This window comes from Sphingobium aquiterrae (assembly GCF_037154135.1).
In the GTDB taxonomy this organism is placed as follows: domain Bacteria; phylum Pseudomonadota; class Alphaproteobacteria; order Sphingomonadales; family Sphingomonadaceae; genus Sphingobium; species Sphingobium aquiterrae.
In genome coordinates this window covers 1-81,772 of the sequence record NZ_JBANFL010000021.1, presented here as the reverse complement: position 1 = coordinate 81,772, position 81,772 = coordinate 1, and the positions used below count along the sequence as shown (strand labels likewise).

Annotated in this window: 74 protein-coding genes; 21 read left to right on the top strand and 53 right to left on the bottom strand. The window is 60.5% G+C overall.

Features of this window, described 5'->3' with window-relative positions; all coding sequences use genetic code 11:
• Nucleotides 1-569 precede the first annotated feature (569 nt).
• On the bottom strand, nt 570-1,070 hold the full coding sequence (locus WFP78_RS19545; RefSeq protein ID WP_051156916.1) for a helix-turn-helix domain-containing protein: 501 nt from the start codon (nt 1,068-1,070) through the stop codon (nt 570-572).
• 395 nt (nt 1,071-1,465) lie between these two features.
• Nucleotides 1,466-2,092 carry a hypothetical protein gene (locus WFP78_RS19540; protein ID WP_004211616.1) on the bottom strand — a complete coding sequence of 209 codons (627 nt, stop codon included), beginning with the start codon at nt 2,090-2,092 and terminating at the stop codon, nt 1,466-1,468.
• A 515-nt stretch (nt 2,093-2,607) separates the two neighbouring features.
• Here WFP78_RS19540 and WFP78_RS23480 point away from each other — a divergent pair.
• The 3 genes from WFP78_RS23480 (at nt 2,608) to WFP78_RS19530 (ending at nt 4,184) form a co-directional block, all read left to right on the top strand.
• Nucleotides 2,608-3,168 carry a cell wall hydrolase gene (locus WFP78_RS23480; protein WP_419723003.1) on the top strand — a complete coding sequence of 187 codons (561 nt, stop codon included), beginning with the start codon at nt 2,608-2,610 and terminating at the stop codon, nt 3,166-3,168.
• A gap of 204 nt (nt 3,169-3,372) precedes the next feature.
• Nucleotides 3,373-3,663 carry a type II toxin-antitoxin system TacA family antitoxin gene (locus WFP78_RS19535; RefSeq protein ID WP_004211612.1) on the top strand — a complete coding sequence of 97 codons (291 nt, stop codon included), beginning with the start codon at nt 3,373-3,375 and terminating at the stop codon, nt 3,661-3,663.
• Complete coding sequence (locus WFP78_RS19530) at nt 3,660-4,184, top strand: hypothetical protein (protein WP_336965969.1); 525 nt, start codon at nt 3,660-3,662, stop codon at nt 4,182-4,184. The genes WFP78_RS19535 and WFP78_RS19530 overlap by 4 nt, the downstream gene beginning before the upstream one ends.
• A 68-nt stretch (nt 4,185-4,252) precedes the next feature.
• Here WFP78_RS19530 and WFP78_RS19525 read toward each other — a convergent pair whose 3' ends face one another.
• From WFP78_RS19525 to WFP78_RS19485, 10 genes are all read right to left on the bottom strand, one after another.
• A complete protein-coding gene (locus WFP78_RS19525) occupies nt 4,253-5,098 on the bottom strand; it encodes a type II secretion system minor pseudopilin (protein WP_004211609.1) in 846 nt (281 codons plus the stop codon).
• Complete coding sequence (gene gspD / locus WFP78_RS19520; RefSeq protein WP_004211608.1) at nt 5,095-7,170, bottom strand: type II secretion system secretin GspD; 2,076 nt, start codon at nt 7,168-7,170, stop codon at nt 5,095-5,097. Before gspD ends, WFP78_RS19525 begins: the two co-directional genes overlap by 4 nt.
• A gap of 462 nt (nt 7,171-7,632) precedes the next feature.
• Complete coding sequence (gspM, locus tag WFP78_RS19515; protein ID WP_275489296.1) at nt 7,633-8,190, bottom strand: type II secretion system protein GspM; 558 nt, start codon at nt 8,188-8,190, stop codon at nt 7,633-7,635.
• On the bottom strand, nt 8,187-9,212 hold the full coding sequence (locus WFP78_RS19510; protein WP_275489297.1) for a PilN domain-containing protein: 1,026 nt from the start codon (nt 9,210-9,212) through the stop codon (nt 8,187-8,189). The genes gspM and WFP78_RS19510 overlap by 4 nt, the downstream gene beginning before the upstream one ends.
• Complete coding sequence (locus WFP78_RS19505; RefSeq protein WP_275489298.1) at nt 9,209-9,904, bottom strand: prepilin-type N-terminal cleavage/methylation domain-containing protein; 696 nt, start codon at nt 9,902-9,904, stop codon at nt 9,209-9,211. Before WFP78_RS19505 ends, WFP78_RS19510 begins: the two co-directional genes overlap by 4 nt.
• Nucleotides 9,905-9,907: 3 nt before the next feature.
• Nucleotides 9,908-10,282: a type IV pilus modification PilV family protein gene (locus tag WFP78_RS19500; RefSeq protein WP_275489299.1), complete on the bottom strand. Its 375-nt coding sequence runs from the start codon at nt 10,280-10,282 to the stop codon at nt 9,908-9,910.
• The gene (locus tag WFP78_RS23475) at nt 10,279-10,713 is read right to left on the bottom strand and encodes a pilus assembly FimT family protein (RefSeq protein ID WP_419723002.1); all 435 of its coding nucleotides are present in this window, start codon (nt 10,711-10,713) and stop codon (nt 10,279-10,281) included. Before WFP78_RS23475 ends, WFP78_RS19500 begins: the two co-directional genes overlap by 4 nt.
• Entirely contained in the window at nt 10,697-11,131 is a 435-nt protein-coding gene (gene gspG / locus WFP78_RS19495; RefSeq protein WP_275489300.1) for a type II secretion system major pseudopilin GspG, read from the bottom strand. The genes WFP78_RS23475 and gspG overlap by 17 nt, the downstream gene beginning before the upstream one ends.
• Before the next feature lie 13 nt (nt 11,132-11,144).
• Entirely contained in the window at nt 11,145-12,356 is a 1,212-nt protein-coding gene (locus tag WFP78_RS19490; protein ID WP_275489301.1) for a type II secretion system F family protein, read from the bottom strand.
• Entirely contained in the window at nt 12,356-14,107 is a 1,752-nt protein-coding gene (locus WFP78_RS19485; protein ID WP_275489302.1) for a GspE/PulE family protein, read from the bottom strand. Before WFP78_RS19485 ends, WFP78_RS19490 begins: the two co-directional genes overlap by 1 nt.
• Before the next feature lie 530 nt (nt 14,108-14,637).
• Here WFP78_RS19485 and WFP78_RS19480 point away from each other — a divergent pair.
• On the top strand, nt 14,638-16,323 hold the full coding sequence (locus tag WFP78_RS19480; RefSeq protein WP_275489303.1) for a substrate-binding domain-containing protein: 1,686 nt from the start codon (nt 14,638-14,640) through the stop codon (nt 16,321-16,323).
• Nucleotides 16,324-16,452: 129 nt separating this feature from the next.
• Here the strand turns inward: WFP78_RS19480 and WFP78_RS19475 are convergent, their stop codons facing one another.
• The 9 genes from WFP78_RS19475 to WFP78_RS19435 all read right to left on the bottom strand — a co-directional run bounded on the left by WFP78_RS19475 (nt 16,453) and on the right by WFP78_RS19435 (nt 41,085).
• Nucleotides 16,453-18,312: a sulfotransferase gene (locus WFP78_RS19475; protein WP_275489304.1), complete on the bottom strand. Its 1,860-nt coding sequence runs from the start codon at nt 18,310-18,312 to the stop codon at nt 16,453-16,455.
• A gap of 61 nt (nt 18,313-18,373) precedes the next feature.
• The gene (locus WFP78_RS19470; RefSeq protein ID WP_275489305.1) at nt 18,374-19,864 is read right to left on the bottom strand and encodes a Hint domain-containing protein; all 1,491 of its coding nucleotides are present in this window, start codon (nt 19,862-19,864) and stop codon (nt 18,374-18,376) included.
• A 46-nt stretch (nt 19,865-19,910) separates the two neighbouring features.
• Entirely contained in the window at nt 19,911-32,990 is a 13,080-nt protein-coding gene (locus WFP78_RS19465; RefSeq protein WP_336965959.1) for a filamentous haemagglutinin family protein, read from the bottom strand.
• A 259-nt stretch (nt 32,991-33,249) separates the two neighbouring features.
• The gene (locus WFP78_RS19460) at nt 33,250-35,061 is read right to left on the bottom strand and encodes a putative porin (RefSeq protein WP_336965957.1); all 1,812 of its coding nucleotides are present in this window, start codon (nt 35,059-35,061) and stop codon (nt 33,250-33,252) included.
• 32 nt (nt 35,062-35,093) lie between these two features.
• Nucleotides 35,094-35,825 (bottom strand): TonB-dependent receptor, encoded by a 732-nt coding sequence (locus WFP78_RS19455; RefSeq protein ID WP_275489350.1) that lies wholly within the window; start codon nt 35,823-35,825, stop codon nt 35,094-35,096.
• A gap of 163 nt (nt 35,826-35,988) precedes the next feature.
• Nucleotides 35,989-36,408 carry an ExbD/TolR family protein gene (locus WFP78_RS19450; RefSeq protein WP_004211573.1) on the bottom strand — a complete coding sequence of 140 codons (420 nt, stop codon included), beginning with the start codon at nt 36,406-36,408 and terminating at the stop codon, nt 35,989-35,991.
• A gap of 28 nt (nt 36,409-36,436) precedes the next feature.
• Nucleotides 36,437-38,164 (bottom strand): DUF2341 domain-containing protein, encoded by a 1,728-nt coding sequence (locus WFP78_RS19445; protein ID WP_275489308.1) that lies wholly within the window; start codon nt 38,162-38,164, stop codon nt 36,437-36,439.
• Nucleotides 38,165-38,519: 355 nt separating this feature from the next.
• A complete protein-coding gene (locus WFP78_RS19440; RefSeq protein WP_336965954.1) occupies nt 38,520-40,277 on the bottom strand; it encodes a ShlB/FhaC/HecB family hemolysin secretion/activation protein in 1,758 nt (585 codons plus the stop codon).
• Nucleotides 40,270-41,085 (bottom strand): helix-turn-helix transcriptional regulator, encoded by an 816-nt coding sequence (locus WFP78_RS19435; RefSeq protein WP_275489310.1) that lies wholly within the window; start codon nt 41,083-41,085, stop codon nt 40,270-40,272. The genes WFP78_RS19440 and WFP78_RS19435 overlap by 8 nt, the downstream gene beginning before the upstream one ends.
• 353 nt (nt 41,086-41,438) lie before the next feature.
• Here WFP78_RS19435 and WFP78_RS19430 point away from each other — a divergent pair, with 353 nt between their 5' ends.
• Entirely contained in the window at nt 41,439-42,230 is a 792-nt protein-coding gene (locus WFP78_RS19430; RefSeq protein WP_275489311.1) for a secretin and TonB N-terminal domain-containing protein, read from the top strand.
• A 125-nt stretch (nt 42,231-42,355) separates the two neighbouring features.
• Here the strand turns inward: WFP78_RS19430 and WFP78_RS19425 are convergent, their stop codons facing one another.
• The gene (locus WFP78_RS19425; RefSeq protein ID WP_275489312.1) at nt 42,356-42,769 is read right to left on the bottom strand and encodes an HU family DNA-binding protein; all 414 of its coding nucleotides are present in this window, start codon (nt 42,767-42,769) and stop codon (nt 42,356-42,358) included.
• A 30-nt stretch (nt 42,770-42,799) separates the two neighbouring features.
• Nucleotides 42,800-43,525 carry a helix-turn-helix transcriptional regulator gene (locus WFP78_RS19420; protein ID WP_275489313.1) on the bottom strand — a complete coding sequence of 242 codons (726 nt, stop codon included), beginning with the start codon at nt 43,523-43,525 and terminating at the stop codon, nt 42,800-42,802.
• A gap of 324 nt (nt 43,526-43,849) precedes the next feature.
• On the opposite strand from WFP78_RS19420, the gene WFP78_RS19415 reads away from it, so the two are divergent.
• From WFP78_RS19415 to WFP78_RS19400, 4 genes are all read left to right on the top strand, one after another.
• Nucleotides 43,850-44,596 carry a cell envelope integrity TolA family protein gene (locus WFP78_RS19415; protein WP_336965950.1) on the top strand — a complete coding sequence of 249 codons (747 nt, stop codon included), beginning with the start codon at nt 43,850-43,852 and terminating at the stop codon, nt 44,594-44,596.
• Between the two features lie 53 nt (nt 44,597-44,649).
• Nucleotides 44,650-45,201 carry an RNA polymerase sigma factor gene (locus WFP78_RS19410; RefSeq protein ID WP_004211563.1) on the top strand — a complete coding sequence of 184 codons (552 nt, stop codon included), beginning with the start codon at nt 44,650-44,652 and terminating at the stop codon, nt 45,199-45,201.
• 20 nt (nt 45,202-45,221) lie between these two features.
• Entirely contained in the window at nt 45,222-46,262 is a 1,041-nt protein-coding gene (locus WFP78_RS19405) for a FecR family protein (RefSeq protein WP_336965947.1), read from the top strand.
• A gap of 117 nt (nt 46,263-46,379) precedes the next feature.
• A complete protein-coding gene (locus WFP78_RS19400) occupies nt 46,380-47,189 on the top strand; it encodes a helix-turn-helix transcriptional regulator (RefSeq protein WP_275489316.1) in 810 nt (269 codons plus the stop codon).
• 43 nt (nt 47,190-47,232) lie between these two features.
• Here WFP78_RS19400 and WFP78_RS19395 read toward each other — a convergent pair whose 3' ends face one another.
• From WFP78_RS19395 to WFP78_RS19385, 3 genes are all read right to left on the bottom strand, one after another.
• Entirely contained in the window at nt 47,233-48,066 is an 834-nt protein-coding gene (locus WFP78_RS19395) for a 3-deoxy-manno-octulosonate cytidylyltransferase (RefSeq protein WP_275489317.1), read from the bottom strand.
• Nucleotides 48,067-48,315, bottom strand: a complete 249-nt coding sequence (locus tag WFP78_RS19390) for a CBS domain-containing protein (protein WP_336965944.1) — start codon at nt 48,313-48,315, stop codon at nt 48,067-48,069.
• A 130-nt stretch (nt 48,316-48,445) separates the two neighbouring features.
• The gene (locus WFP78_RS19385) at nt 48,446-49,243 is read right to left on the bottom strand and encodes a MarR family transcriptional regulator (protein ID WP_336965942.1); all 798 of its coding nucleotides are present in this window, start codon (nt 49,241-49,243) and stop codon (nt 48,446-48,448) included.
• 49 nt (nt 49,244-49,292) lie between these two features.
• Between WFP78_RS19385 and WFP78_RS19380 the strand changes: the two genes are divergently transcribed.
• The 9 genes from WFP78_RS19380 (at nt 49,293) to WFP78_RS19340 (ending at nt 57,730) form a co-directional block, all read left to right on the top strand.
• Nucleotides 49,293-50,087 (top strand): prepilin peptidase, encoded by a 795-nt coding sequence (locus WFP78_RS19380; protein ID WP_336965940.1) that lies wholly within the window; start codon nt 49,293-49,295, stop codon nt 50,085-50,087.
• A 423-nt stretch (nt 50,088-50,510) separates the two neighbouring features.
• Nucleotides 50,511-51,197, top strand: a complete 687-nt coding sequence (locus WFP78_RS19375) for a hypothetical protein (protein ID WP_275489321.1) — start codon at nt 50,511-50,513, stop codon at nt 51,195-51,197.
• 26 nt (nt 51,198-51,223) lie between these two features.
• Nucleotides 51,224-51,691: a hypothetical protein gene (locus WFP78_RS19370; protein ID WP_336965937.1), complete on the top strand. Its 468-nt coding sequence runs from the start codon at nt 51,224-51,226 to the stop codon at nt 51,689-51,691.
• 364 nt (nt 51,692-52,055) lie between these two features.
• The gene (locus tag WFP78_RS19365; RefSeq protein WP_275489323.1) at nt 52,056-53,615 is read left to right on the top strand and encodes an FAD/NAD(P)-binding protein; all 1,560 of its coding nucleotides are present in this window, start codon (nt 52,056-52,058) and stop codon (nt 53,613-53,615) included.
• Nucleotides 53,602-54,447 carry a hypothetical protein gene (locus WFP78_RS19360; protein ID WP_336965933.1) on the top strand — a complete coding sequence of 282 codons (846 nt, stop codon included), beginning with the start codon at nt 53,602-53,604 and terminating at the stop codon, nt 54,445-54,447. Before WFP78_RS19365 ends, WFP78_RS19360 begins: the two co-directional genes overlap by 14 nt.
• Before the next feature lie 263 nt (nt 54,448-54,710).
• On the top strand, nt 54,711-55,214 hold the full coding sequence (locus WFP78_RS19355) for a hypothetical protein (RefSeq protein WP_336965932.1): 504 nt from the start codon (nt 54,711-54,713) through the stop codon (nt 55,212-55,214).
• Between the two features lie 233 nt (nt 55,215-55,447).
• Nucleotides 55,448-56,674 (top strand): DUF3440 domain-containing protein, encoded by a 1,227-nt coding sequence (locus WFP78_RS19350; RefSeq protein WP_336965931.1) that lies wholly within the window; start codon nt 55,448-55,450, stop codon nt 56,672-56,674.
• Complete coding sequence (locus tag WFP78_RS19345) at nt 56,671-57,135, top strand: hypothetical protein (RefSeq protein ID WP_336965930.1); 465 nt, start codon at nt 56,671-56,673, stop codon at nt 57,133-57,135. The genes WFP78_RS19350 and WFP78_RS19345 overlap by 4 nt, the downstream gene beginning before the upstream one ends.
• Entirely contained in the window at nt 57,101-57,730 is a 630-nt protein-coding gene (locus WFP78_RS19340) for an IbrB-like domain-containing protein (RefSeq protein WP_336965928.1), read from the top strand. Before WFP78_RS19345 ends, WFP78_RS19340 begins: the two co-directional genes overlap by 35 nt.
• A gap of 48 nt (nt 57,731-57,778) precedes the next feature.
• On the opposite strand, the gene WFP78_RS19335 is transcribed toward WFP78_RS19340, so the two are convergent.
• The 5 genes from WFP78_RS19335 to WFP78_RS19315 all read right to left on the bottom strand — a co-directional run bounded on the left by WFP78_RS19335 (nt 57,779) and on the right by WFP78_RS19315 (nt 64,473).
• On the bottom strand, nt 57,779-58,336 hold the full coding sequence (locus tag WFP78_RS19335) for a lytic transglycosylase domain-containing protein (protein ID WP_336965927.1): 558 nt from the start codon (nt 58,334-58,336) through the stop codon (nt 57,779-57,781).
• Nucleotides 58,333-58,923 carry a restriction endonuclease gene (locus WFP78_RS19330; RefSeq protein WP_336965925.1) on the bottom strand — a complete coding sequence of 197 codons (591 nt, stop codon included), beginning with the start codon at nt 58,921-58,923 and terminating at the stop codon, nt 58,333-58,335. Before WFP78_RS19330 ends, WFP78_RS19335 begins: the two co-directional genes overlap by 4 nt.
• A 9-nt stretch (nt 58,924-58,932) precedes the next feature.
• Nucleotides 58,933-61,932, bottom strand: a complete 3,000-nt coding sequence (mobF, locus tag WFP78_RS19325) for a MobF family relaxase (RefSeq protein WP_336965923.1) — start codon at nt 61,930-61,932, stop codon at nt 58,933-58,935.
• Nucleotides 61,929-64,067 (bottom strand): type IV secretion system DNA-binding domain-containing protein, encoded by a 2,139-nt coding sequence (locus WFP78_RS19320; RefSeq protein WP_336965921.1) that lies wholly within the window; start codon nt 64,065-64,067, stop codon nt 61,929-61,931. The genes mobF and WFP78_RS19320 overlap by 4 nt, the downstream gene beginning before the upstream one ends.
• Before the next feature lie 106 nt (nt 64,068-64,173).
• Nucleotides 64,174-64,473, bottom strand: a complete 300-nt coding sequence (locus WFP78_RS19315) for a ribbon-helix-helix domain-containing protein (protein ID WP_004211530.1) — start codon at nt 64,471-64,473, stop codon at nt 64,174-64,176.
• Between the two features lie 469 nt (nt 64,474-64,942).
• Here WFP78_RS19315 and WFP78_RS19310 point away from each other — a divergent pair, with 469 nt between their 5' ends.
• The gene (locus tag WFP78_RS19310; RefSeq protein ID WP_336965918.1) at nt 64,943-65,266 is read left to right on the top strand and encodes a hypothetical protein; all 324 of its coding nucleotides are present in this window, start codon (nt 64,943-64,945) and stop codon (nt 65,264-65,266) included.
• 178 nt (nt 65,267-65,444) lie between these two features.
• Here WFP78_RS19310 and WFP78_RS19305 read toward each other — a convergent pair whose 3' ends face one another.
• From WFP78_RS19305 to WFP78_RS19295, 3 genes are all read right to left on the bottom strand, one after another.
• Entirely contained in the window at nt 65,445-66,503 is a 1,059-nt protein-coding gene (locus tag WFP78_RS19305; RefSeq protein ID WP_336965916.1) for an SLOG family protein, read from the bottom strand.
• Nucleotides 66,504-66,585: 82 nt separating this feature from the next.
• Nucleotides 66,586-67,056: a DUF736 domain-containing protein gene (locus tag WFP78_RS19300; RefSeq protein ID WP_336965914.1), complete on the bottom strand. Its 471-nt coding sequence runs from the start codon at nt 67,054-67,056 to the stop codon at nt 66,586-66,588.
• Nucleotides 67,057-67,771: 715 nt separating this feature from the next.
• A complete protein-coding gene (locus WFP78_RS19295; protein WP_336965974.1) occupies nt 67,772-67,972 on the bottom strand; it encodes a DUF5818 domain-containing protein in 201 nt (66 codons plus the stop codon).
• A gap of 162 nt (nt 67,973-68,134) precedes the next feature.
• Between WFP78_RS19295 and WFP78_RS19290 the strand changes: the two genes are divergently transcribed.
• Nucleotides 68,135-68,530 (top strand): hypothetical protein, encoded by a 396-nt coding sequence (locus WFP78_RS19290; protein ID WP_336965912.1) that lies wholly within the window; start codon nt 68,135-68,137, stop codon nt 68,528-68,530.
• Between the two features lie 314 nt (nt 68,531-68,844).
• Nucleotides 68,845-68,994, top strand: a complete 150-nt coding sequence (locus WFP78_RS19285) for a hypothetical protein (RefSeq protein ID WP_004211517.1) — start codon at nt 68,845-68,847, stop codon at nt 68,992-68,994.
• Nucleotides 68,995-69,035: 41 nt separating this feature from the next.
• Here WFP78_RS19285 and WFP78_RS19280 read toward each other — a convergent pair whose 3' ends face one another.
• The 19 genes from WFP78_RS19280 to WFP78_RS19190 form a co-directional block, all read right to left on the bottom strand.
• Nucleotides 69,036-69,539 (bottom strand): hypothetical protein, encoded by a 504-nt coding sequence (locus tag WFP78_RS19280; RefSeq protein ID WP_336965910.1) that lies wholly within the window; start codon nt 69,537-69,539, stop codon nt 69,036-69,038.
• A gap of 48 nt (nt 69,540-69,587) precedes the next feature.
• Nucleotides 69,588-70,019 (bottom strand): hypothetical protein, encoded by a 432-nt coding sequence (locus tag WFP78_RS19275; protein ID WP_336965909.1) that lies wholly within the window; start codon nt 70,017-70,019, stop codon nt 69,588-69,590.
• A gap of 41 nt (nt 70,020-70,060) precedes the next feature.
• On the bottom strand, nt 70,061-70,711 hold the full coding sequence (locus tag WFP78_RS19270) for an antitoxin of toxin-antitoxin stability system (RefSeq protein WP_336965908.1): 651 nt from the start codon (nt 70,709-70,711) through the stop codon (nt 70,061-70,063).
• 108 nt (nt 70,712-70,819) lie between these two features.
• Complete coding sequence (locus tag WFP78_RS19265; RefSeq protein ID WP_336965906.1) at nt 70,820-71,335, bottom strand: hypothetical protein; 516 nt, start codon at nt 71,333-71,335, stop codon at nt 70,820-70,822.
• Between the two features lie 139 nt (nt 71,336-71,474).
• Nucleotides 71,475-72,506, bottom strand: coding sequence for a hypothetical protein (locus WFP78_RS19260; RefSeq protein WP_336965905.1), 1,032 nt, complete (start codon nt 72,504-72,506; stop codon nt 71,475-71,477).
• A complete protein-coding gene (locus tag WFP78_RS19255) occupies nt 72,503-72,832 on the bottom strand; it encodes a hypothetical protein (protein WP_257010996.1) in 330 nt (109 codons plus the stop codon). The genes WFP78_RS19260 and WFP78_RS19255 overlap by 4 nt, the downstream gene beginning before the upstream one ends.
• Nucleotides 72,829-73,326: a hypothetical protein gene (locus WFP78_RS19250; RefSeq protein ID WP_336965903.1), complete on the bottom strand. Its 498-nt coding sequence runs from the start codon at nt 73,324-73,326 to the stop codon at nt 72,829-72,831. The genes WFP78_RS19255 and WFP78_RS19250 overlap by 4 nt, the downstream gene beginning before the upstream one ends.
• A 115-nt stretch (nt 73,327-73,441) precedes the next feature.
• On the bottom strand, nt 73,442-73,630 hold the full coding sequence (locus WFP78_RS19245) for a hypothetical protein (protein WP_336965901.1): 189 nt from the start codon (nt 73,628-73,630) through the stop codon (nt 73,442-73,444).
• Between the two features lie 73 nt (nt 73,631-73,703).
• Nucleotides 73,704-73,886: a hypothetical protein gene (locus tag WFP78_RS19240; protein ID WP_336965900.1), complete on the bottom strand. Its 183-nt coding sequence runs from the start codon at nt 73,884-73,886 to the stop codon at nt 73,704-73,706.
• Between the two features lie 11 nt (nt 73,887-73,897).
• Nucleotides 73,898-74,317: a hypothetical protein gene (locus WFP78_RS19235; protein WP_004211500.1), complete on the bottom strand. Its 420-nt coding sequence runs from the start codon at nt 74,315-74,317 to the stop codon at nt 73,898-73,900.
• Between the two features lie 75 nt (nt 74,318-74,392).
• Nucleotides 74,393-76,093, bottom strand: coding sequence for an ATP-binding protein (locus tag WFP78_RS19230; RefSeq protein ID WP_336965898.1), 1,701 nt, complete (start codon nt 76,091-76,093; stop codon nt 74,393-74,395).
• Nucleotides 76,094-76,163: 70 nt separating this feature from the next.
• Nucleotides 76,164-76,370, bottom strand: a complete 207-nt coding sequence (locus WFP78_RS19225; protein WP_004211498.1) for a hypothetical protein — start codon at nt 76,368-76,370, stop codon at nt 76,164-76,166.
• Nucleotides 76,358-77,008: a methyltransferase type 11 gene (locus tag WFP78_RS19220; RefSeq protein ID WP_336965895.1), complete on the bottom strand. Its 651-nt coding sequence runs from the start codon at nt 77,006-77,008 to the stop codon at nt 76,358-76,360. Before WFP78_RS19220 ends, WFP78_RS19225 begins: the two co-directional genes overlap by 13 nt.
• Entirely contained in the window at nt 77,005-78,492 is a 1,488-nt protein-coding gene (locus tag WFP78_RS19215; RefSeq protein ID WP_336965894.1) for a DUF3560 domain-containing protein, read from the bottom strand. The genes WFP78_RS19220 and WFP78_RS19215 overlap by 4 nt, the downstream gene beginning before the upstream one ends.
• Nucleotides 78,493-78,643: 151 nt before the next feature.
• On the bottom strand, nt 78,644-79,123 hold the full coding sequence (locus WFP78_RS19210) for a hypothetical protein (protein WP_336965893.1): 480 nt from the start codon (nt 79,121-79,123) through the stop codon (nt 78,644-78,646).
• 122 nt (nt 79,124-79,245) lie between these two features.
• Nucleotides 79,246-79,575, bottom strand: a complete 330-nt coding sequence (locus WFP78_RS19205) for a hypothetical protein (protein ID WP_336965891.1) — start codon at nt 79,573-79,575, stop codon at nt 79,246-79,248.
• Between the two features lie 30 nt (nt 79,576-79,605).
• Entirely contained in the window at nt 79,606-80,067 is a 462-nt protein-coding gene (locus WFP78_RS19200; protein WP_336965889.1) for a hypothetical protein, read from the bottom strand.
• Between the two features lie 12 nt (nt 80,068-80,079).
• Entirely contained in the window at nt 80,080-80,730 is a 651-nt protein-coding gene (locus WFP78_RS19195; RefSeq protein ID WP_336965887.1) for a hypothetical protein, read from the bottom strand.
• A gap of 73 nt (nt 80,731-80,803) precedes the next feature.
• A complete protein-coding gene (locus WFP78_RS19190) occupies nt 80,804-81,499 on the bottom strand; it encodes a DUF5983 family protein (protein ID WP_336965885.1) in 696 nt (231 codons plus the stop codon).
• Nucleotides 81,500-81,772 lie beyond the last annotated feature (273 nt).

Sequence of the window (81,772 nt, the reverse complement as noted above, 5' to 3'; positions counted from 1 at the left end):
CACAACCCACCAATCGGCGCGGCCCCTACCGGCCATCATAATTGACGCCAACCGGCCACCGTAATTGCCGCGCTACATTGTTCAGCACTTGATCTACCGGCTGGCGGTCAGCATCATCGCTCAAACTACTCTTGCCTGCCGGCAAAGCGCCATGAACCATCAGCATCTCCTGTAAAAAAAGGATGGACGGGAATTCGGCAACTCAATCAGCCTCGATACGCGAGCGCCCCTCCTTGCCAGCAGCGATCGTCACGACGATTCCGAGCAACGCGTGCGCCAGCCTCTATTCAGTAGACACGTTGACACGCCCATTCTGGCAAAAGGAATTTCGGCATGTGCTCGCCTGAAGGACTGAGCGATCGCATCGATCCGATGGCGCATGAAGTTGGCGCGCTCTGGGACCGGTATATGGTCAACTGATACAGCAGGGGCCGATCCACTGCCTCGCAGCCAGCAAGCCATGCGCGACCAGGCTCATTATCTGCCGCCATGAGCTATCGCTGCCCCAGTATCAACGTCGGAGGAAGTACCCCCGGCGTAAAATCCAGGGAACGATGAACGGCATAGCATCACATCTCATGGATGACCTTGACCGTCTGGCCGGCACGCGGCTGTAGGGAAGCTTCGCGGTGCCGACGGCGCCATTGAGTTGGGCTGATCCCGGTAATGTCCGAAAAGGATTTGGAGAAATGGCCTTGAGAGGAAAAGCCGCATGCGTTGGCAATCTCGGCCAGGGACCAGCGGGTTTCTGCAAGCAAATGGAGAGCATGGGCAATCTTGGCGTTCAAGAACCAACGATAGGGCGCAACACCGACGGAGTTGCGAAAGGCTTTTGAAAAATGCGTCACGGAAAGGTCGAGGTGCACCGCGATGTCTGCGATCCGCATTCCGGTGGCGATTTGTTCCGCCATGCCCTTCTTGGCAAGTTTGACCTGCCAAGGCGCGAGGCGCGCAGCGCTGCTGGGAAGCGCCGCCCCGACATTGGAAACCGAAAGCACATCAAGGTCAATGCCTGTCTCGTCCATCGTCATCTCCTGTAGATGCAATGGGCGACCGATCTCCAAATCCATGCCCCGAGGCCTGGTTAGCCGGGCCTCATTTTCCAGCTTCAGCGGGCACAGTACGTGGAAATTTCGATCCGCACATGCTTCTATTATGAGAGACACTTCGGCGCCGAGAACTGGCAAGCGCAGGATGAAAATTAATATTTGTCGTTCAATATCAGTTTATTGAATGACACTCCTGCCGCGCTATGGAAGAGGCGGATGCGCGGGAAACCTGCAAGCATGAGCTCCTTCCCACCAGAAGGGCGGCCCCTCTTCCCTAGCCCCCACGAGGCCGGCTGCCGCCATGCCATTCGCCTGAAAGGGCATCCTGCCGGGGCATGCCCGGCACGTTATCAAAGTGCAAATTTTGGCGCAGCAACTTCTACCGCGAGTGAAGGGCAGCTCGTGTTCTCTTTGGCCTATAGCGCTGCGGAGGCCGCAGCCTGAGCCTGATTGCCGAGCTTTACGCCGCATTGGCCATAGTAGAGGTTCTTGAGGTCGAAGGTGACGGCGTCGTTGGCGCTGGTGAGAAACATGGTTGCAGTGGATTGGTTTGGAGCAATGCCGTCGATGACGACCAGTTTCACCGCGACCTCACTGATTGGCTTGGTCATTTCTACGCGCTGCGGCCAGAAATCGACGACGCGATCAAAGGCATGAGCTTCTGCGTCGCGCGCAATACCATCGGGATCTGCAACGATCCTGGTCTGAGGATCAACTGGCTCCGGTGGCGCGGTCGCTTCGGGTGGCGGTGCGGTGCGGACCGGCGTTTCGGGCAGGAACAGGCTGAACTTGTGGCGGCTGGAATAGGTGTATTCCGATGGATCCTGCTCTCGCTGGGTATCGAAATTTGAAATCCTGCCGAGGCTGCAATCGAGCAATCGCGCCGGGATCATCTTGGACGCTTTGGCGTCGACACCCGTCGGGATTGTAGCCGGGACGACGGCTGACGCCGCACCAGACCCGACTTCCGGCGCTGACTGGAATGCATAAACGGATAGCCCGAGAGCGGACACGGCTGCGATTGCGCCCAGTTTAAGGATCATTTTCTTGCTCCCAAGGTCAGTCATGACGGAAGCGGCCGCTGTTCGCAGCCGGAATGGAGATAATTTTATGCCAGGATTGTGCAAATTTCATCGTTTTGTCGTCGCTTGATCCGCAATTCCGTGGAACATTACTCAAGGTCAATATCGTTAAATCTTTTCATATCCATGACATCATAAATATAAATTCATCAATATATAGATTTGTATTTGAATCATATCTGTATAATTGGCATTATCGAAAGATAAAACCAAAAATTGTGAATCATTGATTCGCTTTTTAATGTGAATTTATAATAACTCATTACTTATTATGTATAATTACTACGAAGGATGGACATGCCGTGATCTGTAAGACCATCCGGATCGCCAATGCAAGGTCACGAAATGTTGGATGTTGGCAACGAAACTCAAGCACCAGCGCACAGTCGATCAGAACTATCATTGGTGCCATTGCCGGAGGGGCTGCACTTGTAAGCAGTAACCCGATTCATGCCCAACTTCAGATTCCGCCATCGATGGAGGACTATTCCCGAGCATCGGAGTGTCTTACTCTCGCTGTAGCCTACGAAGCGGGCTACGAGAGTCTGGAAGGGAAGCAAGCGATCGCAGAGGTGGTGCTGAATCGCCTGAGAAGCGGATCATTCCAAGGAACCGTTTGCGACGTTGTCTTTGAAGGATCGACCCGCCGCACCGGATGCCAGTTCAGCTTTACGTGTGACGGCTCGCTAAGGCGCAGATTGCCTGAACGCGTCATGGCCGAAGCCAGACTGGTCGCCGAGGACGCGCTGGCAAATCGCATACCTGCGCGTGCGCCCGGCGCGACACACTATCACGCCAACTATGTCAGCCCCTATTGGGCGCCGACGCTCACCCGTGTAACCCAGATTGGGGCTCACATCTTCTATCATACGCCAGGAAAACCTGCCCCATATGGCCGCGTCAACCTCGTGGACGCGCCCCTTACCACGATGTCCTCGCGCAACTCGTCTCCGAATTCTCAAACGCCAAAGGCAGAACCCGCCGTTTTCGCCCCATGGGGACTCGGCCCGGATGCATTGGCGGGCCGTGAGCCTTAAATCTGTAGCTGAGCGGTCGTTTTGCGAGAAATGAGCTTTTGCAGCTATGTCGGCATTCAGGGCCACTACGGTAGTCCATAAAAATGGCTACACCTTCCGATGCCCCCCGATATCCTCCAACGGCGATGCAGTCGGGTGTCAACAGCACATCGGCGTTGCATTTGTCGGTATATTGCCGTACATAAATGCCGAAGGAGTATCGCTGTGGTCACCAATTCTCAGGAGCGCCGCTCGGAACGGCTTGAAGTGCGGGTGCCACCTTCATTGCATAACCGTGTGAGCCAGGCAGCCGCCCTACGTGGACAGACGGTAGCAGCCTTCGTCACTGCAGCGGTTCAGGATGCCGCGCAGCGCGCCATGGACGATGCCGAGGTGACACGCCTCAACCGAGATGAGTTCGCCGAGGTGATGCGCGCAATCGATGGCGAGCGGGAACCCAATTCCGCGCTGGCCGCGGCGGTGGCCCGTCACCGTGCGATCACAGGTCATGTGTGAGCAACGAGATCAGAATCCAGATTGAGCGGTTATCTGGAGACCATGATCGAAGCATGTTCACCTGCGAGCAGCCCTCGCTCACCCACTATCTGCAGAAATTCGCAGGCCAGAACGAGCGCAGCGACATTGCCGCCTGTTTTGTGGCGGTCGAACCGGGCTCTACCAAAGTTCTCGGCTACTACACCATCTCAGCGCATGCCGTGCTGGAAAGTGAGTTATCATCTCGTCAGAAGAAAGGGCTACCCGGTTACGATCGGATTCCTGCCTTTCTGATCGGACGGCTCGCCCGGGACGTTTCGATGAAAGGCAAGAGGCTGGGCGAAGTTCTATTGGTCGATGCGATGGCGCGTCTCTGCGCGATCGAGGCCGCCGGGCGCATGATGGTTGTTGATCCTATCGATGACAACGCCAGCGCCTTTTACGGCCGCTATGGGTTTGAGCCGCTTGGTCAATCGACGACGCGCTTGTTCCTATCGATGAAGGCAGCACGCAAGGCGTTTGGCGCGCCCAATGCGCCGTGATCAGATCTCGCGCGCCTATCTGCTTGCAAAAGGCCCCTGATCAGTCGGCGGCAATAATGCCGTTTCACTCAGTTTGACGCCCTGACAAGATAGGGGCGGTCTTTTCTGCCAGTGATTTCCACGACGACACGGCGCACGGCCCGGGCGCCGTTCGGTAGCTTGGCCTCGACAATGATCGTGAGCGGTCGGCCAGCAACGTCCGTGGCGTCGGAAAAGGCGAGCGCAGTCCGTTGTCCATCCCGTTCTCGTGCCCGGTCGATGGCGACTGGACTCCCGACCTGACCTCCCTTTTCCATAACCGCAAGGGCGCGCGGATCGGCGAATTTCGTATCGAAGGCTGCGCGCGCGGTATAGGCGGTGGCGATCGGGCGGATACGCTCGACGAGCTGCGTGTCAAATCCCCTAATGCTACCCAATTCCTCGATCGACGCGAGGAAGCCGTTGGCCGGGCGAATCCCCGCACGCTCATAATAGACGCTCTCGGCGCCGAATGGCCGCACCTCTTCATCGCCATCGGTCCAGTCGAGAAGCGAATCCCGTGCAATCAATAGGCGATCGCCCTGGAGTCCGACTTCTTCAAGGAGGCGGGTCGCCATGGCTTCATCCAACTGTCCGATCGGAACCTTTCCGCGTTCATCCTCGATTTTGACGCGGATGCGGGCGTCCCTGAAGGAGAAGCGCTGTTCCCGGCCATCGATCGGCCAGCGCTGGGTCGCATCGGTAGCGAGGAGATTGCTTAGGGTGCGCGCGACCCCAGCGTCAGCAGCCGCCCCCGCCTGGAGTTGATCATGCTCGGCCGCGACGTCGTCGATCCCCATCCGTGTCGCGGAGAGAATTGTCAGGGCCATTGCCGCGAACACAGCGATGCTGGCGACGGCCGCGACCAGCGCATATCCTTCCTCACCCTGCTTCACGGGATGGTGCCATGCGTCCGAAACGGCTCGAGCGTCCGCAGTTTTCCTCGCAGTTCCTCGGTGACGGCGCGGCCATCGTCCGGAGTTCGAATGACCTGAGGCTTCAGGAGAACGATGAGTTCGGTGCGGTTTTGACGATTGTCATGATTTCCGAAAAGACCTCCGAGCACGGGAATTCGGGAAAGGATCGGAATGCCATTTTTCCCGATCGTTTGAGAATCCCGAAAGAGGCCGCCGAGCGCGATGACCTGTCCGTCCAAAACGGCGACGGAGGTTGAGATGCGGCGCGTGGAGATCGTGGGCGACGCTGCACCGGAGCTGCTGTTGGCAGCAGCGCTGTTGGGGTTGACGTCGCTCACTTCCTGCGAAACGTCGAGCAGGACCGTGTTTCCTGCATTGACGCGCGGCGTGACGCGAAGGATCACACCGGTGTCGCGATACTCGATCGCGTTGACGATAGGCGCATTGGGGTTTTCGACGCTGACAGCGCTGCCTGTCGATACCGGGACCTGGTCGCCGACTTGCAGCGCGGCGGTCTGGTTGTTGAGCGTGACAAGCTTGGGTGCTGAAACGACGCGGACATTGGTGCGCTGTTCGAGCGCGTTAAGCGCGGCGCTGATGCTTCCGCCGGCGAGGAAATAGCTGAAGCCTGCCTGATTTGAGCCGGTGGGCATCGATGTCCCGTCGGTGACGCGAAAATTGCTATCTCCCGTCGCCCAGTTCCACTGAACACCGTAGCGCAGGGTATCGGTCAGCGTAACTTCTGTGATCGCGGCCTCGATCATGACTTGTAACGGCGCAATGTCGAGTTTGCGGAGGGCATCCTCTATCAAGGCGTATTCGCGGGGCGTCCCATGCACGACGATCGCGTTGTTGACTTCGTCGGCCGTGATCTTGCCGCCGCTGCCGCCAGAAGAACCAGAGCGGTTGTCGCCCTCGCGCGCGCTTTCCCGCGAAGTGGAGGCGCCACCGGCGGATCCTTCAGTTCCTGCAGGACGCGGTGTCTGTGAGGAACCGCTTGCAGAACGGGTCCGGCCTTCATCGCTGCTCCCGAATGGGTCGGATTGATCCCCCTCCCCGCCGCTGCTGTTGCCGTACGCCTGGTTGAGTGTCCGGGCGAGATCGCGGGCACGGCCGTGAAGAACGCGGTACACGAAAATGCGCTTCTCCGCATTTTCGCCCTCGCGATCGAGGATTTCGACCCAGCGACGGACATCCTCCAGATATTGACCGTTGGCGCTGACCGCGAGGATCCCGTTGATCCGTTCCATCGTGATGAGTCGGACCAAGCCGCGGGTGGGGGCATTTTCGGCGTTGATGAGTTTGTCGAGTTCGGGAACGATAAGGCGGGCGTCGGTGCGTTCCGGAACATAGAGCCCAAAGCTCATGTTCCGCAGCCAGTTGACGTCGAACTGCTTCAGCATATCCCGCGCGCTGCTGCGCTGGCCGGTCGTACCAGCGATCGTGATCCTGTTGCCTGCGGGGTCGATGTCCGCCACCACACCGGGGATCGCACTGTCGATGACCTTGCGGACTTCCTCGGCGTTGATGAACTGCAACGTGATTACTTCCGTTCCAAAGCCAATGGCATCGGGAGCGACAGGTGCCTTAGCCGCAGTCTCCGTTCGCACCGAAAAGCCATTGCCTATTGGGACCAGGGCGAGTTGGGCGGATCGCAAGGCCGTCTCAAACAGACCGATGATCTCCGAGCGCGCCACAGATCCCGGCGTCACCAGTGAGACCTGCCCATTGACGGTGGCGTCGACCTCGATCGGGATGCCCGTCACTTGCTGCACGGACGAAGCGACAGCGCGGACGTCCGCCTGAGGCAGATTGAGGCTCACATTGCCGCCGCGGATAGGGCGTGGTGCCGCTGCGGAGCCTTGCTGAGGGATCGGTCCTTCGCCGTCAACAATCGTGGAGCGCACTTGGGGCGCCGCCCGTTCCGCCTCGGCGACGATGGCGGGTGGCGTGGGCATTTGGAGCGGCACCGGAGCCTGAGTCGCGGCGCAACCTCCGAGCGAGAGCGTTACCAGGGCGATCCCGGCAAGCAAATTTGGCTTGATGTTCATCTTTGACTCCCATTCGCAGCCGCATTCGCCGGCAGGGGGGCTCCCGCGCCGAATGGGACAATGATCCTTTCTTCACCGCGTTCGAGCAGCACCGCGCCCTCGCGCACGGCGCGCAGACGCCAATCACCAATCCGCCCCCCCACAGCGATGCTTGTCGTTCGGCCGTCACCGCCTTGAACGACGGCATAAGTCGCGCGCCCGATCCGGATGGAGCCGACGATCTTGCGATCGCCGATCTGGCTTGCGCCGCCGGACGCCGCACTTGCGGAGGGCGCGAAGACTGAACGAGCAACGATTGCCTGACCGCCTACCGCACGTTCGGGCGTTGCATTGGATGAGCGGGAGGATCCCCCGCGGCCGACTGGGCCCGGGGGAGGCAGTTCGACATCGCCTGCGTCTGTTAGCTGAATCGCGACGGCTGCCGCGAGCAAGGCGCACAACAGCAGTGGTAGCCGTGCCGTCTTATCGAGCGGGGGCAGCGCGGATAGGAATCGCGATTTCAATTTGAACATCCATTGTTGAAGATTGGCCGGTGACGAGAGCGTCGTTCGCATCGACTGAAACGGTCTCCACGATGAGCCAGGGAGGGTTATTCTGGAGCTGATCGAGGGTTGATACGAGTTGCGGGAGGTTCATTCGCGCCGCGATGCTCGCGCGCGCCCACCCCGCTTCCGCTTCTGCATCACCGACCCCGCGCACTTCGCCGCCGCTCCGTTCGACAATGCGCTGAGCCCGCGACTTAAGCTGCTCCCGCCCCGCTTCCGCGTTTGCCGCGCCGATTACATAGGCCTCTATGTTTCGTCGGGCGTCTTCGGCTTGACGGCGCAATCGGGGGACCGATGCGATCGTGCGTTGATTGTGGAGATAGCTCAGGTTCAGTTGTTCGCGCTGCTGTGCCCTCGTTGAGAATCCAGCGGCGATTGGCGCGACGATCGCGAACCAGAGCACCGCAATAAGCGCTACGAGGATAAGCAGGGCTACGAGCCTGCGCTCGCGGGGAGAAGTTGGACGGATCATCATCGGCGGGCAATCCTCGCCCCGATATCGAATGGCTCTCCGGCGGGCACCTCCGCCTGGATTTCGTCGTTCATTGCGCGCACGTCAGCAAAAGCACCGGACCGGCGCAGTTCGCCGGCGATGTCAGTGCGCGGCGGCTTATAGCCAGTGATTTTCACGGACGTTCCATCCCAAACATAGCGCTGGAGCCAAGCACCTTGGGGTATTGCTTCACTGATGGCGGCTAGTCCCCCGATGGCATCATGGTCACGTCGTTTGGCGAGCGAGCGGGCTACCAGCGTCTCGTCTTGACCAGTCCTGCGCGTGATCGTCTTAGCGACGGTGACGGCTGGCTGTTGCTCTTGCACGACCTGTTCAAGTCGCTCGACAGAGCGGACATCCTTCCAGATGAACAGACCGGTATTGAGGACCACGAAGCAAGCCACGACCGCCCAAACCAGAGGCGTTGCGCTTCGGGGACGCGCGATCAGGCCAGCTTCGTGCATCGCCGGTGCGAAATCGAGGGGCGACGCGGCCGTCCGGTTATTCTCAACGAAAATGCGAACGGCAACCACTTTGGCGTCGGCAATCGTCTCCGCAATTCTTCGAGCTGTTTCGAGCGGCAGGCCGGCGATCTCGACGCGCATTTTTGCCGGATCTGCCGTTGATCCAACCCTCCGTGCGGCGATGATCGTGGTTCCGCTCGGGAACGGTAACAAGCCATCACCCTCGAACGATGCCATTCGCTGCAAATCCCGATCGTTCAGCGACGGCCGTTCGATTACACGGGCAAGACTCTCGCTGCGCGAAACGATCACCGCGACACGCTCACCGGGATGAGGACCAGTGCTGGCACCCTTTTTGCCATCGGCGACTGGAGTCAGGGCACCATCGGCAAATCGGTAGTGACCCAAGCCATCGGAGCGGGCATGGCGAAGCCTTGCAGGGAGCAATTGCTCGAGTTCCGCAACCCACCAGCGGATGCCGCTCGCGATCCAGCGTCCGATGGTTGCCATATCTGCATTGAGGATTCGCTTGGAGTTCATCGTTCCTCCCCACATTTTCCAGTAAACGCATCGATCCTGCACGAACCGTAGCTGGTTGATCGGGGACGGATGACGAGGTCGGGCCAGATACGGCGATCGGTCTCGGCAAAGACAACCCGGACGCGAATGAGTTCAGGCGTGGTCGAGCGGTCCCACCAGCGATCTTGCCAAGCACGAGGCGCGCCGGGTTCGGGAGGCCCAAGATAGCTGATGGAAAGATTGCGCACACCGGTGAGCAGCCGGTTCGGGGTCCAGCCCACGAGGTCTGTTCCGCTCCTGTCGATGCCCATCTTACGTGAGTGGGCACTGTAGAGGACGAGATCCCCATTTGCGGTGCGCGTGAGGCGAAATCGCTGAAGAGCGTCCGCCCCTTCCCGATCGAACGGTGGTCCGACGAATGTCAGCACGCCGGCTGTGCCGCGCAATTCCACGATTGGTATGGCAGAATCCGACCGCGTGATCGGGCGAAGGCGTTCGACGGCGCTGCGTAGGAGGTTTTGTGCGGCAACAACTTCGTCGACAGCGTTGATCGTCGCGCGGCCGCGCCCGGCGAGGATGCCGGCGGTCGTTAGGCCCTGCAGCAGGAGAGTCGCGGCCAAACCCATCAGCGCCAGGCTGACGAGAAGTTCGATAAGCGTGAAGCCGCCTTCCCGCTCGAATTGATGATCGTCAATGTAGCGCCACTCAGCCATTGATCACTGATCCAATCGCAGAGTTTCGACCCGGACGAGCTGGCGCCCCGTGTTGCGGTCCAGAACGTCGATCCGCACCTGCTGAAGGGCAGCCGCGCTATCACGGGCTTCGCTGCGCACAGTGTGGTGGGTGTAACGCCATGCAAGATCACCCTGGTGTCCGCTTTCCGGCAGCTCGCCTGGTCCTGAGGTGATACTGGCATGTGCTAGGAGGGAACGTGCAAGCAGGACGGCTTCGCGTTTCTGGGCGGTTCGGTTGCCTGCAAGCGCATGCGTGGAAACCGAATCGAACAGCATGGCGGACATGCCGGCGATGACAGCGAGGGAGACCAGCGTCTCGACGAGGCTGAAACCGGCTTCAGAGGGCGCCACCTTCATGATATCCGCTCGATGAGGCCGGTGGTGGGACGTACTCTCCAGCGCCGAACTCTGACGCCATCGGCAACCGCAACTTCGCCACCGCTCGCAGTCCCATCGGGGTAGAAGGTGACGCCGCCGGCGCGAGGGGTTCCGCGTAACCGTGCAGGCAGACGATCCACGACTGCACCAGCAGCAAAATCCCGCTGGTCAGAAGATATTGCAAAACGAACGGTGATGCCGCGACGCATCGCGTCCGCTCGCGCGCTACGAAGCGCTGTCTCGAAGCGGGTCGCCCCATCCAGAAACTCCTGGTAGCGCAAGGCAGCCCCTACTGCGGGAAACGCGATTCCTGCAGCAAGTCCAAGGATCGCCAGAATGACCAGAGCCTCAAGAAGCGTGAACCCCGCGTCGGGGTGAGAGTGAGCCCTCGTATCACCAACTGCCCACATCCTTGGCCTCCCCGGTGCCGCCAGGTTTGCCGTCGGAGCCGAGGCTGTAGACATCGACCTCGCCATGCTCGCCGGGAATCCGCAGCAAATAGGGGCGTCCCCACGGATCGGTGATGGCAGACTGCTCGGGGAGATAAGGCCCGTTCCAGCTCGGAAGATTCTGAGGAGCCTTCACCAGCGCTTCAAGGCCCTCTTGCTCGGTTGGATAGCGCGAGGCGTCGAGTTTGAAGAGATTGAGCGCTGCGACGACGTTCTTCGCCTGGACCTGTGCGGTCTTGGACTTGGAACTGTCGAGATACTTGATGACCTGCGGGCCGACGATCGCCGCTAGGAGGCCTAGGATCGCCAGAACGACAAGAAGCTCGAGGAGTGTAAATCCGGCTTCCTGCCCAGCGTCTTTTCCGGATCGTTTTCTCATTCTGTTTCTCCCTTCATGAAGACAGCGCTACGTCGTTGAATCCGAGGATCGCGGACATGATGGAGGCAATGATGCTCGCCACGGTCACGCCGAGCAGGACCGTGATGACAGGTGTGAGTATCCCGATGATGCGTTGGAGACGTGTGCGAACGTCTCGGTCGAGAACGTCGGCAAGGCGGGTCAACATCATGCCGAGCTGTGAGGTTTCCTCGCCTGTTCGCAGAAAGCCGATTGCAAGCTTAGGCAAGACGCCAGACGCGGCTAGTGGGGCTGTAAGTCCCCCGCCCTCTTTGACGCCGTCTGCGACTTTGCCGATCGCTCCTGCCAGAACCTGGTTGGTCAATGTGCGTTGTGAGAGCGCCAAGGCTGCGGGAAGACCGACTTCGCCTTCAATTAGCGCGCCCAGCGTGCGCGCGAACCTGGCGGTCTCGATGCGGCGAATAAGCTCGCCCAACAGCGGCATTCGAAGCGCCAAGCGGTCGCGTGCGAAACGCACCGCGGGCTGGCGAAGGGCAAGCGCTCCGGCAAAGATTGTCGCGCCGAGAACCGCGAGCATCGCGAGCCCATAATGGCGAAGCATCTGGCTAGCCGTCATAACGACTACCGTTGCCGTCGGCAGCTTCTGCGAAGTGCTGGTGAACATGCGCTCGAACTGCGGAACGACGAAGAGGAGCATCAGGAGGACGACGCCAACCGCAATCACGATGAGGGCGATCGGGTAGATCATCGATGAGGTGACCAGACGCCGCAACTCGGCTTCCTGTTCGAGGGCACTCGCCAAGCGTGTCAGTGCTTCCCCAAGCCGGCCGTTCGCCTCGCCCGCTTCCGCCATCGCGACTGCGGTCGGCGAGAACAGTTCCGGTTTCTGCGCCATGGCGCGCGAGAGCGGCGCGCCCTCGCGTACATCGCGGAGTATGTCGGCGAGATGGACGGCAACGTCCTTGTCCTCGACGTTTTCAACGGCCAACGATAGCGCGCGGTCGAGTTGGAGGCCGGCTTCGAGGAGTACCGCCAGTTCACCGACACTGATCGCAGCGGCCTGGCGCCCTTTGCCCCGCGCTTTTGTCCGCTTAGCGGTCTCCGTAGCCGGAACAACCACAAGTTCGAGTGGGCGGGCGCCATTACGACGCAACGCAGCCGCGGCATCGCGGCGATCGCTGGCTTCGAGCTCGCCTGAAAGGCTCGAACCGTCGCTTTTGACGGCCCGGTAATGGTAAGTCGCCATCAGCCGTCCCCGCTCCCGACACGCATCACTTCTTCAAGTGTCGTGAGGCCTGCTGCCGCCTTGGCAACGCCATCAGCAACAAGGCTGCGCATTCCCCCGGCTTCCCCCGCAGCCTGGATCTCGGGAGTGTCAGCGCTGTGCAGAATCAAGCGCGAGATGGCAGCATCGACGCGAAGGAACTCCAGTACCGCGACCCGTCCGGAATAGCCGCTGCCGCCGCATCGATCGCATCCATGCGCATGAAAGAATTGGGCTGGTTCGACGGAACCTAGCAACGGAGCCAGTACAGGGGGAATCTCGTCATCAGGACCATAAGGCCGTCTGCACTCGACACATAGCCGCCGCACGAGGCGCTGCGCCAGGATGCCGGTCAGGACCGATCCGAGGAGAAACGGCTCGACACCCATGTCCAGAAGGCGAGAGATCGCGCCTGCCGCAGTGTTGGTATGCAGCGTGGAGAGGATCATATGCCCGGTGAGCGCCGCCTGGACTGCAATCTGCGCGGTTTCCGTGTCACGAATCTCGCCCACCATCATGACGTCGGGGTCTTGCCGGAGGAAAGAGCGGAGCGCAGTGCTGAACGTAAAGCTGATGGCGGGATTGACCTGGGTCTGGATGACCCCTGGCAGCCGGTATTCGATGGGGTCTTCGACGGTGAGCAGCTTGCGGTAATCCGCGTTGAGTTCGGAAAGCGCCGCGTAAAGCGTGGTCGTCTTGCCGCTGCCGGTCGGCCCGGTGACGAGGACGATGCCATGCGGGCGGCCGATGGCCTCGCGCATCCTCGCGGTGAGTTCCGGGTCGAACCCCAGTGAGGTAAAATCAAGTGCAAGGCGTGAGCGGTCAAGGATGCGCATGACCACACTTTCGCCGTGGATAGACGGTGAGGTCGCGACGCGTAGATCGATTTCATGGCCGCGAACCGAGATACGCAATCGGCCGTCCTGTGGTAGGCGGCGCTCGGCGATGTTGAGGCTCGCCATCACCTTGATGCGAGAGACCAGTGGGGCCCGCATCGCGAGTGGAAGCTTCGTCGCCTGCCTCAGCATGCCATCCACGCGGAAGCGAACGATCAACCCATCATCGCTCGGCTCTATATGTATGTCGGACGCTCGCTCGTCCGACGCGCGCGCGATCAGTCGGTTGACTGCGCGGATCACAGGCGCGTCGCTGACGAGGTCTTTCAACCTCTCGAGATCGTCGCTGTCGATCTCGCCTTCACCCTCTTCGGCAGCTTGCGCGGGCCCGTGGTAGAGCCGCTCGATCGCAGCGTCGATGTCGCTGGCCCTTGCGATCAGGCGTTCGACCGCCCTTCCCCCGAACATGAACTGGAACGCCTGCTCCGGGAACGGATCAAAGGGATCGCTTACAGCGATGCGGACTTTTGTTTCATCGGCGTAGATGGGGATCGCCCGCGTTTCGCGCAGGAAATCGAGGGAGAGCCCGGGGCCTTCGACAGCGGATGAAGGTAAGGCAGCCCCCTCGATCACCGGAAGACCGGTATGCGCAGACATTTCGGCTGCGATTCGGTCCTCAGAAAGCAGGCCGAGTCGGGTAACGACGGCATCGAGCCGTTCGTCGGTCTCGGCGTGAATGAGGAGCGCGCGCTGCAAGCTCTCGTCTGCAAGCAACGCCCGCGCGCGTAGCATCTCCTCGAATCCATTAGGATTCGCGGCATCCAGGCCATCCTCGTCCGTTACCGGCGCTTCCCGAACTTTATGCCAGGATCGTGCAATATTTGACGCGCGGAACATGCTACCCCTGCTCATGCCTCCTGTGACGGCCCCTGCGTAAGGGAAAGAAAATATCCAAGAGAACTAACTGGATATAAGCTATATCTTCGCATTGCTACAATATAGTTGCAATCAAAACTCCACTCATCCCGTCATGTTTAAAATGTCCAACCGAAATGGATAAAATAAACTGACGCGATTTGCGAGAGTCCAAGCCATTCATAACAAAACTGTCATTTAGACTCGATAGATTTTGATTGTCGGATAGTGATCGAGTCGCATTCCGGCAAACTTGATAGTCCGATTGTTATTGTCGGACGTGTGACCCGACTATTCGGGTAACGGCGGGTGGATATGAGTCCTCGCGACGATGTCTGCTGGCGCTGCGTGTAGAACGAGGGTCCGCGCCATATCTTACGATGTGGCGGTCGGGACTTTGCGTGACCGGGAATTTGCAAGGATCAGGCGCGCCGATCTTCGGGTTGGTGAACGATGATCTGCGCGCTGAAGACTGTACGTTTTTGTTTCAAACCGAATGTAGGAGAAATACAATGAAGCGTATCAATTCCGCGCTCTTCCTGGCGTCCGTCGCCAGCATGGCGCTCGCCTCTGGTGCAATGGCACAGACCCTCCCCACGCCCGGACCGAACGATGGCGTTAACCAACTGAACGGCGCTGGCGCCAGCTCAGTCACGAACGTCGTGAACGATGAAATCAGCTGGCTCAAGACCAACAGGCCCAACTTCGATGCTGAGTACGTGGCCACTGGCTCGGGCACCGGCAAGGCGGCTTGGCGCAGCAACACTCCGCAGGTGCCTGCAAAGCCGACCTGGAATACCGTCCAGTATGCGTTCTCGGACTCAACGATTTCGTCGAGCGACGTCACCACCTACAATACGAACGTCAAGCCGTTTGCCGGTGCTGGCGTCTTCTTGCCGAAGTTCGTGCTGCCAGTGGCCTTTGCGTATAACCCGGTCTACGCTAAGAACCCGACGTCGGGCGTCGAATATCGCTTCAACGTCCAGAATCCGCAGTCGCTTCCGGATGCCGTCACTGGCGCGGCCAAAGTTGTCGGTGGCCTGCGTCTGAGCCGTGATCTTTATTGCGGCATCTTCAACGGTGACATTAAAAACTGGAATAACAGTGCGCTTACTACCGCCAACGGCGGCGTATCGCTCAAGGATCCGGCCGACCCGAACTGGGGTACGGTAGACAACAGTTCTACGCAGGGCGTTCCGATCCGCCTGGTGGGTCGCCTTGACAAGTCTGGCACGACCGACATTTTCACTCGTGCGTTGAAGGCGCAGTGCGACACCCCTCTAGGTGCCGCCAACAACAAGTATGATGTCAACTCCGAAGCGCTGCCCTTCGACTATACTCCTGGTACTGCGCCTGATTTCACCCCGGCCCGATCCGACACTCCGTACAAGCCTCTCACGTCGACTCCTGCTGCGGGTACCTTCGCCGGTACCATCAACTCGGTCGGAAACCAGTATTTCGACAAGACGAGCCTCACAATCGTCTCGGTCAGCGGCGGCACCGCCTCGCAGCCGACGTCTGCCACGGGCAATGGCACGGGCCTATTCCTACTGGCGGACGGCAGCAGCACGGTGAGCAAGGCGATCGAGGCTGATCCCGATATTGGCACGTCCTCCTATCGTGTGAACGGCAAGCTCGGCTATATCGGCTCCGACTTCATCGCCAACGCCAAGGGCGCTTCGCAGAAGGTGTTTGCCGCAGCCGTCTCGCGGCCGGTGCTGGGGTCCCCGTTCCTCCTGCCGAGCGCCTCGAACGGAACTACTGCAGTTGGCACGGTGCTCCCGCCGCAGTCTGACTCCAATGGCGACTACCTCGCGACAGCGGCCGGCGATCGCGGCGATCCGCTGTCGTGGTATAGTGTGCTCTATCCGACCCCAACCACGGGTCTGGCAAATCCGGCTCTCGGATATCCCATCACCGGAACAACCCAGATTCTGCTGAACACCTGCTACAAGGCGAACAACTATCCGAGCATCGTCACGTGGCTGGGGTACAATGTGGGTACGCCGACGACTGTGTTCACCGACGACGCAACTGGCCTTCTTGCCAAGTCGAACATCGCGGCGGTTCCGGGCAGTTGGCAGCGCGCCATCACCCAGACCTTCCTTGTGAACGCCGGCGGAACCTTGGGCGCTCGCAAACTCTGGATCGAGGCCGCCTCGCCTAGCTCAGACCACTGCAAAGTCACGGGCAACTGATCCACAAAAATACGCCAAACTCGGCAGCCCCGGAGAAATCCGGGGCTGTTATTCTTTCAGCAAGCTCAAAAGCCGGGAGCGCAGACACTACCTTGACAACATAACGATCAACCGTCGGATCGCTACAACTCACCTTTCGACGGTGTAGCCCAGCCGGTCGATTGCGGGTTCTAGGATCGGAATGACAGGATCGATATGCTTCAGGTAGTTACGATAGCGGTGGACCGAGTGGGTGTAGAGAGGCTCGGTGACCTGGGCGTAGCTAGCGGTACGGGCGTAACGGGCGTTCTCGTGAAACGCTAGCACGGCCGGGTCGAAAGGTGCACCGATGAATCCGAGCAAGTCGCGGACCTGATTTTCCTGGTCGGCGACCAGATCCTCATAGCGCACGGCATGATAATTCAGCGGCAGCGCGGCGCGGTAATCGGCGATGAGATCGGCGATTAGGGCGTAATGGGTCGCCGCCGACTCCAGGGCATAGGCGCAGTGGAACCCGTGAGTCAGGCCATTCGAGAACACCGATAGCACTACGTCGAGCGGATGGCGCACCAGATGCACGATCGGTGAGCGGGGGAAAAGGATGTGGATCAGCCCCAGGTGAGTCTCGTTGAGCGGCATCTTATCGGTGAACCAACGTTTCGCCGGATCTACCGCACCGAACCGCACCGCTTCGTTTAGATAGAGATCGCGCAGGCTGTCGACCTGGCCAGCCCGGTCACCGAGCCACATTTCGGAGAGAGCCTTGGGATAGGTGAGCAGGCTGCCGAGCAGACTCTGCGCGCGGTCAGCAAGCTGGTGGATAATAGGCAGTTCATCGCCGGCGGCGATGTCGGGATGCGCGCTCAGCGTCTGCTCGACCAGCGTCGTGCCCGAGCGCGGGAAGCCAATAATGAAGATCGGCTGGGCATGATCCTCACGCACGCTCGCACGCGGCAGCAGGCGCGAGCGTCCCTCGGTGAAGAACGCCCGCAGGTCCGCGACCAGTCTGGCGGCATGCTCGGCCTGATAGCCATGTCCGAGCACTTCTCTCTGTCTGGCCTTGAACGCGGCGAATGTCGCGAACGCCTCATCGTAGCGGCCCATGCTGTCAAGGATCTGGCCTTTCTCCTGCAAGCCGCCAGAGGAACCAGTTCCCCCTTCGTCCGCGTCGAGCAGGGCAAGGGCCCGGTCATTGTCGCGGGTGCGGCGGAACAATGTCGCGCGCGCGATCGGAAGCTGCGGATGGCCCGGCGTCATCGCTTCGGCCCGATCGAGCAAAGCTAACGCCGCCTCGAACTTGCGATCGGACTCTTCGAGCTTCGCCCATGCCAGCAGCAGGTTCGGATCGGTGGAGCTTTCCGCAAGCCTCTCGAACAGCGCACGCGCTTCATCAATCCGGCCCTGGTCGCGCAGGGCGACCGCAAGGCTGGCCTCGATGTCGCGACGCGGTACGTCGGGTCCGCGCGGTACAGGCAGGTTTAGCGCGATTCGGAAGTGATGCTCGGCCGCCTTGCCATTGTTCGAGGTGAGGAAAGCCCGGCCGATGATCATGTGCGAGATCAGCGCTTCCGGCGCGAGCCTCACCATAATCCGGGCGTGGAACTGCGCGCGCAGCATGTCTTGGCGCGCCAGAAAATACTGCGCGGCGATCATCCGGGCGACGGGATCGTTGAGATGGATACGCGCCAGCCGATCGACCACCGCGCTGGCCGCATCCCAGCTCTCGTCCTTCTGTAGCAGATCGAAGAGCGCCTGCAACGCCTCCTTGTGGCCGGGCGCGAGGGCCAGGATCGCAAGCGCGGCCGCTCGCAGCCCTTCTCGGTCGTGCCGCTTGCGTGCCGCTTCTAGCACATCCGCCTTGTCCGCCTCGTCCTCGGGCAGTTCGCGGACCACCTGCCGGGGATCGATCCCGCAGCAGTGCATGCGCAACAACCCCGAGCCGCAGGGACAGGCCTCGGGGGCCATGATGACGGCATCGGGAGCTACAGTCGTATCGATGGTATCGAGCAAGGCCGCGCTTCCGCAAAAGAGAGCCGGTCCGGACCCGCACAGGCCCGGACCAGTTAACAGGTCAGGCCGCGACGCGCAGGGCGACGGCTTCGCGCCGCCAGGTAGGCGCGACCATGGCGAGCTCGATTTCGATCGAGCAGGCGCCGCGGCCGGCAAGATCGATCACGCTCTCTCCATCACTCCAGCGCCAGGCGGTGTCGCCATGGTTCTCGGTGATATGGAAACCGACACCGAAAAGATCGGCATCGAGAGCGACCGCCTCACCGTCAATCCGCAAGGCCGAGATGGCGACGCCAAGGCAGCGGCGATCGGCCATGCCCGGCATGATATGAGCGAGCACCCCGCTGGCCGAGCGCAGCACCACGCGTTCAGCGGCCGGCACCTGGAAGCGGAAGCTACCCTCCTGCTCGGGCAGGATCGTGACGCCATCGGCCTCGATCACCAGGTCGGCGACTTCGCTGCGCATCCAGCCCAGATCTTCCGCGTAGGCGAACAGGCGCTGCTGGATCGTGGTCAGCTGGGGTCCGTCCATCACCATCGGCGCGCAGGCATCGTCCCAGCTCTTGGGATCGAGGCGGCCGTGCAGTTCGATGCTCTCGCCATTGTTGATGAACGAGCGCCGATTGCCGTCGTCGAGATAGGACTCGCAGGGCAGGCCCTCGGCGACGATCACGTCATGGCTGTCGAGCTCGATATGGAAATAGCGCACACTCTCGACAGCGTCCTGCACGATGGTCGCGCCGTTGATGAGCTGGCCGACCGGAACCAGCACGCCGTCGACATAGACGGCATGGCCGGGCGACAGGCGCACATCGCGCTCCGGCAGGCCAGGGCCAAAGGCGCCGGCGCAGATGCGGACCGGGTTGACTTCGTTCGGGCGCGGATGGCGTGCCGGGCGGGCAGCGAGTTCACCGATCCACTTGATGGTGCGCGCCTCGCCCGAGGCCGTGAACACCAGATCGCCGACATTCAGCTGCTCGACCGTGACGCGGCCGGCCGGAGTGTTGATCCCGGTCGCCTCCGCGAAACATATCACGGGCGGAGCAAATTTGCTGGTGTCGTTGTTGAAGACGGCACTCGCCGGTACAGCATTGGAACTACCCGTTTCAAACTGCGAAACAACGCCGTAACTCCCGAAGATGAATGTATTTGCCGCGTAGAAATCTGCATTCATAACACCATATGAACCAGTTATCGGTTGACCTTCTGGCGCAAAGGAGAGCAGCACTTGCTTTTCGGAAAGCAACAATCCGTTCTCTGTAAACCCATGCACCCAGTAAGTTTTTTCATTGCCGTCAAACTTTATCGCTCCAAAGGTTGGAAAGTAATAAATTTGAAAACCTTCTTGAGAACCAAAGCTGGACCCCGTATAATCTCCGTTTACAACTTCTATCTTTCCAACTATTTGCGAAGGTCCAGAGGGATCCCTAAAATGAATATCGTATCCACCTGATGAATTTTGATCCATAGTTGGAACTATAACTTTACGTATAACATCTTCATCAAAGTCTAAGCCATTAAGAGCGTCTATGTTGAAGGGGTTTACGGCCATTTTAAATCTCCAAAATAACGTTGTCTTTAGGATTGGATGGTATTCTTTATCTGCAATCCGGGTCTCCCGGACTATTAGGGTCGCAACGTCCGTCGCTGGCAGGTCCAAGCACATCGACCGTGATCAGCGAGCGCTGGTCGCGCTGGTTATTGGATGATGCCGCTTGCGCTGCCTGCGCGGCGATTGCGGAACTTGCGTCCTGTGGGGTGGCCACTGCTACCTGTGCGGTCGTCGTGGGCACGCCGGTGATATCGCCCGCCGCCTGGAAGTTGTCTGCGTTTGCGACCTGCGCCGCCGCCACCGCGATACGGCCCGACGCACGCACACCGGCATCGCCGGCGTCGACCAGACCTACCGGCGCGATGAGATAGATATCCGATGGTGGATCATCTGGTGTGCGCTGGAACGAACCGATACCCGCTCCAGCCACACTGCCCGCGCTGTCCACCTCGGTAAAACCATTCTGATCAAACCGGACTGTAATCGGCGGAAAGTTCGCCGCATTCTTCGGACCCTGTCCAGCCGCTACGTCGCCATTCGACGACCACATAGTGATCTCACCGGATTGCTGCGAGAACACACGGCTCTGATTCAGGACGACATCTCCATCCGTGAATGCATTGATAGGCCCGCCACGTAGGGTCAAAATACCCTCGTAACCAAGTGGGATAGCATCAAAGGGAGTGGGAAATGGCGAAAGACGGCCGCCCTCAAAGAGTCCGTGAGGGGCCATACTCGGCCCAGGATTCGTGAATGGAGTCATGTGCAGCGCAGGTTGTTGAGATGTCCGCACAATCGACCCGGCGATCAGGTCCCCACCCGGGCCGAGGATAGATACCGCGCCACCACGCGCAGTCTGGATGGTGGACAGCCGCAGATCCAGATTACCGGTGAGAATACGCTCGGCCTTCTGGGGCTTTCCGTCAACGATGGCGCGTACGGGTACGCCTAGCGGCCGATCCTCGGTGATGGTCGAAGGATTGGTCGTATAGGGCGCGAGATTGTCGGTATAGCCAAGCTCGGGCGAGAAGAGCGTGTTCACCACGCGATAGCCGCGCACATATTGCAAGTGGGACGGACTTTCGGTCCTAGCCGCCTGCGACAGTTCGTTAAAATAGAGCGTGTCGATCAGGAAGCGTTGCTGACGCAGAAGATCGATGCCGGCGAACGCCGCATAGAGCTCGCTGGTCTTGCCATAGGCCGCGCTTATGAGCCCTTCGCCGGCCGGAGGGTTCGCTCCGAAGATCGCGCTGAATGCGGCCGGATCATTGGTCCGCAACCAATCGGCCAGCATCGGCGCATAGATCGGCTTCGTCCGGTCAGGCTTGCGGTTGCCGAAGCTGTCCGTGATCTGCTCGAACAGGTCGCCGTCGAGCTTCGCGAAATTCTCCGGGTTGAGGTAGGTTTCGCGAAGTGCGGCATAGTCGGCGCCGCCCTTCATCCCAAATCGAACACTCAAGCTCGCACCCTCGTCCGACAACCAAGGGTTATATTCATTACCGATCGTGCGGATCCCGCCTGCACTGTCAGCGCCGTTTATGCGGACAGAGGAGACGAATGGTCCCAAATCACCGCCAGCCTCGACGATGAATGAACCGGGCCCACCGAGGATGAAATTATTCGACCGAATGAAAGTAAAACGAGCGCTACTGCCAACACTCCCGAAAATGTCACCACCCGCACGCACACGAGTGGTGTCCTCGAACGCAACATTCTGGCCCTGGAAGAACAAATCTATGATATCACCGCCCGCAGTGATCCGTGCCTGCTTCGGCAGAAATATCGCGCCGCGATTGATATTGCCGTCTGTGTAAATGCGAACCGGTTCAAAGTCGCCGGCGTGGGTAATAAATTGGTTATGCTGTAATCGTCGTTCGATGTTGGTCGTTGCGGTCGTTACACCCGGCAACTGGAAATAGCGCGATCCGCTAGAAAAGGCCCCGCCGACCAAACCAGGATCGCTATCATCCATGCCGATGACCAGATCTTGTAGCCCACCAACGCTCAGTATGCGGAGTTGCCCAAAGGCAGAAGGGTACAGAATTTGCGCACTGTTCTGTGGTAGTTCCACGCTCCCTGCGAAGGAGATGAGCGTCACGCTAGGCGGCAGAATTTGGGAAAAATCGACTTCAGTTCCGAACTCGGTCTTGAATGACGGAAATTGCCCATAATCCTTGGCATTACCAAGGCCGTCAGTCTGAGCGACTCGCGAAGTCTCCGTGGCTGACAACTTTACGGAAGCAACAGGCGAATAGAATCCACCCGAACTTTGTGACTGATCTACACCAAGTGCCGAAATACTAGCGAGAGTTGCCGAACCGCCAGCAGATACATCGACGACTGCGTCGGAAACCCGCACGCGCAGATATTGCAGCGTCTCTTGAGGCAGAGGTTCTCGGCCTGATGCGGTGATATCGCGTCCAGCACGGATACCCGCTGCTCCGCCCGCAATATCCACCGCGCCCGCCAAGACGTCCCGTCCCGCCAGCAGCGAGAGATCACCTCGGCCGAAGGTCAGCATCATCTTGCCTGCATCAGCAAGCGTCGTCGTCGCGGTCGAACCCAACGCCACGGTCAATTGAGATACGTCGCGGCCCGCATTCACGCTCACATCGCCGCCCGCGAGTGCACCAACACCCGAGCGGAAATAGCTGGGTGCAAGGCCGATTTCGGTATCGTTACCCACGGCACCGGTTCGCCATGGCTGGGTGGATTGCGATCCCGCCGTATCGTTGGCCCATGTGCTTTCGTTGGAGCTGGCACCGGTATAACTTTGACCGCGCGTGCCAAATAGTTGAGTCCACTCGTCGCGCCGGCCGAGCACATCACGCCCGGCAATAAGGAACACATCGCCGCCGCCATGGGCCAGCACTGGCTGGTTCCCTGTAATTCCCTTGGGCGAAGGGATGAAATCCACCGCCTCGGCAATAGGCGACAGGTAAGAGCTGTCAGGTGTGAGCGACACAATCTGGTCGGTGCCGACAATACGCCCACGAACATCCGACGGCGCGATCCGAACGCCAGCGGTGTAGATTGCCGAGGAAGCAAACTGCACCGCATCCGTTGAGTTGCCCAAATAGCTTGGAGCCGAGACTTGGGTGCCGTCAGCACGGCGATAGACGGCCTGCTCACCCCCTCGCAGGTCGATGTCGCGCGATGCGGCCATCGCGATATTGCCATCGCCGGTTCGCACAGCCGTGCGAACGAAGGCCTGATTGGGCGCGTTCGGGGCGGTTTGCTGGTTGGCGTTGCCGTAGCGGATCACCGGCGGACTGAGATTAACGCTGTAGCCGGTGCGACCGCTTGCTATACCTGCCCGGTAGGTTGGCTCGAAGCTCTGCAGGAACGCGATGACCTCGTTGAGGGGTGCGATGATTCCGGTCGGATTGGTGGCATTGCCAACGAAGCTGTAGCCCTTGCCGGCGAAATACACCCGAGCTGCAGCACGGGTGTCCGCGCCCAAACCGGCCGTATTTCCCCAATTGAATTGGGTGTAGGCATCATCTTTCAGCAAATTAAGTTGCGCAGTGGTATCGGTAAGATCGAGCGTATCACCGATATCGAAGCTGACCTTTGTTGGGTCTGTTGTTGCGCGCTGCAGGCGGAACTGGAGCGGGCCGTCATAGGCGACCGTACCGGTCGCGGTCAGCCGATAGCTGTATTCGCCCTGGAGGGTAACGTCGGCGTTGAGCGCGCGGTCGACCACCAGCGGATTGGCCGAGAGTGTGTTGCCCGCGCCGGCCACCAGGCGAAGGTCCGACGAATGCATCGCCACATCACCCTCGAGCAGCGGGAACAGTTCGGCAAAGCCCAGCGTGTTCCGACTCTCGCCACCGGCATCCGCGCCATTGCCCGCCAGTGAGAGTGGCGAGTTGATATTGGCGGCTCCGATATATTGATCACCTTGGGTGGCAGCCGTGGTGAGCGAAATCGTCAGGGTGCTGGATGCACCGGGATTGGCACCGGTGCCATAGGAAGCAATATTGCCACAGGAGCCGCTCGCGCCACCGCAAGAGAACTGAAGCGCCGGCTGCCAGGTACGATCCCCGCCGCCGAGCTGCCAATTGATGTAATCGGCATCGGACTTGTCACGGAACGTGAAGAACCCGTCCGAGATCGAGCGATTGATGGTCAGATCGTTGCCGGCGCGAAGGGTGACCACCGGCGCTTCGCCGCGAGCCGAGCCACCGTCGGTGCGGTAGAGGAACGTTGCGTAGCGATCGAGCAGTTGGCCTTCCTTGCCGGGCACGACCTTGTAGCGTGGCTCGCTGCCGGTGCTGATCTCGGGGATCAGTTCGAGCACGCCGGCGTCTACGGCCGCTTGCAACTGCGCGGGCGAGAAGCTGGCGGCGGCGAGGTTCCACTGGCTGGCGGTCTCGATGCTGCCGGTCGAAGCCAGTTCGACCCCGGGCCGCAGGCGCATGCCATCGAGGCTCGAGCCATCGAGCGTCGAGACGTCGAACGTCTGGATGAACCGGACCAGCGAGCTTTTGCCGTCGGCGAGCGCCATGTCGGTGGTGAACGGGTTGGCCCCGGTCGCCCCGAAGTCGAGCAGGATCGCACCGTCAGACCCACGCGTGATGCCGCTATAGAGGCCGCTGTCGGCCATAGCGTCGAGATCATAGCGCTGGAAGGCTTCGAGCTGGATCGAGTCAGCGCCAAGGATGGTCCCGCGTTGGCTCAGAGCCACCTTGTCACGGTTACCGCCGATGACGGGCGCGCGGAACGTCACGGTGCCGCCCTGATCGGGCTCGGCGTAGCGATAGACGGTGACCGGGCTGCCGGTGGCCGGATCGGTGATCACTTGCGGGATCATCCGGCCGACACCGGGCTCGGCCTGGGTGCGCCTTGCGCCGACGTCGATCGTCGCGCCGCTGGCGATGGTGAGGCTGGCCGCTTCGCTGCCGATGCCGATGGTGACGTCGCCAGCCTTGGCGGGTCGGCTGTCAGTGTCCGCATAGCCGGTCGTGTGCGTATCGAGCTTCGCGGTCGAGGCGAGCGTCACGCCGTTCTGGCCCCACAGGGCAATATCGCCGCCGTTGACGGCTGCGTTGCGTGCGGCATCGGCGGTCATGCCGGTGACATCGACGCCCGAGGTGTCGAGCGTGCCCGCGATCGAGATGCTTCCACCATCGGCGGTCAGCGTCACATTCTTCGCCTTGAGGCTCTGGCCTTCAGCAAGGTCGAGATTACCCGCGCCGGTGCGGACCCAGACATCGCCGCCGAACTGGGTGCCGTAGCTCTCGACGAACCCGCCAAAGTCGAAGCTGCCGGTCCCGCTGTCGAGGGTGAATGACCCCTGCCGCAGAGCGGCTTTGGCCGGTTCGCCGTCCGTTGCTTCTACGTCAGGATCCACCGCGAGGCCGGGATTGAGCGCGGCGAGCAGGGTCACGCTGCCGTTGCCTGCAAGCAGGTTCAGCGTGCCGGCATTGCCGTTGCCAGTGTCTGTAGTCAGCGCCGAGCCTGCATCGGTCTCAATGCTGCCGTTTGCGCTGAACAGGTTGAGCGTACCGCCGCCCGCCGAGACGGTGACCGGATCGACCTCGTCGCCGAAGGTCTTCTCATAGCCCGGAACGCTGAGGGTCGCCCCGGAGAGGCTTATGTCGCCCTCACTCTGCAGGTCGATGATCCCCGCGGTCGCGCGGATCGCGGTGCCGCTGATCGACACCGACGCCACCCGATCGTCGATCGTGCCGAACGCGATGCGCGCACCGGGCGTCGCATTGCCCTCGATCTTGGCTTCAGCATTGGTCCCGGTTGCGCTGATCGCCACCGCGCCGCTGGTGAGGAAAGTGTAATCCGGGCGCACCGTCTGATTGCGCGGATCGGCAGCGGCCGTGCGCTCGGCAATGAATGGCGTGTTGAGCGTCAGGGCGGCGCTGCCAACGTCCAGGCTGCCCTTGCCCTCGACATAGAGGCCGTCGCTCGCGGCGAGGGTCACGCCGTCGCTGAACCCGCTGGCGCGTACCGCATTGTTGCCGAGACTGATCGTTTTGGCTCCAAGGCTGAGGCTTCCGGCGCTGCCGCACAGCGCGTTGCTTGCGCAGCCATCGGCGGCATTGCCGCTGTTGGCGAGGCGCACCTTGCCCGCTTCGATCCGCACGGCCGAACCTGCCGCAGCCTGTGGATCGGCGGCAAGGCTCGCGGTATCGAGCACCAGGTCATTGAAGCTGTGCTTGCCCGCCGCAAACCGGATCGAGCCCGGCGAACGTACCGTCAGGCGCTCAGCCGCACCGAGCTTGGCCGCAAGGCTGGTCCCGATCGCGCCGGCTTCGCCCGAGGCGTCAGCGCTGCCGGCAAAGTGGATATCCGAGCCCGAGATCGCCGCATATTTGGCGTTGAGGTTGGCGCCGTCAGCGACCGCGAAGCGGCCGCTGGTGTCGAGAGCCAGGGCTTCACCGCTCAACGTCGCAGCCCCGATCTCGATCGCGCTGTCGCCGGTTCCCGTGCGGGCAACGAGACGCTCGGCGCCATTGGCGAGGCGCAGGATCGATCCGGCGGCCGACGCCTTGTAATCAGCACTGGTTTTGATCGCAGGGTCGCCGGTGGCGGCGAGTGTTGCGCCGTCTTCGATCGCGAGCACGGAGCCCGCGCCTCCGACTGCAAGCAGAAGCTCGCCAGCAGAGAGGTGCGCGTCGCCGGCGACCGTCAGGTTAGTGGCCGATGCCGTGATCGTGGTGGTGCCATCGGCGTTGTCGCTGCGGCGGCCGCCGACCAGCAGGCTCGGCGCATTGAGCTTCGCCAGCGTGCTGTCGGCGATCAGCAGCACGCCGTCAGCGGCCTCTGTGCCATCGGCGGCGATCAGGATGTTCGAACCAAGGATGTCGATCTGGCCCGCCTGGCCGCCTTCGCCGGCGCTAAGGTCGAACGCACCCGCGAGCTTCAATTCGCTCAAGGGCGCGAGCACGACGCGCGCGGCGTCCAGCGGCAGGCGCGGACGGACGTCGGGATCGCGGCCCGTCAGATAGTCCGAGCCGCTCGTGGTCTTGATCGAGGAGTATTTGGTGAAGACGTCCTTCGTCTGAACCGTGAACGAATGGCGGGTCGATTCCGAGATGCCCGTTCCAGCAAAGGCATAGGTGCCGCCGACCACAACCGAACCGTCGAGTAACTGCGTGCTGGTCCCCGGCAGCGGCGCGGCCAAGCCTGTATTCTCGACCAGGCGCAGCGCGCCGGGGATCGCCATCGCATATTTTGCAGGGACCAGCAGATACTCGCCTCCGGCGATGCCGTGACCACCGTCGAGGGTGACGGTCTTGCCGGCCTGCGCCCGATAGAGATCGGGATAGTCGGCCGAGTAGATCGGATCGTAAGGCGCGATCTTGCCCGCCTCGCTCACCGGCACCAGCGCATAGACTTGGCGTTGATCGGCGAACTGGTAGCCTGTCCCGGTGACCGGGTCGTAGCCATTGGCGCTGAAGGCATCGCGGTTGAAACGGTCGAGCACGTCGCGCGAGCCGCCTACGCCGGACTGGAACTCATAGGCATAGACGTCGCCGCCACCGCGACCGTCGATCAGCGCGCCCTCGGCCTGCACGATGCTCTCAGCCGACAGCACAAGCTCGCCAACTGGGAGCTTGGTCAGCGGCGTGCCTACGGTCGGGAAGTAATATTCCACACCGTCCGTGGTCGTGCCGTAGGGAACGATCAATCCCGCGCCCGACACCGAGGTTACGCTGCCCGTACCGAAGGTCAGCTTCTCAGTCGGGGTCGACATCAGCGATCCGCCGACGCCGATCCGGATCGGTGTGGTGCTGCCGAACTCGAGCAGGCCCAGCGGCGCCGCGATATAGCCGTTTTGCACAATCTCGCGCGCCAGGACGCGAAGATGTGTGCCTGCGGAAAGTGGAGCAGGCGCTTTTGGATCGAGGAAGTTGTTCCCGAAGGTGATCCGATGGTCGTCAAGCGCTGCGATATCGAACGGTCGTTGCGAGTAGCCGCCGGAAACGCTTGTCAGCGCCCCTTCAAGCATGCCCTGCAAATTGCCGGTGCCGGTCGTGGCATAGGTTCGGCGCGCGTCGATCAGTATGTCTGCGGCTGTGACGAGAGCACCGTCATAGGTAGGGCGTCCCGGTGCCTGTCCCCAGTCCACCCCGGTCAGGCGCATATCGCCGGGTGTCGCGAAGGTGAGCGAGGCTATGGATCGTTCGAAGCCGATGGCTCCGGCGATGTCGATGCCCTGGCCGCCGGCAATCAGTCGGACATTGCCGTCACCTTCGAGACCCGCAACGTCCGGGGTTCTTCCCCACCGACTTGCGAGCCGCACATAGCCGGCGCGCAGGGTCGCATCCGTTCCGGCCGTCGCTCCGATCGACACCGCCGCGTCCGCAACATAGAGGTTGCTTGCCACAAGCGGATCCTGCGAGGTGACGATGAGCGCCTTGCGCAACGCCAGATCGAAGGAACCGTCAAGCGTGAGTCCGGCGCGCGCGACCACGCTATCGAAGCCGCTGCTGGAAATTAGACTGGTGGAAAGATAGTCCCTTGAACCATTCCCGGTCCCGATCGTGGGATCCAGCCATTCGAGCGTGCCACCTTCGGCCTGCGCCACTCCACCATGGGCGTTGATCGGGGCCGTGCCGAGGGTGCCGCCGGCCAGCGCCGAGATCGTTCCTGCCTTGCTCCACTCGAGCCAGGGCGTGATCGCGCCGAGACTGCCGGCCATCTCGAAGGTCGCGCTGGCGCCGCTGATATCGAGTGCCGATCCGTCTTCTCGCACCAGCGCTCGACCCGACATCGCGACATCGCGTTGACCCGGACCAACCAGTCGTCCCACCTCTTGGGAAGCCTTAAGTCGAATGGAACCGCCGTCGATCACACGTCCGGTCAAGAGTTGCCGGCCGCCGATAATCGAGGCGCGGGGATTGGTGATCGCGATACCGGAGAGGTCAGTCTTGCTCCCGGCAGCGAGCACGATGCCATCAGCCGTGTCGACCAGCCCCAGGAAATGGATCAACCGATCGGCGCCGTCCTTCGAAACCAGTTCCGCATTCGTCAAAAGTCGACCACGATTGGTTGGATCGGTGAGCCCTGCCGCATTCTCCGCACTTTCGAGGAACCTGCCCTGACTGTCGATCGCTCCACCAAAGGCGTCCGATAGATCGCGCACACCAAGGCCGCCGACGATCAGGCTGTCGACCAGATCGTTCCGCTGGACAATCGAGCCGCCGTGCAGGGTGATGGAGCCGGCATTGTAGAGCTTGCCGATCGTGATCGAGGCTTCCGGCGCGCCCGTGACCGTGCCGCCCGCCATGACGTCGAGCTCGGTCAGACCGCCCAGCACCAGGTGCGCCGCCTTGCGATCCCACAACGCCACATTGGTGGTCGGCGCAAGGAAAGGCTGTGCGAGCAGGCTGGAGCCGGTGCCGAGGCCGCGTAGTGCCTTGCTCTGATCGGCGGTCAGCAGTGTCGGCAGCATCCACTGGGTGAGATCGAAGGTCTCGCCGTTCTGGACGACGAAGCGCGTCGTCTCGAGGACCGCCGACTTTGCCACCCGGTCGTTGGCGAACAGATCATCGACGATACGCGAACGGTAGCTGGAGACATCCAGTGTGCCGAAGCCGGTGGTCTTGAAAAAGTCGAGGCCAATATGCGTGCTTCCGGCCCGGTTGTCAGAACCGAAGCTCACATCGGGCGCTACCAGCGAGAACTGCCCACCGCCAGCGAACCCGAATCCCAGGATCGACGCATTCGTAATATCGACGGTCGAACGCTGGGCGTCGGGAACCAGGCTGGGCAGGATCGCCGTCCTACTGTTCGCAACCCCGGGAATAGGGGTGAACTCAATCGACTGGGTCGGCGCGCCTCCGACTGGCCACAAAGACAAGCCGCGCGGTTCATTGAAAAGTGTGCCGCTATCGGTCAGACGTGGCGATGCGTAGGTGGTCTGATTGACCAACGATACATTGCCGCCTTTGCCGTCGAGCACCAGGCTGCCGGTGGGGGTGACATAGCCTCCCGAGGTGGCATCCAGCGTGCCGGAAACACGAATGCTGCCCGACAGATCCGCCGCCTGTGTTGCCGTTGCCAGGCTGTCTCCAATCGCGACGAAGACGTTGGGCGCGACGGTCAGGCTGATACGACCGCCATCGCGCCAAGCCCCGCCGAGAAGCGTACCGGTGTGGTTATAGTCATTGACCCACTGGCCTGCCGTCGAAAGCTTGCCAGATACGACAATATCGAACGGATTCAGGGCGCCGGGGTCAGCAGCGTAGAGATAATTGCTGCTGATATCGTCGCCATTGCTGTCGCCATATAGGCCTGTGCGGAAGGCCGAGCCGTTGCTGACAGTGGGATTCAAGCCCACAAAGAGGTCGTTCAGCATTTGGCCCGACAGCTCTGTTCTTGCTGCAATAGTTCCTGATGCCACAGTGACATTCCCGTCGAACCGGATGGTACGACCGGCTTCGACCGAAAGAATGCCGCCCGGCGTGAGCGTCAGATCCGATACCCCGGTGATGCGGAGCGCATCGGGTGTTTGCAGCGTGACCGGATTGAGCCCGGCAAACGTCACCATACCTGCAGCGGTGAGCGAAAGCTCGGATAGCCCCGCAGCGTTGAGCATCGCGTCGGACAGCAGAAGTTCGGCACGGTTGGCTTCCACCGTTCCGCGCGTGCCATGATAGACCAGGACATCGCCGAGTGAGGAAATCGACAGTGCACCGCCTGAAGGCAGTTCATAAGGGCTTGCCTGCAGTGACCGACCCAGCATGGTCGGCACCAGACTTGCCTTGCTGTCTCCGGCGACCTGCCGCGCACCCGCAAAGGCATTGGCGTGGACCATGCCCTCAACGGTCACCGCTGCACCGCTGATCGTCAGCGCCCCCGCATCACGGCCTTCGTCATAGGCCGCATCGACCCGCGCGCGCTGCCCGGTGCCGAGCTGCCAGTTGCGCAGCATCCCGACCCGCGGTTGCCGCACCTCGGTGGTGCTGGTGATGACGTCGACATAGACGTCGTTGGGGTTGGCCCGCGCGATATCGACGATGCGTCCGTCCGAAGTCACCAGCTTGCTGGTCTTGACCGCACCCGAAGCATAGCTAACCCAGCCGCCGGAGATGTCGATCGTCGCGCCGCTCGCGACGTGCACGCTCGGCGCGGTATCGACCGTGATACCGGTGAAGTTTATGGGATTGCTTGTGGCAAGCGTGACCGTGCCGCCTTTGGTCATGAACTCGGCCGCTGTTGCCGGCAGTTGCCCGGCGATGCTGGCCCCTTCGATCAGCGGCGAGCCTACCCAAGCGACACCGTCATCGCGTACGCCTGAGACACGTGGGTCGATGAAGATCGTCTTGCCGTTGAGGCTGAAATTGCCGTCGACCTCGACCTCGCGATAGTTTGGGCTATCGCGCAATTCGCCGCGCTTGACCGGTGCGATCTCGATCGAGTTGCGCGAGGCGTCGAGTTGCACATCCTTGAGGCCCGCAACGTCGATCAGCGCACCCCGTGCGATGTCGATACGGCCGAGATGATCGCGAATTTCGACGCCAGCATCTGGAACGTCGTTGACCTTGATCACACCAATGCCGACATCGGCTCCAGGCGCATGAATCAGCGCATTCTCGCCCATCGTAAAGTCGGTTCCGATGAGCGCACCGAGCTTCTGGTAAGGACGAAGGATCTGAGTCCCGATCTCTATCTGCGATTGCTTGAAGCCGGCAGGTTCGTTTGTCGTTCCTACCGGGATGGTCTCACCATTGCCGTCAGGCGTGATCACGAGGGCGCCGGCATTTCGGGCATTGCTGCTGCCGCCAAGTGTGATTTCCCCGGCTGTGAGGGAGATCTTGCCGTTGCGCGCAACACTTGTGGTCGCCGTCAGCAAGCCATTCTGACTGATACTGCCGTTCGCCCCGGTCCCCAACGAGATATAGCCGCGACGGGATTCGATCAGGCCGGTATTGACGATCGTACCATCGGCCTGATCCTTGAAGACGAAGCTGTTGAGCTTGTAGCCACGAACGAACGGGTCGATGCTGGCATTGCCACCTGTGGACTCCTCATAAACGACAGCTCGGCCAGCCTGCAGGCTGACCTGGCCATCGATCGCGCTCAGTGTTCCAGCATTACGAATGTCGGGGCCGGCGAGCATCACGAACCCGCCCGCACCAGCTCCAATGCGAGCGCCGGCATCCACGACGATGCCGCCCTCGGCATCGGCTGCGAAAAGCGTACCGTCACCCTGCGACATTCCGGAAACGAGCAACGGCGCAACAGCGGTCGTGTTGTCGATCGTCATGCCCGTCGTGCCGTTGGCTGGCGTGAACAGGCCGCTCTCCAAATACGCAGCGTTGCGCTCGGCGATCGTCGTCGCCTGGGTTGGGCCGGTATTGCCCTGAACATAGCGGGCCGCGTTCCCCAGTTCGAGCGTCGAGGCGAGGAGGGAGTGTGTATTGACCTGGCTATCCTTGCCGAAGATGATGCCGGCGCGGTTGAGCACGACGACGGTGCCGTCGGCCTTGAGGTTGCCGAGAATCAGGCTCGGATCTGTCGCATTGGTGACGCGGTTGACCGCAACCCAGCCGGGCTGCGCGGTCCCGTTAGACTTCTGATTGAACTGCAGCGTCGTGTTCTTGCCGATATCAAACCGGTTCCAGGACAGCAGAGCCCGCTCCTGGTTCTGGTCGATGGTCACCGTGACATGACCGTCAGCGCCAGTCGTCTGCGACGGCAGCCCGGCACCCTGCCAGGTCTTGAGCCCCGTTAAATCATACTGGGCCCCCGCGCTGATCAACAGTTCGCTCGCACGCTGGGCGTTACCAGCGCGCGTCGCGGCGATCGCCTCCCGGATCGCTTCCGTCGGATCAAGACCGTTGCGATCCAGGCCATCCACCACCGGGCCGCGGTCTACTGCAGCCTTGATCGACGCCACATAAGACCGAATTTGGTCAACGCGGCCTTGAGTGGTTTGCTGGCGCTGCAGTGCCCCTTGCATCGTGCCCGAACGAACCGGCACGCCGCCTGTCTGCGTCGGGGCAGGACGCGGTTGCGCGGCGCCGCCGATGACTGCTCCCATGGTCTGAGCGGTGGCAACGGTCGGAAGTCCCCCGGTCGCAAGCGCAACGAAGCTTGCTCCGAGCAGGAGGAAACGACGCCGCGCGCCCGAGGAGAAGGAAGAACCAGACATCATGCGAAGGCTCCGGTCGGCGCTGGGCCGAACAGCTGAGAAGAAAAAATTCGGCGAAAACGAAGGCCTCGGCGCACCCTGATCTCAGAATGCGAGAGACGGCTTTCGTTTGTTACGCTTGCAAAATTGAAGCGGTGATCCCCCCTCCCCTTAATGGCGCCGCCGGAACGACCCGGCGACGCCGCCGTGCCCACGCGTTGAGAGGCGCCGGCGAGCACGGCCAAGGCTGAACCTTGGGTAAAGGAGAGGGCGTCCCTTACCATCAGAAGGCCAGGCCAAGGTCGAGATGGAGCACGTCGATGCGAAGCGGGGCGTCAACGATCTCACCTGCGGAAAGCCAGCGGCCGCCAATGGTCACATTGTTGAACGGAGCCCATGCGCCGCCAATGACAAAACCCTTCGCGTTGGTTCCACCGAGCCGGAAATCAGAGTCGGTGAAGCTGTCAGGGACAGCATCGCTTTCGAGATACTTGTAGGCAGCGTTAAACGCCCACGAACCGCGCTTCGCGCGCCGCGGATTGATACTGAACAGCGCTGGATCGCCGATCGAGAAGTAAATCCCATAGCCTTCGTTGCCGCCGACGAAGCGCGCGGGATTGGTCGCGTCACAAACGCCCTGCTGCGGATTGGTCGGATCGGTGATCAGGACGTTCGTGATCGGAGCGCCCTGATTTCCGCGAAGGCAATTGTTCTTCGGATCGAACCCGAAATTGTGAAGGAAGTTTCCGGTAAGACGGGCCTGCACCCGCTCGGAGATCGGCACGCTGACCGAGGCATTGAGATCAAGTACGCGGTAAGCGTATTTCAGGCCGAGATACTGCGGCTCAAGGGGATTTGCGGGATCGGCATAGGTGAAGTCGATGTCCCGCAGGAACATCAGCGTATTACCCTTGCTTGGCCAAAGCGGCCGGAGAAGGTCGGTCGAACATTCGACATTGCTCGCGGAAAAGACGTCGCACGGCTCCGATACATGGCCACGAAGGTATGTGAAATTGTGATAGGCCGCGCTGACGTTGACATCGATGCCGCCAGCGAACGTCTTGCCGAGTTCGGCCTGGGCGGTGAACAGGTAGCGATCGCGCCAATTGCGCTTGCCGACTGAGGTTTCCGGGAAATTCTCGGGCTCGAACTGGAGCGGGAACGCGCCGCCGCGAACAGCGAACCGGAAATCGTCGTTGCCCAGGATGCGCGTGATGTTCGCTTCACCGTAAACACCGTCAAAGGCGAGATCCGGGTCGAACATGAGATCGGTCGACCGAAGTGGGTTGTCGAACCGACCGAGCATCGCGGTCACGCCGGGGACGAGTTCCCCTTTCACATAGGCGTTCTGGATCCAGACATCGCGCTTGCGGAAACCACCCGTCAGGCTGGAATTCGTCGAGATCGGCCCTGGATCGTCACCCGTCGCCAGCTGGAAACCGAGCGTGAACCGATCTGCAACCTTGGCTTCGATACCGATCCGGCCACGGACTTGCATATTGTTGCGCTTGTCACGCGTTGTGTTGAGCGTGGGGAGCAACTGGCCGCCGAAACCCGAGACGTCATAGGGGCCATTGTTGTTGAACGCCGCCACGTCTGTGTAGTGCGCAACCGCATTGTCGCGACCATAGAAGTGCGACGCCGAGCGGAAACGGAAATCTCCATGAATTTGGATATTGCGCGTCCAATCGGGTGCCGCTTCGTCAGGCGCTGCCCAGCGCTCGGTCCGCGCCTGCGCCAATACTTCCTGGCGCAACTCATCCTTGATCTGGGCGCGAACCGTTTCGGGAACATAGGGAACACGGACCGCTCCGGCGGGCGGGGGCGCAAGTTCAGCCGAGCGTGGAGGCGGAGCAATCGCCGCGCGCTGCGCCGCTTCCGCTTCGGCACGTCGCATCAGCGCCTGGCCCTTTTCAGGGCTGACAATGCCTTCCTCAACGAGCAGCTTGACCATCGTCGCCACCGCGCTGTCAGGCTGGGCGGCCTGGCCTTGAGCTTCCTGCCCGAACGCAGGCGCCGCAACCAGCACCGCTGCGCACAACGATGTGGTGAGCATCAATCGTCCAGTTTGCAGAAACTTCAATCGCTGTGACATTCTAAATCCCCTTTGCCCGCGCGGGCTGATAATCAGAGGGAGCTCTTGCGCCCCCGAACCGTGACAAGTTGTGGAAACACCATGGCCTGCGGCGGTGGATCGAGCCCGCGGACCTCCTGCAGCAAAGCCGTGAGCTTCTGCATGTCTGCGTCGCTTCCGCCCCTGGCATTGCGAAACGTTACGCCGGTGATGCGACCATCGCGTGTAACGGTGAGCGAGTAGTCTGCGGAGAAAACGAGGCGGCTGAGCCGTGGGTCGTCCTGAACGCGCTCCTGCAGTGATGACTTGAGGTAGCTGGTGTACATGCCGACCGACATGCCGCCGCCGGAACCACCGCCGCCCGGTTTCCCACCGATGCGGACGCCGCTGCCATCACCCACCGCAAGACCACCATAAACAGGCCCCGCCCCCTCCCTCGCGGTCAGCGCATTATCGCCCGGCGAAGGATCATTGTTGGCTTGCGGCGGTGGCGGCGTATCAACCGGTTGCTCGATCGGCGGCGCGATCGTCGGCTCAGGCGGCTGTTCGATCGGCTTCGTCTCTGGCGGTGGAGGCGGTGGCGGTGGCGGCGGAGGGAGAATGACCTGCGTGGTCTTCATTTCGTTGGGCCGGTCGCTGACCGTTTGCGTACCCAGGAAATTATAGCCGATCGCGATCACCAGCCCTATGGCGACTACCGCCAGAATCCGACCGAAAGTGATCGGAGACTTTTTCCGGCGCGGACGATCGGAGCCGTCCGGCAGCATCAATGACGCGGCAGCCATCACCGGCCCCCTCGCAATGACGCGCACGCATGTATAGCCGTCCCGGGAAGCTTCTCCTGGTTAGGAGCCCCAGACCGACCAACGATAAATCGGGTCAGAAGCCCGACTTGATCCGTTGCGCTCACGGCGATTGAAGGATCGATATAAAGCATCGGCCCTCCCCTCAGGCCCCGCCGCCGGGCGGACGCGTGGACGCCATGCCGAGGCTAGGCACACCAACCTTCGAGCATAAATCCAGAACCTGCATGACCTTGTCGTACTGGACAGCTCGGTCACCGCGCAGGATCACGGCGAGGTCCGGCGTCGTCGCGATGCTGGAACGAAGCTGCGTTTCCAGTTCCGACATCGACACCGGAATCGCGTCGATCGACACCGTGCCGTCGTTGGAAACGGCAATGACCCGGCTTTTCTGCGCCTCCAGCGTCTTTGCCGACGAAGCGGACGGCAGGTCCACCTTGATCCCCTGCACTGCCGCCGTCGTCATCAAGATAAAGATGATGAGCAGCACCAGCACGACATCGACAAACGGTGTGATATTGATTTCGTTATAAGGCTTCTTCGGCCCGCCGACTTGCATACCCATGACCCGAACTCCTTATCCTCTGAGGGGCTCAGGCCGCTTGGGCCGCTGTGGGGACATCCTGCCAGGTCTCGGCGATGCGCTTCTCCAGCTCGTCCACGAAGATGTCGTGGTCGGCGGTGATCTCCTCGATGCGGCTGAGCAGATAGTTGTAGCCGAACAACGCCGGGATCGCGACCGCAAGGCCCGCGACAGTGGCAAGGAGAGCCGCGGCGATACCCGGAGCGATTGCGTTGATGTTCACTTCACCAGCGGCCGCGACCGAGGCGAAGGTGATCATGACGCCGAGCACCGTGCCGAGCAGGCCGATGAACGGGCCGCCCGAGATGGCGATCGTCAGCAGCACCAGCCGCGCATTGAGCTTCTGCCCCTCGCGCACGCGTCCTGCATCGAGTGCCGAGCGGATCGCGGCGATTGACTGGGCGCGGATCGCGAAGCGGCTGCCGGTCGCCTTGCCTTCCTTCAAACGCTCGGTCAGCTCGCGCCGGCCGATATTATAGAGCCGGCCCAGCGTCGAATCCGCGGCGTCAGCGCCCGGATCGAACGGGGGCAGGCCGTCATGGACGTTGCGCGGTCCGCGTCCAGTCTCACTCACGTAGCGGTGATAGGCCTCGAGGAACGCCTCGTTGGCCCGGCGCACCTTGCTGATCAGCAAACCCTTGCTGATCATGATCGCGATCGCGACCAGCAGCATGAATGCACAGATCAGGATCACGACCCAGGCGTCGAAGGTCAGCGCACCGAACAGGATCCCGAAGTGGCCATGCCCGCCGCCGGACTCGACCTGCTGCGCAGTATCCGTGGTGACGAGTTTCGCGGTCTGACCTTCCGATGCAGCAGCAAGCTGAAACGCGGCCTGCGGCAGCGCGGCACCGGCCACGCGGAACTCGTCGATCTCGCCCTTGAAACCCTGCCCCAGAACCGGGGCGCCGGTCGCCGCGGCGAGCGCGCCGGTCACTTCACCGGCAGGCTGGCCGTTGATAAACAGCACGGTCTTGGCGCCGTCGTTGACCAGCGCGACATTGGCCCAGGCGTCCGCAGCCAGCGCGCCGCCTGCCGAGCGATTGCCGCCCTGATCGATGAAGAGTTGGCCGCCCTCGGCTACCAGGCTCACGGCACCCGGCAACACGAAGATCGTGCCGTTACCACCGGGCTTCACCCAAAAGCTGATCGATAGCGGACCGGCTGCGAAAGCCCCTGCCGGCAGTGCGACCGGGGTCGCGCCATCGAGGACAAGGCTCGAACCGATCAGACCTGCCGCGTTGCGCCCCGCAGTGCCGGTGGAATTGTTTGCATTCGAGGTCGCGTCCTTGGCCGCACCCTCATCATTGAAATGATAGACCAGACGGTAATCCGGCCCGTAGGTTCCCGCAACATCCTGCGCCGCGGCAGCCTTCTCATTCCCGTAATAAGCGTAAATGGCCGAGGCCGCGCCGGGCTGCAAACCCTGAACATCAACCCACACCAGAGCCTGTTCGTCGGCCGGTGACCATTTTTCAATGTGGAACTTCAAAGGTGTGCGGTCATCCCCCGCGACAAAGCGCAGGTCGGAGCCATCGGCCTTCACATCCTTGAAACTGAAGTTGCCCGAGTGCAGGCGGATCAACACCGGCGCGCGCGCGACTTCGCCGGTGACCCCGGCTGCCTGGGTGTTGAGGTTGATCTTCGTGCGATAGCTATAGTCCGCTTCCCACCAAGCCATCGCTGGTGTCGTGAAGGCTGTCATCGCAACCAGCGGAAAAAGCCATTTAAGTTTCATTCGACCCATGTTGCCGCCCCTATTTCCATATCGCTTGCTGCCCGCATTGGGCGGTTGATCCTCGCGCACTCGCGGCGCCTGTTGCTGCTGGTGATCGCTGGGAGGTCATCCCACCCAAATTCTGTTTCTGCGGGGGCAATTCTCCCGCCCGGTCTTCCGGGGATCCCTGGCGCTGGGCGTTTGGGGGAGCCGCCAAGCTGCCCTGAGGGAATTCCTGGCCCGATCGATGGCCACGACCGCCCCGACTGGTCGGAGAAGGACGATCGCCGGAAGATGACCCGGTCAGACGGGCTCCGACCAATGCTCAACACCGTAAACGTGAAAGACGGCGACGCCCGATGATGGAGCGCCGGCATCAGAACTCGCCCCTGATAGTGAAGCTGTAGCGTGGATCACCCTTGTCGCTGGTCGGCCCATTGCGGAGCGGAACGCCAATCAGTGCTTCGCCCGTCACCAGGTTGAATAGGTCGAAACGCACACCACCACCGACACTGACGAGACGGAACTCACCGGTCTGCCCGGCACTTGTCTCGCGCACCCGCGCATAGCCGGCGTCGCTGAAGGCGAAGAGGCGCAACTCGTCGATATAAGAGGAAAGGCGCGGGCCGAGATTGGGTGAGCGCAGTTCGACCGAGGAGACGAAGCCATCGTCGCCGATGGCCTCTGAAACATAGTAGCCCCGGACGTTCGACATACCGCCAAGCGAGAATTGCTCGTTGGTCACGAGGCTGGAATCGGCAAGCTGGCCTGCGAAGCGGAACGCCGCCTGCCAGTCCTTGGGGAGAAACCGCGTATAGTTAAGATCGAGATTGAGATGGACGAAATTCTCGCTCGCATCCGTCGTCCGACCGATGAACTGATCGGTGATGACGCCGATATCGCCATTGCTCAATGGGCAGGTCACGAGGCCGTCGGGAATGATTGCAGCAGGATATTCGAAGCAGTCCCGACGCTTGATCACCCTTAGGCCGCCAGTCACCCCCAGGGTGAGCCCGTACGTTTCCTGCTCGCTGCCGCCACTCAGCGTATATTCCGCAACAAGAGGCACATAGCGGATTTGGGTCGGTTGAAGATCGGTCCCTTCGAGGCTCAGCCGTTCCTTGAACGATTTGAAGTCCGGTCCGAAGCTGATCTGCTGGAAGCTGCTCGTGCTCGGCAGGCGATAGGTCGCGCGAAGGCCGATCTGATACCCGTTACCCAGCACGTTGGTGCCGCCAAGCGCCGCGACATTGCTGTTCGACCTGTAGCCGTAGAGCAGGAAACCCCAGGGCGTGCCAATGAGCGGCGCATTGTAGGAAGCCGAGATGACCGCACTCTGGTCGGTATCCTGCGGCGCGATCGAACCTGTGACCGACAGCGTATGGCCCTGGCCCCAGAGATTGGAATAGCGTGCAGTGGCACTTGCGCGCAGGGATCTGGTATTGGGGCTGTTGTCGTTGTTCAATTCGACCGACCCGTGGAAAGGAGACTTGTCGTCGACCTTCAACTCGACATCGACGGTCCCCGGCTGCCCACCGGAGCGAAAGCGCGGGGTGATGGTACGGTCGGGGAAGCGGTTGGCTTCAGCGACATCACGCTGAAGCGCTGCGATATCGATTGGTTGACCGGGAACAAGTGACGGGACGTCGCCGCGGACGCTCTTGTCCGAATGATGTTTTGCATCGACGATACGAACCTCGCCGAGCGGCACTTCATGGATAGCCAGCTGGACGATCCCCTGCGCGAAACGTTCGCTGGGCTGGATCGGAATCTCGACCTCGACCGCCTCATAGCCTTTCGCGGCATACGCCGCCTGAAGGGCCTTTTGCGCAGCAGTCACATCGGCTTCGTTTTTATCAGGTCCAAGAAACGGGTAGATGATCCTCTCGATCTCGGCGTTTGAGAGTTTGGTGGCCCCCACGACGTCGATCGCGGCGATTAAGAAGCTTCCCGAAGCCCTCACCGGCTCTGCGTCTGCAGCAGAGGACTGTTCGGCATCCTGATCACTTTGCGCATAGGCAAAGGACGGCTGCACCACTGCCGCCAGGGCGGCAACGAACGCTAAGCGCGACGTGAGATTAGCACGCAGGCCACCGTGCAATTGGGAAGAGAATGACATGCGCTTCTCAAACATGGATCATGCCAGACCCAATTGCGATCGCGACCGCGTTGATCCTGTTGGTCCCGCCAAGTTTGAGCGTCGCCTTGGCCAGATGGGTTTCAACTGTTCGCACCGATATTCCAAGACTGCCGGCGCTTTCGGCAAGCGCCACTCCCGCAGCTGCATTTCGCAGACAACTAAACTCCCGATCTGAAAGCAGGACTGATGACCGCGTCCGAATGGTGATCAACTGCTTTGCTCGAAGGTGGAATTCGATAGCGAGCGTAGCCATCTCGTGCCGCCGCTGCTCAACCGCCGAGATCGCCTGTGAGAGCTTCTCGCTGAAGAGGCTGATATAGGCTGGTCCCGACAGATAATCCTGAACGGGTATGACGACCCCTGCTTCTACACCGCGCAAGCGTTCGATGCTCAACCATGCACGTTGGAGATCGGGGAGAGACAGATCGTCTTTAGTCGACCAGACAAAGGGGAGGAAAGACTGGACAATTTGCGAGAGAGCGGGATCTCCGGCACGCCACGGCTCCTGCCCTTTCTCCAATGTTGAGAGGAAGCGGTGCGGCGGGCGTTTAGCGGTCCTTCCACCTTGCGGACGATGCCCGATATGATGGTAGCGAGCGCCGTCGAACCCCATCTCCGATGCGAACTGTTCTAACCAGTTCTCGAGGTCCACCGAAGAGGCGCAATCCTCGATCGGGCCAATTGCCATGACCGAACCGCCCTCCATAACGAAGTGCCGTACCCACGAGACATCGAGGGCAACGCACGCATGATCAAACTGGCGCTGAAGCGCACCACCCGCTAACATTTCAACGACCCCCATAGAGCTCCTGAAAAATGGACACGGTGAGCACGTGAATCTGGCAAGAAATTCGGCAAAGTTTTTTTCTTCGCCTACACGCCGTTTCGTCATAAAATTGAAACAATAGAGCACTTACTCGACAGTGAATCATGTATCTCAGCCAAGTGATTCACTGTTCCGTAAAATCTTGACGATAATCGCTAGTGAAAATTAAATTTGTGAAAGTCGTGTCGATGACATGATCTTGTTCACATAGATGCCGCCGAACGAACGCCGTCATACGAATCTCCCGCAGGAGAACGGAAATTAAATTTATTTCTAGGTTCTGACCTTCAAGGTCATGCCAAAATCGGAGCGGTGTGAAGGAAGGTTGGATGCGATCAGGCGGCGCCGCTCAATACAATTTCTCCGGACAATCGGCTCCCCAACAGGCCCAGCATGTCCTATTCATCGCCCTGATGTCGCTACCTCATGTTCTTCGTAGCCTGGCGGCGGCGCTCTCAATTTGCCTTGCCATCCTCCTGTACTCGTTCGGAACGAGTGCTCATGCTCAGCAAGAGGCTTCCGAAACAGCTATATCATTCGACATTCCCGAACAGCCCCTTCACGCCGCTTTGGCGCAATATTTCAGCATCACTGGCGTTCAACTGCTATATGACAGCACCTTGGCCTCGGGGCTTCGATCGACCCGTGTGAAAGGCAGGTTCACGCCTCGCGAAGCGCTTCGGCGTCTCTTGACCGGCTCGGGACTCGTCGTTCGCTACAGCGGGACGGACGCCGCTATCATCACGACACCGAGCGGCAACAACCAATCGTCCCTGGTCCCGCTCGGACGTATCGTGGTCAGGGAACAGGTCGCGCCCGTGCGACTGCTGTCGGCTGAACGGCTCGCTTATTATGGCCTGCTGGAGGAAGAGCTGTATGCCTACCTCCATGCAAGTGCAGGCACGGAACGACTTAATTTCAGCCTTATTGTCCATCTCAGGATTGATGCGGATGGCACGTTGAGTGATGTCGTGGTTCACCGCAGTAGCGGCAGCACCAAAACCGACCTTCTGGTGATAGAAGCGCTCCTGCGAGCTGCGGTGTCTCCCCCGCCCGACGGCCTTCAGCAACCCCTTGCAGTGGCGCTACGCGGAATGAGAAATGGCCAGCGGCGACCTTGATAGCATTTATCGGTGAAATTCTACGGCGATCCAGGTCTCCCAACTCATCCGGGCCGCCTGTGCTAACGCAAAGGGGCGGCTGAACCCCCTGTCGAACGTGTCGAACGAGGCACGGCACAAACGTGTCACCTGGGGTCGAGCTCAACAGGATCGCTTCTCTCCTCACCGAGCAGCAAATCCTTCAGTGCCCTGCTGGCACGGAACATCAGCTTCCGCGTTGGGCGAATCAATATCCTCTCGCCAGTACGCGGGTTGCGTCCTTCCCTGGCGCTGCACGATTTCACCGAGAAAATGCCGAAGCGGTTGATCGAGACGGCCTCGCCGCGGACAGCAGCGTCTCCGATCGTAGCGAAGACGGCCGCGACCGCACGAAACGCCTCAGCGCGAGTAAGATAGCTTCTTGCGGCAACACGCTCGATCAGTTCGTCTTTATTCATAGCTGGAAACCGCGCCTTGCCGGTCAGGATCAGAAGTTGGGCCGCGATGGCGGATTGACATAAGATCCGAATACGCCCGGCATGATCCGGGCGTTTCCGCATCCCCCCTCTGTAACGTTCCCGTCTTCCTCCTCAGCTCGCCGGCTCAGAGTGCTCAAGGCCAGATGGGTCGCACTGCAGGAGACCTCGGCTTACGGCAATTGCAACCGCATTGACCTTGTTGGCCCCGCCCAGTTTCTTCACGACCCGGTGCAAGTAAACTTCAGCCGTCCGGGTCGACATATGAAGCGTTTTGCCGATCTTCGGCACAGTCATTCCCAGCGCCGCCAGCCTCAGACATTCCATTTCCCGACGCGTCGGCGCTTCAATGTGCGCAACACGCAATACTGTAAGCGCCGCCGCGTGAATGTCTGTTGCCGCCCATGACAGGGCGGGACCATGGTCTTTCACCGTTTTACGCACCGCATCGAGCCCAACCCCGATGAGCGCAACAAGGCCTGGACCATTGGGATGATCCTGAACCGGAACTGCAATGCCGACATGTGGCGTGTCTAGCTTGTGGGCAAACCTGATCTCACTGCTGGACCAGGTGAAGGGACGGCGTGCTGCTAATGCCTTGATAACCAGACTGCTGTCCGCAATGAGATTCACATACTGACGCTCTGCGTTGGCGCTCGATGCAATGGCGCGAACAGCGCTGCCCCGAGAATGGCCAAAATGCAGATACAGGCCGCTATACAGCCCATAAGTATCCGCCAGATTCAGGAGCGACGCTCCGATGCCAGCCTTCTTGGCCTCAACGCCGGGCTTCGTCTTGATGGGGCTATCAGGGCGCTCGAAGGGGAGAATATCCGCCATGACGATGCTCGCTCAGCTTACGCCAAGGCGTGAATCGCCACACTTGATTCGCTGAGCTAGCTCACAATTGCTTCCTGAAAAAGCAACCGCCGATCGGAGGTCGGTCAGAATTTCTCTTTTATGACTGAAAGTATATTCGCCAATTCCGACAAGATTGTTAGCCGGATTCTTGCCAAAACCTTTCCCAAATCGACTGATTTCTGCCGTTAGCATAGATGAGCCGCCTTTGCCCCGATGACTATAGGCAGCCCTTTACCCCAACCACTCGACACATTTGCTAGGGGAATCCCTAGCGGGATTCCGACACTCATGAGGCATGTCATATTGCAGACGGAAAAAGACGTCTATGAAGCCGCCAACCCGCCTTTCAATTTATGCGAGTCCGCCATGTCCAGCCCCGCCCGAATCGATGTCCTGGGTATCCTGGTTTCGTGCCTGGGACATGCGGCCGTGCTGGGCGGCCTTATCGCGGCCAACTCAAACTCGCCTAAGCCCTCCAAACCAAGTCCGCAACGTGAAACGGCCATGATGGTCGATTTCATTGAACTGAGCGGAAATGGCGAATCGGATCGCTCGGCGAACCGACCGACCTCAACCCCGTCAGAATTGTCTACCGGCCGTGATGCCCGAACGCCTATCGCGGCTGCCACGCCCAAGGAATCTGCCTCGGGAACCATCGCCAGATCGGCGCCCTCCAATAGCGATCGAGCCGCATCGAGGCCCGCGGATGGCGGCGGCATTGAGTCCACCATCAACACCGCAGAACTCAATGAATACCAGCGCTTGCTCTACGAGATCGTTGCTCGCCACAGTCGCTATCCCGGAGAGGCAAAACAGCTTCGTCTAGCCGGAATCACCGCTCTGGCATTTCGGCTCGACAGAAACGGCAACGTCCTGGAAAGCTGGGTGCATCGGAGTTCAGGATCCGCAATGCTCGATAACGCGGCGCTGACCGCCCTTGAGCGATCAAGGCCCCTCCCCCCCATCCCTGCCTCGCTACCTGCCCGCATGGATTTCGTAATCGAGATCGATTCTTCTTTACAGCAGGTCGCTTTCCGGACGGCGAATTGAAGGGGGGCGGTTATTATATTTCAGCCTAAGAAATTGTATCGAGGATCTATTCCGTGACCTCGTCCCCGCGCGAGGCTCTCTTGTCGCTGTTCGTGACGGCATATCCGGAATTGAAGCGCCGACTGACCGGTCGGCTTGGCTCGACGGAGAAAGCGCAGGAAGCGCTACACGATACCTATTTGCGGCTACATCGAGCAGAGATCTCGGATGAAGTACGAAATCCGATTTCGTATCTGCTGACCATCGCGCTGAACACCGCGAGGAATAGCCAGCGAGCCGAGATGAAACACCTCTCCACCGCAGATATCGATCGCCTGATAGATATACCGGACGAAAACCCCGACCAGGACCGTACGGCTCAAGGCCGGTCGGAGCTTGCGGCCGTCGAGCGGGCATTGCAGGAACTACCGCCCCGTCGCCAGGCCATTTTCAGGCGATTCTGGGTGGAATCGGCAACTTACAAGGAACTGGCTTTGGAATACAGCTTGTCAGAACGCTCAATTCGGAACGAACTGCTGCTGGCGAGCAGGCACCTTCACCAGGTGACAGAAGATTTTTCGGTGGCGGCTTTGCAAGAACAGCTAGCCAGAGTGTCCTCTAGATAAGGGAGCGCAAGCATGTCTCGATGCAAAGCGCTCATGATCTCGCAACTGGTTGGCTGTTCAGGATGAGCGGAAGGACGACATGGACCGATGAAGAGCTGGCGCTCCTCCGCCTGGAGGGGCTCGAGCATCTCAATCATCTGCTCTCCGGCAATGCCACCGAGGCGGACGCGGCTGACCTGATTGCGTGGCGTGGCCAAAGTCCGGCGCACGAACTGGCTTTTCGATCGGCCGTCAGGTTGCGCCGGGTCGTGCGCGTTGCCGAAGGTGTTGAGGCCCCCGAAACCATCGGAATTGTCAGCAATGTCGCAAGCCTCGACGCTCAAAGAGAAAAAAAGAAGCATTCAAGGCGCGCCTTTCTCGGTGGCGCCATGGCCGCGTCCGTTGCAGGCGGGCTGTTGCTCGTCGGACGCTCGTTCGACATGATGCCATCGTTCGCCGAACTGAACGCCAAATACCGAACTGGCACCGGCGAGCGCCTTGTGGTGCGCCTCGACGATGGCGCTACGGTCGAACTCAATACCCGCACCAGCATTAATCTCCGCAGCGATCTTGTAATGCCCGCTGTTGAACTCATCAGCGGCGAGGCGGTTGTCACGAGTGGTCGATCGGGGACCGCCGCGTTGGTTGCCGGCAGAGGCACAAGCATCGGCAAGAATGGGCAGTTCAGCGCTCGGCGCACCGACAATGAGATTTGCATCACCTGTTTGTCTGGCGAGGTTGAGGTGGCATGGAACGGTGAGCTCCGCCGATTAGCTGCCTCTCAGGAGGTTCGGTACGATGACCGTGGCATCGGCGCCGTAACCGCACAGGCCAATACGACGGTTCTCACCGCCTGGCGAAACGGCACGCTGATATTCCAGGAGATGCCAATGCGGGAGGTGATCCAGGAGATAAACCGTTACCGCAAGGGTCGGGTGATTCTGGCAAGCGGCGCCTTGGGTGGACGCCGGCTCAATGGGACCTACAATATCGATCGACTGGATGAGTTCTTCGACCAGGCGGAACTGGTCGTAGGCGCCAAGGTGACGCGCCTACCGGGGGACGTGGTCGTTTTGAGTTGAAGTAAGGTCATTATTACTGTTTCATGACGATGAGTCATTGAAATGTAGCATATTTTTCTTGCCAGATTTCTCTCCCGGCGTGTCCTTTAAGTAGGAGCAGCTCCCCGGGGGTCTTTGATGTTCACCAACAAGCTGGCCAGCAATTGCGGCCACGATGCAAAGACCGTGGTGGAAGCGAGTACGCTGTTCCTGCGCCCGGGGAACGCCAACCACCCGGATATCCTTGCAACTTTGAAAGCCAGCCGATCCCTTTCGCGTTTGCGAGACTGGCTGCTGGATTATGCACGTCTGCTTGGTTTTTACGGCGCGCGCTACATCCATGTTGGAAATTTCTGGACCAACGAGCCCGATTCCAGCCCGCATCATCCGCTACGCTTTCTGACAACCTCGGCTCGGGATGCGGATGACGCGGACGATTGGCTTGTCCGTGATCCATGCGCTGCGCAGGTGCGCGCAGCCTTCGCGCCCTTTGCCTACACGACACGAACTAAGGCTGGTCTTGATCCCATCCAACGGATCTGGCTGGAAAATGAGCGAGCCCGCGGCGTGTCTGCCGGCATTATCATTCCCGTTCAGGACAGTATCCAGGGACCTGCCTACATCAGCCTGTTCGGGAACGACGAGGCGGGTTCGCGCGACATGGCCGAACGTTGCGGGCCGGACCTGGCATTCGCCGCGGCGCATTTCCACGCGAAGGCAAAGCAGTTTGTGCCCCTCGCAGATTGGGTCCCTCGCCTCTCTGCCCGAGAGCACCAGGTGCTGCGTCTGGCTTCGATGGGATACACCTACGCACAAAGCGGAGAAGCGCTCGGCCTATCCGAGAAGGCGATCGATTACCATCTTCGGAATGCGTCGGACAAGCTGGGAGCGCAATCCAAGCTGCGGGCTGTTGTCCTGGCTTTCGCGCACGGACTTGCGACAGTGTGAAGCGGTGACAACGGAAAGCGACCTGAGAACAAATCAGGATACTTCAGTGCAGGTGGCGCTCCACTAAGGCAGCTTCGACAGACACGAGATCGGATGGGCAGTCGACCTCCCATACCCCGCCGGGCGGTGTACCGACTTCGATCATACGGATCGGTATTCCTGCGTCCAGGAAGCGTAGTTGCTCCAGGCCTTCGGTTTCCTCGAAGACGGACGGCTCGAGGCCCGGATAGTGCATGAGAGCATCACGGCGATATCCGAAAACACCAACATGGAGATAGACGGGTGGGCGGGCCATGCGCTCAGGTACGAACGGAATGATGCTCCGGGAAAAGTAGAGCGCGTCGAAATTTCTGTCGAAGACGACTGTGGTCGCACGGGAGCGTCCCGCCGTCTCATCAACACGAAGACAATCCGCTGCCACCGGAGAGCAGCGAACCATTGTGGTCGCCACCTCTACGCAAGGCGCGTCATGCATGGTTTGAATCAATGCCTCAACCGCCAATGGCGGAGTGAGTGGTGCGTCGCCCTGGAAGTTCACAATGAGATCGGATTTGATGTCGGCAGCCAACACCGCCTCTGTACACCGCTCGGTTCCGTTGCGACAATCAGAGGAGGTCATTACCACCCGCGCACCGAACTGCTCCGCGGCATCCCGAATGCGAATATCATCGGTGGCGATCCAAATCTCGTCGACGCCGTTTACGCGGTTCGCGGCCTCCCAGCTTCGCAGCAGCAAGCTCTTCGGCGCGCCCGACACACCTCGCAGTTCTGCAAGGGATTTCCCAGGAAATCGTGTCGACCCGAAACGTGCAGGTATGATGATCGCCACACCGCGATCCTCACACGTGAATTCCTTGCCCCCGACTACGCGCAACATTCAGGCAACCCCTTGACGCAAGACATCGTGAATGTGAACAAGCCCGACCACTTGCCCGCCGATCAAGTCCGCCAGCACAAGCAACAAGGTGATCCGGGACTGCGACATAGCACCAAAGGCATCGCGCGCCAGAGCGCCGGATACAAGGGGGCGCGACTGACGGCCCACTGCCATGACCGAGGCGGAATCATCCTCTATCGCACGGGTCACGGACATGATCGCACGTTCCTTTTCCTCGGCCAGCACCACACAAGCATCATAGCCATGAGGCACGCTAATCGATCAGCGAGACCATCAAACTAGGAGAATCCACAGTCAGTTATGGATTATTTGGGTAGCGCTTCCCGAGAATCCCGGAAGATCGGCGCGAGCCGGCTTTTCACAAACCCGCAGTGGGTTTCTGCCGATTGAATAGTTCAAACCAGTCCTTCATCGCGGCGGCCGCTTCGTCAGATAATGCGACATATACGCGACGCTTGTCGTTCTCGTCAGCTCTACGGACAAGTATCCCCTTCTCCGTCAGGTTCTTGATCCAGCGCAGCGCAGTTGTAGCTGGAACAGACGCGGCCATGCAGAGGCTGGAAGTTAGAATCTCGGTCCCGCGCAGGCGTGCTTCCATCAGATCAAGCATCATATCCCAGGCGGGTTCTGCGAACAGATTGTCTTCGAAAAACTCGGTTCGCGCCCGTCGCATACGCAATATGAACTGAATTTCGCTCACAATGCCCGCTTCGACTTCAGAATCTGAGCGCGTCAGGTCGGATTTCTCGGCGGGCATGTCCAGGGTATGGACAGACAAATTTCCATCCACTGGGACGGATCCAAGGCCGCAAGCCGGTGCTATCTCCGGTACGACGAAACTCCCCGAAACGAAAATCTGCTCGTTCAGCGAATCGTGCGCCGGAAAAATCCGGGCATCCGGACAACTACAAGCTGGCGCGATGTCCAAGGGCAAAACGCCGCCCTCCACCGCCGATAAGTGGATGGTCAACATCGTATCTCGGCCAGCGTCCAGCGGCGCTGCCATGCGTGGGGCCGACACAACGAGGAGGCCTGTTTCGCTTATGCACATACGCACACACCATTCCCAGTTGAGCGATTCCACCCTCACCATAAGAGCAGCCGATGCATTGACGGAAGTCAAATACTTCTGAAGAAAATCAACAGAGAGTCCCACGCCGCAAGCATTTCTGTCACGCGCATGTAATATAGAATCAACCATACGAGTGATCAGAGAAACGAAGCTGCCCTACCTGATGATCGACCTTGCACCAGATCTCCGACTGATCGCCGCGCTTGGCCTTGTCGGAGCTCTCGTTGGAAGTTTCATCGCCGCGGCGGTAATACGCTGGGGCACCGGACAACCCATCGTTGTGGACCGCTCGCGTTGCGATCATTGCGCCCGCGTCCTGTCCCCCGCCGAACTCATTCCGCTGCTCAGCGCGATTATCTCTCGGTTTCGATGCCGTACATGCAACGCGCCAATCGACGCGTTGCATTGGCAGATAGAGACGGCCGCATGTCTTGTCGGTATTCTCGCAGGAATGGTCGCCTCAGGTACGCCCGCAGTCGCAGGCGCCATATTCGGATGGCAACTCCTTGCGCTCGGTTCGATCGATCTACGCCACTTCATCCTGCCCAATCTCCTGACGGCGGGCCTTGCCATCACCGGTCTTGCAGCGAGCCTCGTCGGTGCCGGGGTTGGCACGAACGAGAGCCTTGTCGGTGGCCTTGTCGGTTTCCTATCCCTCTGGCTGGTAAAACATGGCTATCGGCGGCTGCGTGGCCGAGATGGACTGGGCGGCGGCGACCCCAAGCTATTCGGCGGGATCGGCTGTTGGCTGGGTTGGCAGACACTGCCTCACATATTGCTAGGAGCCAGCCTGATCGGCCTGATTGCTGCCGTGGCCATCTTCAGAGATGGAGAGGAGCCGCTTTCAAGCCGAAGGTTACCATTTGGCATCTGCCTGGCCGTTGGCGGTTTCACCGTCTGGATCGCCCTCCAAATGGGCCGAATTTGACTGCAAGCTTTGCAGTCTCAGAATCTTTTGTCCGTCCGCGAGCAATCTGGATGATAATTCTTTGCCAAGATTGCTCCGGCGCGTGTCCCACTTAATGAGGCCTGAAAGTTCTTTGCTGAAGGCCTGACGTCTGCGGGCACCACGCTCTTCAAATGCAAGGACATTCATGGGGACAACGAGCACGATAAGCACGCGTGGGCGGTTTATTGCGCTTGCCGAATTTCCGACACGTTCTATGCGATGCAACCCTTTCTCATACAGCAGAATACTCTTAACGGCTAAGCACGGCGGTGTGACGAACCACGGCCCAGGCGGTTACGGACTCAGCGTCACCATATTGTCAATCAAGCGCCATAGAAAACCGGTATGAGCTTACGACATCTGCCTTCATGCGCCGCAATCTTCCTCTCAGCGCTCCCGGTCGTGGCTTTCGCTCAGAGCGGATGGCAGGCCGTGAATGGCGATGGCGCCTGCACGCAGGTCGCTCTGCCTACCGAGACCATGCCCACCATGGTCGGCCTCACGAGCAATGGCGGCCCCATGGTGATGGTGACCTTTGCCTCCAAAGCGATGCCGCAACTCGGCCCGGGCGACAATTATCAGGGGCTGATGCGCTTCGATGAAGGCGAAGCGAAGTCCATTGCGATTGTGCAGCGCCCCGACAATGAAACGGTGATGGTGGCAATGATGCTGCGTGCCGAGCATCTCGACGTCCTCGCGCGCTCACAGTCGATCCATGTGCGCCTCGATGGTCGTCGCCTGACCGATGTTGCGCCACCGGGGCGGGCTCAGGCCGTCGCGGCACTGCGCACCTGCCTTGCCGCACTCTCCAAAGGAGGAAGCGCAGCAGCCCGTCCCTCGCGCCCGCCGTCAGCGCCACGCAGTTCGACAGATGAGGCCCTTGCCGCCGCTGCTGCTGCCGGCGATCACGCCGCGCGTGGAGAGCCGCGCTCTGCACCCCGGCAAAGCGCGCAGGCGCCCGGCACTTATCCGCAGGGCGATGCCGACAGGCTTCTCATGATGATGCGCATGAACAATCGGCTGATGAACAACGGCGGCGACATGGCCGATCCGTCCATGGGCGCAGTGATGCACGGACTGGAATATTGAGCATGAAATCGAATGTCGCACGGGGCGTGCTTGGCCTGCTTCTCGGCGCCCTGATCGCCACGCCCGCGGCGGCACAACAGCTTCAATCGTGGCGGATCACCAGCACCCAAGGCACCTGCGGGGTGCAGACGACGATGGATATGCAGCGGATTCCGACCGCTGGATTGGGTATCTTTGCCGAACGGCGCGATCGTTTCCAGATCATGATGAGCGGCAATATGTCCTCCGACTCCCCGCCGAAAACCGGCGAAGTCGTGTTCGCCGGGAGGCGGGCACCCATATTGGACATTCAATTCGTGCGCGTGCCGAGCCGCAATTCGCTGCTGGACGACACCTTCCGCCTCATCGTCCATCTCGACACTGAATATCTTCAGGATGTGGCTAAGTCGCAAAGCTTTCTGATCCGCCTCGACGGCAGTGATTTCGCGCCTTTCACGCTATCCGAACGCGGACAAGTCGTCGCCTATATGGCCCGATGCATGGCGCAGATGTAAGATTGCGCCGCTACCGAGCGCCTGCCAGGCCAACATGGTCTGAAGCAACGCTGATTTTCTGGACGGGCTGTCATACTGCACCCGACTTGAAGGACCTATACGGGAATGCGGCAAGACACTAAGCCTGAAGAGCTGAGCGCATTGCCGCCACCATCCGACACAATCTCGCTCTCCGCGTCCCCTTGCCTCCTTCCCCCCGCGCTTTCAGGCTCAGTTTCAGAATCTTTTAGCCGTCCGCAAGCCATCTGGATGATAATTTTTTGCCAAGAATGCTCCGGCGCGTGTCCCACTTAATGAGGCCTGAAAGCTCTTTGCCGAAAGCCTGACGTTTCGGGCACCACGCTCTTCAAATGCAAGGACATTCATGGGGGACAACGAGCACGATAAGCGGGCGTGGGCGGTTTATTGCGCTTGCCGGATTTCCGACACGCTCTACGCGATGAATCCCTTCCTCACACAGCAAAATTTCTACTCCCAGCAGCTACGCGCCCTTGCGCTCGTGTCCGTTATCGCCGGAAAGCGACTTCTGCCCGGCCGGCGAAATGTTTGCATCGTGGGCGCCGGTGTTGCAGGCAGAACGCTCGCAGCCGGCTTTACGAGTGTCGGGGCAAGCGTCAGGCTGATTGAAGCCCGAACGACGCCGTTCGAGCAATATCGGGACGCTACCCATCGGGAGCTTCATCCGAACATCATATTCTGGCCGAAGCAGCAACCAACGCCGGCGACCGCCCTGCCCTTTCTGAACTGGGCGCAGTCTCAGGCTGATATGGTAGTCGAGGACATCCTCGATGAATGGCAACGCGGCTTTGGCCCAAAGGTCGATCTGGTCCACGACAAAGTCATCCGGCTGCATCAAACTGCCAGTGGCGTTTTGCTCGAACTGCAGAGTGGTGCAAATGTCGAGGCGGATATCGCCGTCCTCGCCACGGGCTTCAAGACAGAGCGCAGTTTGGGCCCGCTGAAATCGCCGAGCTACTGGTCGCCCAACGCCATTGCCGATGATGGGCAGGCCGTTCTTGTCAGCGGCACAGGTGATGGTGGTCTCATCGACGTGCTCTCCCCCATATTGGGCACCAAGGTCACGCGCGCCGCCCATATGCTGGCTGTCGCATTGACGGATAGTGAAGTCAGACACGATATCCTGGAAGTCGAGGCCGAGCGCGCGCTGCATCGGATCGCGGGAACGGGCGACAGCACTGACCCATGCGAGTTCTATCGCAAGGTGGTTTTCAGCCACGAGACACAGGGGAAGTTGTCATCGTTTGCCGGAGCGCAAGACCGTCCCTCCAATCGTAAGATCACGCTCCTGTACCGGTCGACCAGCCCCTATTCATTCACCGCTGCCCCTATAAACAAGCTGCTGCTCGCCTACTTCAGCAACGGAACAAGGCGATATGTGACAGCCGTCAAAGGGGAGCTCGAAGTCGAGGAGGATCAATGCAAGATGATACCCGACAACGACATCTGTGCGCCCGTTGATCCTCCATCTGAATTCGATCGCGTCATCGTTCGCCATGGCGCAGAGCCGGCGGCGGCCGACCTGTTGACCGCCACGGAGCTCGCCGGGCTTCGGGATAAGGCGATCGAGCATTCCGCCGCAGCCGATGTGAGCGACTACGACAGGGACGTGTTTCGCTGGACGAACGACGGCATGGGAAAGTCGGGCGTTTCTCTCGAAACTCTGCCGCGAATGGTACGAAAGACGTTACTCCATATCGGCCGGGCTTATGGGCTGGATTTCCAGACCACTATCATTGTGGACGACTGCTTTACCAACGGCCGTCCGATCAAGGTTGTCCTTGATGCCGAGGATAGACGCAAAGCTGAACAGTTGCGCCTGTTCCCGCTCCGTGTAGGCCCGGCGTCTGTCCAGGTCGCTCCCGTCAACATCCATCGCAACAGGCCTCCCAATGACGAAGCGTAGCGGTCTTTCAGAACCTAGCCGGGTCGCCAACAACGCCCTCCGGCTCGGCACCATCATCAAGATCGGCATCGTCGGAGACGGCGATGCTCGCATGATGATTTCCGCCATTTTCACACGCGAAGACTGTGAGGATGATAGTCTCTATCTTCTTCTGACGGCACACTCGCATCTGCTGCCGAGCGCCGAGGAAGTCTCGTGCACATTGATCCGGGGCCCTGGGAAACAGCGGCTCGCGCTGGGTGCGATGGTCCCACCTGATAGAGTCCTGGGTCCAGAGAGTTCCAAGCTCGGCTTCCACGTCCTTCGCCTCGATGCGACCCCGCTATTCGAGAAACCCAGAGAGACCGCCAAACCCCTCGCGACAGTCCGCAACTTCCGTGAGGGGATCTGGAGCGATGGCCTGTTTCATGTTCGACGATTGAACGATCCCACCTGGACGGATCCCGATTTCAGGGATGACGTCGGCGGAGGCTCAAGTCGAACGAACCGCCAACTGTCGAGGCCGGTAATCAATCGTAAGGGGCGGGTCGCCGGTGACCTGGACGAGGTTCGCATCCCCGATCTCGGCACGACGCTCTACTATTCCTACTGCGGCCTCGTCACCCGCGGCCGCAATCGCCCGCTCGCAGAACCTCAGGCGCTGGGCGCGCCAGTCATTTCCGAATCCGGCGCGCTGTCCGCGATCATCGTTGGCGCGGCCGATCAGGAAACGCTCGTCTTCCCGGTGGAGGAGTTGCGTAGAGGCCGGCCGATCGAGTTCGTAACGCTTGGAGAGGATTGGCCGAAAGTCAAAATCGCCAACTCACCCCGCACGGTGAACAATTCCAGCTGAAAGCATTTTTGACTCCACCTTTCAGGAGATGCCGATTGCTGAGACGGATATCCGACGATTGAGAGTTGGTTTTGCTCTTGTTTCAGCACGGATCGACGTCCTTCAGGTCAAGCGACCCCTTCATACAATCAGCACCATGTCTCGGGTCCCCCCGTCCCGCATGTAGATCCTGAGAATCCCCAACCGTCTTGTCCGTGCAACATCGCTCCCCTAAATGTCTGACGGTCAACCAGAAACAGGGGGTTGTATAAAAGGAAACCACCTTGTCCCGAGTTACGGCCGCCTTCCCTGACCCTGTTTCCCCGGAATCCATCGTTGTTGATGCCGCGCGCTGTTGGCGAGAAGCAGTAGACCGGCATCGCCCGATCCTGCCCACGCTCTTTGCAAGACTCGAAGTGCGCGACGCCGGCTTTCTGGCTCCCGCTATTGCAGCGCTCCTGTCGATTCTCGAAGCATGGTCGGGACGCCGTTTTCGGGCTGCGCACGAAAATGCTGCGGCGCTCACCGGCGACGAGCAAGCGCTTCTTGGTCTGCTCGAGACTGCTACCCCACCCCCTTGCCCGCATGTCTCGCAACCAAGCCTGACGAAGCTGCTCCGGATCGCGCTTCGCTCGACGCGGATCCTGCTGCAGTATGTGCTTGGTCGGGATATTGAAGCGAGCGGCAGCCCCGCCGGAGATCAACCAGTCTTGCTTGGTTGTTCCGCTGCCGAAGCCGGGCCGTTACCCGAAATGCGCGAAGGGGAAATGGCTCAAGGCCGTATCTGACCAGCGGTCCTGCTCCCAGCCGATTGATGCCTTCCTCGCAACCAGTCGCCGCCCATCGGCGACACGTCCGACATGGTGCGGATCATGTTAGGGATTCTCCTAGTGCCGAGGAGGCCCGGACGATCTACAGTGTCCGGCACTCACCACACTGGGTGGTCTGTGAGGAACGCGACGCATACGGTATTGATCGCCATTCTGTGTAGCGCGGATCCGGCAGGAGACGAACGACACGCATGGCAGGCAAAACCTATCATGAGACAAATGTCTATGAGGCCGCGAAGGCACGGATGCGTCTCGTGTTCAGTCATTTCGAGCGCGTGTGCGTGGCTTTTTCCGGCGGCAAGGACAGTTCGGTCACGCTTCATCTGGCGCTGGAGGTCGCTCACGAGCTGGGACGCACTCCGGTCGATGTTCTCTTCGTAGATCTCGAAGGGCAGTATCAGTTCACTATCGACCATGTGATCGAGATGTTCGACCGTGACGATGTCCGGCCATGGTGGATTTGCCTGCCAATCAACCTGCGAAATGCCTCCAGCCTGGAGGAACCCTATTGGTGTTCTTGGGAACCGGAGCGCGAAGCAGACTGGATTCGCCCGATGCCGGAGCATCGCTCGGTTATCCGCGATCAAAGCTATTTCCCGTTCTACAAATACCGCATGGAATTCGAGGAGTTCATACCCGCGTTCAACGAGTGGCTCGCGGACGGGATTCCCACGGCTTTTCTGGTAGGCATTCGCTCGGATGAATCGCTGAACCGTTATCTGGCCGTCAAACGTCGCGCCCGCGTCAAGAAAAGCGCCTGGCGCTCGCCCCGGACAGGCGTCCCGGTGCAGTGGAGCGCCCGTGACCTTGCCGGGGGCGACGCCGTCACCTTCTTTCCGATCTATGATTGGAAATTCGATGATCTCTGGCGCTATGTCGCGGACCGGGGATGCGCCTATAATCGTCTCTACGACCAGATGCACAAGGCAGGCGTTGCCTTTTCCCAGATGCGGATCTGCCAGCCTTATGGTGACGATCAGCGCAAGGGTCTCGATCTCTTTCATCAACTGGAGCCGGAAACCTGGTTCCGGGTCGTCAAGCGCGTTGCTGGTGCGAACTACGCCGCCCGCTACAGCCGCCAGCGCTTTCTGGGCTACCGGGGCGGCCTCGGTCTGCCCCCGACTTTCGCGACCTGGCGGCAATATAGTGATTTCCTGCTCAAGAGCATGCCGGAGACCTTACGCAGCGTGTATGAGCGCCGTATCCAGCGTTTTATCGACTGGTGGGCTGTTCACGGCTATCCGCTGTCCTCCTGGCCGGACGTGGGCGATCCAAAACTCGAGAACCGCAAACAGCAGCCATCATGGCGCCGCGTCGCACTATCGCTCCTCAAGCAGGACATGGCGCGCTCGCTCTCGTTCGGATTTGCACGGCGTGATATCGACACTCTGGCTCTGACGCACCGCGGTAGTCGATGATCACCCTCGACAACTTTGAAATCACCGAGATGCGCTCTGAAGACGATGAGGCCGCCTTTTTTTCAGTCATGGGACGCTTCTTCGCCAGCGCGACTGTTCGGAAGGACTGCGGCGGCTATCCGCTCAACGATGGCGCCGGCTATCGGTGGTTCGTCGTGCGCCGCACGCCAAGCTCAGAGATCCTCGGCTTCGTTGGTATCGAGCAACAAGCGGGAATTTTCCGAATTCGCTACGGCTATGTCTGTCCCGATGTGCGCGGCCATGGCCTGTTTCGTGCTTTACGCACGGCCGTGCTGGCCTGCATCGATGACCATGGCGCCGAAAGCTGGGCGACCGTGCCGCAAACATGCGTCGAGCAACTCGCACGCTATGGCTTCATCACCCATTCCACCCGGGGGTCCTGGGTAACATTGAGAAGGAACGCGCATGCCGCAGGTCGCGCTAATCGTGCAGCAGGCTGAAGCCCTGTTTTGCGAATTGGAAAAGCTGCCGCTCGCACGACGGGTTGAAGCGCTCAACCAGCTGCGACGCCAGCTCCATACGCATAGCCCGTTCGCCGACCAACCCGTCGATTGCGTGCAATGGGTTCCGGCCGAAACGGTCGAAGGCAACGACTACAACCCGAATACCGTAGCGCCACCCGAAATGGCATTGCTGGAGCGGTCGATCGATGCAGACGGCTTCACACAGCCTATCGTTTCCCATGTGGAAGACGATCACCACATCGTCGTGGATGGCTTTCACCGCCAGCGGGTCGGCAAATCCAAACGCATCCGCGAACGCATTCATGGCTATTTGCCGATCGTTTCGATCCGACTAGCGCAGGCGGGAAGAGCTGAGCGCATCGCCGCGACTATCCGGCACAATCGCGCTCGCGGCGTCCACGCGGTTCCATCCATGACCGATATTGTCGTCGCCTTGCTGCGTGCAGGATGGAGCGAAAAGGATGTCGAGCGCAATCTTGGCATGGACGCCGACGAGGTTGTCCGTTTCAAGCAGGTTTCCGGCTTACCCGAGCTGTTCCGCGACCATGAATATTCTCGTTCATGGGAGTGAATTCAAAGAGCGAATGCCTGCTGCCTCTCACCACGCCTCCCCGTCCACCTACCTCCTTCCCTCCGCGCTTTCAGGCTCAAACACGTTTGGGCCAAACCTGGCGCGCATGTGACCGGCCACCTTTTCTGCATAGGCCAGTTGCCTCCAGGCAGTGGGACTATGGTAGACGCCGACCGCTTTCCAATAATTGCCGGTCGATCTCAGCCCGGACAGGAAGATCCAGCGCGCCGCTTCGGCATTGAAGCATGCATCGTATCGCAACCAATGCCTGACATGATGTTCGGGCTTGCCGACCAGCCGGGCAATGCGCGGCACCCACCAGCTGTTGATTTGCAACGGCCCCAGATCATGGGTGCCATTGGTATTGGCAACCTCAGCCCCCAGCCAGCCGGCTTCTTGCTCGCGCAGGCCCCAGAGCGTCTTCTCAAGCCACCCATGGCCGCGTGCGGCGATACGGATGCAGCGGGCAATCTCCAGTGCCTCACCGGAAGAACTCCGCTTTGCCGATGCGGGAGCGGAGATGAGCGCTCCGCAGAGCATCGCCACTATCGCAATCGTCAGTTTGGGATGCGGTGGGCGGCCGACGCAGGAGTTACGCATCCTCATAACGGCGCCCGATCGCGCAATTCGGTACGGTCATTACCAACGCTGCGGAGCGGTGGGAAACCGCCGGGCTGGAAAGGCGCTCCCGTCAGCAGGGCGAGCAATCGCTGCCCCGACACGATCTCAATTCCGTCGGCACCAAGGGCAACCGTGCGGCTGATCCCACCGGTGCGGCCAGTGTGGATGAACATACCCCGTCGCCTTCTGGTGGCGCAGAGCATGGCGAAGTCACGGACATGCTCTGGACGGATGGTTTCGCGATAGCGTTTCGCCTGGATCAGCCAGCGCTCACCATCAATGACGACTTCACCATCGACGCCGCCGTCGCCGGTGTAGCGGTGATTGCGGATCACACGATGTCCACGCTGCTCGAAGGCTTCGAGCAACAATTCCTCGAACGCCAGTGGGTCCATCGCCCGAAGCCGAGCATAATGCAGCCCGGCTGGCTGGTCACGATCGGGACCACGCAACTGCTCGCACATGGTTCGCGCCTGACGGCGGCGCCAGCGATGGCGAATGGGGATACGGTAGTGCCTGAGCAGAAATGCCAGTAACAGAGCGAAAAGCACCGCGAGCAGAACGAAGTCCATGGGTTTCTCCTATCGGTCGTGCCCGCCCCCATGGCCGCCATGGTCATGATCGGATTGAGGTTGAGGCTGTGGCTGGGATTGGGGGACAGGCTCAGGAGCGACGCTGTGCTCTTGCTCTGTCGATGTGCGGGCGCGATCGCGCTCGATCGTACCGCGCAGGAAGCGATCGACCAGCGCGGCACTCTCTTGAGCGCGGCCCGCAAGAATACCACCGATGCCGCGCGGTCCTCGGTCAGCACGCTCTGGTTGCTGGCGTTCGCGCTCTCGTTGTTCACGTTCGGCTTTGCGGGCGTCGCGATCGCGAGCATTCTCCTCGCGGGAGCGATCATGCCTGTCCTTATGACGGGCGCCGCGCTGTCGATGACTATCGAGTTTCAGCCGATTGAGCGCTTCAAGTGACGAGGTTTTTTCGCCTGAATTCGCGGCAAGCTTACTCGCGAGACGAGCGACGTTTTCCGTCCAGAGCTTGACGCCAAATTCGGCTCGCGTGATCGCGGTGTAGTAATTCTGCCCATTGACCAGGCCGGATTCCACCGGTGCGAGGACGTAGACGCGGTCGTAGGTTTTCGATTGGGCGGAATATACCGTTTCGGCATAGCCATGGTCCCAGGTCCGATGCTCCGACAAGTCGACATTCTGGATACGCGCGCCGCGATCCCACCGGATCGTCGCCACGGTTCCCTCGAGTGCCAGGACGGTGCCACGTTCGGCGTTCTTGACCTCGATGTCCTTGTTGACGAGACGCCACTGGATACGGTCGCCCTGTGCGAGCTTGCGTTCCTCGTTTAAGAAGACGTTGACGTGCGCGGCCTTACCAAGTCGCGGATTCCAGTCGATCTGTCGCCCATTCTCATCGACGATGCGTACGACCTGACGACCTTGTCCGTTGCGGCCGATTGAAACAACGCGATATTCGGTGTCACGCGCAATCCCCAGCCCTGCATTGTCCCTTGCGAACTTCAGAACCTGGCCGGCGCTATAGAAGCGCGCGACTTGCTTCTCCTGATCGGACATACCCGCAGGGGTCAGCACTTCGAGCCGGTGATCCTGAGCCGCAACCGCCCCCTCGCGCTTCAACACCTCCCGGATGTGGCTGTTGACGATCAGCCTCGTGGCGTTATCGAGAACCAGGATGTTGGTGCCGGCGCGGGTAGATGGCTTGAGATGCGTCCACTCGGCCACCATGTCCTTGGCGAGCTTCTCAGCGCTCTCCGCGGTCGTCACGCGGTCGAGGCTGGCGAGCGATGCGGCGTAGTCCCCTTTCCGCGCGAGAGTGACCGCCTCCTTCATCTCATCGGTTTTTTGCCGGATGGACTCGGTCAGGTGACTGGTCGGGAGACCCAGGCGCTGCATCAGCCAGAATGCCTTGCCCTGCTCGATCGCCCCTGTTTGCTTATTGTCACCAAGAAAGATCAGGCGGGCGCCGGTCGCCCTGCTGATCTCCAGCATGCGCAGAGCCTGGCGGTTGGAAAGCTGGCCTGCCTCGTCAAGGGCCAGGATGTGCTTGTCGGTAATGCCATATCCGCCGCTTGCCAAAAGCGAGGCCACGGTCCGGGATTCGATGCCGGCCTTTCCCCCCAGGTCGGCTGCTGCAGAGGAGGTTGGCGCCAGCGCGATGGTGATATGATCGGAACGTGTTGCCTCGACAAGGCCGCGCACCAGGGTCGACTTACCCGCGCCTCCCACGCCGTGGACTGCGACAAGCCGATTCCGCCCGGTGCCGATGGCTTCCAGCGCCTCGGTTTGCGCCCGGGTCAAGCCGATCGCGCTCGCCGCCTCGGCCAGACGCTCCCGAGTGGCAGCAGGCGACACGTCACCCATGGCGAGCGAGAGATGCTCGGATAGAGCCAATTCGAGCTTTGCCGTGCGCCGCGAGGTACGTCCTCGTGGGAGCGGCTGATCACCGGTCTGGCGCACCGTCTTAAGGAGCTTGTGACTTTCCTCCTGTGCTTCGAACAGCGGACGTATGTCTGCGAACCGAACTTCGCCGACATGGGACGCGAGTGCGGTCCGATAGAGGCGGCCGATATTGTTGACCGCCTCGCGCGTCTCGCTTTGTCGGATCCCAAACAGGGTCGCGCGGCGGGCGACATTAGGGTTGATCGCGATCGTTCTTTCGCCGCGCGCTTCGGCATCCGCGAGAACCTGGTCGAGAGGTTCACGATAAGGCTCGGCGCGTGAGCGCCATTGCGTACGAAGCTCTTCGAGCCCGATCTTCTCCTTGGCCTTGCGCGTCGCAAAGAAAGAGACGCGGCGCATGGCCTGTCCCTCGTAGCCGTGTTCGGCGGCATGGACGTTGATCTGTTCGGCGCGCTGCGAATAGTCACGGATAAGCTGGCCGGGTATACCCTCGACCTCGAACAGGCCCTTGCGCGGATCGAACACAACCTCGTGCCCCAACTCGCGCACGTCACGGGCTATCTCGTTGCGATATATTTGGCCCATGACGATCTGCTCGGCATACATCGAGCGCGTCTCAAGGCTCGACATCCGGTCGCCATTGAGATGATTGGTCATATTGAGAACGACGACATGGGTATGCAGATGAGGGTCGCCCTCGCGGCTCGCATGTTCTGTGAAGCGCGCGAACAGCAGCCGGCCTGTCGTCTCATGGACGATCTCGCCCTCTACCCGGCGGCGGAGTTCGGCATGTTCTTCGGCATAGGCAAGCGCGACCCCGACCGCTCGCTCGTGCGCGGCGAGAATCCGCTCGTCGCCGGTCACCAGCGCCAGGATCGAAATCGACTTGGGCGCGCTGATGGTGAAGTCCCAGCCGGGATGATGCTGGATGCCTTCCTTGCGACGGCGACCGAGCTGCTGGTCACCCACCTTGCCGGCGAGAAGCTCTTCGAACTGCTTGGGATCGACCCGACCCGACAGACCCAGGTCGGCGGCGATGCGTCCGCCCCATTCGGATGGTTCGTCCCCGCCCTTGGTATAGTAATCCCCGATCGTGTAATATCGGCTGATGTTGGCGGCGGTCCCTTTGAGACGGCGGGGATGGATCATGCCGGTTTCGCCTGCTCGCGAGCGCCGTCGGCGCGGTCATGGCTGGCGAGTGCAACCCGAACGCTGCCCCGAGACGCGCCGAGCAAAGTGACCGGCGTCGCGGTCATCGGCTCGCTGTCGGGGTCCATGTCGCCAGTTGCGAAGTCACCATTGCTATCCGGGACATCGGGTACCGCCGGTCCAAGAGCTTCCACTCCTTCCGCTTCATCTTCGGACGTCTGCGGTTCGATAGGTTCAGTCGTGGGTGGGGTTTTCTCCTTGCCGAACAAGTCGCCCTGGGTGGGAGGAGCCGAGGACGGGGAGGAGGATGGCGGCGGCGTGTTGCCCCCTGCCCGTGCCTGCTCTGCGGCCGCCTGTGCCGCGTGACGGGCGGCGCGGGCCTGGGTGATGATGGTCTTGCCCTGGGGGAGGCGTTTCGGGGCTTCGGTGCGTTCGATGAAAGCCTGAGCGACCGTGGGCAGCGCGTTATAGCGATCGGTGAACCGCACCACCGGCAGGTTCCGGCCGAACCGGAGATAGCCGGAAAAGTTGGGAAGGTTGGTGACCTCCGTGTGCATCACCAGCGGGCGGGTCACCTGCATCCGCGAGAGGTTCACCCCATCACGCATATCGTTCACGCCATAGGACATACCCTCGTTGGCCTCGACCTGTTCGACCTGGCCGAGATTTTCCGAGACATGTTTGGCGGTGGTGGTGTCGTTTGCCCGTAGTGCCACCCAGGTGGAGCAATAGCCGGTGATAGCGGCCGCATCCTGAATTCCGTAGGTGGCTTCGAGTTGCGGATAGGACTGAAATCCGAGAACGCCGCAGCCCCCATATTTGCGCGCACGAGCCAGAAAGTCGGAAAGGCTGGGAAGTTTCTGGAGGGTCGGCAGCTCGTCGATGACGCAGTAAAGACGCCGGTCGCGATCGGGGGTGAGGCTCATGATCGCGCTGATCGCGATGTCGAGCCAGACCGTGATGAGGGGACGGAGCGAGGGAAGCTGGTCGGCCTTTACGGTGATGAAGAGCCAGCTGTCGTCTTCCTCATTCTCCACCCAACGCCGGATCGAGAAGCCATCTTCGGTATCGTCAAGATAGGAGAAGCTGCGCATGACCGAGGCAAGCTCAGCCTGGATGCCCGCCGACGTGCGCTCCCCTTCCGTGGAAATGAAAGCGGCCGCATCGGTCCCCTTCACAAAGGCGGCGAGGTCGGTGAGCGGAGAACGAAGCACCCGATCGAGCAGGACCGAGATCAGGGTGTGCTGCTGCCGCGCGAGCTTCCGCAGAACCGCGACCAGCGTACCCCTCGCCGCTTTGCTCCAGAACGGATCACCATGCTTGTCGGGGATCGTGGATTCCGCGATCTGGTCGTAATGATATTCCTTGGGGACATCGACCCAGGGACTCCAAATGGCGGTGCGCTCATCGAGCGGGTTCAACAATATGTCGCGTCCCGGTCGATAGAATTTCTCCACGAAGGACCCGGCTGTGTCATAGACGATGGCACGCTTGCCCTGTTTGCGGATCCCCGCGAGCATGGTGATGATGGCGTTGGTCTTGCCCGTTCCCGGCGCACCGACCAGCAGGATATGTTCGGGTTCGAAAGCATCCGGCACGGCGACGCCGCCGATGGCGAGGCATCCCTTTTTCTGACGCCAGAGTGCCCGGCGGACCTGCGCCACGGTTCCGAAGCGGGCGCCGCGCAGATACTCGTTGGACCCGAGGCCTTTCCCGGTTCGGGTGAAATAGAACCAGGCCCAGGCCAGGGCCGCGAGGGCGAACAAGCCCGCAAGCAGCGCCCCGTGGATGAGATCGGTTTCGAGCTTGAGGAGCGCCTGCTTGACCACGCCGGACTCCAGCAGCGCATCGGCCGAGGTCCAGTATTGGCGCCCTTCCGGAGTGCGAAACAGCACGGGGTCGTTCGTGCCCGGAGCGGCATCAACTTTGAAAGTTGCCTCGACCAGTTTGACCAGGACGAAGCGCTGATACTCGTTCGACTTCTCGAAGGCATACCAGCCGGTGCCGATCACCCAAAGAGCCAGCCCGGCAAGAAAGGTCTGGAAGAAGACCTGGGTGGTCATCCGGACATTGTGGACGATGGCCTGGCCGCCGCGGGTCCAGCTTCCCAGCGTGTCATTGCGGAAGATGCTCATCGAACGGCCCTCCCCCAACGGGGACTGACCGCGGATCGCGATGTGCCGTGGTGGGGGGAATAGCGGAGCGCCCGGACCATGACGGCGGGGGATTGCGCACCCGCGATCATGGCAGTTCCCCCGGTGCCAGCAGGCCCTTTTCGTGGAGCAGCGCACGGGCATCGGCCATGCCTTGCTCAAGCGTCTCGGGTGAGCGCTTCCGCACCGCCGCCGCGACGATCGACATCGTCTGCAGGACACCGGCGAGGATCTCGTCCTGCGAGGTGAAGACATAGCCCGCACGGCTATCGGCGGCATGCTCGAGTGCGGGTCTGACGAGTTCGGAGACAGTGACGCCGACGCGCCGCGCACGGCGGCTTAGACGGTCGAGCAGCTCGTCCTCGATACGGATGGTGATACGCGCCAAGGCGGTAGCTCCTGATGGAGCTTCGCCAGGGCGGTCTTGAAGCGCCTGGCAGTATAGCCGGCCTTGAAGGAAAGCTCAAGAAAATCAGCCTGTCTGACGCGTCAGACAGTGCAAGGGCGCGGTAATGCTGGGATTTTTGGCGGTCCGATATTGCGGCGTCACAGGTGTCCGACACATAATGTCGATTTTGTCCGACACGTCAGACAGAATAACCAATTGTTTTTACTGGGGTTTCCGGCCTCAGCACCCGTGCGTACGGTGCATTACAAACCGCGAAGCGCGTGCGTCGCTTGCCCGCAGCGACGGCGTCGCTGCGTCTGCTCCTCCGCTGCCGGGCGCACCCTTGGCGGCTGGGTCGATGTGGGGGGATTTTGCCGCGCATGGCGGCGGGGTCGCTTGTGGCGTCGGTGCGCCTGTGCGACAAGGATCGCGTGACGAGCGGGCCAGCCTTGAGAGAAGGAAACTGGTCATGCCGAAGATGTCGGAACGCGATAGGCTCGCCGATCTGGTCGAGCGGGAAAAGAAGATAGCGGGTGAGATTGTCGCAGCGCGCCAGAAGCTGCGCGATCGCTATGCGGGCATAGTGACGGCGCTGCCGGTCGAGCAACTGAGCGAGCGCGAATTTAGGGACGTGCTGGGCCATGTGCTGCGGCTGGGTGGTGCTGCTGCATTGGGGGCGTTGAAGGGGGCGACGTTACCGTCTGATGCTGCCCGTCCGGGGAAAGCGCCAACCGCGCCACTGTCCGAAAAGAGGGATGGCAGCGCAACGCCAGGTCCGTCCGTGGGGGCATGAGCCTGTCGGCCTGCTCCCTTTTTTTTCTTCCCCTCGCCGCCGCGCCGTCAGGCGCGGCGGCGTCCGGCGGCACGAAAAAAGGCCGACGCGCGAAAGCGCGCCAGCCTTGGGGGGTTGGCGGGTCTGCTGTGGTGATGGATAGCGCGGCGTTTTGGGGGAAGCGCCGCGCTATCGTGTATCAGGCGGCGCGGCGCGCTCGCCTGAATGTGTCTTGCGGTTGCCCGAAACTATCCTCCGCCCGATAGGTGTCGATGCTGTTCGAGCGCTGGGGCTTGGGCTTATCCTTCGGCCATGCGAAGGCGTGAATGGGAACGCCCTGTTTCCGCATGGTCTGATAAAGATTGGCTTGGATGCCTGAACCTTCACACAAGACGGCTTCCACCGGCTCAAGCTCGGCCAGCTTCTTGTTACGGGTGAAGGCCGGTTTCTTGCCGCCCCCATAAAGGCCGTAGGCGACCACGGGGACGCCTTCCCGTGCGGCCCATGCTGCTGCGATGGCGTCCGCCCCCTTGCGCTGTCCGGTGGTGACAAGCGTCATATGCGGGATGCGGGCTTTGATTTCGCTTAACTTGGCCCAAAGCGGTTCCCATTCATCCCAGATGGCGGGACCGGAGAAGATGACAACGGGGCCTTGCGGCTGGTGCTTCTCGCGCTTGGCAAGGGCGCGCTCTCGCAGGAAGTCCAGCGCGCTGATATAGCTTGCGGTCGTGACGGATGACGCCTTGCTGCCTTTGGTCGGCCCCCATGCGCGACGCCAGCAAGCGCGATACATGGCGGCGGCATAGTCGCGCATTGCCTCGATGGCGGCGCGCTGTTCGGCAAGCGACTGGCATTGCAACTGGGCGTCTTCCAGTTCCTTGTTGAAGACTTCGCCCGACTCCATGTTGCGCGCCATTTCGCGGATTTTATCGGCTAGACGGTCCTCCCGCCGTTCCTGTGTTCCGGCGACGAAATGAAAGCTGTTCACGATCCCCCAAGCAATATCGGGGGCCAGCGGGCTAAGCCGGGTGTCGTCCAGTAGCAGGAAAAGGGACGTAATGAGTTCGCCGCAAACCTTCTGCGCGGCGAAGGGTTCGGGCATATCATGCTCGCCCGGCTGGTCTCCATATTCGATGATGGAAAGCGGGATAGGATCGCCAAACGACGCTTCAAATTCTGGGGTTGCGGTTTCCTCGGCGTAAAGTTCCGAAAGGTCCGCGAATGTGTTAACGACTTTCTTAGCTGATTGCTTGCTCATGGGTGTGACTCCTGATGCTCGATGATCGGTCAGGGTCCGGGGAAGCGTTCCACCGCTCCCCCGGCCCGTCTTGGCCTAGCGCCTAGAACGCGACTTCATCGTCCAGTTCGGCGGCGTTGTTTTCGCGCGTCAGTCCGCCGTTCTCGTCGGCGGTGCTGCCTCCGAAACCATATTCGCCGCCGTTTCCGGGATTGCCATTATCGCGGGAGGTGCGGACGGCGGGGCCGAAGTCATCGCGGCGTTCGGGCCTGCGCCATGCGACGCGATAGCCTTCCTCGACCGACCCAAAAAGCGCGATGGGCAAGGGTTCGGCCATGCTGGGATCGTCGATATTGCCTTGCAGGAAGATTTCGCCGGTCTTCTTGGCGACGGCTTCCCAAAGTGCGCCGACCTGCACCCAGCGATTGCCGTTGAAAGCGACAACTTCATAATTGGGCGCGAGTTCGTTCTGGCTCTCGACTTCACGCAATCCAAGTTTCGCCATGTCGATTGTGCGGGTTGCAATCCAGCCGATGATGCGGCCATTCTTCAAACCAAATTCACCGATATTCATTGCCTATACTCCAAGAAAATCGCTTCCGGGGACAATCCCCATCCGCACAATTACTTTACCCCCTCCCCCTTTTTTCCGATACATCATTGTTTTCTTGACAGATTTTCATCGTGTCTGGTGAGCCTGAGCCAAAAATTCGGACGCGGTAGCGGCCAATCAAAGAAAAGCATGGCGAAGCCATTCCTTATTGATCGACGGAGGGTGAGACGGTGCCTGTCTTTCATCGCATCCGGAGCCGCCTTCGCCGGGGCTCAAGGGCCGCGGGTGGTCCGGGGATGCAAGGGACGTCGCGCTGCGGTCTTTAGAAGTTCTTGGAGATAAGGGGCCTGCCGACACCTTTGAAACAGGCAGTTTCGTCGGCAGGCCCCTTATCTCCTAGAACTTCTTGACCGGAGGCAGCCCTTGTATCCCCGGACCACCCGTGGCACGCCGAGACACTGCGGAGGTGGCTTTGGATGCGATGAAAGACCTCACCCGACGGTGATTGCGGACCGAGGCGCCCCGCCGAGGGCCGCAGCAACGCTGCCCCAAGCCGGACGCTTACGGATATGCAGGGCTTTGACGCTTGCTCGCGAAAGGGATCGTTACTGCGTCAGCAGCCAAGACCCTGAAGGGGGCTTGGTCGGAGCGAAGCGGAGATAGAGCCCGGTGCCCGCCCCTGGCGGGCATTCGCCCTACCCGGTTGCTCTGGCTTCTGTTGCAAGGGAGCAATCGGTCAGCTGGCCGGTCCCGCCCAAAGCAATTCGAGAAGGTTCACACCGCGCTTATAGGCCTCGACGATCACGGCTTGGTCCACCAGGGCGGCATAGGCCTCGGCACCCTCAATCCGCCAGACATGACCATCCTCCGCTTCCAGAAGAAAGCCACGCTCATTGGTATGCAACACGCCGCGCAGACGCAGGGGAACGACCGTCATGGTCACACTGCGATCCTGCTGGTGCAACGAGGCGCCCTTGCGGACGATACAGGAAAGAGCTGGAAACAGAGATTCGTAGTCATGCCATATCATGGACGATGGATTTCAGAGTTGCAATTCTGTTCTCTATATGTTTCAATGCGATCAGAAAGGATATTCCCCATGATCGACGATTTTCTTGCCGGTTTCGATTTCAACTTGCCCCTGATCGATGCCGTCAATGATCCCGATCTGCCGGACATGCGCAGCGAGATTGCAGCGCTGGCCCTAGGGGAAGGTCTCGACAGCGGATATTATGAAACCCAAGAACTGGCCGAGACCTTTCTGGAGGCGGCCCGCGAAGCCAATGCGGGTATCAGCGATCCGAACAGTCCGGCGCGCGAACGTCTGGCCGGGGTTCTCGACCGGGATGCTCCTTATCAGCGCCGGCTGTTTGACGCGGTGTCCCTGTTGCCGCTCGCCGATGCCGCAAGTCATCTTGTATGGCTGGCGGGCGTGATGCAGGGCCGCGCCGATATGTATCGGCCAGTGGTTGGTGCGCGCCAGTCCACCCGCTGAGGTGGTCCACCAGGCGAACATCTGAATTCCGGTCGCCCCTCGTGACAATCCCATGAAGCGGTTGGCAGTAGATACCAATCGGGTTAGAGGGTTGGTGTTCGCCGGTGGCGGGCCGGAGCGTCGAAACTCCGTAGGAATAGAGTCGGCTGCAAGGCTTTTGCGGCCGGATGGCCTGTGTGTATGTCCAGGCTGTTCGGCTAAAGATGCAGGCGCGCGCGTCTATTCTCGCGTTTCGACCGTCCGGCTCAGGGGCCGGCATCCTTCTTATGGAGGATGCCCGCCGACTGAGCCGGAATTTACGGAGGGAAACGGTCATGACAAAGGAAGTGTCGGGGCTGGAAAAGGCGATCGAGTTGATGGAGGAGGCACTCGCTATCCTCGTTGACCCGGAAGATCAGGTTGTGGCGATGCGGTTGTCGCATGCACTGGATCTGGCAAAAGAGCGGCTGCTGGAAACATCCTGAACCGCAGCCAGTGCAATTTGGCAGCGTGAATGCGTGCCCTGCTATGCTCGCCCAATTACCCCGGACAGCGAGGGGACGGTTCGCACACTCGCCAAATCTCCGAACACCGCGATATGCGCCTTTAGCATCGACTGGAGGGCATCCCGGTCCTGAAAGGCTTCCATCGAATAGGCACCGCGTGCCAGAGCACTCGGATCGGTGTCGAACAGCCCCGTAAAGTTCCGCGGCCAGTGGCACAGCAGGATCCATGGCCAGCCCGGTTCCGGAGGCGCGAACTCAAAGAAACCGATTGCGCCCGCTTCGCGCTGGCTGGGCCTTCGATCGAGAAGGTCAGGCGGTCGCAGGGCCACACGGTCCGCAGCAAGGAAGGCTTCGAACTCGGCGAGTTCCTCATTAGCTTCGACTATCACGATATAATAGCGACCAAGCGCAAGGCCTGCCCCGGCAAGATTTTGCGGAATGTCGATGACCATCACCGAGGGGGCAGTGATCAATGGCATGGCATAAAACCGCCGTTGGGCGGCCAATTCATCTGACAAGCGCATGGCGGATATCCTGATGATGGGCTGCTGCGCAATCAAGGTCGATCGCGATCATAGCATCGGGTTGAGGGGAAGATCACTGGGCGGATCCGGCCGGCGCCAGATATGCATCGTGCTGTCGGCGTGGATGGCGGCAAGCCCATTGGCATCCAGCTCGACCTGAACGCAGCAGACAAGATCGCCGGTCTCCCTGACGACGGGCCGCTCGTAGATGTAGAGGTCGAACAGGGCCCGCCCTTCCTTCAGCGCGTGACGCTCACGGATGCGCGACCAGGGGAATGTTGTGTTGAGGTCGGTGTCTGCCCAATCGGGGTCATCGCTGATCGCGAGGACATTGAGGGCAGCATCGCCCGTTACAAGACTGACGCGTTCGGCGATCTCGATCGCGAACCGGGCGGCGGAACTATCACGGCGGGCAATGCGCTCTGCCACCTCGCGTATTTGCCGGATATCGCTGGCGGACAATCGGATGGTCCCGGTCATTGTCCCTCCTCCTTTCATGGCTGATCGCACCACGGAACGGGCTATTCGAGACAGACTGAGCGACGCCCGGTAGCGGTAAACCTGTAATCGTTGGCGCAAATGTCGCTATCGATCGCTTCGTCTGAACTGAGATACTCATATTCGCAGCGAAGGCGGTCATAGAGCCAGCAGGCGAGATCACGCAGCGCTTGTGCGATTGTTTCTTCGGTATCTGCCGACACGTCCTGGCAGGGACCATCCCGTTCAACGGAAATCGTCATGCTGTATTCGTGATAGTAGCGGCCGCGATGAGAGACATTGGCGCTGAGCTGATAAAAATTGCGCCGCTGCACATCCCGCAGCACATCGGCGATACGGTGAAGCTCGGTGCTCAGGGGCGCGTGTTCGCGAATGTGACGGTGTGCGCCCTTCGCATAGGAATATACCGCCTCGTAGGAGGCGCCATCGCCCTGGTTCCAAAAGCCTGTGAAGTAGATACGCGGCTCGCTGCGTGTCCTGCCCCCGTAGAGGCGCACTATATTGGTCTTGAGGCTGATCCCGAGGATGTCGCAGACCTGTTCAAAATCGTCGAACGCAGCATCATGCCATTCATAATCGAGACCGTTTTCACGATACCAGTTCCGGGCAGTTTCCTTCGCGCGTTCTTCCAGTTCCGCGAGGCGATACGTGGCGATTTCCATGATTTCGGGCATGGCCTTGATCCTTGCAATGCATGCGATGGCGCAGACGCCCGTGCGGCAGGGCCGCACAGCGCGAGGCTCCGTTGGGGGCTTCAGCCAATTCAGCTGGTAGGCGAAACGTCAGCTGGCGAGGCGGGATTTCAGGAAGTCTGTCCGCTCGGTATCGGTCGCCAGAGTGATGAAGCGTCCTTGGGCGTGGAGATAGACGACAACATAGCGCCGGCGTTCGCACAGCCGCCGGATGTTGGCGCGACTGCCCTGGCTGGTTCCATCCCAGATAACGAAGCCTGCCCCGGCAAGGCTGGCCATCTCCTTGTCCTTGGCGCTGTGGAACGCGCGCGTCCACGTAGGAGCATCGGCTCGCACTCGCTTCACCGGCCATCCCCCGATATTGTGCCGGGGCTTCGTTCCCCCGCAAAAGACCGTCACATCGCGCGCGCCATAGTCGAAAATGCACCGCTGGATGGCCGCGTCCGCACCATGGGCATCGCCGATCAGAACCGGGAGTTCACGCTCTACGATGATTTGAAGTCGCTGCTTTACGCGATCGGGAAGCTGTTGGATGGAAAGCGAGCCAGAGACGAAGACCGGAGACGTTCGCGGCGCATCGGGCGGTGGGTTGTTAGCCTTGAGCATGACAAGAGAACTCCGAAGTGAACCACCACTCCCCTTCCCTCCTTCCTCCATTTCGAGAGAAGCCTGTTGGCATGCAGGCAGGCGTCCGCTTTCTCGATACGCCGACGCCGTTCCAACGGAAGCCGACCGTTACCGACACTCAGGCTGCGGCCGCCAAGGGCACGCCTGATATGGCCCGGGCATCATTCGCATTGTCGGATTTGCGAAGCTGGGCGGCGCGGATACGAAAGTGTGATCGAGCGGCCTCGCTGCGTCGAACGCGAAACGCTTCGTCAACGACGTCATTGACCCTTGCCCATTGGTTCCATGCAAAGTTCCGCCCCAGGCCGACCGTCGTGTTCGAACTTGGAAAGCGGTCTGCATTGCTCACAAGCTCTTCCCAGGTGGCTCCGAATTCGATCTCGTCAAAACGGCTATGGCGTCCCGTGAGGGCATTGCGCTCAAGCAGGAGGGCTCGGTCGAGAAGATCCGGGTGATGTGCGGCCAGCCAGTATAGCTCCCAAATTTTCGAGGCAGGACAGAAAAAACACGCAGATTTAATAGGAACATAAGAAGAACCTAGAACCTGCTTGATGATATCAATGCAATCCTCGCGTATCCAGCCAAGAAGTTGCAGCGGATAGGAGAAATCAAAATCAGCATCCGCATTGAGCAACTTCTGGGATCGTCTCATGTCGGCGCGCCCACAATCATAGCCGATCAGTTTGACGATCCGTTGCCCTGTACGCTGGGCCTCTTCCCACACGGGGTGCGGTAACCGGGCATTCGGCCCCGAGCGCGCACCCTTGATGAATTGGTCCTGTGGTGTCTGTTTATATTTTTGGGAACATGTCTTTTTGCCAAAAGCCAGAGATGGCAAGGTCTCATTCGCAATACAATTTCCATAAAGATCGTCGTAGCTTGTCGAGGCGAGCGTGACTTTCCGGCAGATGTCGATCGGTGGCCAACCCCATGATGCCAGGACCGCGTTCATTCGTACAAGGTGAACGAGGGTTTCCGGTTTTTCGCCGCCGACATCGGCAAATGTGATAATCTGGGGCCGGATACCCGCCAGATAGAGCGCAATGAGCATTGCGGTGGAATCCACGCCGGCACCGAAACAGACGGCGAGCAGACGCCCTTCAAGGGAGCGCAGACGATGGGCCCATGCGGGCGGGCGAGCGACAATCACGTCTGGTTCCGCACATCGCCATGAATGATCTTGAAACCAGCGGCGGCAAGTTCGTCGCACAATGCTCGCTTGCGGTCCGCCCGGTCCCCCGATTTCGCGATGTAAGAGCAGCGGCCATGATGGAATTCGAAGCCCGCTCGTTTGAGGCACCCCCGGAAACGCTGGTGCGTACGCTCGCTCCACGCGAAGGTGCCTGCATAGTTGCGAAAGGCGGCAACCGCGTAGACCGAACCATAGTTCTCGTCGCGCCAGCGCAGTTCTATCTCTGGCGGCGACCGCCGCACGTCCTCCGAAGGTGGCACGTGCGTTCCATTGGGGCCGGTCATTGCTCTGCTTCCGGCGGCTGTGACGCATCGTTCGCTGCCCAATGGAGGAGGTCATCACCCTCCGCCTCGCAGGCCTCGCAGAATGTGCATTCATGTACGTCGACCAGCACCCATCCGCGGGTGATCTGGCTCCATCGGACGCAGGCATCGCGCACGACGCGATCACTTCCGCATCGAGAGCAGACAGGCTTGACGTCGGGCGGGTTCTCCTTCGGCTGCGGCGGGGTGAGCACATAATAGCGTTCGCCCGACGACAGGATGGTCCAGTCTTCAGACAGGCGAAGAGCCACAAGCCCGTAGAGATATTGTTTACCGAGAGAGTCCCAGCCTTCGGTAGCGGCTACAAGCGTCAGGGTCAGGCACGTTTCATCATGGGCCTCGAGAACCTCGACGTTCACATGGAGGTCTTCGCTGGATTTGTAGAAGCCGTAGCGATGCGTCGCGCGCAGCAACGGGTCGGGCAGAGTCTGCCCGTTGTCGGTCTTTCTGGACATGGTAGGATTCCTTATCGGTGAGACGCGCAGAGTGTCTCCACGCTCAGCGGGCGGTCTAAGTGAGGTGCGCGCTTACGGCCCGCCGAGTGGTGCCGGCGGGTTGGTTGCTGGAAGGTCAGGCCACACGGACGAGCAGGTGTTCGTCGTCTGCCGGCATGGTTTCGGAGACGCGGAACGGCTGGAGCGGATTGTCGGTCCGAACGACGAACTGGTTGCGGCCGGTCGCCTTTCGGAGCTGGACTGCGCAGGCGTACGCATGCTCGAACCGGCAAAGCTTGTTTCTGAGGGCAGACAATGAGGTCATGATGTCCTCCATCTAAGATATGGTGGGGATGCGGCGGGATGATGGGACCGGGGAGACGGATCGGAACGGTGCCCTATTCCGATGCGATTTCCTCGCCATTGGCGGGGGCGACCGGAACGCCGATGCAGTCTATGACGTGGCGTGCGGATTTCTCCCAACCGGCCTGGTCCAGAACGTCCGCTGCATCCAGTCTGGCAGCGTCCAGGTCCCCCTGGGTGGAAGCAAGCGCCATTCGGCGCAGGGCGCGGAGGGCCATATGCATTTCGATCATAGGGTCACGGCTTCCACGGTGATGCGAAACGCCGTGCCATCGTCGAGCACGAGATAGATTTGTGTTGCCCCCTCGACGTCACAACTGGCGATGCTGTCGATATTCGCGCTGGTGCCATGAACCTCGGAGATCACATGGGGCGGACGATCGTCAGCGGCCTCACCACCTTCGTCAATTTTGCCAATATGGGTTTCGACCAGTTCCGAAATCATTCCGGCGATCGTGCAGGCCCGCGTACCATTGCCTTCATCAACATCGATAATGTCGCGCAGAATTCCGGTCAGAGCATCGTTGATCGAGACGAGCAGGCCGCTGCGTGCGCTGTCGCCCAAAGGCTCCAGATATTTGTCGGGTATGAGGTTGTTGACCGCATGGGTCGCATCATCGACCAGCGTGTCGAATTGATCGTTATTCATAGGTGCATCCTTGGCAGGCACGACCAGGCGCGGCGTACAGGACGCCGGCCCGGTCATGGTTCGATGAAGCGTGGATTATTCGGCAGCGACTACTGCGGGTGCGTCGTCATTGTCCGCAAAAGCGGCTTCGACCTGATAGTTGACGGCGCGCACGGTGATCGCCCGGTCCTTGGGGATCAACCAGGAAACATGTTGACGCATTGCCTCGTGGACACGCTGGATGATCGCGGTATCTTCGCCAAGCAGCAGCAGATTGGCGGTAAAGCGCGCCTGCATTTCGAAGGCAGCCTGCTGCGTTTCGTAACTGTCGGTGTCGCAATCGTCACTGGCGTAAAAACAGGCGCGTTCGAGAAGGGATGCGAGGTCCCCAGGCTCGATTGTGCAGTCGGGCGTGAGCAGGATGGCGACCTCTTCGAGATCGGTCCAGCAATCGCCGGGAACGATCAGGAGATCGGCGGGCAATGCGATAACCTCCGCGGGTTCGTCGGAGCTGCCCGCTTCCTGCACGGCGATCTCGAGGGTGATCGCGTCGACCGGGCCGGACGTCACGCCCTGCGGTAGCTGCACATCCGCAGCATAGTCGAAGATATCACCGTTACCCTGTTGGACCCGAAAGGACCAACCCAGCACACGCGGCAGTGCGTCATACCAGCTGTATCCCACGAACTCGGGGACGGGATCGACGGGCGTTGCACCGAGCAACGGCTTTGAAGCAATGGCGCGGCCGACACACTGCTCGATATAGGGCTCGTCCGTCGGCATAAGGATCATTCGCCCACCCGCCACCCGGTCACCCAGAAGAGCATTGTCCGTTTCTGCGGTGCGTGGCACCCATCGCGAAAGCCAGGGTGCTGCTTCGGGCAGGGATACGCCCAGGGCCTTCGCTCGCAGCCAATGGGCATGAGAGAGCCGGTGGTGGCCCTCGCGGGCGACAGTGCGGTAGATTGCCTCCTCGCAGGCATCATGCAGCGCATTGAACGCAGCATTTTGCACGACCTCCTTGCGAGCCGGCAGCACGAGTTGAAGCGTAGGTGCGTCAACGATATCGACCTTGGCACACCAGCCAAGACCACCATCCGCATCTTGAACATGCGGCAACCGGCACGGCACTGTCAAACCATGAAAGTTCATTCGAACCAGTTCGCGTGGCAGATCATGTTTGGCGTCGAAGATGCCGATGCGGCAGCCGTTCCATTCCTCGACCCGAACCGCATCGCGAAGGAAGTCTTCATGGGGCATCCGGTTCCCGCAGAAATAGATGGGAACAGGGCAAAAGCGTGCGGCATTTTTCACTGCCTGTTCGAGAGCGCTGGCCCAGCTTGCGGGCAGATCGATCTCGATTTCGGTGCCCTTGGCGATCGAGGAAGGAACAAGATCGAGCAGTTTGCCGCTTTCCCACGCATCGGGCGTGATCGTGACCTGCCAGGCCGCCGAGAGTTCTGCGGCATAGGAACGCACGGTGACGTTGCGACCAGCGAGGCTGAATACGCCCATCCCGGCTGGGTCTTCGGACCGGGCGATGCTCTCGCTCCATCCGGAATCACCGAGCGTCAGAAATTTGGTTGGATCGGAAATTCCGCGCCCATCGTCACGAATATATAGTATAGGAGTGTCGCTCGCCCCACCTCTGGAAATATCGATTCGGGTCGCGCCGGCACGCCTGCTATTCTGGATGGTTTCAGTCAGAACATCCTGAACACTTCCATTGAAAAATCTTCCGATTTTCGTGAGAAGGGACTGACCGACCATAGTGTGAATGGTGCTGGGAAATGTCATTTGAGCCTCTGGGATTGCCGCGACACCTATGTCGCCCCCCTCTCCTCCCCCTTCCCTCATGCACATCGGTTCAGCCCGTCTCTGCGATCACGCTCGTGACGTTCTGCACCCATATGGACGAGTCCTCATCGGTCAGCCCTTCATTGGCGCGATAATGTTCGACCGCATCACGGATCGAGCGAGCGATATAGTCGAGATCGGTCTGCGTCGGTGTCGGAGGCTCATCGGCGAACGATCCGATCTTGAGCTGGATCGAGAACGAAATCAGTGTGTCCATTTGTCGATGCTCCCGGTCTTATCGCGATGCAGGGTTGCCCCTGTCCGAATGCGAATGATCTTGGTCCGCACTCTCGCCGTCGCGAAGGTATCGTCGGTGAGATGTTCAAGCGTTTCCATGCCGACGGTCTCGAAGGTGACAGGCACCAGCGCAACAAGCGTCGGGGCCTCCAAATGCCCATGCGGTCCCATCAGGTCGAGGGCTGCGGCTATATGTCTGCGAACCTGACTGAAGGGCGGATTCATGATGACGCGCGCGAATTCCACCTTCCCTCGAACCTCCGCCGAATATTCGAGGAAACAGCGATTGATCACGGTTCCAAATTGGTAGAGCGGCGCCAGAAGCTTGGTATGGCGCTCGACCTGCACGAGCTCGCACGGGCTGTGCCCGCTTTCGATCAGGGCACGGGAGAGGCTGCCCGTCCCGGCGCTCGGCTCCAGGGTGAGATAGTCGCCGACCTCGCCGAGATAGCGCACCATGCGTGCCGCGACCTCTGGCGGCGTCACATGACATTCCGTGAATTTATCGATGGCGATGATCTCGGGCGTGGACGCGATTTCAACCTTCGCAAAATCGCTCCGAGCCTTCACGGCGATACGCAGCGGCTTGTCGGGGCGCGTGTAAACGCTGCGCTTCATGCTCCGACCTCCTCTTCAATCGCTACCCGGCGCGCTTCCGCTTCGAGGGTATCGAGGTCGATCGGCAGGGGTTTGCTAGGCTTGTCGCTGAGGACAACCACCGCATCGGGCTTGTAGAATTCACCGCCGATCGTTGAGACCCGGATGCGGGCGACCGGTTCGCCGGACCGCACACGCACATGTTTCTGCCACTCCATGCGTATGCGGCTGCCATCCGCCGCGATTTCCACTGTCTTGAAAGGGGCATAATCTCCCTTTGAATTGGCGGAATAGGTGGCCTGCGTCGTCGAATACACCTCCGCGGACTTGGCGGTGTGCCCCTTGCCCCTGCAGGAGGCAGCCATGCGCAGATTCCAGATCGTCTGGAGACGCTCGGCCTGCTCCCGCGATGGGTTGACCAACGGCATCCCTTCCGGCTTGGCCGAGACACGGCGCGCCTTTTTCCCAGGCACGATGTAGCCGACCGCCTGCATGAGATCGCGCCACCCGTCGTCGTTCAGCACGAGCATGGTTTCCGATGCGATATGCGCCGGAAGCGGGACCGGGCTCTCGAGCTGGAAATATCCTGGATCGGTTGCGGTGCATTTCGGGCTCTCGGCCCCATGTTCGCGGGTGAAGGCCTGGATGATGACTGGCGTGAGATCCCCGTCATAACGGGGCACATCGCCCAGCATGGAGCGCTCGAAGGCCAGTCGGTTCAAAACATGCTCGATCCAGCGTCGGCGCGTGGGACCGTAAGCCGCGCGGGATGCACCATTGATGCACATTTGCCTGGCGTCAGCCGGCGCGATCTCGCCTTTATGGACCTTGTGGTAGAGATCATAGTTCGACCATGTTTCGCGGGCATCCATGTTGCCGAGCGCGTGGCGTATCTGCTCATCGGTCGTGAGCTTTTCCCAGATCGCCAGCGCCGCATATGCCGCGTTGATTCCGCGCTGCAGATCGCGCAGTTCCACCAACAGGGTTTTGATCCGGTTGGCGCGGACACGCGGATCGCCTTTCATGTTGGCGAAATGCTCCACATCGCTGGCGCGACCGAGCCAGTAGTTTGCGGCCTTTTCGGCTTTGACGGCGGCGGTCGAGGCTGAATGCATCCGTTCCTGCGTCTTGCGCGCCTGACGCTCGCTGTGATGGCCGACAAGAATAGGTTGCCCCCCATAGAATGCCTGTGAAAGTTCGTCGGCGCGGCGTGCGAAGGCGTTGGCTTGACGGTGCCGCTTGTGTGCCAGCTCATCGAGTCTTTCGGCCTTGACGGCTGCACGCTCGGCAAGTGTCATCTCTTCCGCATCGATTTCACCGGCCAGTTCGACGGCCAGGTCCTCACGCGCCGGGGTCCACTTGGGAGCAACGAAAAGTTCCTGCCGCGGCGCCCATTTGAAGCCTGCTTCCTTGACCCGCGCATAGGTTTCGGGGTCGAGGCGTGACGATGCGTAGATGCGGATCTTGTTATCCTCAGGGCTGTAGGTTGCGGTGAAGCTGGTCATGGAACATCCTTTCGATGCCCCTGCCCTGTGCGCAGGGGACAGGTGATGCGCGACACCGAGGTGGGATCGGTGCCTGAGATGGGTCGGTGGGTTCAGGGAGTGCCGGACGACGAAAACGGGTCCAAACGAGGCTCCAGGGCCTCAATGGCGATCAGGAAAGTCGTATCGCCTTCTCGGCAGGGGTTTCGATATGGACATAGCGCTTCCCGCCACTGCGACGTTTGCGAATGCGGCCGTCCGCAAATGCGTCGGCCCAGCGCCTCGCTTCGGCTGCGCGAGCGCCATCGGCGCATTCGTCGGCCTGTTCAAAAATCGCATAAGCCAGAGCGTATTGCTCGCGCTCCGGAAGGCTGAGAAGTGCCGCAGCAATCGGTAACGCACTCTCGTAAAACTCGATCGCGAAGCGACCGCGTCCGTGATGCATCAAGATGGCCATTCGGCCCTTGCTGCCGATACCGGTCGGTCGTGCTATCCTGACATCGTGCGATGCATAGGTGATCGACACCTTCGAGCCTTCGGGTTCATCGCGCCGAAATACGCGATCGTCTCGGGAGGGAAGCGGATGGGCGAGAACCTCATAGGCATCAAAGTTTTCGACCTTGCGGATGTGATTGTGTCCGATAACGCTCATATGCACAATTCTCCTTCGCCCGTTCCGCAGTGCGGCCGGAGCGGTTGGGTGGTTGTCTGACAGGCTGTGTCGGTTGCGCGGCCTCCCCGGATCGCAATGTGGATCAGGGAAACGGACCTCGCCTATTGATTGGCGGAGTTCTGCTTGATGGCCGGATGGCCGGGTTCGGACCAGTCGATGTGGCGGACAATCCAGCCAGGCACGAAATCCCAATCGAAACTCATGAGATAATCGTCGGCAATCTTGGTCCAGGCCGCGTCGACAGCATCGGTCCACCCAATAACGATCATTCGCATGGTGGCGGTGCCGGCCGCCTCAAAGGAGGCGCGAATATGTAGTGCAAGCTCCATAGTGTCGGGATTGCCGACCGGATTGTCCCGCAGGTCCAGCACGGCTTCCCAGAGGCAGGCCGCGGTTTCGAGCGCCAGGGCGGGAGCGGAAGTCTCAGGCATGGAGGAATTCCTTTCAGGTCCTGGGCGATGTCATGCCGCGCGCCGATCGCAATCCTGGCGGAGACCAAGATCGAAGGCGGTCAGGATATCGAAGATCGGTCCGAGGCGATCATATGCTCCGGTCAGATCGTCAATATCCGTCATGGTACAGGCATCACCCGGATCATGATCGAGCGTGAAGACCGGGCGGAGAAAGTCGGCGGTCATTTCCGGGAAGATGATCCGCACGATCAGTGTCTCGATGCGCCTTGCGAGCGCGCCGAGCCGTAGTCCCAAAGCGTCGCGCGCTGCGGAGTTCAGTTCAAAATAGCGATCCGGCGCGATAACCGGAGCGATGCGAAGGCAGGGAACACGACCGGCAACGGCAGGCGCCTTGATGACGCAGACCCGCTTGCGCCGCACCTCGTCGATGGCGTCGGCGGAAACGAGAGCGCGATATTCATAGTGGGGCAGCGTCCCCGCGATGCGGGAACGGGTGACAATGATTTCCATGGCGGGTCTCCCTCAGGCAACCAGTCGGCTTGCGGCGGCATCCGATTGGGGAAGATGCAGTTCGCGGCGGATGCGCGTGGCAAATCGCGCCGGTTGAAGGACCAGATCGTGAACTGAAGCCCAGTGGTTGCGATCGCCGACATAGTCTTTGCGGCCGGTGACCTTGCGGAACATCACCTCGCGGCCTGCGCCCATGCAACCGAGACTGAGCTGGACGTAGATATTTTCACCGTGAAGCGTGACCTCGCCCGAGACGGCGACACCCCCGCGTTGCGACGTTAGGGAGTAGCTATCCTCGGCGAGGCCCAGTGCGTCGGCAAGCGCCCGCAACGCCTTCCTACCGTCCGAATGGAATAGCTTCTTGGCGCGCTCGTCATAGGCGACACCTTTGTGGGCCAACGCGATCAGGGCAGGCTTGCGCCGAAGATCGGCGATAGCATCCATGCAGGAACGACGCAGTTCGATGTTGGGACGATCGATCTGGCTGGCGATGGCACCAAGATGGCGCGCGAGCAGAATTACCGCGGGATCGCTCTCATGAGCACATCCCGCATTTCGGCAGTCCTCAATGGCGGCGTTGAGCGCGTAGAGGGAGTTGGGCAGCGTGGTCAGTGCCGAGGGATCCAGAGCCTGCTGGTGTCGAAAGGCTATGTCGTAGGACATGGGGATTTCTCCTGAGGACCGAGCGCATCTTCACGCTCACCTCAACCCCTCCCCCTTTTCTCCAAGCAGACGGTCACCACTCAAAACATGGAAGCCGATCCGAAGCGGGGGCATCACGGTCCAGGACCAGGTAGCTGCAACCTTTGTTTTGCGCGAATGCCAGGACATCAAGAAGATCGCCCGGGAGTTCCGCCTCATTATCAATCGAAGACGGGAGGGTGGCGATAAACCAGCCATAATGGGTATCAGCGATACTGATGGGGCGATCAGAGGGATCGCGCGTCAGCCATTCGTCGAGCCTCAGCGTCGTTGGCCATGAAATATGGGATGAGGATAAGGCTAGATAGTTGCCCATCTCAAGCTTGTCGGCATCATAGCCAAGGTCGGGATCGACCCATTCCATATGACTGACAAGACGGTCTTCCGGATGGCGATTGAAATAATCCCGCACCACGATCGCCGGATCGAGCTGCGCGGGATCGCGGTCTTCATTGATCTCACTCCATTGCGATCGGCAATAGACCGCGACTTGGGCCAGCAGCCCCTCATGACTGACCGCAGCGACGAGGCTGGTTCCCTGCCCATGGCCGATCAGCGCGACATGGATCGGAATGGACCAGGGGACCGGAGTCTGGCTGATCCTTGAAATGGCGACGTCGAGATCCGCTATGATCGCCGCAACGTCGCTCGATCCATTTGCATGAGGTGCTAGCGCTGCTTTAGCCTGTGCCAGCAACGCAAGGTGTTCGGACCGGATGTGATCTGCCATGGGAATATCCTTGCCGGTTAAGAGTGCAGTGGGTTTGGGATGATCGTTCCGCGATCACGAAGCATCGGTGTCGGGAATGCGCGCGGGTGCGTAGAAACCTGCTTGCGGCGGAAGAGATGCCGAGCGGTGACGTGCGAGACGGAATCCCTGAAGCCGATCAGCGGTGACGTGCGTCCTTGAGAGCAAGCAGGGTTCCGATGCGCGGCGACTGACAGGATGCGAGCGTAGCGACAATCAAGATGAGAATCGGTTGTTGGGGTGTCGGTGAAGGGC

What these genes read in the sequence shown, in the direction of transcription:
- WFP78_RS19440 (WP_336965954.1), bottom strand. Translation starts at nt 40,277, where the DNA reads ATGTTTGAGAAGCGCATGTCATTCTCTTCCCAATTGCACGGTGGCCTG.
- WFP78_RS23475 (WP_419723002.1), bottom strand. Translation starts at nt 10,713, where the DNA reads ATGTGGGCAGTTGGTGATACGAGGGCTCACTCTCACCCCGACGCGGGG.
- WFP78_RS19300 (WP_336965914.1), bottom strand. Translation starts at nt 67,056, where the DNA reads ATGAATATCGGTGAATTTGGTTTGAAGAATGGCCGCATCATCGGCTGG.
- WFP78_RS19270 (WP_336965908.1), bottom strand. Translation starts at nt 70,711, where the DNA reads ATGCCCGAAATCATGGAAATCGCCACGTATCGCCTCGCGGAACTGGAA.
- gspM (WP_275489296.1), bottom strand. Translation starts at nt 8,190, where the DNA reads ATGATGATCCGTCCAACTTCTCCCCGCGAGCGCAGGCTCGTAGCCCTG.
- WFP78_RS19500 (WP_275489299.1), bottom strand. Translation starts at nt 10,282, where the DNA reads ATGAAGGTGGCGCCCTCTGAAGCCGGTTTCAGCCTCGTCGAGACGCTG.
- WFP78_RS19425 (WP_275489312.1), bottom strand. Translation starts at nt 42,769, where the DNA reads ATGCGGAAACGCCCGGATCATGCCGGGCGTATTCGGATCTTATGTCAA.
- WFP78_RS19360 (WP_336965933.1), top strand. Translation starts at nt 53,602, where the DNA reads ATGACGAAGCGTAGCGGTCTTTCAGAACCTAGCCGGGTCGCCAACAAC.
- WFP78_RS19305 (WP_336965916.1), bottom strand. Translation starts at nt 66,503, where the DNA reads ATGAGCAAGCAATCAGCTAAGAAAGTCGTTAACACATTCGCGGACCTT.
- WFP78_RS19190 (WP_336965885.1), bottom strand. Translation starts at nt 81,499, where the DNA reads ATGGCAGATCACATCCGGTCCGAACACCTTGCGTTGCTGGCACAGGCT.
- WFP78_RS19235 (WP_004211500.1), bottom strand. Translation starts at nt 74,317, where the DNA reads ATGAATAACGATCAATTCGACACGCTGGTCGATGATGCGACCCATGCG.
- WFP78_RS19275 (WP_336965909.1), bottom strand. Translation starts at nt 70,019, where the DNA reads ATGACCGGGACCATCCGATTGTCCGCCAGCGATATCCGGCAAATACGC.
- WFP78_RS19420 (WP_275489313.1), bottom strand. Translation starts at nt 43,525, where the DNA reads ATGGCGGATATTCTCCCCTTCGAGCGCCCTGATAGCCCCATCAAGACG.
- WFP78_RS19255 (WP_257010996.1), bottom strand. Translation starts at nt 72,832, where the DNA reads ATGACCGGCCCCAATGGAACGCACGTGCCACCTTCGGAGGACGTGCGG.
- WFP78_RS19435 (WP_275489310.1), bottom strand. Translation starts at nt 41,085, where the DNA reads ATGGGGGTCGTTGAAATGTTAGCGGGTGGTGCGCTTCAGCGCCAGTTT.
- WFP78_RS19345 (WP_336965930.1), top strand. Translation starts at nt 56,671, where the DNA reads ATGATCACCCTCGACAACTTTGAAATCACCGAGATGCGCTCTGAAGAC.
- WFP78_RS19430 (WP_275489311.1), top strand. Translation starts at nt 41,439, where the DNA reads ATGCGATCAGGCGGCGCCGCTCAATACAATTTCTCCGGACAATCGGCT.
- WFP78_RS19445 (WP_275489308.1), bottom strand. Translation starts at nt 38,164, where the DNA reads ATGAAACTTAAATGGCTTTTTCCGCTGGTTGCGATGACAGCCTTCACG.
- WFP78_RS19350 (WP_336965931.1), top strand. Translation starts at nt 55,448, where the DNA reads ATGGCAGGCAAAACCTATCATGAGACAAATGTCTATGAGGCCGCGAAG.
- WFP78_RS19335 (WP_336965927.1), bottom strand. Translation starts at nt 58,336, where the DNA reads ATGAGGATGCGTAACTCCTGCGTCGGCCGCCCACCGCATCCCAAACTG.
- WFP78_RS19215 (WP_336965894.1), bottom strand. Translation starts at nt 78,492, where the DNA reads ATGACCAGCTTCACCGCAACCTACAGCCCTGAGGATAACAAGATCCGC.
- WFP78_RS19340 (WP_336965928.1), top strand. Translation starts at nt 57,101, where the DNA reads ATGCCGCAGGTCGCGCTAATCGTGCAGCAGGCTGAAGCCCTGTTTTGC.
- WFP78_RS19280 (WP_336965910.1), bottom strand. Translation starts at nt 69,539, where the DNA reads ATGCGCTTGTCAGATGAATTGGCCGCCCAACGGCGGTTTTATGCCATG.
- WFP78_RS19220 (WP_336965895.1), bottom strand. Translation starts at nt 77,008, where the DNA reads ATGAAGCGCAGCGTTTACACGCGCCCCGACAAGCCGCTGCGTATCGCC.
- mobF (WP_336965923.1), bottom strand. Translation starts at nt 61,932, where the DNA reads ATGATCCATCCCCGCCGTCTCAAAGGGACCGCCGCCAACATCAGCCGA.
- WFP78_RS19320 (WP_336965921.1), bottom strand. Translation starts at nt 64,067, where the DNA reads ATGAGCATCTTCCGCAATGACACGCTGGGAAGCTGGACCCGCGGCGGC.
- WFP78_RS19195 (WP_336965887.1), bottom strand. Translation starts at nt 80,730, where the DNA reads ATGTCCTACGACATAGCCTTTCGACACCAGCAGGCTCTGGATCCCTCG.
- gspD (WP_004211608.1), bottom strand. Translation starts at nt 7,170, where the DNA reads ATGAACATCAAGCCAAATTTGCTTGCCGGGATCGCCCTGGTAACGCTC.
- WFP78_RS19210 (WP_336965893.1), bottom strand. Translation starts at nt 79,123, where the DNA reads ATGAGCGTTATCGGACACAATCACATCCGCAAGGTCGAAAACTTTGAT.
- WFP78_RS19295 (WP_336965974.1), bottom strand. Translation starts at nt 67,972, where the DNA reads ATGACGGTCGTTCCCCTGCGTCTGCGCGGCGTGTTGCATACCAATGAG.
- WFP78_RS19205 (WP_336965891.1), bottom strand. Translation starts at nt 79,575, where the DNA reads ATGCCTGAGACTTCCGCTCCCGCCCTGGCGCTCGAAACCGCGGCCTGC.
- WFP78_RS19540 (WP_004211616.1), bottom strand. Translation starts at nt 2,092, where the DNA reads ATGATCCTTAAACTGGGCGCAATCGCAGCCGTGTCCGCTCTCGGGCTA.
- WFP78_RS19230 (WP_336965898.1), bottom strand. Translation starts at nt 76,093, where the DNA reads ATGACATTTCCCAGCACCATTCACACTATGGTCGGTCAGTCCCTTCTC.
- WFP78_RS19225 (WP_004211498.1), bottom strand. Translation starts at nt 76,370, where the DNA reads ATGGACACACTGATTTCGTTCTCGATCCAGCTCAAGATCGGATCGTTC.
- WFP78_RS19460 (WP_336965957.1), bottom strand. Translation starts at nt 35,061, where the DNA reads ATGTCACAGCGATTGAAGTTTCTGCAAACTGGACGATTGATGCTCACC.
- WFP78_RS19450 (WP_004211573.1), bottom strand. Translation starts at nt 36,408, where the DNA reads ATGGGTATGCAAGTCGGCGGGCCGAAGAAGCCTTATAACGAAATCAAT.
- WFP78_RS19395 (WP_275489317.1), bottom strand. Translation starts at nt 48,066, where the DNA reads ATGTTGCGCGTAGTCGGGGGCAAGGAATTCACGTGTGAGGATCGCGGT.
- WFP78_RS19480 (WP_275489303.1), top strand. Translation starts at nt 14,638, where the DNA reads ATGAAGCGTATCAATTCCGCGCTCTTCCTGGCGTCCGTCGCCAGCATG.
- WFP78_RS19245 (WP_336965901.1), bottom strand. Translation starts at nt 73,630, where the DNA reads ATGACCTCATTGTCTGCCCTCAGAAACAAGCTTTGCCGGTTCGAGCAT.
- WFP78_RS19455 (WP_275489350.1), bottom strand. Translation starts at nt 35,825, where the DNA reads ATGGCTGCCGCGTCATTGATGCTGCCGGACGGCTCCGATCGTCCGCGC.
- WFP78_RS19490 (WP_275489301.1), bottom strand. Translation starts at nt 12,356, where the DNA reads ATGGCGACTTACCATTACCGGGCCGTCAAAAGCGACGGTTCGAGCCTT.
- WFP78_RS19200 (WP_336965889.1), bottom strand. Translation starts at nt 80,067, where the DNA reads ATGGAAATCATTGTCACCCGTTCCCGCATCGCGGGGACGCTGCCCCAC.
- WFP78_RS19285 (WP_004211517.1), top strand. Translation starts at nt 68,845, where the DNA reads ATGACAAAGGAAGTGTCGGGGCTGGAAAAGGCGATCGAGTTGATGGAG.
- WFP78_RS19240 (WP_336965900.1), bottom strand. Translation starts at nt 73,886, where the DNA reads ATGGCCCTCCGCGCCCTGCGCCGAATGGCGCTTGCTTCCACCCAGGGG.
- WFP78_RS19510 (WP_275489297.1), bottom strand. Translation starts at nt 9,212, where the DNA reads ATGAACTCCAAGCGAATCCTCAATGCAGATATGGCAACCATCGGACGC.
- WFP78_RS19465 (WP_336965959.1), bottom strand. Translation starts at nt 32,990, where the DNA reads ATGATGTCTGGTTCTTCCTTCTCCTCGGGCGCGCGGCGTCGTTTCCTC.
- WFP78_RS23480 (WP_419723003.1), top strand. Translation starts at nt 2,608, where the DNA reads ATGGAGGACTATTCCCGAGCATCGGAGTGTCTTACTCTCGCTGTAGCC.
- WFP78_RS19545 (WP_051156916.1), bottom strand. Translation starts at nt 1,070, where the DNA reads ATGGATTTGGAGATCGGTCGCCCATTGCATCTACAGGAGATGACGATG.
- WFP78_RS19485 (WP_275489302.1), bottom strand. Translation starts at nt 14,107, where the DNA reads ATGTTCCGCGCGTCAAATATTGCACGATCCTGGCATAAAGTTCGGGAA.
- WFP78_RS19400 (WP_275489316.1), top strand. Translation starts at nt 46,380, where the DNA reads ATGTTCACCAACAAGCTGGCCAGCAATTGCGGCCACGATGCAAAGACC.
- WFP78_RS19470 (WP_275489305.1), bottom strand. Translation starts at nt 19,864, where the DNA reads ATGGCCGTAAACCCCTTCAACATAGACGCTCTTAATGGCTTAGACTTT.
- WFP78_RS19250 (WP_336965903.1), bottom strand. Translation starts at nt 73,326, where the DNA reads ATGTCCAGAAAGACCGACAACGGGCAGACTCTGCCCGACCCGTTGCTG.
- WFP78_RS19265 (WP_336965906.1), bottom strand. Translation starts at nt 71,335, where the DNA reads ATGCTCAAGGCTAACAACCCACCGCCCGATGCGCCGCGAACGTCTCCG.
- WFP78_RS19365 (WP_275489323.1), top strand. Translation starts at nt 52,056, where the DNA reads ATGGGGGACAACGAGCACGATAAGCGGGCGTGGGCGGTTTATTGCGCT.
- WFP78_RS19290 (WP_336965912.1), top strand. Translation starts at nt 68,135, where the DNA reads ATGATCGACGATTTTCTTGCCGGTTTCGATTTCAACTTGCCCCTGATC.
- gspG (WP_275489300.1), bottom strand. Translation starts at nt 11,131, where the DNA reads ATGAGAAAACGATCCGGAAAAGACGCTGGGCAGGAAGCCGGATTTACA.
- WFP78_RS19330 (WP_336965925.1), bottom strand. Translation starts at nt 58,923, where the DNA reads ATGGACTTCGTTCTGCTCGCGGTGCTTTTCGCTCTGTTACTGGCATTT.
- WFP78_RS19505 (WP_275489298.1), bottom strand. Translation starts at nt 9,904, where the DNA reads ATGGCTGAGTGGCGCTACATTGACGATCATCAATTCGAGCGGGAAGGC.
- WFP78_RS19405 (WP_336965947.1), top strand. Translation starts at nt 45,222, where the DNA reads ATGCAAAGCGCTCATGATCTCGCAACTGGTTGGCTGTTCAGGATGAGC.
- WFP78_RS19310 (WP_336965918.1), top strand. Translation starts at nt 64,943, where the DNA reads ATGCCGAAGATGTCGGAACGCGATAGGCTCGCCGATCTGGTCGAGCGG.